An 85322-nucleotide genomic window follows, 5' to 3' on the forward strand; every position below is an offset into this window, starting at 1 on the left:
AAGACCTGCCCTGAACGTCGACGCACGCAGCCGACTCCCCCTGACCAGCACGAATCCGAGAGGAACCGCCATGACATCCGCAGCACCAGCACCCGACCCCACACAGGCAGAGTCATCGTCCCTGACCGCGACGAGCACCGCACCCGTCGAGTTCTTCTTCGACCCGATCTGTCCTTGGGCGTGGATGACGTCCCGATGGCTCGCCGAGGTGCAGCAGGTGCGCGACCTCGACGTGACCTGGCGCGTGATGAGCCTCGCGCTGCTGCCGGCGAATGCCGAGCCCGACCCCGAACACGCCGACGGCATTCGACGGTCGAAAGAGTACTGCCCGCTGGTCGCTCTGGTCGCCGAACGCTTCGACAGCACTGCGGTCAAGGCGCTGTATGACGAGTTGGGCCGACGCATCCATCTGGACGCCCGCACCGACGTCGAGGCGGTGGCACGCGAGAGTCTGTCGGCGGCCGGGCTCGATGCCGCGCTCTTCGACGAGCGGCACGAGGGCGACGCGGCGCTGGCCGCGAACCAGGAGGAGGTCGCCAGGCGCGTGGGCACCGATGTCGGCACGCCGGTTCTGACGATCAACGAGCACTCGTTCTTCGGGCCGGTCGTGTCTCCGGCTCCGACCGGGGATGCTGCCCTGCGGCTGTACGACGGGCTCGCGCTGGCGACCAGCGTCGACGGATTCTTCGAGCTGAAGCGCTCACGCGACGTGGGGCCGATTCTGCGGTGACGCGGTGTTCTGCACAGAGGCACTGATGGCGTGGACCCGTGCACAGGCTGAGTGCGGCACTGTCGACAGAGCCTTCTGTCAGGCAGACTCAGAGAATGAATCAGATGACGGAGATGACAAAGGCCTCACCGCCGACAACTGACACCGCACACGACGAGGTGCGTCCCGCCAACGCCCTGCACCGTGATGAGCTGACATCGTCGGTCGTGTCGACGCCGATCGGCCCGCTGCTCGTGGCGACGACCGAGCGAGGCGTGGTGCGCGTCGCGTTCGCCACAGAGGGCGTCGAACCTGTGGTCACCGAGCTGGTCGATCGGTTGCGTCCCGATTTGCTCATCGCCGACGACGAGGCCAAGCACGAAGCCGTCGATCACCTGGCCATCGCCGAAGCGCAGCTGCGCGAGTATTTCGCGGGCCGGCTGCAGGCGTTCACCGTGCCGATCGACGACGCACTATCGTCGGGGTTCTACCTCGAGGTGCGACAGGCGCTGCGCCAGGTGCCGTTCGGCACCACCACGACGTACACCGCTCTGGCCGAACGGCTCGGGCGCCCCAAGGCGGTTCGCGCCGTCGGCACGGGGTGCTCGGGCAATCCGATTCCCGTGATCGTGCCCTGCCACCGCGTGACGCGGGCCGACGGCAGTCTGGGCGGCTACCGAGGCGGCGCACCGGCAAAAGCGATTCTGCAGGCGCTCGAGGCTGACGCCCTGCGCTGAGCCCGGTTCTCGTCTGTGTCGACCGATGTGCACCCTGCGTTGCACCCGCTTTCCGCTCGCAGGCGCGTCCTCGTGTCTGGTCACGCGAGCCCTGCGTCTTGGCCTGCACCCTCGTTCGTGAGCCTGCGCCCGTCATACTAGAGGGTATGAGGGGATACACCGCCGAACAGATCCGCACTGCTGAGAAGCCGCTGCTCGACGCCGGGCTGCCGTTGATGCAGCGGGCAGCGACCGCACTCGCCCAAGAGGTTCGTGGCCTCTTGGACGACCACGGCACGGCGATCGACGATGCCCAGGTGCTCGTGCTCGTCGGGGCAGGCAACAATGGTGGCGACGCGCTCTTCGCCGCCGGCCGACTCGCCGATGCGGGCGCCGACGTGCGCATTGTGCCGACGGCTGACCGCGTGCATGGCTCCGGCCTCGCCGCCGCCGAGGATGCAGGCGCTCGACTGGCTGTTCCTGTCGGGGCCGCTGAAGAGGCGTGCGTCGACGCCGCTGTCGCCACGGCACGAACGAGCGATGTGGTCGTCGACGGAATTCTCGGCACCGGCACGAGACTGGGCGCCGAAGCAGCACTGCGTGGAACGGCTCGAGCCGTCGTCGAGGCCGTGAACGACGTGATCGCCGACCGCCGCAGCCTCCGGGTGCAGAGTCTCGACACCGCCTCGCTCGCCACACAGGCACCGGTGCCTGCGCAACGCTCACGCGACGCGTCGGGCGATCGCGACCAGGGCATCCGCCCGATGGTCGTCGCCGTCGACATTCCCAGCGGCATCAATCCAGACACCGGCGAGGTGCCCGATCCGACGGTGCTGCACGCAGACCTGACCGTCACGTTCGGCGCCGCCAAGGCGGGGCTGCTGCAGCCTCCGGCGAAGGCCTATGCCGGCGAACTCAGCGTGATCGACATCGGCATGCTCGGCGAGCTTGCCAGAGTGACTCCCGCCTACGAAGACTAGGGAAGGCCCAGTCTCGTTCACCGCAGCGCGCGAAACCCGTCAGTCGCCTCGATCAGGCCCGCAGCGATCCCGGCTTCGTTCGATCCGTGACCGGCGTTCGGCACGAAGGTGAGCTGTGACTGCGGCCAGGCACGATGCAGCTCCCAGGCGCTGCGCGGCGGGCACACCACGTCATAGCGCCCCTGCACGATCACACCGGGGATGCCCGCCAGGCGGTCGGCCTCGTCGATCAGCTGGTTCTCACGCATGAACCCGCCGTTGGCGAAGAAGTGGTTCTCGATGCGTGCGAATGCGAGCGCGAAGCGACGATGCTCAGCCAGCTGCAGCGTGGTTCGCGCGGGCTCTCCAGGAACGAGCAGATGGCTCGTCTGCGACTCCCAGTCAGACCACGCCAGCGCGGCCTGCAGCGCCACCTCTTCGTTTGGCCCGTTGAGCAGCCGATGGAACGTTGCGATGTGGTCGCCGGCGAGTTCTTCCGGCGCATGTTCGCGCAGCACAGACTCATAGGCGTCGAAGAGGTCGGGAAACAGGTTCTGGGCACCGCCTCGGTTGTAGTACCAGTCGAGCTCCCAGCGGCGCAGCAGAAAGATGCCGCGCAGCACGAGCCCGATCACGTGCTCGGGGTGAGCCTCGGCGTATGCCAGCGACAGCGTCGAGCCCCATGACCCGCCGAAGACGAGCCAGCGTTTGACGCCGAGGTGCTCGCGAATGCGTTCCATGTCGGCGACGAGCCGAGCGGTGTCGATGACGCCGAGGTCGGCGCCGTCGGCCGCATGCGGCGTGCTCTGCCCGCATCCGCGCTGGTCGAAGAGAATGATGCGGTAGACGGCAGGGTCGAAGAAGCGCCGCTGCCAAGGGCTTGTGCCGCCGCCGGGCCCGCCGTGCACGAAGACGACCGGCGTGCCCTGAGGGTTGCCCGACTGCTCCAAGTACAGGCGCTGCCCCTCGCCCACGTCGAGGTGCTCGATCTGGTGCGGCTCCAGCGCCGGGTACAGAATCTCTTCAAGACTGCGCGTCTCGATCGCTGCTGTGTGGGCTGAGGCGGATGCAGGGGTTGCGTCAGACATGCAGCCAGACTAGTCGTTGGCTCCCCTGCGTCAGCGACCGGTGGTTCGTGCCTGGACAAGTCCCCGCTGGCAATCCAGCCGCCCCAAATGCCGCCCCACAACATCCAGACATGGAACTTGGCATGGATGGGTAGTCTCACCCGACATTTGGCATGAGTCGATCGCACCGGCTGACATTTGGCATGAGTCGATATGCACCTAGAGCAATTTGCAAAGGCATCGCACGCGTACTTGGGTTCATTACTTGACTAATGAACCCAAGTACGCGACACTGATGGAACAGAACCGAGCAACAGAGAGCAGGTGATCCGTGGCATTCGACAACGACCGGCCGATCTTCATCCAGCTCGCTGACCAGATCGCCGACGACATCGCCAACGGCGCATACGCCGAAGGCACAGCGGTTCCGTCGACCAACGAGCTGTCTGCATTTCACCGCATCAATCCGGCGACAGCGGGCAAAGCGCTCAATCTGCTCGTCGACCGTCAGCTGCTCGAGAAGCACCGGGGTCGCGGCATGTTCGTCGTCACCGGCGCCCGAGCACAGCTGCTCGCCGAACGCCGCAGCCACTTCGCAGAACAGTTCGTCGCGCCGATGCTGCGAGAGGCGCAGCGCCTCGGACTCACCCCCGATGAGGTGCGCAGCGCGATCGCACAGACCATCCAGACCACGCAGAGTCCCCAGGCATCACACACCCACAAGCCCGACCTCGACAGGAGGCCCCAATGAAGAACCCCATCATCTCAGTGGCCGGCGTCACCCGCCGATACGGTGACGTCGCAGCCCTCGACGACGTATCGTTCACCATCGAGCAGCCCAGCATCATCGGGCTCCTCGGTCGCAACGGCGCAGGCAAGACCACCCTGATGGCGCTGCTCACCGGGCAGGATCGCCCGACTGCGGGCAGCATCCACGTCACGGGCGGCGACCCGTTCGAGTCGGCGCCTGTGCAGGATGACATCAGCTTCATCCGCGACAACCAGCGCTACCCCGACGACTACCAGCTGAAGCATGCGCTGCGCATCGCACCGCTGTTCCACCCGGCGTGGGATGCTGCACTGGCGGCCCGCCTCGTCGAGGCGTTTCGACTGCCGGCCAAGACCAAGGTCAAGAAGTACAGCCGCGGCCAGCTCTCGGCGCTCGGCGTCGTCATCAGTCTTGCCTCGCGAGCGCCGATCACGTTTCTCGACGAGCCGTACCTCGGGCTCGACGCGACGGCCCGGCAGCACTTCTATGACGTGCTGATCGAGGACTACTCGGCGCACCCACGCACGATCATCGCCTCGACGCATCTGATCGACGAGATGGCGCCGCTGTTCGATCACGTGCTGGTGCTCGATCGCGGGCGGCTCGTGCTCGACCGCAGTGCTGACGACCTGGCGGGCTTCGCGTTCACGCTGAGCGGCGTCACCACACGCGTCGAGCCGTACCTCGAGGGCAGAGACGTGCTGCACTCACACGAAATCGGCGCCTTGAGCACGGTGACCGTGCGTGGGCAGGCGGGCCGCGAGCTCGTTGCAGCCGCCGGTGCCGACGGCGTGGATGTTCGACCCGCGTCGCTGCAGCAGATCGTCAGCGCGCTCGGTGCGGGTTCGCTCACAGACGCACGTGCTGCCCGCCCGACCACAGACCTCGACGCTTCGCGCGCCACAACTGTCTAAGGAGTGATCATGACTTCCCCAGCCTTCTCTTCCCGCCTCGACGGCACCGTCGGCTCCGACCCGGTACGTCCCGGGCCTTCCGTCAGCCACCCGACCCCATTGCAGCGCATCGCCCGGGTCACCCGGCTTCAGCTGAACGTTCCGTCGAGCAGCGTGCTCACCCCGGCGCTCATCTTCGGCTTGGTGTTCGTGGTCTCTGTGATCATCTCGCTGACGATTCAGCGTGCGACCGGTGGCAGCCCAAGCGACCCGGAGTTCGTCAGCGGGCTGCGCAACAACTCGGGTGCGGCGTGGTCTCTACCCGGATTTCTGATCTACCTGGGTGTCGCCTCGGTCTCGACGACCTTTCCGTTCGTGCTTGCTTTGGGCAGCACACGCCGCTCGTTCACGCTCGGCACGCTGGCGTTTCATCTGCTGATGGCGGTCTACGTCGCACTTCTGGGCGGTGCGCTTCTGCTGCTCGAAATCGCCACGAACCACTGGTTCATCGGCGTCTATGTCTTCGACACGCTGCTGTTCGGCTCAGGGTCGCTCTGGCAGCTGCTCGTGACCTTGTTCTTGGGCACGCTCGCGTCGCTGTCGATCGGCGGAGCCTTCGGCGCGATCTGGGTGCGCTTCGGCAATAAAGGCCCGACGATCGTGGCCATCGCACTTGCCCTGATCGTCGCACTCGTGCTGCTGCTGTCGGTCCCGGCCTGGCCCTGGCTCGGCGAACACTTCAGCGTGTGGTGGCTGGCCGCATTCACCGGCGTCATCATCGTGATCACCTGCCTGTCACAGTACCTGGCACTGCGCCGCGCCTCGGTGCGGTAGCACGGGTTCCGCTGTGCAGGATGCCCTGGGCAGAGGCATCTTGCACAGCGGCGCACCTGCGCGGATTGGCCGAGACCGCCACTGTTTGGAGGAAAACGCCGATTCTCCCGCAAACGGTGGTGGCCTGGACCAATCCGCGCAGGTGGGTATTTGAGCAGCAGCGCTGGCAGATGATTCAGGAGCAGCGCAGCTGCACCAGCAGCACCACCAGCACCAGCACCAGCGGCACCGCCAGCAGCACCAGCACCACCAGCACCAGCATCGGCACCAGCACCAGCGGCACCAGCGGCAGCAGCATCGGCACCAGCACCAGCACCAGCACCAGCGGCACCGCCAGCAGCACCAGCCGTCACACCAGCTTCAGCAGCTGCTCATGCACCGTGGTGTCACCCGTGAGCTCGGGATGAAACGCCACCCCGATGAGGTTCCCCTGTGTGACGGCGACGATCTCACCCCGATGACGCGCGGCCACGGTCGCTCCCCCGAGCTGCACAACCCTCGGAGCTCTGATGAACGCCGCGCGCACCGGCCCCCAGATCGTCTCGACCGTGGCCTCTTCAGACACCACCTGCGCCCCGAAGGCGTTGCGGTCGACCGTAACGTCCAGACCCCCGAGGGAACGCTGCCCCGGCGCCGGGTTCTCGATGCGATCGGCCAGCATGATCAGCCCCGCGCAGGTACCGAGCGTCGGCAGTCCGGCGGCAATGACTTCACTCAGCGCATCCGTGAGGCCGAGCGCGCGAGTGAGCCGATCGAGCACCGACGATTCCCCGCCGGGCAGCACCATGGCATCCACCCGAGGGCCGTCTGGGCCGATGAGATCGGCCGAACGCCGAATCGGCACGGGCAGCACCTGCATCGATGCCAGCAGATCGACGTGTTCGCGCACGCCACCCTGCACCGCGAGCACGCCCACACGACGGATGCTCGGATCGGGTCTCGAGCGCACAGCCCGGTCTGCCGTGCGACGGATGCTCGGTTCAGGCCGCACGTGCACCTCCAGGTGGCTCCCGGTCAGGTGACTGCCCGTCGGGTCAGGCATTGTCACCATCCTCGTTCGGCGAGGCGGTGCGGCGCGGGCAGGTCGGCCACATTGATGCCGACCATCGCCTCGCCGAGACCGCGTGAGGCCTGGGCGATCGCCGCCGGATCGTCATACTGGGCGGTTGCACGCACGATCGCGGCTGCGCGCTTTGCGGGCTCGCCCGACTTGAAGATGCCCGAGCCGACGAACACGCCGTCGGCACCGAGCTGCATCATCATCGCTGCGTCTGCAGGCGTGGCGATGCCGCCAGCGGTGAACAGCACGACCGGCAGTTCGCCGTGCTCCGCGACCCACTGCACCAGCGGCAGCGGCGCCGCCAGCTCTTTCGCCGCGACGTAGAGCTGCTCCGGCTCTGTGGCGGCGAGCGCCTGCAGTCGGGCGATGTCTCCCCTGATCGTGCGGATGTGCTTGGTCGCCTCTGACACATCCCCCGTGCCGGCCTCGCCCTTCGACCGGATCATCGCCGCCCCCTCGGCGATACGGCGCAGCGCCTCGCCCAGATTGGTGGCACCACACACGAAAGGCACGGTGAACCGCTGCTTGTCAATGTGATTCACGTAGTCGGCGGGGCTCAGCACTTCGGATTCGTCGATGTAGTCGACGCCGAGCTCCTGCAGCACCTGCGCTTCGACGAAGTGCCCGATGCGCGCCTTCGCCATCACCGGAATCGACACCGCCGCGATGATCGAATCGATCAGGTCGGGATCGCTCATGCGCGCCACACCGCCCTGCGCGCGGATGTCTGCCGGGACGCGTTCGAGCGCCATGACGGCGACGGCTCCGGCGTCTTCGGCGATGCGCGCCTGCTCGGCAGTCACGACGTCCATGATGACGCCGCCTTTGAGCATGTCGGCGAGCCCGCTCTTGACGAGGGGCGTGCCGAAGGAGGATGCGATGGTCGTGTCGGCAGCAGCGGTCTGGTCAGCGAGGGTCTGGTTCTCAGTCATGGCCTCAACTGTCACCCGAGGAGTGGCATGCGACAAGATCCAGTATCCTGTGATTTCTCTGGACCACTTTGCCGCTCATAGGTCACACTGGAGTGCATGCGCGCCGCTCAGCTTCTCGAACTGCCGATCGATCTGCTCCCCGAGCGCGCCGAGTCGCTGCCGGCGCAGCTGGCCTCGGCCGTTCGAGAGCTGATCGACACCGGCGTGCTCGATGCGGGCGACGCGCTGCCGTCGACGCGAGCCTGGGCCAAGCAGCTGGGTGTGTCTCGGGGAACAGTCGTGACCGCCTTCGAACAGCTCGGTGCCGAGGGGTATCTCGAAGCTCGGCGGGGGTCGGCCACGCGAGTCAACCCGCGTCTGGCCGTGACGCATCCGCGCCCGCCGGCGCCTGACCGCGCCCAGGTGTCACTGCCCTCGCAGCAACGGCCGACTCCGCCCTCGCCGCCAAGCGGCGCGCATGCACAGGCGCACACACAGACCTCGTCCCGGACGCCACGCATCGTTCACGACCTCACACCCGATCGACCATCGACCGAGCACCTGATCACGCCGGCGTGGCGCGCGGCCTGGCGAACGGCGACTGAGACGGTCCCGGCCCCCGTGCCACCAGCCGGACTGCCAGAACTGCGCAGGCAGATCGTCGAGCATCTGCGCCGCATGCGCGGGGTCAGGCGCGACGCCGATGCGGTCATCGTGACTGCGGGAGCACGCGAAGGGCTGGCCCTGCTGATGCTCGCGTCGTTCGGCAGCACCGCTGCCCCGGTCATCGGAGTCGAGTCGCCGGGCTACCCGTCGCTGCGACGCGTGGTGACCCGTCTGGGCGCGCGACTCCAGCGTCTGCAGGTCGATACGTCGGGGCTGCTCACCGACCGACTGCCGCGGCCTCCCGCGGCGATGCCAGACGCGGTGATCGTGACCCCCAGCCATCAGTATCCGTTGGGCGGGTCGCTGCCTGCCGACCGTCGCCGCGAACTGCTCGACTGGGCCCGCCGTCACGAGGTGATCGTCATCGAAGACGACTATGACTCCGAGCTGCGCTACGTCGGCCAGCCGCTGCCTGCGCTCGCCGCCCTGGACGATCCGCACGACGGGGTGGTCGTCACCCTTGGCACGTATTCGAAGACGGTCGCCCCCGAGGTCGCGACCGGTTTCGTGATCGCCGGCGATCGGCTGCGCGAGCGGATGCTGCAGGTGCGCCGCGATCTCGGCTCACCGGTGTCGGCCATGACGCAGACCGCCTTCGCCGAGTATCTGTCGTCAGGCGAGCTGCGCCGGCACACCGCTCGGATGCGTCGCATCTATCGCCAGCGACGCAGCCGCGTTCTCACGCAGCTGCAGGGGCTCGCAGGCATCACGGTGTTTCCCATGGACGGCGGCCTGCACGCCGTCATCGAGGTGACATCTGACGGCGACACCACGGGTGCGTTGCGAACGAGGGATCCGGCCGACGCGAGCGATCAGATCGACGCGAGCACGGCATCCCCCGACCGCGAAGCCGATCTCATGCGCCGCTGCACCGCAGCGGGCATCGCCGTGTCAGCACTGTCGACCTATTGGAGCGGAGGCGATCAGAGCGAGTCACGACACGGGCTGGTCATCGGCTACGGGCACCTCGACGACCGCGAGCTCGACGCCGCGCTGCGCGCTCTGGCGCGAGTGCTGGTCGAACGATCAGTGTGAGAAGCCGCCGATGACGATGTTCCACTCCTGCACGTGACGCTCGGCGACCAGACCGTTGGCGACCATCGGGTCGTCGTCGCTCAGTGCGGCGGCCTGCTCGATGCTGTCGGCCTGGAAGATCAGCAGCGCGGTGTTCGGGCCTGCTGTGGTCAGCGGCCCCGAGGCAAGGTTCTGCCCGTTCTCAAGCAGCCCGGTGAGGTAGGCGCGATGTGAGGGACGCACCTCGCCGAGCTTCTCCGTGTCGTCGACGTACTTGTAAGTGATCGCGTACAGCGCCATGCCTTGCTCCGTTCGATGGGGTGAGTCGGTCGGCTGCGGCAGCCGACCTGAAGACATTATGCCCCGCGTTTCGAAGAACCCGCACGATCAAGGCGCGACGGCCACCAGAGCACTCGACGCATCGAGATCGCGAGCGCAGGCACCAGCAGCGACCGCACCAGAATCGTGTCGAGCAGTACGCCGAAGCTCACGATGATGGCGAGCTGCAGCAGAAAGAGGATGGGGATCACGCCGAGTGCGGCGAACGTCGCTGCGAGCACGACGCCGGCCGAGGTGATCACCGAGCCGGTCTGCACCAGTCCCTCGTCGATGCCCCGTCGGGTGCTGAGATGTGCATCATGCTGCTGCCTTCTCGTCAGGTCTGCATCGGGCACGCCGTTCTCGGCGAAGAACCGGGTCTCTTCGCGCACCCGCGTCATCAAGAAGATGTTGTAGTCGACGCCGAGCGCGACCAGGAACACGAACCCGTAGAGCGGCACCGAGGGGTCGGCACCGGGCAGGTGCAGCACGTGGTCGAAGATCAGCGACGAGACGCCGAGAGCTGCCGCGAACGAGAGCACCGTGGCGCCCAGCAGCATGATCGGCGCCACAATCGAACGCAGCAGCAGCATGAGGATGATCGTGATCACCACCAACACGACCGGAATGATCAGGTTGCGGTCGTGCATGGCGGCGTCATTGGTGTCGACCGCCGTCGCAGTGACCCCTCCGACCAGCGCGCTCGGGGCGGCAGTGGCCAGGTCGGCGCGCAGCTCGCGCACGGCCTGTTCCGAGCTCGGGTCGTCGGCGCCGTGCTCAAGCGTCGCACGCAGCTGCACATGCCCGTCGACCTCGAGCGGCTGCGCCCCCGGAATAGGCGCCCCACTCGGACCGTCCGTCACCTGGTACGCACCGCTCATGCCGTCGGCCGCACGCAGAGCGTCCAAGGCAGCCGACGCATCCGTCGCGTCTGCGATCACGGTGACCGGGCTGCCTGTGCCGCCTGCGAAGTGCTGCTCAAGCAGCGCCTGACCTGTCGACGACTGATTCTCGGTGAGCACCAGGTCGCGCTGCTGCACGCCGTTCGCGTTCAGCCCGAACAGCCCGGTCGCACCAGCGGCGAGCAGCACGACGCTCGCGATCCACACCGTGCGATGACGACGGTCGACGAATCGGGCCACCGCGGGCCAGAGCCGACCGGTGCGCTCGTTCGAGACATGTGCGGCCCGCAGTCGCGGCACGTTCGGCCAGAAGCCGGCTCGGCCGACCAGCGCGAGCAGTGCCGGCAGCAACGTCATCGCGGCGAGGAACGCCCAGACGATGCCGATCGCGGTCACGGGACCGAGGCTGCGGTTCGAGTTCAGGTCGCTCAGCAGCAGACAGAGCAGCCCGGCGATGACGGTGCCGGCCGAAGCCGCCACCGGTTCGAGATTCGCGCGCAGGGCGGCGAGCACCGCCCGCCACACGCTCGGCTCTGTGGTGAGCAGCTCGCGATATCGGTGCACGATGAGCAGCGAATAGTCGGTGCACGCGCCGATCACCAGAATGCAGAGAATGCCCTGCGACTGCCCGTTCAGCTGCACGACACCCGCCTTGGCGAGCCAGAAGACGGTGAGGATCGAGGCGCAGAGAGCGAACACAGAAGTGAGCAGCACCAGCAAAGGCAGCAGCAGCGACCGGTAGACCAGCACGAGGATCACCAGCACGGCGCTCAGAGCCACGATCAGCAGCACTCCGTCGATGCCTGCGAAGGCTGCGCTGAGGTCTGCGGCGTAGCCGGCCGGCCCGGTCACGTGCGCCTCGATGTCGGTGGATGCCGCGTCGGGGTCGGCGAGCGCCTGCTGCAGCTGCTGCACGGGAGCCTTCGGTCCGTCGCTGCGGTCGAGCTCGATGACGACCTGCGCCGCCTGCCGGTCTTCGCTGGGGATCACCGGAGAGGCGGTGGCGCCGTCTGCAGCGGCGGCGACGCGATCAGTGATCTGCTGCAGGTCGCCGGCCGTGAGCTCGCGGTTGTCTTCCGTGGTGAAGACGACGACCGCAGGAATCACATCGGGGTCGTCCGCGAAGCGCTGCTGCCACTGCTGCACCTGCGTCGACTGCGAGCTGGCAGGCAGAAATGTGGTCGCATCGGTCGAGGCGACCTGTGAGATCTTGCCGAAGGTCGGCCCTCCCAGCCCTCCCAACACCAGCCACAGCAGTGCGAGCACGACGGGCAGCCCGATGCGCAGCCAGCGGCTGGGCTGACGGCTCGGCCGACGCGAGTCGGTCTGTCCGCCCTGCAGAGTCGGCGAGCCGGTACGGTCAGAGCTGTCGGGCGAGGTGCGCATGAACTGATCGTAACACCGCATGCTTACCAAGTAAGCTACTTGCAGGTAGGGTCGGTGAAACACAGACATCACCAGTGAAACAGGCATCACCAGCGAAGAGGAGTGACTATGAAAGTGCTCATCGCGGGAGCCAGCGGACTCATCGGGTCCGAAATCCGTCGACAGCTGGCCCACACCGGCCACGAGGTCGGCATACTCACACGCCCCGGCTCGCACAGCGATTCCGGTTCGACCCCCACATGGCAGTGGCAGCCGACGACCGCTGAGATCGACCCCGAGGCCGTCGAATGGGCCGACGCCGTCATCTCTCTGAACGGAACCAGCATCGCGAAGCTGCCGTGGACCAAATCACGTCGCCGCAGCATCCTTGATAGCCGTGTCTCGAGCACTCGTACGCTCGCCCGGGCCATAGCGGCCTCGACAGAGCCCCCTGCCGCCTGGGTCTCGGCGTCTGCCGTCGGTTTCTACGGCAGCCGCCCCGGCGAACGGCTCACCGAGCAGGCCGCCTCCGGCGAAGGCTTTCTCGCGGCCGTCACACGCCGCTGGGAGGCGGCGACGCGTGCTGCGGCAGACAGCACACGCATCGCGCATGCACGCACCGGAATCGTGCTCTCGACGCGTGCCGCTCTCGGCCCGTTGGTCACCCTTGCGAAGTTCGGCCTCGCCGGCAGGCTCGGCTCGGGGCGACAGCACTGGCCATGGGTGTCGCTGAGCGACGAGGCGGCTGCCTATGTGCATCTGGCCACCGAGAGCGAGATCGCAGGGCCGGCCAACATCGCGGCCCCGAGCGGTGCCACGAGCGAGCAGGTCACCCGTGCGGTCACCCGAGCGCTGCGACGCCCACATCTGCTGCCGGCGCCGGCATGGACACTGCGCATGGCACTCGGCACCGCAGCCGACGACCTACTGCTCGCCGATCAGCATGTGGTTCCTCAGCGGCTGACCGAAGACGGCTTTGTCTTCGGCGACGACGATCTGGCTCGCGCTGTGGACGAGGCTGTAGCGGCCCGCGGGGAATAGGCGGCGCACAGCTGCGTTCTCTAGAATGTGTATGCGCCGCGGCACCGCTGCCGATCAGCGACATTGACAGCGCGGCTGACCACGACACGACAATGAGGAGGCCTTCGTGGCTCTGGACAACCCCGTTCTCTCGAGAAACCCCTATTTCAACGGCAAGACGCCGCAGGTGGGTGAGACCGCAACGGCTGATCAGCTGCGCCAGATGTACGATCGCCCGGCCGGGGCCGAACCCCAGACGCAGCAGACGCAACAGGGACTTCCTCAGCAGACTCAGCCACAGGCCTTCCCGGCCGCGGGCTCTGCGCTGCCAGCCTCGGAGCGCATGACCTACGACGGCGTCATCGTGAAGACCGCGATGCTCTTCGGCACGATCCTCGTCGGTGCCGTCGTCGGCTGGATGTTCCCGGTGCTGCTGCTTCCCGGAGTCATCGTGGGCCTGGTGCTCGGCCTGGTCAACTCGTTCAAGAAGCAGCCGTCCGTGCCGCTCATCCTCGCCTACGGCGTCTTCGAAGGACTCTTCGTCGGAGCGATCTCGCAGGTGTTCGCGACGACGTACTACGGTGGCATCGTCGTTCAGGCGGTGCTGGCGACGCTCAGCGTGTTCGCCGTCACATTGGTGCTCTTCTGCAGCGGCAAGGTGCGCGCGTCGGCCAAGGGCGCCAAGATCCTGATGATCGCCATGGGCGGCTACCTGCTGTTCAGCCTGATCAACGTGGGCATGATGGTCTTCGGCGCGACGTCGAACCCCTTCGGCGTGTTGGGCATGCAGATCTTCGGCATCCCGGTCGGCGTCATTGTCGGCATTCTGGTGGTCATCATGGCCGCGTACTCACTCGTTCTCGACTTCGACATGGTCAAGACTGGTGTGCAGCAGGGAGCGCCGGCCAAGTTCGGCTGGACCGCCGCCTTCGGCATCGCCGTCACGGTCATCTGGCTCTACGTGGAGTTCCTGCGTCTGTTCGCGATTCTTGCCAGCAGCCGCGACTGACTCTGTTCAGCACGACGCGCCTGTGACTTTGCGCCAGCCCTCGGCGGGTGTACACTCCTAGATACATCTTGTATCTATGTTGTATACCCGAAGGGGGCTGGTTGTGGCGGCGTTGGCGTCAGAACGCGTCTACAGCGATCTCAAAGAGCGCATCATCCTCGGCGACATTGCGGGGAACACACTGCTCAGCGAAGGCGAGATCGCCGAACAGCTCGGCGTCAGTCGCACTCCGGTGCGCGAGGCGTTCCTTCGGCTGCAGGCCGAAGGCTGGATGCATCTCTATCCCAAGCGCGGAGCCCTTGTCGAAGGCGTCGACAGCAGCGAGGGCAATGAGATTCTCGAGGCTCGTCGTCTGATCGAGTCGTGGGCGGCTAGCCGACTCGCCGCGTCTCCCGCCTTACTCAAAAAGGTGGCCGACGAGCTCGAGGCAACGCTGGTCAGCCAAGAGGCCGCACTCGCCGACGACCCCGACCTGCAGGCGTTCATCGTCGCCGATCTGCACTTTCACCAGGTTCTCGTCGAGTCGGCCGGCAATCGTATTCTCACTGCGGTATATCAGCAGCTCAGCGACCGCCAGCGTCGTATGACGGCCTATGCCGTCAAGACCGGCAGCGACCGCCCCTACCGCGTGCTCAAGCAGCATCACGATCTGCTCGAGGCGCTGCGCACCGGCGATCCTCATCAGTTCGTCAAAGCGCTCGACCACCATTTCAGCGACATTCATGGAGCCAGCCCCCGTTGATCGCACGCTGAACTCAGCCCGCTTCGTCTCAGCTCGGCCACATGCCGGGCCGACACATCCGCACTCCGCCGACTGCGACATCCGCCGCACCGGCATTCGCCACCTCAGTCGCTCGGCAGTGTCGCCGACGCAGCACCCCCTGCAGCGTCGCAGAAGTCCACCAGCCATCAAGTTCGATTCGTCCAGTGAAAACGAGAAACACCACACGCATGTCTCAGCACAATCCGTCCAACGCATCCGCCGCAGCCGCACTACCAGGCCGGCACCCACGCTGGCAGCCGAAGCGCCCAGACTGGCTTGCCGCCGCCGGGGTGCTCTTCGCCGTGGCGTGGGGTGGCAACGAGTTCACCCCGCTGCTCGCGATGTATCGCATCCACGAGCACATGAGCGTGCAGAGTGTGAACGTACTGCTTGGGGCATATGTCGTGGGCATCATTCCCGCCCTGCTGATCGGCGGCCCGCTCTCTGATCTGCGCGGCCGTCGGCCGCTGATGCATCTCGCGCCTGCTCTGTCTATCGCGGGCAGCATCCTGCTGATGCTGGGCGGCGACGATCACGTGCTGCTCTTCGTCGGCCGCATCTTCTCGGGCCTCGCGCTCGGCTTGGTGATGGCAGTCGGGTCGAGCTGGATCAAGGAGCTGTCGACCAAGCCGTACTCGAATTCCGGGGATGCTGGCGCAGGTGCCCGCCGAGCCACTATGGCGCTGACGGTCGGGTTCGCTCTCGGCGCCGTCGTCGCTGCGCTGCTGGCACAGTTCACCCCGATTCCCGAGATCGCCCCCTATGCCGTGAACATCGTGCTGACCGCGGCGCTGTGGCTGATGCTGATCGGCACGCCCGAGACCAACCCGACGGTCACCGGCGTGCCCCTGGGCGACGAGACCAAGGTGTCGACCAAGCACGAGTCGCTGGGGCAGGCGCTGAAGCTCAAAGAGGCGGTCTCACCGCGTTTTCTGCTCGTCGTGCTGCCGATGGCCCCGTGGGTGTTCGGCGCTGCCGCGAGTGCCTATGCCGTGCTGCCGTCGCTCGTGATGGATCAGGTGCCTGGCTTCGAGGTGGCCTTCGCCGGGATCCTCTGCTTCGTCGCACTGAGCTTCGGCGTGCTCAGCCAGCAGATGGCTCGCAAGTTCATCAAGCCGCACAGCCAGCGGGCCATCGCCTCGGCGATGTGCGCCGTGATCGTCGGTGTGCTGATCGCCGCGCTCTCGGCATTCACGCACAGCATGGTGATCACCGTCATCGCTGCCGCTGCCCTCGGCTTCGCATACGGCCTGCTGCTGATCGCCGGACTCCAGGAGACTCAGCGCAACGCCCGGCCGGAGCACCTCGGCGGCATGGTCGGCGTGTACTACTCACTGACGTATCTGGGATTCTTCATTCCCGCCATTCTGTCGGCGCTGGCGCCGATGATCACCTACGGCGTCATGTTCGTAATCGGTGCGATCATCGCCGCACTGAGCGTCGTGCTCATCGTGTTCGGCACACGCAAGCACTGACTGCGCCCGAGAGGGCTCAGTCCTCCTGCTGCCCAGGCAGCGGCCGTTCGGAGTCACCGATGATTCGAGCGCGATGATCGATGCCGAGTCTCAGCAGCATGCGCTGCACGTGGCCTTCGACCGTGCGCGGTGACAGCACCAGATGCGCTGCGATCTCCCGGTTGGTGAGGTGCCGAGCCACCAGCGGAGCGATCTGCTGCTCTCGATGCGAGAACCGTGGATCGTTCCAACGCACTCTGTTCAGCAGCGGTGTGTTCACCGGCCCCGTCGCCAACAGCAGATCGTGCATTCGCCAGAGTTCTGCGTCGGATTCCGACCGCTGACCCTGCTCACGCAGCAGCACCGCCCGTGCTGCCACCGCCTCGGCCTGCGGGACGATCCGCCCCACCGCCCCGAAGGCCTCGGCAGCACGCCCGATCATCGCTGCATCTCCGAGCGCCCGACCGTGTACGAAGAGCACCATCGCGTGCGCCAGCTCGCCGTCGAGTTCGTCTGCCTGCCGCTCGGCCAGTTCGGCAGACTCGGTCGTGACCGGTCCCGGCAGCAGGCGAGCTCGATCGTGCAGCAGCTGCAGAGCCGCCCATGCGTGTCTGTGTGCAGTCTCGACCTCGATCGCCGCATCATAGGCTGCGCGCACCGCGTCCCAGTCTCCGAGCATGCTCTGCCTGCTGTCGTCGTCCGACCCCGCAATGCGATCGGCTCGCCAGGTGCGCATGGCATGAGTGAGCAGGTCTCGGCGCACGATGTCCATGCGAAACATCCGCGAGACGCCGTACGACCGTGCGCCCTCCCGCTTCGGCACTCCTCGCCGGGGCTCAGCCGCATATGACAGGTCGTCAGCCGGTGGCGGTTCCTCATCGAGCTGCAGCTGCACGGCTTCGAGCGCAGACTCCGCGTAGGCGGCAAGCCCGGTCGGATCGGAGTCGTCGAGCAGCACCAACCCCTGTCGCAGCATCCGCCGCCCCGCGCGCAGATCACCCGTCTCGCTCGCGATCACCCCGAGCCCCAGCGACGCATTCGCATCGCTGACCGAGGTCACTGCCATCCCGTTGAGCACCATCGCTGCAGACTGCGCCGCCCAGGGGCGGCGGTGGCTGAGCAGCCCGAGCACGTGTGCGTGAGTCAGATCGTTCGCAATCCATCGGTCGATGCGGCTGGCCTGCACAGACATCTCGGCGATCGCCGATTCCACCCGTTCTACTCGTACGAGTGGCACGCCAGACTCGAGCCCGGCCAGAAGCGCATACGCACATGCGAGCCAACGCAGCCGTGAGGGGGCAGCAGGATCGGCTGCCAGCGCATCGAGCTGCGAGACGTCGACCATCTGTCCCTGTCGCACTCCACGCACCGCGTTCAGCAGCCGCACTGCGGCCGCGTCGACACCGGCATGCACCGTCTCCGACTCGTCGAACCACAGCCCTGCGAACGCCGCCGTCAACGGATCGCCCAACTGGCCGACCATCGCACGCGCGCCATCCTCATGGCCTGTGCGCAGCAGAGCGTAGGCCAGTTGGAACCGTGCCTCGTCGAGCTCCGCACTGCTGAGCTCGTCACTGCCAATCACCTGCTGAAGCAGCGGCACCGAGGCATCGAGCGCCCCGCCTTCGACAAAGGCGCCGACAGCCGCGAGCAGCTCTGCGGCAGAGACCGTCTCAGGCTCGAGATCGAGGCGCTGCCTGATCACCTCGGCCTCGCTGTTCGGTCCCCACGCTGAGCGCAGCACCGCTGGCACATTGTCCAGATGCCGCAGCGCGCGATGTCGAGCTGCCCGCCCCGAGACGTCGAGCAGCGTCTGCCGAGTCACCTCGGGGCTCACCGACAGCCGTTGACCGCTCACGCCGAATCCGTCATGCTGCTGCAACAGGCCGTCGGCCAGACTGCGGTCGACCACGGCGGGTGCGCTGAGCACCTCGACGGAGCGCACCGGCAGGTCGCCGGCCATGGCGATCGCGAGCAGCAGCTCGACCTCGGCGTCGTCTCGACTGCGCAGCAGCCGTCGCAGGTGTTCCCGCAGCCTGTGCCCGACCGACACCCCGTCGCGCAGCAGCCAGATGCCGCGAACGACCCGCCACCCGTCGGCGTCGTCGAGATCTGCGAGCACCGCATCGAGCAGTTCCGGGTTGCCCGCGGTGAGGGCGTGCAGCTGGGCCGCCGCCTGCCAATGCGTCTCGCCGCCGAGATGAGCATCGACGATCTCACGCGTCTCGTCGCCGTCGAGGGCCGCGAGCCGCCACGAAACGGCGTCCGACCGACGCGTTCGCTCGTAGAGCGGTTCAGGCAGCGCGGCGCGATCTCGTGTCGTGATGAGCAGCGCGATGGCAGCTGCGTCGGCGGCCTCCGCGATCAACGCGGCGGATGCCGGATCGAGCCCGTCCGCGTTCTCGAGTCGAAGCACAAGGCCGGGTTCGCTGAGCGCTTCCAGCGCATGGAGGATGGCACGGTCGTCACCGCCTCGTTCGATGGTGGCGAGGTCGACCCGCTCGAGTCGAGCCTCGCGTGCTGCGCGCAGCAGCTGCCGTCGAAGCCATCTCCGGTCGGTCTGAGCGTCGCCAGATGGGACGACGCCTGGCGAGACTTGGAGCGTGAACACCCTCGAGTCGGGGTGGTCAGAGTCCTGTGTCCGCATCCGCCGCTGCACCTCGGCGGCGACCAGCGTCTTGCCGACGCCGGGGGCTCCGGTGATGAGCACTGTGCGATCAGGTGTCTGCAGCGCACGACGGGCGAGCTGATCGGCAAGTTCGGCTCGCCGTCGGGTGAGTGTCTGAATCGCCACAGTGCGAGGTTCCGTTCTGATCGAGGGTGTGCGAATGCGCCCTCTCCCCCAAGTGCATCTGCACAGGGATTGTAAACCTTCGACCAGAGCGAATGGCGACGATCACTGCGGCAGGTCGATCTTTCCCTCTCCGTGCCAGATGTCGAGCCGTCGAGAGAATTCGACCAGCAGGAACGACTTCAGGCGAAAGTCGACCACAGGAATGCGAATTTCGGCCGATCCCTGAGCACCGGCTGCCAGGTAGGCTGACGCCGAGTACTTCAGCCGGTTGAAGGACTGGCCGTCCACGACCCCCTGCTCCCACGCTCCCTGTGCAGTCGCTCCGGCGGCAAGGCTCAGCTCGGCCTGCAGTCCGAGTGCCCCGTACAGCAGCACCCCCGCTTCGAGTGACGGCCCTGCCGAGGCGTCGATCTTGACCGACTTTGTCATGGTCACACCAGAACTGGTGGCTGTGACCGGGTCTCCGGACTTCTCCGTGACGGCGACCTTCGTCACTTTTCCATTTGCATAGGTGAAGCCGTACCTTGATTTGGTGGTGGTGGAGCCCGACATGATCAGGCTTCCCGTCAACGAGATCTGAGCGCCGACGTTGACATTCACATACGGTTTGAAAATGACCGGAACAGGGCCGGCCATCACGGTGATGGCCGAGATGGGCAGCTTCACGAGACGATACTTCGCCTTCGCCGAGGCACTCGCTTTCAGCCATGCTTTCAGTGAGTAGCTCACCTTCGTCTGATTCTCGATGATCGCATGCAGATCTTTGACGAACGGCTTGGGCACCCACCCCCATCGGAGTCCGACTTTCAGCCCGACGTCGACACCGAGCGTCATTTCGCCAGTGAACCCGAGAGAGACTCCTCCGTCGAGCGCAGTCTTGGCCTCCCGTGAGGCTCGTTCCTGTGGAGCGAGCTGGGAGATGTCTTTCACGTCATCGACCAGTACGTCTCCCCCGAAGGGGTCTTTCTTGGTGTCCCAGGCCAGCTGGACGGTGGCCTTGAAGCCCTGTTCGACGTGCGCTCCGACGCCGGCGTCACTCAGCGACCCGTGCTCGTCAGAAGACTCCGGACACACCGGAGCGGTCTGATCCTGTCGACCGGTCAGGTCGTCGTCCACGTTCTCAGTGACCGTGCAGTCGGTCGTCTCGTGGCCTTGGCTGCCCGACGACACGTCGACGGAGGGCACGACCTGCAGCGGCTGCACGCCCTCGCCAGACGCCGGTCGTTCAATGGTGACCGGGTCGCTGTCGGCAGCTGGCTGCGACGCGGTCTCGGCTTTCACCTTCGCGGGGTCGACCAAGGGTGCCGTGTCGGTCTGCTGCGCGACATCCACCTGTTGGAAGACATCGGTCAGAGCAGCATCGGCAGTATGCACCCGCCAACCCTGTGGAGTGCGATCGATCGACTGCACCGTGCGCAGCACACCGCTCTGTTCTGCGTCGATCGAGCCAGTGACGAACACGTCGCCCGGCGCGAACGGCGGCTGGTCGGTGACCAGCACGCTGTCGGCCTGCACCTCGTCGATCTGCGCAGACGAGCTGCTCGGATTCTCCTCGAGCAGGCCGTTGCCCGGGGTCCCCCCAGTCTGGTCGGGCGCGGCCAGCCCATCCTCGGCCTTGACGAACGTGCCGCTGCGCAGCACCCAGGCGTCATTGGACACCATCGGCGTCGACGTATCGCTCTGCAGTTCGATGTGCAGGGTGATCTCTTGTGTGGCAAGCGTTCCGTCGGCGTCCTTGCCCACAGCGGTGAACACGTAGTCGCCGCCTTGGGGCGCACTCACCTCTGCCTGCCAGGCGAGCGTCTCGGGGTGATCGGGGTCAGGGGCGACCTCTGCCGTGCCGACCAGACTGGGAGCACCGCCAGACGCCTTGCGCGCATGGATCTCGATGCGGTCGAGCGAGCTCTGCCCCTGTGTATAGAGCCCCTGCATCGTGAACGTCGCGCTGTGCTCAAGGTGCTGCGTGCTGCCATTGTCGGGGCTCGTGATGAGCATACGATCGTTCTCGTCTGGGCGAACGTCTGAACCGTCGTGATCTCTGAGCACATACTGCCGCACGGTCAGAGTGACGTCGGCTGCGCCCTCTCGCATCGTGATGACTCCGCCGACGACGGGCACGATCATCAGCTCGCTCTCAGTCCTCTGCGGCTGTACGGCGAGCCCCCGCCCACGACCAAGGTAGAAGTCGCCGACCTCGAGCTGGCTGCGGGTCGTGACCCCTGTGACGTCGGCCTGCACGAACGCGAACGCCGCGTCGCTCGGAGCCCCGGTGAGGTCGATTGCCTGCGCATCTCCGGCCTCGACGTGATAGCTGCGAGGCTGACCGTCGCCCGGCTCGTCGCTGCGCACCGCAGCCGCGCCGAGGCTCATCAGCCCGGAGCCGGCGTTGAGCGTCTCGGCGTTCTGGCCGCCGTTGTCGACCCAGCCGCGCACGGCGGCGCGCACGCTGGTCGGCTGTTCGGTCTCGATCGTCACGTTGCCCTGTGCGTCGGGGTCTGCGAACACGTTGAGCACGTCCTCCCCCGGCGAGGTCTGCAGACGCTGGCCGGCGACGGTGACCGTCTGCCCGACGTTCGACTGCAGACGGATGGTCAGCGACACCGAGCGCACACCGGCGCTCGGCACCCCGCCCTGACCGGTGACGCCGAACGTCAGCGATCCGCCGAGCCCGGACGTCGGGGCGGACGCCCCCAGCATCCCCGGCTCGGTCTCGCCGGGCACGGCACGCAGCTGCGGCGCGCTCGTACCCACGGCCGCATCGGCGCGCACCACAGGCTGGTCGACCGCCTGAAGCCCGCCGGGGGTTCCGGTCTTGGTGCTGAACGTGGCCATCTTCTCGATGCGCAGATTCGTCTCGGTGGTCGTATGCAGCGCGATCGCCTTGTTCTGCACGGGCATGACGACCATCGTGCTGCGGCTCTCGCCTGCTGGCACAGACAAGAAGGCGTCGCCGCCGGCGAGCACCTGGGTCGGCGCACTGCCCGGTGCACCCGGTGCGGTGAGCACCGTCACGCGCACGACGGCATCCTGTGGGTCGGTCTCGGCGGGAGTGCCCTCGGCAGCGAGCTCCAGCGGCACGGACACGTCTGCGCCGGCGGTGTGAAAGCTGCGCACGGGAGCGGCACCGTCTGCCGCTTTCGGCCATTTGCCGGCTTCGGTGTCGACCATCGGAATGTACGTTTCACCCGGCCCCATGGTTGAGACGCCCGTCGCCGGGGTCAGCGGCGTGTCGTTCGGGTTGGTCGAGGTGTCGGCCGCGGCGAGCGATGCCTGGCTGAGGCCGACTGCGAGGGCTACGCCCGCCGCGACCAGCGTCTGGGCCAGCGTGCGGATGCGATGTGTGCGAACGAGTGCAGAGGTATCGGTGCGGTGTCTCATCGGTCGTTCTCCTGATCGGTGTTCGTCGGATGTGACGCCGCGCTGGCCTCGATCGTGCGTCGGCGGTCTGCCCAGAGCAGTGCGAGCCCTGCGATCAGCAGGGCGGCGACGATGCCGAGGGTCCAGCCGATGGCTATGCCGGTGCGCGCGAGCGCTCCGTCGTTGGCGGTGTCTGCAGCAGAGTCATGCGCGGCATCGGAGTCGGAGTTCGAGCCGTCGGTGGCCTTCTCTGCCCCACCCGCGTTCTGGCCACCGCCGTGGTCGGGATCTTCGCATGCCCCGTCATCCGGCCCAGGTTCGTCAAGCGCGAGCGGCATCATGCGCTGTTGCGCATCGACCCAGACGCCGTTCTGGTCGAGTGTGGTCAGTGCGACGGTCGACTGCTCGAGATCCGTCTGCGGCGTGCTGACCCGAAGCTGGTAGTCGCCGACGGTCAGCGGAGTCACGATGGTCACACCCCACGTGGTGGCGTGCACTGATGCAGAGGCATCGCCCGAGCCGGAGCCCGCAGTGCCGTCGATCACGGTCGTCGCGGGAGCCCCATCCGCGCCCTCTTTCTCGAGCGTGATGTGCAGTTGTGCCGGATCGAGGTCGGAGCGCTCGATGTCGATCCATGCAGAGGTGACTTCCTGCCGATCGACGACCAGCGACGCTGTTCCTCGACGCAGAGAACTCACTGTTGCGGCATCCGCTGTTTCGCTCTTCGAGAGCGCGCACAGCACCTGCTGCGTGCTCTGCGTCGTGAGCAGCTGATCGGGGTGTCTGCTGTCGTCTTCGGCAAATGCGGCAGGGGCGGTCGATGTCACTGCAGCCGGGCCGCAGAGCAGTGCCCCGGCGGCAAACAGGGCGATTCGATGAAGGTGTCTTCTCACAGGTGAACTCCTCGGAAGTCTCGACAGCCTGAAGTCGGCTGCCAAAGGCATTCGTGATCAAGTGAGTTCAGTGTGCCGGGCGATTCATCGGTTCTGACCCGGTTCAGTGCCGGTCACGTAGGGGTCTGCGGCGAATCGAGTACCCCGTCAGCGCAGACAGCGACTGCTCAGCGCAGAAGCGGCGTCAGAAGTCACTTCTGCACCGAGCAGTCGCTCACGTGCGCCCGATGCGCGCCCCCGCGTGCCGTCAGGCGCTCACGCCTCGCGCTTTGCGCGTTCCGGGCAGAACCGCCAGCGAGATCACCACGAATGCGAGCACGAGCACGAATCCGTGCAGAATCCCGAAGTGCTCGGCCAGCATGCCCAAAGCAGGGGGCCCAGCGAGCGAAGCCGAGTACCCGAAGATCGAGACCATGCTCACCCGGCGGGTCGCATCCGTCGGATGGTCGGCGGCCAGCGACATGCCGACCGGGAACCCGAGCGATGCTCCCAGCCCCCACAGCGCGGTCGCCACGAAGATCAGCGGCGTTCCCGCGCCGAAGATGAATGTGGCCAGCCCGATCGATGCGATCGTGGCGCAGCCGAGCAGCACTCGCGTCGTGCCCAAACGGTCGACGAGGGGGCCTCCCACGAGGCGGCCGAGCGTCATCGCCGAGACGAACGTCGCGTACACCAGTGCCGCAGCAGAGTGATCGAGGCCGTGCCCCTCGACCGCCGCGAGGCTGAGCCAGTCGTTGGCCGAGCCCTCGACGAATGACATGCCGACCATCATCACACCGATGAGCAGCAGCCGTCGGTCAGCCAGCAGCCCGAAGCGTGCGCGCAGTCGTGCCCGCATGCCGGTTGATGCCTCGCCCTCGCCCGAGTCCACAGACAGTCGCGCAGCGCTGCCGGCACCGTTCTGTGCCGCATGGGCGGTCGACGAACCACGTGCATCGGGGGCCTCGAAATGGATGCGCTGCGGAGCCGACGCGCCCGGCACTGTCCGCAGTGTGCCCAGGCCGGCGACGAGCAGGAACACCGCCGCCAGAGCGAGATACGGCAGCAGGCCCGTGCCGCGCGAGGCGGCAAGCGCGCCGACGAGTGCGCCGGTGATCGTGCCCGCACTGTAACAGGCGTGCATCATCGGCAAAATCGTGCGGCCGACGCGCTTCTCGACGGTGGTGCCCTCGAGGTTCATCGTGACCGATGCCGAGCTCAGGCTGAATCCGAAGAGCATCAGCGCCGCGAAGGTGAATCCGGTCTGCGCGAACACATCGACTGCCACGCCGATCGCGGTGAGGCCGAGCCCGATGCCGGTGATCGCGGCAGTGAGCATGCGTCGCGCGCCGAGGCGGCCGATCAGCCCCGGTGCCACGGCGAGCCCGGTGATCGAACCGCTCGAGAGTCCGACGAGCAGAATCGCGACGCCGCCGCTGCCGATGCCGAGCTGTGCGCTCACTTCGGGGATGCGCGCGACCCAGACCGCCGTCGCCACCCCCGCGAGCGCGAAGATCACGCAGATCGCATTGCGCCAGGCTGCGAGTGTGCTGTGTCGTGTGGTGACGGCGAAGTCGAACAGGCGGTGTGCGGCGGATGCCGTGGCAGCGACCCCGCTCGCCACGCGCCGCGAGGGTGCGCCGGCACGGTCGGCGATGCGTGTGATGTCGATGGCGCGAGTGTCGACCGAGCGCTCGTGACTTATGGGAGAAGCAGCGACCGGGCGCGCGACATCGTTCGCATCGAACTCAGCGAGTTGCGACTCAGGATGCCGTGGCTCTGGGCGTCGTGACTCAGAGTGTCGTGACTCAGAGTGTCGTGGCTCAGAGCTTCTTGAGGGCGCGATCACGCGGATCGATCCGGTCAGCACGGGTATGGAGCTCGTCACGGCGGTCAGTTCGGTCACTGCTTTCCTTTCTGGATGTTCGGGTTGGGGCTGCTGCTGGCACTCCGGCGGGAGTGACGCTGTTCGGTTCTGGTGGTGTTCAGTTCGGTGCGCCGCACCCGTGGTGTTTTCGGGCGAGCGAGGGCGAGACCGAACACATCCGTGTGACCGGTTACTGCTCTGATGGATGCACAGCGCAACCCCGCGACGATGCGGTTGACTGCCTGTGAAAGAGATGACCACTGACGTTGTGATCGAGATGCCGAGCACATTCTCGGCGAATTGTTTTCGATGCTACGGCGAGGAATCCGATCGCTGCAACTGTCTACTCAGACTACTTTTTTGATCGGCGTGTCGCGCTCCGACCAGCTCATTCACAACGCGCGCGGCGGCTCGTTTTTGTCGCTCGCTCGTCGCTCGCTCGCCTCACCGGCGCATGCCCCTCTGCACCAACGCACGCTCGACCTCGGCCACGAACTCCTGCCCTGCACGTGCATCGGTCAGCGTGCGCAGATCGGCCTGAACAACCTCGTACCCTTCGTTCCGAAGTGCCTTCAGCCGTTCCCGATCACGAGCATGCTGCGCACGCGACGTGCGGTGCTGATCCCCGTCGAATTCTGGAATCACCCTCTGCACCCGATACAGCAGATCGGCCCGCGCCAAGTGGCCTCCAGCCCGGTCGTAGATGTCGGCGTTGAGCTCAGGCTCCGGCAGCCCCGCTTCCAGCAGCAGCAGCCGAGTGAGCGATTCCATGGGCGACTGCGAGCCGTCATGCACGAGACGGGCGACCTGGCGCATCCTTCTGCAGCTTCGATCCGACAGCGACCCCGTCCACTCGACGAGCTCCCTCGGCCCGGCGAACGGCTGCCGGCCGTCTGCACGCAGCTCGGCGCGACAGACCAGAAAATCGCCGACGGCCACGAGATCAGCGTCGGAATAATGCGGCACATCGGCCAGCATCCTCCAAGTCGTCCGCACATCGCAGACCGGCAGATCGCCGAGTGTGTAGACATGAGCTGTCGGGGGCATGCGCCTGCTGCGGATGCCGCGGTGCCGCGGACGCGAAAGGGTCGCAGCCGCTGCAACGTCGAGTCCGTCGGGTTCGAGCGCCGAAGCAATCATGCTGAGAGGCAGCGGCAGGCCCCATATGATCGCCGCGGTCAGGTGGCTGAAGGCGAGCCCCGGCCTCATCAGAGGCAAATACTGCCGCGCGCGATGCGTCACTTCTGCGTAGAGGCGCTGGGATTTCGGGATCTCTGGCGGTGAACCCGCATGGTTCTGGGCCGATTCTGCTGTGCGCGTTTCGGTTCGTGCGCAGCGCACCCCTCGGTAGGGCTGTGCGAGGTCGTTTGCCCGCAGGCGAGACTGGGTGACTCCCAGGTCTCGTGCTTCTGCCACCGTGAAGGGTCGATGCCTGATCTGAATCGGCAGCGGCTGCGGTTTGGACGGTGACATGGCTTCAGCATGAGCGATCGGCCTGCCCCGGGTCTCCCCCGATCAACCCGATGTGGAGAACTTCGTGCTGCACCTGCAGCTATGCGTAACAGGTTCTGCGCACTCGGTGAGTCATCGCCAGGTTCTACACACTCGGTCAGCCATCAGCAGGGTGAGCCATCAGCAGGTTCTACGCACTCGGCGGGTCATCAACAGATTCTGCGCACTCACACCATCCAAAAGTGCCTCCACCCACCGAAAGCACAGAACACGCGACCAACAACAGCAAACACCCACAACAACTACACACTCAGTGAGCCATCAACAGGTTCTACGCACTCGGTGGGTCTTCAACAGATTCTGCGCACTCGATCCCGCGCTTCAGGCGGCTTCTACACACTCGCACGCCGCCCCGTCCGGTTCAAGACAGAACTGCCCTGAGACACGACACCCACAAGACAAACGCACGACAGAACAGCCGAGAGACCAACAGCCCAAAACAGAAACAGACCCCGCCGCACACTGCGACGAGGCCTGCCTGACTCACTCCCACTCGATGGTGCCCGGCGGCTTGCTCGTGACATCGAGAACCACTCGGTTGATCTCACGCACCTCGTTCGTGATGCGGTTCGAGATCACTGACAGCACGTCGTACGGCAGCCGCGACCAGTCAGCCGTCATCGCGTCTTCGCTCGACACCGGGCGCAGCACGATCGGATGCCCATACGTGCGCCCGTCACCCTGCACACCCACCGAATGCACATCGGCCAGCAGCACCACCGGGCACTGCCAGATCTGATCGTCGAGCCCTGCCTTGGTGAGCTCCTCGCGCGCGATCGCGTCGGCCTCGCGCAGAATGTCGAGGCGCTCCTGCGTGATCTCGCCGATGATGCGGATGCCCAGGCCGGGCCCGGGGAACGGCTGACGGCTGACAATGACCTCGGGTACGCCCAGCTCGCGACCGATCGAGCGAACCTCGTCTTTGAACAGCGACCGCAGCGGCTCGACGAGTTTGAACTGCAGATCATCGGGCAGGCCGCCCACGTTGTGGTGGCTCTTGATGTTGGCCGCACCTTCGCCGCCGCCTGATTCGACAACATCGGGGTAGAGCGTGCCCTGCACCAGGAATTTGATCTCTTCGCCGTCGGCCGAGGCCTCGTTCTGCAGGTCGCGAGCCGCACGCTCGAACGTGCGGATGAACTCGCGGCCGATGATCTTGCGCTTGCGCTCCGGCTCGCTGACGCCCTTCAGCGCAGTCAGGAACTGCTCCGACGCGTCGATCGTCACCAGACGGATGCCGGTCGCGGCGACGAAGTCCTCCTGAACCTGCTTGACCTCGTCTTTGCGCAGCAGGCCGTGGTCGACGAAGATGCAGGTCAGCTGGTCGCCGACCGCACGCTGCACCAAAGCCGCGGCGACCGCCGAGTCGACGCCGCCCGACAGCCCGCAAATCACCTTGCTCGCACCGACCTGGGCGCGGATCTTCGCGACCTCCTGGTCGATCACGTTCTCGCTGGTCCACTCCGGCTTCAGCCCGGCACCGTGATACAGAAAGTTCTCGAGCGCCTGCTGGCCGAGCGGAGTGTGCTGCACCTCGGGGTGCCACTGCACGCCGAAGAGTCGACGGCCGCGATCCTCGATCGCTGCCACGGGCGCACCCACGGTCGACGCCAGCACGTCGAACCCCTCGGGCGCGGTCTTCACCGCGACGCCGTGGCTCATCCACACCGACTGCTTCGCAGGAGAGCCCTCGAGCAGCGTGCCTGCTTCGTGAATCTCAGACTCGGTGTGTCCGTACTCGCCCACCGCCGCCTGATCGACGATGCCGCCGAGCGCATACGACATGGCCTGAAAGCCGTAGCAGATGCCGAACACCGGCACGCCGGCTTCGAACAGCGCGCGGTCGACGTGCGGGGCGCCCTCTTCGAAGACGCTCGCGGGGCCGCCCGAGAGGATGATCGCCGCAGGCTTCTTCGCGAGGATCTTCTCGACGCTCCAAGTGTGCGGCACGACCTCGGAGTACACATGCGCCTCGCGCACGCGCCGTGCGATCAGCTGCGCATACTGCGCGCCGAAATCGATGACGAGCACCGTGGGTGTCGTCGCGTCAGCGCCTGCCTCGTTCGAGGCCGCTGCCGCAGTGGGGGTCTGCTGGGTCACTTCGTCTCGCTGCTTTCGTCGGTGTCGGTCGTGGTCTGTGCGGCGTCGCCTGAGGTCTGACGGATGCCGTGCTCGCCCGGCTGCGTCGCCGGATGACGGGCGTCGGCCGCGTTCTCAGCGGCTGCGCCAGGTGCAGCGGTCGTTGCCGCACGGGCCTCGTCATCGGCGACCTGCTTGCGCAGTGCCAAGATGGCCTCGTCGTGGGCCTCGGCACGGGCGTTGTGCTCGGCAAGGTCTTTACGCGCAGCGCGCGACATGCGGTGCTCGACGAAGAACGAGAGGAACGGCACGATGCCGCCCAAGGCGATCGCGACGAAACGCCGCAGCGGCCACCGCAGCAGCGTCCACAGGCGGAAGTCGCTGATCAGATAGACGACATACAGCCAGCCGTGCACGATCAGCACGCCGATCGAAAGGTTCAGACCGCCGGCGCTGTCGATGTACTCGGGCAGCGACGGCACGAAGTTGAGCACGTGACCGCCGCCGGCGAAGACCTCGTAGCCGACGCCGAGTTCGTGATTCCACGGAATGTACTTGAGGATCATCTCGGCGCAGAGCAGCAGCAGGAACACACCGGTGATGTAGGCGAAGATGCTGTAGAACCTGATCGCACCGGGTATGCGCTGCCGATCGCGCTTCGGCAGAATCGGCTGACGGGTCATGGGTTCCATCCTAACGCGGGCGCTCATCGCACTGCGACACGGCGCAGCAGCTCGAGCTGTTCACGCTCCTGCGCGGCATATTCGAGACCGTGCTCGTACTCGTCACGGCCGAGACGCCACCACAGGAACAGAGAGAAGGCTGCGAAGACCACCCACTCGGCGGCGTAGAAGATGTTCATCCAGTTGATCTGCGCTTCAGTCGAGGGAGGCGGCGAGTAGATCGTCTGCAGGCCGCCGCCGACCACCGTGGGAACGCCGTCTGAGGCGACCAGGTACCCCTCGAACCATGGGCGGTCGTCGGTCTGCCACACGTTGATCAGTTCCGGTCCGGAGACCACCTGCGTGAGGTAGTCAGCGGCCGTGGTCTGCTGCTTCTCGACGCCTTCGAACGGCATGATGCGCCCGCTCAGCTGCAGCGTCCCTGCGCTCTGGGCCATCGCATCCCCGTCAGCGCCGGCTGCACCGACCTCGTCTGGCGCGGCATTCGCCAAAGCCTCGGCGCGGTCACGTGTCGCACGGGCCTGGTCGAGGTCGGGCGCCCACCCGAGGGCCACGGGCAGCACGGCTCCGGCGGGCGCTTGAGGAGCCTCCACCGAGAGGCCCACCACGACCCAGTAGCCGAGCGCATTGCCCTCGCGGTCACGAGCCTCGCCGGTCTCACCCGACGCGTTCTGCTGGGTGCGGTTCGCAACGATCGTGGCCGTTCCCGGAAGCACCGTGCCCGACACGGTCGCACGCTGCTCGATGGCCTGCACGTTCATGGTCTGACCGGGCGTGAGCAGATCGGTGAGAGGCCGGGCAGTCTCGGTCTGACGACTGCCATCGTCTCCCGGAGTCACCGCACGCATCGCCTGCCACCAGCCCAGCCCGAGAAACCCGGCCACGATCAGAAGCACGACGAACAGCGCGCCGAGCCACTTCGCCGTCAGCAGCACCGACAGCGTCGAGCGCGGCGGCTCTGAGAGCTCCGCCTCGAGCTCGTCGATCAGAAGATTGGCCTCTGCCGCCCCGATGCGTCGCGGCGTCTGGATGCCCGGCGCAGCGGACTCCGACTGTGTGTTCGAGTCGGGCACAGATTCGGACACGTCTGGTTCAGGCCTCGTAGTGCGAGACGGTGACTGCGACCTTCTGGAACTCCTTGAGCTCGGTGTATCCAGTGGTCGACATCGACTTGCGCAGCGAGCCGATCAGGTTCGTCGTGCCGGTGGCATCGTGCGCCGGGCCGAAGAGCACCTGCTCGAGCGGCCCGACGCTGCCGACCTGCACGCGACGACCGCGGGGCAGCTCAGCGTGATGGGCCTCGGCACCCCAGTGGTAGCCGCCGCCGGGAGCCTCGTTCGCGCGGGCGAGCGCCGTGCCGAGCATGACCGCGTCGGCACCGCAGGCGAAGGCCTTCGGAATGTCACCACCGAAGCCCAGGCTGCCGTCACAGATGATGTGCACGTAACGACCGCCCGACTCGTCGAGGTAGTCGCGGCGGGCGCCGGCGACGTCGGCCACGGTGGTCGCCATCGGAGTGCGCAGGCCCAGCGTCTTCAATGAGGATGACGTGGCGCCTCCGCCGAATCCGGCCAGCACGCCGGCAGCACCGGTGCGCATCAGATGCAGAGCAGTCGTATAGGTGCCTGCACCGCCCACGATGACCGGCACGTCGAGTTCGTAGATGAACTTCTTGAGGTTCAGCGGCTCAGTGGTCGCCGACACGTGCTCTGCCGAGACCGTCGTGCCGCGGATGACGAAGAGGTCGACGCCCGCATCGAGCACCGTCTGGTAGAACTGCTGCGTGCGCTGCGGCGAGAGCGCCCCGGCGACGGTCACGCCGGCGGCACGAATCTGCTCGAGCCGCTCGGTGATCAGCTCGGCCTTGACCGGCTCTGCGTAGACCTCCTGCAGCACCCGCCCGGCCTGATCGTCGTTAGCCTCGCGAATGCGCCGGTAGGCGTCGGTCGGGTCTTCGTAGCGCGTCCACAGGCCCTCGAGATCGAGCACGCCGAGCCCGCCGGCGCGCCCGAGGGCGATGACGGTCTCAGGCGAGGCGGCCGAGTCCATCGGCGCGCCGACGACGGGCAGATCGAAGTGGTAGGCGTCGATGCTCCAGTTCACCGACACGTCGCCGGCATCACGGGTGCGCCGATCGGGCACCACTGCGATGTCACTGAAGCCGTAGCCTCGCCGACCGGTTTTCGACACGCCGATCTGCACTGTCTCACTCATGATTCCTCGTTCATCCCTCGTCTGTTTGCTGCGACTGCGGCGTTCGGTCTACCGACCGTGGTAGTTCGGGGCCTCGATGACCATCTGCACATCGTGCGGGTGGCTCTCTTTGAGGCCGGCCGGCGTGATGCGCACGAACTTGCCGTTCTCTTTGAGCTGCTCGATGTTCTCGGCCCCCACATAGAACATCGACTGGCGCAGGCCGCCGATGAGCTGATAGGTGACGGCCTCGAGCGGGCCGCGGTAGGGCACCTGCCCTTCGATGCCCTCGGGAATCAGTTTGTCGTCGCTGGGCACATCGGCCTGGAAGTAGCGGTCGCGTGCGTAGCTCGTTCGCTGGCCGCGCGTCTGCAGTGCACCCAGCGACCCCATGCCGCGGTACTGCTTGAACTGCTTGCCATGCTCGAACACGAGCTCTCCCGGGCTCTCATCGGTTCCGGCGAGCAGCGAGCCGAGCATCACGGTGTCGGCGCCGGCGACCAACGCCTTGGCGATGTCGCCCGAATGCTGCAGGCCACCATCGGCGATCAGCGGCACACCGGCCGGGATGGTCGCCTTCGACGCCTCGTAGATTGCCGACACCTGCGGCACGCCCACACCGGCGACGATGCGAGTGGTGCAGATCGAGCCGGGCCCGACGCCGACCTTGACGGCATCGACACCGGCGTCGACCAGCGCCTGCGCACCCTCACGGGTCGCGATGTTGCCGCCCACGACCTGCACGTGCTTGGTCGCCGGGTCGGTCTTCAGACGTTTGACGATGTCGTGCTCGCCCTTCGAATCACCGTTGGCGGTGTCGGTGACGATGACGTCGACGCCGGCCTCGACCAACGCGCAGGCGCGTTCCCAGGCATCGCCGAACACGCCGATGGCCGCACCGACGAGCAGACGGCCCGAGCCGTCTTTGCTCGCGTGCGGGTACTTCTCGGCCTTGTCGAAGTCTTTGACGGTGATCAGGCCTTTGAGGTGGCCCTCGTCGTCGATCAGCGGCAGCTTCTCGATCTTGTGCGTGGCGAACGTTCGGTAGGCCTCTTCGCGGCTGATGCCCACCTTGCCGGTGAACAGCTTGCCTTTGGTCATGACGTCTTTGACGAGGGTGTTCTCACGCTCGTCGACCGGCACCCAGCGGATGTCGCGGTTCGAGATGATGCCGACGAGCACGTTGTCCTCGTCGACCACAGGCAGGCCTGAGACCTTGAACTGGCCGCAGATGTCGTCGACCTCCTGCACCGTCGCCTCAGGAGAGGTCGACAGCGGATCGGTGATCATGCCCGACTCTGAACGCTTCACGAGGTCGACCTGGCGGGCCTGGTCTTCGATCGAGAGGTTGCGGTGCAACACGCCGATGCCGCCCTGGCGGGCCAGAGCGATCGCGAGACGTGCCTCAGTGACGGTGTCCATCGCTGATGACAGCAGGGGGATGTTGATCGACAGCTCACGGGTCAGGCGGGTCTTGGTGTTGACCTCGCTGGGAATGACGTTGGTGTGGCCGGGCAGCAGCAGCACATCGTCATAAGTGAGACCGGTGTAGGCAAAGGGGTCGTGTGCCATTTCTTCCTTCCAGACGCGGTGCGCTCAGTCTACCCCGACTCCTGTGTAACATTGGCGACACAAAAGCGAGGTAGCTTGTGTGCCACCCGTCGCAACCCCCTGAGGGTGGTGACGGTGACGCGTGCGGCATCCCACGCGTCCATCGCCAAACGGGGAGGCTCAGTTGACAACGGCCTTGACAGCAAGTGCGCTCGCTCACGCGGCGCCCACAGTCGTGCTCGCACAGGAGGGCGGCGGTTTTCTCGCCGACCAATTCGTGCCGAGCCTGATCAACGGGGTGATCTTCGGACTCATCCTCGCGCTCGCATCGATCGGGGTGTCGCTAATCTACGGAACGACGAAGCTCAACAACTTCGCACACGGTGAGCTGGTCACATTCGGCGGTTTCGTCGCCGTGACCGCGATGACCACGCTGGCGCTGCCTGCCTGGATCGCCGTGATCCTGGCCTTCGTGGTCGGCGGCGTCTTCGGCTGGGTGCAGGATGCCGCCCTTTGGAAGCCGCTGCGCAAGAAGCGAGTGGGCATCATCCCGCTGATGATCGTGAGCATCGGCCTCTCGCTCGCACTGCGTTACCTCTACGCCTTTCTCTTCGGCCCCGACCGCATCGTGATGCCGGTGTCGAGTGACGCGTGGCTCGTGCTGGGTTCGGTGCGGCTTCGCCAGTGGGACGTGCTCGGTTCACTGGTGGCCATCGTGCTGCTCATCGTCACCGCGGCGCTGCTGACGAAATCCCGCATCGGCAAGGCCACGCGCGCCGTCGCCGACAACCCGGCCCTGGCATCCGCATCAGGCATCGACGTCAACCGGATCATTCGGGTGGTGTGGACGGGCGGCACCGCACTCGCGGCCGTCGCCGGCGTGCTGCTCGCGTTCTATCAGACGCAGCAGTGGGACACCGGCGCGTCGATTCTGCTGCTCATCTTCGCATCGGTCGTGCTCGGCGGTCTCGGCACCGCATACGGCGCTCTCGTCGGTGCCCTCATCATCGGCATCGCAGTGAATCTCTCCAGTCTGTTCCTGCCGGGCAGCCTCAAGTACGTCACGGCGCTCGTGATCATGATCGTGGTGCTGCTGGTTCGCCCGCAGGGCATCCTCGGTCGCAGAGAACGCATCGGATAAGGGGCAACCATGGATCTGTCGTTCATCTCACAGGCTCTCGGCGAGATCATCTCGCCGACCACGGCGGCCTACGCGCTCGCCGCACTCGGTCTTTCGATTCACTTCGGCTACACCGGGCTACTCAACTTCGGCCAGGCCGGCTTCATGGCCGTCGGCGGGTACTTCTTCGCCATCACGTCGAACACCTTCGGGGTGCCGTTCTTCGTCGGGCTGCTGTTCAGCATTCTCGGAGCCGTGCTCTTCGGGCTGCTGCTCGGCATACCGACGCTGCGCCTGCGCGCCGACTACCTCAGCATCGTGACGATCGCAGCCGCCGAGATCATCAGGCTGGTGGCCAAGACCCCCGAGCTCTCGTGGCTCACCGGCGGTTCGGCCGGCATGCAGAGCGGCTCCGACTCATTCCAGTCGCTCAACCCGATTCCCGTCGGCCTCTATGAGATCGGGCCGCTGACCTACACCGAAGAGGATCTCTGGACGATCATCTTCGCGTGGGTCGTCGTCGCCCTCTCGATGCTCTTGGTCTGGCGTCTGGTGCGCAGCCCCTGGGGCCGCGTGGTCAAGGCCATCAGAGAAGACGAGGATGCCGTTCGCTCGCTCGGCAAGAACGTCTTCGCCTACAAGATGCAGGTGCTGATTCTCGGCGGCGTGCTGGGCGGCCTCGGAGGCATGATCTTCGTGCTGCCGCGGTCGGTGCAGCCGGATAACTTCGGCACGCAGACGACGTTCTTCCTCTGGACGATCATGCTGCTCGGCGGCGCCGCCACGGTCTTCGGCCCCATCGTCGGCTCGATGATCTTCTGGGTGGTCATCGTCGCGACCGACGGCATCGTGTCGCTGCTGGTCAGCGAAGAGATCCTGCCGATCACCGGCGTCCAAGGCGGCCAGGTGCGCTTCATCCTCGTGGGCGTCGCGCTCATGCTGCTCGTGATTTTCAGACCCCAGGGTCTGTTCGGAAAGAAGTCGGAGGTGTACTTCAATGCCTGACACTCCCCTCACACCAGTGCCCGAGCCGCAGCCGTCAGATGCCACGGTGCACGCCGTCGGCGAGACGTCGCAGGGCGGTTCGACTGTGGCAGCCTCCTCAGGTGGCGCACGCCCGATCGCAGCAGAGCCCGCCGCGCCAGGATGCAAGAAGACCGACCCGATCGTCGTCGCAGACGACATCACCCGCTCATTCGGCGGCAACACCGCCGTCGATGTGGAGCACGTCGAGATTCCGCGCGGCGTCATCACCGCACTGATCGGCCCGAACGGCGCCGGCAAGACCACGCTGTTCAACCTGCTCAGCGGCTTTGACAAGCCGAACACCGGCCGCTGGTCGTTCGACGGCACCACGCTGTCGGGCATCCCCTCGTTCAAAGTGTCGCGTCTGGGGCAGGTTCGCACCTTCCAGCTGACCAAGTCGCTGGCGATGCTGAGCGTGCTCGAGAACATGAAGCTGGGCGCCAAGGATCAGCGTGGCGAGCACTTCTGGAGCGCCTTGTGGCCGCCGGCGTGGAAGAGCCAGGAGAAGGCGATCGAGGCGAAGGCCATGGGCCTGCTCGAGAAGTTCCTGCTTGACAAGAAGAAGGACGACTACGCTGCGGCGCTCAGCGGTGGGCAGCGCAAACTGCTCGAGATGGCGCGTGCGCTGATGAGCGACCCGCAGTTCGTCATGCTCGACGAGCCGATGGCGGGTGTCAACCCGGCGCTGACGCAGTCTCTGCTCGGTCACATCGTGCGGCTGAAAGACGACGGCATGACCGTGCTCTTCGTTGAGCACGACATGCACATGGTGCAGGCGATCGCCGACTGGGTGATCGTGATGGCGGAGGGCCGCATCGTGGCCGAGGGCGAGCCAGGTGTGGTCATGCAGGATCCAGCTGTGATCGACGCATACTTGGGATCGAACAAAGATCGCGACCTCGGTGAGGTGGTGGCCGAGATCCGCGCCGAGCACCGTGCGACCGAACGGCCGCAGGGCGGTGCGAGCACGGCATCCGGCGTTGACTCAGCACCGCACGCAACCGACGGTTCGCAGGTCGACGCGAGCACGGCATCCGGCGTTGACTCAGCAGACACCACCGAGGAGGACCCACGATGACCGAGCGCGTGCTTGAGACGAAGGATCTGGTCGCAGGTTACCTGCCCGGCGTGAACATTCTGAACGGGTGCAATACCTATGTCGAGCGGGGCGAACTCGTCGGCATCATCGGCCCGAACGGCGCTGGCAAGTCGACGTTGCTGAAGACAGTGTTCGGCATGGTGAGCGTGCGCTCGGGCAGCGTCGTGCTCGACGGGCGCGACATCACCGGTCTGAAGGCCGACAAGCTGGTGCGCGCCGGCGTCGGGTTCGTGCCGCAGACCGAGAATGTGTTTCCGAGTCTGACCATTCGCGAGAACCTCGAGATGGGGTGCTTTCAGAAGCCGAAGCTGTTCGGGCCGCGGCTGGAGTTCGTGACTTCGCTGTTCCCGGAGCTGTCGAAGCGTCTGGGGCAGCGTGCCGGCGGTCTCTCTGGCGGTGAGCGCCAGATGGTCGCGATGTCGCGGGCGCTGATGATGGATCCGAAGGTGCTGCTGCTCGACGAGCCCTCGGCGGGGCTGTCGCCGGTGCGGCAGGACGAGACGTTCCTGAATGTGGCGCGCATCAATGCCGCCGGGGTGTCGGTGATGTTGGTCGAGCAGAATGCGCGGCGCGCGCTGCAGATCTGCGACCGCGGATATGTACTCGATCAGGGCAAGGACGCCTACGTCGGACCTGGTCATATGCTGCTGAATGACCCGAAGGTGATCAAGCTGTACTTGGGCACCTTGGCCGAGGACCACACCGCGGGGTAGGCGTCGGGCGCGGTCGTCGCTGCATGTCCGGGCAGTAGCTGGGGGGGTAGCCGGGCGGTAGCCGGACGGTAGCTGGGCAATAGCTGGGGGTGGTTGGGTACAGTCTGGCTGGCATCGGTCGGTGGTGGCTGTGCACGCAGTCGACTGAGCAGGCGCGTGCTTTGCACACAGTCGACTGGGCAGCTGCAGCTTTGCACACACTCCCCCTGAGCAGCTGCAGGCTTTGCTCGCAGTAGGCCGCACAGCAGTGAACTCTTGCACGCGACCGACTCAGTGGTTGCAGCTTTACACACAGCCCCTGAGCAGCTGCAGGCTTTGCCCACAGTAGGCTGCACAACAGTGAACTCTTGCACGCGACCGACTCAGTGGTTGCAGCTTTACACACAGCCCCTGAGCAGCTGCAGGCTTTGCCCACAGTACGCCGCACAGCAGCTGCGACTCCGCAGTCAGGAGTACCGGCCGGCCAAGCATCCTCACCCAACAGGAGCATTTTGCCAAACAGGAGCATTTGCACCAAGCAGGAGCAGATTGAGGCTTTCTCCAGGTCCTGTTTAGTTCATTTGCTCCTCTTCGACGCATTTGCTCCTGCTCGGCAGAGGCGATGTCGAGCACCATGCGCGAATGCTCCGAATCCGACGCATCTCTACGGGCAAATGCTGGCCTCAAGACGTGGCAGCCCGCAGTCAGCTTCGCGCTGCCTGCACAGACCTTCATGATGATGAGGTGAGAGAACGAAGATGTGAGGCCTTTGCATGCTCATCGCCCAGGCAGCAGTGCCGATGTCGTCAGTGCCGCAACACAGAAATGGGGCCGCCCCGAAGGACGACCCCATCAGATCAAGTGCCTGCCGAGAGTCAGCTGGCCGAGACCTCTTCCTGACGCTTGAACGTCGTGGTGTTGTTCGCATCAGTGACCCCGTAGAACGAGATCGTCGCCTTGGTCACATCACCGTTGCCATCGAAGTCGATTGGCCCTGAGAAGCCGTCGTAGTCGATGTCCTTGCCATCTTTGATGAGCGCCGCGCAGTCCTTGAACGACGTGCACTTCTCGCCGCCTTCTGAGACCGACTGCAGGTTGTCTTTGATGGTGGTGCCGTCGGTCTTGCCGCCCTGCAGCGCCGCAAGCGCCGCGAGCACCGTCGCGTCGTACATCTCGGGTGCGTAGACGGTCGAAGTCAGAGAGCCACCGGCCTGCTGCTTGACGCGGTTGATGAAGTCATCGAGGCCCTCGTACGGACCGGGCTGCGAGAAGGTCGCCCCCTGGATTGAGGTGTCGCCTGACTTCATGATGCCGTTGTTGCCGTCTGTGCCGTACAGCTTGGCAAAGTCGAAACCGTTCGTCTGCAGAGTCTGCACAACACCCTTGAACTGGTCGAACGAGATGGCCACGAGAGCATCGGGGTTGCCGCTGATCGCCTGTGAAACCTCGCTCGAGATGTCCTTGGCAGCAGGATCGAACGACTGCTCCTTCGACACGGTGCCGCCCTCGGCCTCGATCGACGCCTTGACCGCATCCTTCAGCCCCGAGCCGTAGTCGTCGTTCATGAACAGAATCGCCACGTTCTTCTTGCCGTCGGCGACAATCTGCTTGCCGAGGCTCTTGCCCTGCAGCAGGTCAGAGGGAGCAGTCCTCCAGTAGTATCCGCCGTTGTCATCGATGTTCGTGAAGCTGGGCGAGGTGTTCGAAGCCGAGATCTGCACGACCTGACGCTTCGAGACCGTCGGCAGCACGTTCTTCGAGGCCGCCGAAGAGGCCGCACCGAGAATCACGGAGTTCTTCTCGATGAGTGACTTCGCCGACGTCGTCGCGGTGTCGGTGGTCGAGTCGCCCTCGTCTTTGATGTCGGTCTTGACAGTCAGCCCGGCGTCTGCGGCATTGATGTCTGACGACGCAAGCTCGATGGCTGCGGTAAGCGTCGGCCCCATGAACGACAACGAACCGGTCTGCGGCACCAGACCGCCGATGTTCAGGGTCGAGTCGTCACCACTGCCCGTCGAGCCTCCCGACTTCGCGCATCCGGTCAACGCGAGCGCTGCAACAGCGCCAATGGCGATGAACTGGGCTCCGCGTCGCATGAACGTCGACCCGAACTTCCGTGCGTTGGATTCTGTTGTCATATGTACTCCTGCTCCTTTGCATCGAGTTTTCCTCGTGCGCTCATGACGTTATGTGCGCAGAGTTACGCCAGTATATCCAAGTGTTTCGTCCTGATTTCGCCATGTCGTCGGCTACGCCCGAATGCGTTGGCGAGTCGTATATGTTCTGGGTCTGCGGATGCTTACCCGGCTAAGATTTCTTGCCTCACGCGCGAGGGCGAATCGGCACCCAAGAGGCACAGAACGCAGAAGCAGGCGGGGCGACGAGTACACAGCAGGGCGCATGCGCCAGCCGAGACACAGACGTGCAGACATACACGCAAGCAGGCAGGCGCAGGCACACAGGCCTCACAGACACACATGCTCACAGACACACAAAGGGCGGAGACGCCGAAGCATCTCCGCCCTCTGCACGGCGAGGCGCGCTCTGCACGCCTCAGCCGAAGAGTCTCAACCGTTCAGACTCGAGTGACCAGTCTCAGTCAACGATCGCGAGCAGATCGCGAGCCGACAGCACGAGGAAGTCCTCGCCGCCGAACTTGACCTCGGTGCCGCCGTACTTGCTGAAGAGCACCTTGTCGCCAACCTTGACGTCGACCGGGATGCGATTGCCCTTGTCGTCAACGCGGCCGGGACCCACAGCGACGACCTCAGCCGTGGTGGGCTTCTCTTTCGCGGTGTCGGGGATGACCAGACCTGAAGCAGTGGTCTGCTCCTGCTCGACCAGCTTGACAGCAACGCGATCTTCGAGTGGCTTGATGGAAACCGACACTTGTGACCTCTTCCTTTTCATCCATTTCATTGGACTGAATGAACACAACTGAGGCACCCTCCATGGGTGCAATTAGAACTGTAGCCACGTGTTAGCACTCGTGCAACCCGAGTGCTAATCGTCGTCACACGAACCCGTGTCAGCGGCTCGTGCCACAATTGCAGCGTGACTCCCGAAGACGCCCGCACCTTACTCACGCCAGAAGCGCTCGCGCTGCTCGACAGCCTCCCACCGCTCGAGTCGCCCGAAGACGTGCTGCGCATCTCGACCCGCCTGCATAAAGAGGGCATCGCTCCGGCGCTGATCGCCGCCGCGCTCACTCAGGCAAAGCTGCGCCGCCGTGCTCGGGCCAAGTTCGGCGAGTTCAGCGACCGCATGCTGCTCACCGAAGACGGCGTGCAGCAGGCTACGCGGCTGCCCGTCGCAGCAGCGCATGCCTCTCGACTGACACGAGCCGGCATCCGCCGAGTGGCTGACCTGGGGTGCGGCATCGGCGCTGATTCGCTTGCCTTCGCCGCCGCCGATGTGGATGTTCTGGCCGTCGACGCCGACCCGGTCACCGCCGCCTTCGCGGGCTTCAATCTCGCGCCCTGGCCGAACGTGCGGGTGCGACAGGCGCGGGCCGAAGACGTCGATCTCGCACGAGAGATCGGCGGCCTCAGTGACAACCACTCGCTCGATGAGACCTCGTCAGACGGTCGCGACGACAGCGCAGAGAGGTGCTCTGACAGCGGCCGCGCAGCAGATGACAGCAATGCACGCAGCAGCCGCGAGGCAGACGGCGGCACTGACATGAGACGCGATTCGGGCAGCAGCAATGCACGCAGCAGCGATGCACACAGCCGCACACAAGGTCAGTGCACTGGCGCAGTGTTTCTCGACCCGGCTCGGCGCGTCGCAGAGACCTCTGGCAGTACGTCGCACGAACACGCACACAACCGTGCCCCAGGGCGCGGGCGCGGATCGCACCGCACGTGGAACCCCGAGCAGTTCTCCCCCAGTCTCGACTGGGTGTTCGAGGTCGCACACCAGTGGCCGACCGGCGTCAAACTCGGGCCGGGTCTGCCCCACGAGCTGATCCCATACGACGCCGAGGCCGAGTGGGTCTCTGACAACGGCAATGTCGTCGAGGTGTCGCTCTGGTTCGGCGCCCTGACCGAGCAACCCGGAGCGCGCAGCGCGCTGCTGCACGACGACACCGGCTGGCACCGCATCGTCAGCGACGGCAGCGACCCACAGGTGGGGTCACTGCAGCGCTGGCTCTACGAGCCCGACGGAGCGGTCATCCGAGCGCGTGCATTGGGCACCCTCGCACAGCAGCACAACCTCTCGACGATCGACGAGACGATCGCCTATCTGACCGGCTCAGAGCGCGTTGAGAGTCCGTTCATGCGCGGGTTCGAGGTGCTCGACGACCTGCCGTTCGACGAGCGCAAGGTGAAGGCCCGACTCGTCGAGCTGGGAGTTCCCCGGGTGACGGTGAAGAAGCGCGGTGCCGATATCGACCCCGCCGCGCTGGCCAAACAGTGGAACAGACAGCTCGGCAAGGCACTGGGCAAGAGTGACTCCAACGCCACGATCATGACGGCAAACGAACAGGCCGACAGCGGCCCAGCAGACAGATCTGCCGGTGCTGACGCTGCAGACGAGTCAGGCACGACAACGACATCGGCGGGGCCGACGGATCGATCAGGCCGGACGACCGGCGAGGCCATCGTGTTCGTCACACGAGTGGCCGGCCGTCACCGGGCGATCATCGCTCGCCGCGCCTGAGCGTACGAGCAGAGAAGAGCACGACTGCTCCGCCGACCAGAGCCAGCGAACCGAAGACCGCGAGCGGCTGCAGAAGTGCAGCGGATGCTCCGGTCGCTGCGAGCGCGCCCTGGCCGTCGGTCGTCGCCTCTGTCTGCTGCTGAGTCTGCGACTGCTGCCGGTTCTGCGACAGGTCAGCGCCTGCTGCCGGCGTCTTCGCTTGGTCTTGACCGTCTGGCGCGGTGTCTTGGCCATCTGGCAGGAGCGTACCTGCGTCGGCACCCTCATCAGGTTTCTTACCCGAGACGGTGAGCTTCGCGCTGCCGACCAGACCGCTGTCTGCAGCCGTGGAGTCGAGGCCGCGCAGCCACGCCTGCAGCTCATGCTCCCCAGCGGCGAGCCCCTGCGGCAGGGTGACCTGCGCGGTGAAACGGCCCGCATCGTCAGTGACCACCGTGCCGAGCACGGTCGGGTCGGAGTGCACCTCGAGCGCCAGCGGCGAGTTCGTGACGAATCCGCTACCGGTGATCGTCACCGCAGCGCCCGACGCGAAGCCGGCAACGGCATCCGTCTGCGATGTCGTCGACTCAGCCGCACCCGCGGCACCCGCCACATGTCCAGCTGCACCGGCAGCCGCGCGGCTGGGCGTCGCCACGATCGTCAGCTTGCCGGTTACCTTGGTCTGGTCGGCGAGCGTCGCGGCCTGATCAGGATCAATTCCCTGCGTGCGCAGCGCGGCACGATGCTGCAGCATGTAGGCGATCTTGCCGGGCTTCTCTTCAGCGTAGGGCACACTCAGATCGCCGAAATCTCCCTTCGTAGCTTTCTTGCCGTTGTTCCACTGGCTCAGTCGTCCGAGGTCTTTCGCGGTGAATCCGCCCGGCATCGATTCGCTGTCGGCGAGCGCGACCTGTCGTTCAGTCATGGCTTTCACAGTCGTCAGCGCAGTATCGGCGTCAGCATCCCACCCGGTGAGGCTGCCTGTCTCGCCGCGCACCCCGAACTGGCCGTCACGCAGCCATTGTCCCCAGTAGAACTCCTGGAAAGGAATCGTGCCTGCCGTGTAGCCGATATCGCGGCCGAAGTAGAGCAGGCTGCGGTACTCGTCGTTCTCGAAGCTGCGCAGCCCGACCGTGGTCGGCAGCATCTTCGGCTCGATCGACCTGCCGTTCGCGTCCTGCAGCCACGTCCATTTGTTGGCCTTCATGACGTTCCAGAACTCGGCGGGCGTCTTGTCACTGAGGTTGCCGAGCACTTTGAGTCGGACGTGAATGTTCATGCCGCCGTCAGCCGTCAGCTCTGCGAACGAGGTGAGTGTGTGGTGCCCGTCGGTGAGGTACAGGCTGCCACCGGGGCCGATCACGACGGTCTTCATGGCTGCGGTGCTGTCTTCGGTCTCGGCTCCCAGTGCGATCTCGCAGGTGAAGCTCGTCGGGTCGTCAAGCCGGGCACCGGCGGGTGCCGCTTTGGCCTCGCCCTGTCCGTTGGTCTCGCACCAGTCGTCGAACTTCTTGTTGAGCTTGCCGCGCGCTTCGTCTTTTCCCTGCGTGTAGCGGCCGAGCTTGTAGTACACCTCGTCGTAGCCCAGCGACGGCTGCGTCGGATGCACATCGCCGATGCGCACATCGACCAAATCGCCCGGCTTCGCGGCGAGGTAGCCGGTGCGATCCGGCGCCGACGAGACGATGTGCCCGCCCTGCACGTCTGCCGCAGGCTCAGCCGCCGCGGCGATGGTCGTGCCGATCACACCGGCAGCAGCGCCGCCAGAGATGAAAGCCGCCGCAGCCAGCGTGGCGAGCAGACGCCCGATCACAGAGCGTGCTGCCCGGCTCGGCCGGCGAGCGCCTGTCGCGTGGGTCGGCTGGGCGATGATGCCCGCATCGGGATGCGATGGTGCGGCTGGTGGGCGGATCGTCATTGCGCTCTCTCTGCCGCGCGTCACACACGCACCGGCTCCGAGAGCATAAGTTAGCCGAGTGAGCGCGGTTCAGCCGCGCAGTGAACGTTCCGTGAACACACGGCGATCCCGAATCTGCGTGTGGCGTCACACATTCAGATTGTCGAGCTCGTCTCGCAGCTGATTGAGCTGATCCGGCGGCACGACGCCATTCAGCGACGAGGGGTCGTTCATCAGCATGATCACCAGGATGATGCCCAGAATCAGAAATAGCAGCCCCACGGCGACGGTGATGTACCCCATGATGAGGCCCGCGAGCCCCATGCCGCGGCCTCGTTCGCCGCGCCGCTTGATCTGGCTCAGACCGATGTGCCCGGTGATGATCGCGACGATGCCCGGCAGACCGATCAGCTGAAAGAACGTGACGACAGAGAGCAGGCCGCAGATCAGGCTGATGATCGAGAGCACGTTGGTCTTCGCATTCGGCAGCACCGAGCTGCCTTGGGGCGAGAAGCGCTGGGCAGGCACCGGCGTGCCGTACGGGTTCTGCTGCCCGTACTGCCCCGGCTGCCCGTACGGGTTCTGCTGCCCCGGCTGGCTCTGACCAGGCTGCCCGTACTGCCCGTACTGTCCGTACTGCGGCTGCCCGACGGGCTGCTGCCGCGGATCCTGCTGCCACCCCTGCTGATCATTGCCAGCGGGCTGTGTCTCGGCGTCGTAGCCGGGCGCGTACTGCCCGTACTGCGGCGCCGGACGCGGGCGCGACAGCGCCTGATCGCCAGGCGTGCCCGATGCCGCCGCAGCGTCGTCTCGAGGTGAGCTGTTCGGGGTGTTCTCGCTCATGTGCATCCTTTCGAGGCCGATGCCTCGTCGGTTCTCTGGGTCAGTCTATGCGCGCTGCGATTCTGAGCGGCGCACATGGGCCGCGGGTGCTGATCTGTGCCAAGTGATGGTGACGCCAGCCTAGCCTCGCGGTGCGACGTAGGCGTCGGTCACCGGCAACGTCGAATCGGCCCCGAAGTCAAACCCGGTCGGCGGTTTTCCGGCCATCACCAGCTGCGCGCCGAGCGAGGCGATCATCGCGCCGTTGTCTGTGCAGAGCGACAGTGCCGGAATACGCAGACTCACGCCGGCATCCGCCGCACGCTCGGTCGCCACCTGACGCAGACGGGCGTTCGCGACCACGCCGCCGCCCAGCAGCAGTCGCGGCACGCCGTGGTCAGCGCAGGCCTTCAGCGCCTTGGTGACCAGCACGTCGACGACGGCCTCCTGAAAGCTCGCCGCGATGTCGGCGACCGGCAGTCCGGTCTCGGCCGCCGCGCGCGCGGCATCGTCGAGTTCGCCGCCCACCTGCTGCGCCTCCGCCTGCGAGACCCAGCGGGCCACGGCGGTCTTCAGCCCCGAGAACGAGAAATCGTACGGATGCCGACGCAGGTCTTTCGCCGTGCTCAGGCCGCGAGGAAAACGGATGGCCTTCGGGTCGCCCGCCTCGGCCGCTCGCTGGATGCGCGGGCCTCCTGGGTAGCCGAGACCCAGCAGGCGTGCGGTCTTGTCGAAGGCCTCGCCTGCCGCATCGTCGATGGTCTCGCCGAGCAGCTCGACGTCGTCGACCAGGTCGCGCACGAGCAGCAGCGACGTGTGCCCGCCCGAGACGAGCAGGGCGATCGTCGGAGTCTCGAGGTGACCGCTGTCGAGAATCTCGGCGCCGACATGGCCGACGAGGTGGTTCACCGCATAGAGCGGTTTGCCGCTGCCGAGCGCGAGGCCCTTGGCCGCCGAGACGCCGACCATGAGAGCGCCGGCGAGCCCCGGGCCGCTCGTGACGGCGATCGCATCGACGTCGTTCATGGTGATGCCTGCGGTCTCAAGCGCCTGACGCAGCGTCGGGCCGAAGGCCTGCACGTGCGCGCGAGCCGCGACCTCGGGCACCACGCCGCCGAAGCGTGCGTGCTCCTCCATCGACGAGGCGACGGTGTTGGCCAGCAGGGTCGTGCCCTGCACGATTCCCACGCCGGTCTCGTCGCATGAGCTCTCGATGCCGAGCACGATGGGAGCGTCTGCTGCAGGTTTCGCAGGAGGCACAGCTGCCCCCGCAGAAGCTGCAGAGAGTATGGGTTCAGTCATTCGAGACTCCAAGTCTGCTGACGGTCTGGTTCACTGCCTCGTCGCGATCTGTGGGCTGTGCGGCAGTCGGTCCTGCTGCGTGCGCATCTGCTGAGCTCAGAGCCCGAGCGGCGGACCAACGGTGCAGGTCGAGCCGCATCACGGTCGCATCCTCACCATCAGGCTGGTAGTAGCGCGGACGCGTACCGATCACGCCGAAGCCCTCGCTCTCATAGAGTCTGCGAGCGACGGAGTTGTCTGCGCGTACCTCGAGAAAGAGCTGGTGCGCTCCCCTGGCTCTGGCCGTGGTGGCGAGGGCGGTCAGCAGGCGGCGGCCGATTCCCAGCCCGCGTGCTGCGGCATCCACCGCGATGGTGAGCACGTCGGCGTCTGATGCCCCGCGAGCCGCGAGCACCGCTGCGAACCCGAGTATCTCGGTCTCGTGCGACTCCGCACGCCGCTCGGCCACCCACACGGGGCTGTCCGGGCTCGCGACTGTCTCGGCGAGCATCGTCGGAGTCCACGGGTCGTCGGGAAAGCTCGCCTGCTCGATGCGGCTGATCGAGGTGAGATCGGCCGTCATCGCCTCGCGCAGTGTCACGCCGTTCTGAGACGCTGCGGGCAGGGCGGTCTCGACCCGGGCCACCTCGTCCACGGTCAGAGCACCTGCTTGGGCTTCGCGCGGCCCACGTCAGGCTGGCGCACGTAGATGGGGTCGGTGCCGCGCTGGTCGAGGCCTGCCTCGTGCCGCAGCCAGGCGATACGGCCGAGGCCGGCAGCCGACACGTTCGGCGACATGACGACCTGTTCGCAGGTCTCTGGCCAGGTGTTGGGCTCGGTTCGGGCGGCACGGGTCTCATGCGGAATGCCATGCTGGTCAAGGCAGTCGTACTCGGTCACGAAGACCTCATGGCGACGCGCGTCGGTAGCCACCGAGATGGGGCAGGGCTCAGCTGGAGCGAGCGCATCGACGGCGACGGCGTCATGACTGGGCACGCCGACGACCGGGCAGCCGACGCCTGCGGCGAACCCGACCCCAGCGGCGATGCCGACGCGCAGACCGGTGAAGGGGCCCGGGCCGACGCCCACCACTACGAGGTCGATCTCTTCTGCGGCGACGTCTGCCTCGTCGAGAGCCTCAGTGACGAGCGCACCCACGGCCTCGGCGTGCCCGCGGGTGTTCTGGTCGTCGCGCACAGCGATCGGAGTGCCGTCGCGCAGCAGCGCGATGCTGGTGCCGGCAGAGGTGTCGAGGGCGAGGATGATCATACGGCCTTCGATTCTACCCGTGCGGCGAGGTCGTGCGCACTGCGAGGCCCACGCGCTGCGATGATCACGGTGCGGGTCTGCGGTGCGGCAAAGAGATCGTCGGCGTCGTTCGACGCTTCGGCGGATGCTGCCTCGCCATCGTCGCCGGGTGCGGCTGTGGGGTCGTCGGGTCCGTCCTCCTCAGGGATCAAGTCGATCGACACCCAGCTGTCGGCGAGCTGCCCGACCCAGTCTCGCCCCCACTCGATGACGGTGGCCGAGCCTTCGAGATCGAGGTCGAGATCGTCCAGCTCGATGCCGCTGGTGAGGCGGTAGGCGTCGACGTGTACGAGTGGCGCGCCGCCGACCTGTGAGGGATGCGTGCGAGCGAGCACGAACGTGGGACTGGTCACCGGACCGCGCACGCCGAGGCCTTCGCCGAGCGAACGGGTCAAGGTGGTCTTGCCTGCGCCGAGCGGGCCGTTCAGCACGAGCAGATCACCGCGCTGCATGATCGAGCCGATGCGGCGACCGAGGTCTGCGATGTGCTGCTCGTCGACGCCGTGCAGCGTCGCGATGATGTCACACACCGTGGGCCTGACTGCGGTCTGCGGTACCGAGACGACTTTCGGCATCGCCCTCGGCCGCACTGGCACGAGCCGTGTCGTTCTGATCCACACCGTCCTGGTCGACATACACACGCTGCGGACGATCGCCGATGCGGGTCACGATCTCGTAGTTGATCGTTCCAGCAGACTCGGCCCAGAGCGTCGCCGAGGGCTCGCCGCGTTCGGGGTCACCGAGAATGACCGCTTCGTCGCCGATGTGCACGTCGTCGTCGCCCACGTCGATCACGAACTGATCCATCGCGATGCGTCCGGCCACGGGATAGATCTTGCCTCCGACAAGCACGCCGCCACCCTCTGACGCCTGGCGCGGCAGACCGTCTGCATAGCCGAAGGGCACGAGAGCGAAGGTGGTCTCGCGCGGGGCCCGGTAGAGGTATCCGTACGATGCCGGAGTTCCCTCGGGCACACGTTTGATCTGCGCCACCTGCGTCGAGACGCGCATCACCGGTGTGAGCCCGAGGTCGGCACTCGTGCGCTCGTCGGGCGACAGCCCGTACGAGCCGATGCCGATGCGAACCATGTCATAGCGGGCCTCGGGGCGGTCGAGCGCGACGCCGGTTGCGGCGATGTGCCGCAGACGCGGGTGGATGCCGTACTCGGCTGCCGTTTGCAGGGCGTCGTCGAACACGCGCAGCTGGTCGGTGTCGTCGTCGACGCTGGTGTTCGACAGGTGCGACATCATGCCTTCGACGTCGATCTGACCGGCGGACTGGAGCCGGGCTGCGGTCTCGAAGAAGTGCGGCCACTGTGCACGCGTGGCACCGTTTCGGCCCAGGCCTGTGTCGATGGCGAGATGCACGGTGCGCGCCCCTGCGGCTGCCGCAGCCTCGATCTGATCAGCGGTCGAGAGACCAAGTGTGATGTTGTGGCGCGCGGCATCGGTGAAGTCGGTGCCGGGCAGGTGCAGCCAGGCGATGATCGGTTTGCCGATGCCTGCTTTGCGGAGTCGCAGCGCCTCTTCGAGCGAGACCACGCCCAGATACGAGACGTCTGTCTGGTCAGCGACCTTGGCGAGTTCGACGGCGCCGTGTCCGTATGCGTTGGCCTTGAGCACGGCGAGCACTTTCGCGGGCTGCACCCGCTGCAGAATGGTCTCGAGGTTATGCCGGTAGGCTGCGCGATCGACGCGCACCTCTTGCAGAGAAGTCATGAACTCTATTGTCGCACTGCCGTGGACTGGTGAAGACATTTTCTCTCCGTCTGCGACGACATCCTTCGCCCCGCAGCGGCCGACTCTCGGCGGGGTTAGCCCAATGGCTCCCCGACGCCTCAGCCCAGCGTCTCAGCGACCACGAACGCCTGGGCCACCGGTGCGTCGTGCGTCAGCGACACGTGCAGGTGCAGCCCCCGGCTTTGCACATGCGAGGCGATCGCCCCCGTCAGCTCGAACCGAGGGGCACCATGGGCATCATTCAGCACTGAGATGTCTGCGAAACGAAAACCTCGCACACCGCCGCCCAGCGCTTTGATCAGGGCCTCTTTCGCGGCAAAGCGAGCCGCCAGCTGCTCGGGACGCAGGCCCTTCTTCACCTGCGGAGGATGCAGCCCGACCGTTCCAGCATCCGTCGTCTCTTGATCTCGGTCGCCGCTCTGGCCGTCTGCACCACGAGGCTCGCCTGCACCACGAGGCTCGCCTGAACTCCGAAGCTCGAGAGGCGAGAACAGACGATCACGCAGCCTTGGGGTGCGCTGCAGATGCTCGGCAAACCGATCGAGGTTGACCGTGTCGATGCCGATGCCTGCGATCATGGCGTATGCCTGCAGCCGCTACTCGACCGTGACCGACTTCGCGAGGTTGCGCGGCTGGTCGACGTCGAGCCCCTTTGCCTCGGCGAGCTCCATGGCGAACACCTGCAACGGCACCACTGCCACGAAGGGCTGCATCAGCGCGGGCACCAGCGGCAGTGCGATGACCTCGTCAGCAAAGGGCAGCACCGCTGTGTCGCCCTTCTCGGCGATCGCCAACACGCGAGCGCCGCGAGCGCGGATCTCCTGAATGTTCGAGATGACCTTGGCGTGCAGCACAGGCGACTCGCGCGGGCTCGGCACCACGACGAACACCGGCAGGCCGGGCTCGACCAGCGCGATCGGCCCGTGCTTGAGCTCACCCGCGGCGAACCCCTCGGCGTGAATGTAGGCGAGTTCCTTGAGCTTGAGCGCGCCTTCGAGCGCAACCGGGTAGTCCACATGGCGGCCCAAGAAGAGCACCGCACGGGTGTCTGCCATCCAGTGGGCCAGGTTCGGAATGACCTTGCTGGCCTCAACCGCCTCGGCGATCGCCGGCTGCAGCTGTGCGAGCTGCTCGGTGATCTCGGCGACATCATCGCCGGTCAGCGTGCCGCGCACCGCAGCCAGGTGCAGCCCGAAGACATAGAGCGCCGCGATCTGAGCCACGAACGCCTTGGTCGAGGCGACGGCGACCTCGGGGCCGGCATAGGTGTAGATGACGCCGTCAGACTCACGTGGAATCGTCGCCCCCTGGGTGTTGCAGATCGAGAGCGTCTTGGCCCCCTGCTCGCTGGCCCAGCGAATGGCCATCAGTGTGTCCATAGTCTCGCCCGACTGCGAGATCGAGATGACCAGCACACGGTCGTCGAGAATCGGGTCGCGGTAGCGGAACTCATGCGAGAGTTCGACGCTGACCGGCACGCGGGTCCACTGTTGCAGAGCATAGGCCGCGGTCTGGCCGGCGTACGACGCAGTGCCGCAGGCCACGATGATGATGCGGTCGATGTGTCTCAGCAGGTCGGCATCCACCCCACCCAGCTGGTCGACGACCACGTGCCCGTCGGCGATGCGGCCGAGCAGCGTGTTGGCGACGGCCTCGGGCTGCTCGGAGATCTCTTTCGCCATGAAGCTCTTCCAGCCGCCCTTCTCGGCTGCTGTGGCATCCCACTCGACCTCGAAGGGTTCGGGCTCGACTGAGTTGCCCTCGAAGTCGGTCACGTCGATCGAGTCGGCGGTGATGATCGCGATCTGATCCTGGCCGATCGCATAGGCGTGTGTCGTGAACTCGACGAACGCGGCGACGTCTGAGGCGAGGAAGTTCTCGCCGGTGCCGCGGCCGATCACCAGCGGCGAATTTCGACGGGCGCCGATCACGGTGCCCGGCTGGTCTTGGTGCACGGCGAGCAGTGTGAAGGCGCCTTCGAGACGCTGCACTGTGGCGAGAAATGCCTGGTACAGATCGCCCGTGCGACGGTACTCGCGGCCGAGCAGCACGGCTGCGACCTCGGTGTCGGTCTCTGAGATGAACTCGTACCCCTCGTCGACGAGCTCCTGCTTGAGCTGCGCAAAGTTCTCGATGATGCCGTTGTGAATCACGGCGAGGCGGCCGTCGTCACCCAGGTGCGGGTGTGCGTTCACGTCTGTGGGGCCGCCGTGGGTCGCCCACCGAGTGTGACCGATGCCGGTGCTGCCAGCCTCCAGCGGAGCATCCTCGATCGAGTCGACCAGATTCTGCAGCTTGCCGGCGCGCTTGCGCACACCGAGCGTGCCGTCTTCGGCGACGATCGCGACGCCTGCCGAGTCGTAGCCGCGATACTCGAGCCGGCGCAGGCCGTTGAGCAGAACGTCAAGGGTGTTTCCGGGGCCGACATAGCCGATGATTCCGCACATGGTGCAAATCTTACGGCATGGCCGAGAGGCATCTGCGCAGTCTGATGTCGGCCCCACCCTGCCGCGGTGGCGGTGGGGATGCGATCGCGCCTGGCAGCGGAGGCTGCGGTCGAAGAATGCTGAGATGTGCGGGAACGCTCGCAGGTGAGGCATGATGGAGGTCATGCCAGCCAATGACGCCAAGACGGCTGCGGCCGTCGAAGAGCGTGTCTCGCCTGCCGCTGCCACCGAAGAGCGGCCTTCGCCGTTCTGGCAGATTCCACGCCACTCGTGGTCAGAACTCGCTCCGAAAGTGCCGAACCCGCTGACAGCAAGCGAGGTACAGGCGCTGCGCGGGCTGGGCGATCCGCTCGATCTGCGTGAGGTCGCCGAGGTCTACCTGCCGGTGAGCCTGCTGCTGAAGAACTTCGTGGTGAACCGGCAGGGGCTCAATAACCGACTGCAGAACTTTCTGCGCACCCGTGGCAGCGGCACGCCCTTCGTCATCGGCGTCGCCGGCTCGGTCGCCGTCGGCAAGTCGACGGTGGCCCGCCTGCTGCGCGAGCTGCTGTCGCGTTGGGGCGAGATCGACAGCGTCGATCTGGTCACCACCGACGGATTCCTGATGCCCAACGCCGAGCTCGAACGCCGTGGGCTGCTCGCACGCAAGGGCTTTCCCGAATCGTACGACCGCCGTGCGCTGCTGCGCTTTCTCAGCCAGGTGAAGAGCGGTGCCCCCGAGGTGCGTGCGCCGCAGTACTCACATGTGAAGTACGACATCGTGCCCGGCGAAGAGATCGTCGTGCGCCGCCCCCAGGTGCTCGTTTTCGAGGGGTTGAACGTGCTGCAGACGCCGAGCGACAGCGCGCAGGCCGCAGTGAGCGACTACCTCGACTTCGGCGTCTACGTCGATGCGCGCACCAACGACATCGAGCGGTGGTACATCGACCGGTTTCTCAAGCTGCAGGCGAACGCCTTTGACAGCCCCGACGCCTATTTCAAGAAGTATGCCGGGCTCAGCCCTGACGAGGCGACCGAGGTCGCCGACCGCATCTGGCGCACGGTGAACCTGCCGAATCTGCGGCAGAACATCGCGCGCACGAGGTCTCGCGCCGACCTGATTCTCGAGAAGGCGGCCGATCACACGGTGAATCGGGTACTGCTGCGCAAGCTGTAGTCGGTGCGGATGCGGGTGCGGCAGCGGGCTGCCGGGCAACGCATCAGGCGAGGCCGTAGCTGCGAGGCAGCGCGTCGGCCCACTGCGCACGCATACGAGTTCGGATCTCTTCGTCAGGCTGCGGCTCGAAACGGCGACCGAGCTCGGTCAGCTCACGCAGCTCGTCAAGGTCATGCCACACCCCCACAGCGAGGCCCGCGGCATAAGCCGCGCCGAGCGCCGTCGTCTCGAAGGTCGTGAGCCTCTGCACAGGCACACCGAGCAGATCGGCCTGCATCTGCATGAGCAGGTCGTTCGTGCTCGCCCCTCCGTCGACGCGCAGCTCGCTGATCTCACGCCCCGATGCCTCGACCACGTCGGCGCTCTGATGCGCGATCGCTTCGAGTGCGGCACGCGCGATGTGCGCCTTGGTGACATAGCGTGTCAGCCCGACGATCACGCCGCGCGCGTCGGGCCTCCAGTACGGAGCGAACAGCCCGCTGAACGCCGGCACGATCACCACCCCGCCGTTGTCGTCGACCTCTTTCGCGAGCGCCTCGATGTCGGCGGCGTCGTCGAAGAAGTCAAGGTTGTCGCGCAGCCACTGCACCAGTGAGCCGGTCACCGCGATCGATCCCTCAAGCGCATAGCTGGGCGCCTGCCCGTCGAGCTGGTAGGCGATGGTGGTGAGCAGACCGGCAGCCGAGTCGATCACCGGTTCGTCACCCGTGTTGACCAGCAGAAAGCTGCCGGTGCCGTACGTGTTCTTCGCGTCTCCCGGGCGGGTCGCCGTCTGCCCGAAGGCCGCTGCCTGCTGGTCGCCGAGGATGCCTGCGATCGGCACCCCGTCGAGTGCAGGCGGCAGCCCGGCCGCGGCGGCGTCGACGCTGCCGAAGACATGCGACGAGGGGTGCACCTCGGGCAGCATGCGCCGAGGCACGTCAAAGCCGGCGAGCGCATCGTCGCTCCAGTCGAGGTCGAGCGCGTCGAAGAGCAGCGTCCGCGAAGCATTCGTCACATCAGTGGCATGCACCGTGCGCTCGCCGTGCGCTCCACCGGTGAGGTTCCAGAGCACCCAAGTGTCCATCGTGCCGAAGAGTGCATGACCGGCCTCGGCGGCTTCGCGCAGCCCTCTGACGTGTTGGAAGAGCCACAGCAGTTTGGTCGCCGAGAAGTACGGATGCACCGGCAGCCCGGTGATCTCGCGCAGCCCGTCGACGCCGATTCGGTCGATGATGCGATCGACCAGCGGCTGCGAGCGAGTGTCCTGCCACACGATCGCATCGTGCAGCGGTTCGCCGGTCTCCGGGTTCCAGACCAACGTCGTCTCACGCTGATTCGTGATGCCGATCGCCGCAGGAGGGCGACCGCTCATCGCCTCGACGACCTCGCCGACCACCGTGCACGTGTTGTGCCAGATCTGCCTGGCATCCTGCTGCACCCAGCCTGGTTCGGGAAAGACCTGATCATGCTCGCGCTGCGCGACGGCGAGCGCATGGCCGACCGCGTCGAAGGCGATCGCGCGGGTGCTCGTGGTGCCCTGATCGATCGCCAGCAGATACTGCTGCGCTTTGCCGGTCACTCGGGCCTCGCAGATCGTCGTGGGTCTTTGGCAACGGCCTCATCTGCAGAGTCGTGCCTCACTGCGTCTGTTTCCTGTGCCGGGCCAGAGGATGGAACGTCTGCCTCAGATGCAGAGAAGTCTTCGTCTTCGCCGATACCGGTGTGGGCGGTGGCCTCAAGGTAGCCAGAGACCTCGCGCAGACGCTGCTTCTCGCTCCAGCCGAGCTGCGCGGCCATCAGCCGAGAGACCTGACCGACCGCAGCAGCACCGCGATCGGGGTACTCGATGCTGAGACGGGTGCGGCGTTCCATCACATCGTCAAGGTGCAGCGCCCCCTCGTTCGTCACCGCATAGACGACCTCTGCCTTCAGGTACCCGGGAGCGCCCTCAAGCTCGTCCGAGAGCTCAGGCTCGACGCCGATGAGCTCGAGCACGTCGTAGAGCAGCGTGCCGTACCGGTTGATCAGCCGGTTGACCCGCCACGTGGGCCAGCCGTGAATGCGCGAGATCTCGGCCCGCTTCGCGGTGATCGCATCGAGTCCGCGAGCACCGAGCAGTGGCGTCTGCTTCGTTCTTGACGGCTTCTTGCGCGCCTTGCTCGGCCCGAGTGCGAAGTTCACCGCGTCTTCGGCCATCACCCGATAGGTGGTCAGCTTGCCACCCGCGATCACGGTGAGTCCGGGCGCCGGTGAGGCCACCGTATGCTCGCGCGAGACCTTGGTCGACGCAGTTCCGGCTTTGGTGCCGGGCTGCAGCAGCGGTCGCAGACCGGCATACGTGCCCACGACATCCTCACGGGAGATCGGATCGACGAGCAGCTCGTTGACATGACCGATCAGATAGGCGATGTCGTCCTCGGTGGCGACCGGTCGGGCATAGTCACCGGTGTACGGAGTGTCGGTCGTGCCGATGATCCAGCGGTCTTTCCACGGAATCACGAAGAGCACGCTCTTCTCAGTCTGCGAGATGATGCCGGCGTGCCCGGGAATGCGTTCGCGCGGCACGACGATGTGCACGCCCTTCGACGCGAGCACTTTGAGCCCGCCGCTGGTGCCGCTCAACGCCTCGGTCTGCTCGGTCCAGACACCGGTGGCGTTGATCACGTTCTTCGCACGCACACTGAAGGTCTGACCGCTCTCACGATCGAGCACTTCGGCGCCACGCACGCGATCGAACTCGTCAGTGGTCAGTGCGGTGACCTGGGCCCGGTTGATGGCCCGCGCCCCGAAGTGCGCAGCGGTGCGCACCAGCGTCGAGACCAGTCTGGCGTCGTCGATGCGGGCGTCATAGTAGCGGATGCCGCCGGCGAGCTGGGTCTCGTCCAGTCCGGGAAACAGATCGTGCAGACTGCGCCTCGTGAGATGTCTGTGGCCAGGCACGGCCGGAGTGCCGCCCAGCCAGGCCATGCTGTCGTAGAGGGTGATGCCGCTGCCTACGTAGGCACGCTCGGTGACGGCTTTGTGCAGCGGATAGATGAACGGCACCGGCACCGACAGATGCGGAGCGATGACACGCAGCAGCAGATTTCGTTCGAGAATCGCCTCGTGCACCAGCGCGAAGTCGAGCATCTCAAGATAGCGAAGCCCGCCGTGCAGCAGTTTGCTCGACCAGCTCGACGTGCCCGATGCCCAGTCGTCCGCCTCGACGATGCCGACTTTCAGCCCACGCGTCGCAGCATCCAGTGCGATGCCCGCACCGGTGACGCCTCCCCCGATCACGAGCACGTCCAGAGTCGAGTCGCTGACGGTCTCGATTGCCTGCTGTCTGGTCTGCGCGTTCAGGATGCTGCTCACCGTGCTCCCCTCGTCGTACGGCCACAGCTGCGACCGTCTCGGTGCTGCCGAGTTGGAGTGGTTGGCGGCACCCTTTCCAGTGTAGGGGTCTTGTTCCGCTCCAGACTGTGACCGTTCTGAACGACGAAGCGCATCCAGCGGTTCACGCATCGTCGCACCGAGCGCCAGCAGCTGTCATTCGTGCACTATCGGGGCGATTGGATGAGTCTGACCCGATCACGCTCGTCTCGGATGACCGGGTTGTTGGGGATCTTCTCGGCGAGATGATCAAGCGTCTGCAGCGCACCGCTCAGGTCTCCCGTCTGCTCCTGACCGACCGCCAGCGCACGCTCGGCCAGACTCATCTCTGGCACTCGAGACAGTGCGCGCTTCGCCCAGTCAAGCGTCAGTTGTGCCGCGACGGGGTCTGCGCTGCTCGCACGACTCGAATATCGCTGGGCCGCGATGAGCGAGATGTCGACATCCCACGGACGCAGACGTTCCGCCTTGCGATACTCTTGCTCGGCCAACGCATAGTTCGCTCGGTTCACCGCAAGCTGCGCGGTGCGCAACGACTGCTCCGCGGCCGTGTTCACTCCCATCCAGAGGGTCCAACATCCCAGAAGCGCGACCACGACGATACGTGACACGTTATTCTCGAGCAGCCCCGTCGGCCGCGAACGTCGTGCGTGCTTCAGCCGCGTCGAGCGCCGATCAGGCACGAACACCGACCACCAGCGCCGATCGTCTGCGCCCACGCCGGATATCGGAACGCTCAGCGCGGCACCCACCAGCACCGACATCAACAGGGTGTTGCCTGCCGAGGTGAAATGAGTGAGCAACGCGGCCAGGTAGCCCAGTACCGCCGCAGCGACCGAGACCTGCATCGCATACGTGCCTGCGACATCCACAGTTCCGTCTGTGGCAGCTCGTGGAGCCCGCCGCAGTTCAGTCGTCCACGGACGCCGGAGTTGACGGCGACGCCCCCTTCTCGGATCGCTCTGATGATAGAGCGCCGATGAAAATCGCAGGACGTGCACGGCACATGTGACGACCAAGACGATGGCCCAGACGAGCAGAGGCAGTCCACCGATCACTGAGACCTGCAGCAGCCAGTTGTGAGGAGAGTCAAGTGTGATGTAACCGCCCACGTTCTGGTACCAGTGGGCATTCAGGTAGGTGGGCGCGAGTTCGACGAATCCGTTGGCTCCTACCCCGGCCCACGGGTGGTCCCGAACCATTCGCAGCGTCGACTCAGAGATGTCCATGCGATCCGAGACGGTCTTGACCGCGAAGGCTGAGGTGCCGAGCAGTCGGGCGCGAGTCAACGGCACGAGAAGTGCGACTGCAGAGATTCCCGCTGCGATCAGCGTTCCTGGCAGGATGATTGGCCGAAGCACGGGCCGCCCCGCACAAAGCCGCCGCCACACGACGGTCACAGCCGCGAAGACGGCTGACACAGCAAGTGCCAGAAAGGCAGCACGCGATGCCGAGCGAATCACCAGCAGCACCGCACACACGCATCCAGAGACCAGCAGCGCCGCATACGCCCAAGCCCAAATCGTCCGTCGATCTCTGCGCGGACGAGCAGACGCCTGTCGCCCTCCCCCGTGGCCGCCATGCAATGCCTGACGCACGGACTGCCCTGCCGGCACGAACAGCATGACGACGATCACTGCTGCGATGACGCCGAGGTCCGTGGCGTTGCCGAGGAGTGAACCAGGTCGCGCAACATCGGTCGGAACAAGAGAGTGCGAAGTGAGCTGTGAGAGCGCCACCACACCAGTCGCCAAAGAACAGACGGCCAGAGCCTGCCAGAGCGAGCGACGCACCTTCGGAGAAGCGCCTGGGCCGATCACTCGGGCTCCCGCCCAAACCGCTGCTGCGTATACGGGCACAGCGACGATGCCTTCGTATCGGGGATAGCGGCCGAACAGCTGAGCACTCGTGTCGTTCCCGAGGCTGACCCCGATCAGGAGGATGCCCGCACCAGCAGCGATCAGTGGCACGACGAACGCAGGAAGCCGGCCTGTGGCCGGGGTAAGCGCCGAGAGCAGAACGGCCGCGCACATCATTGTGAGCTTCGGCAGTACCCACCGATTGTCGGCGCTCGGCAGAAAGACGAACTGCGAGACGACGAGCAGCCACACCGCACCGTGCGCAGACAGATTCGCGCGCTCGCCCCAAAACCTCGAGGCGAGCGCGCGAATCATGGAGTCAGCACGCAGTGTGTGCGTGGGGCGTGTCGCTGATGCCTCAGCGCTGTGCTGCACGACGACGAGCTGCGATCACGCCAGCGGCACCGGCCGCGACGAGAAGCAGTGCGCCGAAGACGAGAGCCGAAGCCTCGAGGCCGGTGCGTGCGAGCTTGCCGTCGGAGCCCGCACCGTCGCTGCTGTCAGCGGCATTGGTGCTGTCAGGCGCGACGACGTTCAGCGCTGCCGGGTCAAGGTCAGAGATGACGACATGGTGGGTGCCCAACTCGGTGTCTGCAGGAATGGTCACCAGTGCGTTGACGACGCCGTCAGCGTTCGCCTTGACGTCTTTGGCCAGCACCACGGGCTGTGAGTGCAGCTCGATCGAGACGACTGCATCTGCTTCCAGCGAGCCCTTCTTGGTTGAGACGGTGATGACCTGACCGGGGACGACTGTGGTATCAGACAGAATGATGTCGGAGTCACGAGCCCCATCGTCTTCGCCACCGTTGCCGTCGTTGCCGGACGAGTGGTCGTCGCCACCTGTGGCATGGTCGTCGCCACCTGTGGCATGGTCGTCGCCACCTGTGGCATGGTCGTCGCCACCTGTCGCATGGCCGTCACCACCTGTGGCGTTCTGCGATGCCGGCGCGACCGAAGTGTCGGCCACGGTGTCAGCCTGTGCAACACCACCGAATCCGATCAGTGCGCCAAAGGCCAGTGCGATCGCTGCGGTGAAGCCGGCTGTGCGGCGTGAAAATGAGCTAAATGCAGTCAACGTGCATCCCCCTGTGTAGTCGTTTGTCTGTTCACGTGACAGTGCACGAGAGTCATCGCCATACGACTGCGTATCCCCCCGAGCATCGCGCCGACCGCCGTCGGCACGTAGCCAAAATAGCACACGAAACTCACAGGGATGTAAACGGCCGTGTACGCCAGACCTCAGCACGCCTTTCGACCCCTGCAACACCGCCCTGGCCGATCGACACATTCGTGCGATGGCGTTTCATCCGCCCACGCCCACGCCGGCGCCGCCACGCTCTCAACCTCCGCACGAACCGAACGCACACACGCCGACACGCCGACGGCCGTCTGTTTTGACTTTGCAGAGTCTGCAAGTTTACAGTTACTGCATTGATGCGCGCGACGCTGCCGTGATCACGCCGGCCGTCGGCACAACACTCACCCCCTACGAAGAAGGCTCCGCTATGCCCGAACTCACCCAAGAGCACACCTCTGGCGTGCTCCCGAAACGACAGATCAATCTGATCTTCGTCGCACTGATCGTCGTGATGCTGCTGAGCTCGCTCGACCAGATGATCTTCTCGACAGCACTGCCGACGATCGTCGGCGAGCTCAACGGCGTCGAGCACATGCTCTGGGTCGCAACCGCCTACATTCTCTGCGCGACCGTGATGATGCCGGTCTACGGCAAACTCGGCGACCTCTACGGTCGCAAAGCGATCACGATCGGCGCGGTGGCCGCTTTTCTGATCGGCTCGATCGTCGGCGGTCTGGCACAGGACATGACCTGGCTGATCATCGCCCGAGGCATTCAGGGTCTCGGCGGCGGCGGCCTGATGATTCTCTCGCAGGCGATCATCGCCGATATCGTGCCGCCGAAGGATCGCGGCAAGTACATGGGACCGATGGGTGCCGTGTTCGGCCTCTCATCGGTCGCCGGCCCGCTGCTCGGCGGCTGGTTCACCGATTCCATCGGCTGGCGCTGGGCCTTCTGGATGAACATTCCTCTTGCCGTCATCGCCATCGTCGCCCTCACCGTACTGCTCCATCTGCCGAAACGTACGGCCAGCAAAGTGCGTCTCGACGTGCTCGGCACCGTGCTGCTCGCAATCTGGGTATCGTGCCTGGTGCTGTTCACCTCATGGGGAGGCAACACCTATGAGTGGGACTCTCCCCAGATCATCGGGCTGATCGTCGCCACAGTCGTCTTCGCCGGACTGTTTCTGTGGGCTGAGGCCAAAGCAGCCGACCCGCTGCTGCCGCTCGCGCTGTTCCGCAACCGCAACTTCAACCTGACCACCGCCGCCGGCCTCGCCGTCGGCATCGCGATGTTCGGAACGCTCGGCTACATGCCGACCTATCTGCAGATCGTGCACGACACCGGCGCGACCGAGTCAGGCCTGCTCATGGTGCCCATGGTGATCGGGCTGATGCTCACAGCCATCGCCTCTGGCCAGCTCGCCAGCCGCACCTCGCACTACAAGTGGATGCCACTGGCCAGCATGCTGCTCGTCGCAGCCTCGCTGGTGCTGCTCTCGACGCTGCACGCCGACACTTCGCTGTGGGTGCTGTGCTCGTACATCTTTCTGCTGGGCGCCGGCATCGGTCTCGGCATGCAGATTCTGGTGTTGGTCGTGCAGAACGAGTTCCCCATCACGCAGGTCGGCACTGCGACCGGTGCGAACAACTTCTTTCGCGAGATCGGCGCCACGCTCGGGTCGGCCATCGTGGGCAGCGTGTTCACTTCGAGCCTGACTCGTCTGCTGACCGACCGCATGCCGCAGACCGGCGCAGCAGGTGGTGCGACAACCGGCATCGACTCGCTCACCCCGGCCGTGGTCAGAGATCTGCCCGCACCGATTCGCGATGTCATCGTGAACTCGTACAACGACGCGCTCACCCCGATCTTCATGTGGCTGATGCCGCTGCTGCTGATCGCCTTCGTGCTGCTGCTCTTCGTGCAGGAGCATCCGCTCGCCACCTCGGTCGACCAGTCGGGCAAGACGGCCATCGACGACTCTGGCGTCACGCCTGCCGACGTCGAGGCCACGCGCCGACCAGGCGAGCCTCGTCAGCACGGCGCACATGCGGCATCCGCCGCCCCGACGCACGATCACTCGCAGGTTCGTGACGATGGCTGATCAGCCCGAGGAGGCATCAGCCTCATGCGCTCATGAGGGACTGCGCCAGCGCAAGCTGCGCCAGACTCGTGAGCACGTCGAGCAGGTGACGGTCGATCTCGTCGACCGTCTGGGGTACGACGAGGTCTCGGTCGAGATGATCTGCGATCAGGCCGAGATCTCGCCGCGCACGTTCTACAACTACTTCGGCACGAAGGATGCTGCGATTCTCGGCTATATTCCGGCGAGCATCGATGCAGACGCACTGCAGGAGTTCATCGCTCGTGCGGATGACGACATCATCGATGCGCTGCTGAGGCTGATCGCGTCAGCCGAGAACAGCCCGCTGCGGCGGTCGTCGCTGCAGGCCCAGCGCCATCGGATCCTGCATCAGCACCCCCACCTGCTGACTGAGATGGCGAGTCGCATCGAACGGCTGCAGAGCCGCCTGAACGACGCGATCGCCGAGCGGGTCGCGTGCGAGCTGGGCGCCGCGCCGACGGATGCCACGGTGCAGCAGCGAGCGCGTCTGCTGTTCGCTGTCGTGACCGCAGTGATCAAGATCTCGCTCGTGGCCGGCCCCGAGCCGCTGACGCAGGATCTGCCGGTGAGTGAGGCCGCCGTGCTCGAACGGCTGCGCAGCGCTCGCAGGCTTGCGGTCGAGATGCTGCAGTGAGCATGGGGCCGTGCTCTGGGCACGGCCCCATGTCGAGCGGCGCAGACTACTGAACGGGGCCCTCTGCCAGCGTCACGGTCTGAGTGTGCGTGGTGCCCTGTGCATCGACCCAGGTGACAGAGACCTGATCGCCGACGGCATGCTTCGCGATGATCGTGCTCAGGCCGTCGGCGCTGCTCACCGTCTGCCCGTCGATGGCGATGATCGTGGAGCCGGCGCTGATGCCTGCCGTTGCCGCCGGAGTGTCATCGACGACCCCGGCGACAGACGCGCCACTGGTCTGAGCAGATGAGCCGCTGCGAGAGCCGCGATTCGACGACGAACCTGTCGAGCTGCTCCAGCTCTGCATCGAGACGCCCAAGAACGGGGCGCCACCGATGCGCACGCTGCCTGATGCATCCTTGTTCTCGATCTGCTGCACCACACTCGTCACGGTCTGAATCGGAATCGCATAGCCGACCACCGTTCCGCCGGTGCTCGCAGCGACCGTCATCGCAGCAACCTCGCCCTCTGCGTCGAGCACCGGCCCGCCCGAGTCACCCGACACGACGTCGGCGCCGAACTCGATGAGCCCGCTCAGGCTCTCGCCGGTCGTGCCGGCACCCGTTTCGGTGCCCGAGCCACTCCCCGAGCGCGCCGCTGCGCCCTGCGTGGTGATCGACTTGTTCGTCGCGGTGACTTGCCCCGCGGCAGCCACCAATGATCCACGACCCTGCGCATTGCCGATCGCCGTGAGAGTGTCACCGGCGTTCACACCGTCGTCGTCGACCGGCGCGACCTCGAGGCCGGATGCATCCTGCAGCTGCAGCAGTGCGACATCCTTCGTCGAGTCGCTGCCGAGCACCTTCGCACTGTAGCTCGCGCCCGTCGACGCAACCGTCACCTTGATCTGCGTCGCGCCCTCGACGACGTGGTGGTTCGTCGCGATGAGGCCGTCGCTCGTGAGTACGAATCCGCTGCCGGCCGCTTCGCCGCTGCCGTAGTCGAGCACCGTCTCGATGATCACGGCGCCACGCTGCTGAGCGGCGGATGCTGCGGTCGCGCCCGCGTTTGAGGTGCCTGACCGCCCCGAGTCGTCGATCGTGCTGTCGCCGCTGTTGGACTGGCCCGAGCCGTTGACGCCGTAGCCGTTGCCGAACGCAGGCAGCGCCTGGCTGCTTCCAGAGCCGGTCTGGCCGGAGTGAAAACCGCCGGAGAGCGTGGTGATGCCGAGCGTCAGTCCCGCGCCGATGGCCATTGCGCCGCCGAGAGCGAGGGCTTTGCGCCAGACGGCGGAGCCGCCGCGCGGCGACGCGACCGGGCCGTCGGGCTGCTGCTGCGCGGCATATGCAGTGTCTGTCGTGAACGCCCAGTTCGGCACATACCGATCATCGGTGTTCGTCTTCTGGCCGTGCGCGTTCTGGTCGTTCTGCCCGCCGTGCACCTGCTGCTGGCGGGGCACCGCCTGGGTGTCGTCATCGTCGTACATGAAGTGCCTCCTCGTTCGTACTGTCAGTACAGACCGCGAAGCTGAGGGAGGCTTAGCGCATGCCCATGGGGAGTCTTTCTGCTTGCTGAGAGCAGACTGTCAGCCCATCTTTGGCGAGCGACTGCCGGCGTGGCAGGCGGTGGCATCGCAGCACTCGTCACGCGCCGCAGCCGACCGCCGCACCGCGTACCGCGTACCGCGTGTCACCGCACGAGTCGGTACCGATGCTCTGGGCGTCCGGCCTGCCCGTACTGCAGCTGCACCTGCACGATGCCCTCGCCCGCCAGCGTGGTCAGATACCGCTGCGCCGTCGACCTCGACACCCCGATCGAATCCGCGACCTGCTGGGCCGACACCACATCCTGTGCCTCTTCGAGCGCGGTCACGACCGCACGCTCCGTCTCGGAGCGCGACCGCGGAGCTGCCGCATCGCCGCTGTGCAGAATGCGCTGGGCGCGCTCGACCGCCTCCTGATCGATCTGAGTGCCCTCGCGCAGCACGCGCCGATAGCGCAGATAGGCCTCAAGCCGCGCTGTGAGCAGCGTGCGCGCAAACGGTTTGATCAGCATGCCCAGTGCACCGCTGCGCAGCACCTGCCGCACGGTCACGGCGTCATTCGCCGCGCTCAGGACAAAGGCGTCGACGTCGATCTCACGCAGCAGCGAGATCCCGCTGGCATCCGGAAGATACAGATCGAGAAGCAGCAGATCGGGCTGCTCTTGACGCACCGCCTCGATCGCCGCACGCCCCGAGTGAACCGGTTCCAGAGCGCTGAATCCCTCCACAGCGTCGACGTATCGCGCATGCAGGTCGGCCACGCGAAAGTCGTCGTCGACGATGAGCACCCGATGATCGGTCATCATTCCTCGTTCTCTGCATCGTGCACGGTCGCACACTGCTGAACCTCGACCTTGACCGTGTTGGGCAGGCGTGCGCAGAACACCGCGCCACCGTTCTCTGTTCGCGCGGAGGCCACCCACACGTCGCCTCCCATCCGCCGGGCGATCTCACGACTGAGCGGCAGCCCGATGCCTCGGCCGTGGGCGCCGGCCAGCAGACCTCCGTGCTGTGTGCGGATGCCGCCCGACAGCCCGCCTGCGGTCTCGCCGAACTCACCGGCTCGGGTTTCGACAGACGGTACGGCATCGAGCGTGTACAGCTGTTCTGTGGTCGTGACGAACGGATCGGTGCCGTCAGGCACGCCGTCACCGGAGTCGGCGACGACCAACACACATTCGTCTCCGTCGTTCATGATCTCGACCTCGACCCAAGGCTGTGCGGCGACGTCGTCGTTCCTCTCGGCATCGATCGCCGCCCGCAACGCGTTGTCGACCAGGTTGCCGAGCACGGTGGCGATCGTCTCGGCGTCGTGCACCCGACCGTTCACCGCCGTCTCTGAGCCGACGGTGAGCAGCACGCCATGTTCTGCGGCCTGCGTGCCCTTGGCACCGAGGAACGCCTGCAGATACGGATCGCTGACACGGTCGAGATGCCGCACCGGGTATCGCAGAGGCCCGTGTTCGAGCAGCCTGCCCAGATACCGCCGTGCCTCGTCGACCTGCCCGACCTCGAGCAGACCGTGCACCGCATGCAGACGGTTCGCGAACTCGTGACGCTGCACGCGCAGGGCCTGACTCATCGCATCCACCGCCTGCAGGCGTTCGGTCATCTGCAGCACGTCGGTCTTGTCTCGCAGAATGACCACGCAGCCCACATCGTGACCGCCGCGGCCCACAGGTCGCACGTCTGCGAGCACGACGCGACTCGCCACGACGGTTTCGAGTGCGCATCCACGTCGATCGGCCAGCGTTCGGCGCACGGCGCGATGCAGATCCTCGGGCAGTGGGAGGTCATTCCATCGGCGTCCGGCCAGCGCTCCGTCGCCGATCAGGCGAATCGCGACGTCGTTCGCCGTGGTGACGGCACCGTCGTCGCCCACACCGATCACGCCTTCGTCCACGCTCTCCAGCGTTGCCTCCTGGTTCTGCGCGAAGCTCACGAAGTCTTCGGGCCTGACCCCCAGAGTGAGCCGCCGCAGTCGCCGCCAGACCAAGATCGATGCGACGACGCCGAGCAGCACTGTGCCGAGTGCGGCGAGCGCAACCGGCCAGAGAGCAGCGGGGAGCCCGGACCAGATCAGATCTCGAGACAGCCCGACGCTCACCTCGCCGATCACCGAACCGTCAGACGGCGAGCGCAGAGGAACCTTCGCACGTGCGGATTGGCCGAGCGTTCCGCGCTCTTCGATCTGAACTTCTTCTCCCTGCAGCACGGGCCCCATGTCGGTGCTCACCGGCCGCCCGATCTCGTCCGGGTTCGGGTGCGAGAGACGAATGCCGTCGCGGCCTGCCACCACGACGAAGAGGGCTCCCGTTCGTTCCCGCACGGCCTCCGCAGTGCGGGCCACGTCGGTACGAGCAGAGACGGCTTCGGCCGCCTCAGCGTCTGAATGATGGATGTCGTCGCGGCTGAGTTCGACGGCGCGCTGCACCTGAGGGTCGCTCGCGACGCTGCGCGCGATCGCAGTCGACTCGGCCTGCGCCTGGTCGAGACGCTGCTGCCAGGTGATCCAGCTGAACGCGCCGGAGAGCACAAGGGCGACGCCGAGCATCATGACCAGCTGCAGCACGATGATCTGGCCGGTGAACGACCAATGGCGGCGGGGCGTGCGGGTCATGAGCTCCTTTTCTCGGCCGATAGGCATTCAGCCTAGCGACACCTCGATCATGACACCTCGGTGACCACACAGTGTCGTGCACAGAATGCACACAATAGGTTTTTCGCGACTTTCGCAGTCCAATGCGTACAACCGCGCCCGAAGCCCCGGGCCCGGCCTACTCTGACGTCGGCACGCCGCTTCTGTTTCCCCGCAGGGCGGAGTGCTGCTTTCTCGACAGCGCTGACAAAGGAGTCACTATGCTCGTCATTCTCGGTTTCGGGATGATCCTCACCTTCATGGTGCTGATCATGACAAAACGTCTCTCGCCCGCCGTGGCGTTGATCGCGGTGCCCACGATCTTCGCGCTGTTCACCGGCATCGGCTGGGGCCTCGGCGATGCGATCACGCCGGCGGTCAAGAGTCTGGCACCGACCATGGCGCTGCTGACTTTCGCCATCGTGTTCTTCGGCACCATGCTCGACGTCGGTCTCTTCGACCCGCTTGTGCGCGGTATCACCAAGGTGTGCGGCACTGACCCGGTGAAGATCGTGGTCGGCACCGCCGTGCTGGCGGCCGTCGTGTCGCTCGACGGCGACGGGTCGACCACATTCATCGTCGTCACCTCTGCACTGCTGCCGATCTACCTCAAGATGGGCCTGAGCCCTGTGGTGCTGACCTGCGTCGCCGGTCTGGCCAACGGCACGATGAACATCATTCCGTGGGGCGGCCCCACAGTGCGAGCCGCTGCGGCGCTGCAGGTCAGCGCGACAGACGTCTTCGTGCCGATGCTCCCCTCGCTCGGCGTCGGGCTGCTGGTGATGCTCGCGTTCGCCTGGCACCTCGGCGTGCTCGAACGGCGGCGTCTGGCAGCGGCAAATGGTTTCTCAGGCTCGGTGAACACCGAAGTGCTCACGACCGTCTCACAGGACAGCCTGGTCAGCGGCATGCTCGACCCCGACCGCGAGAAGCGTCGCCCGAAGCTGTTCTGGTTCAACGCAGTGCTGACCCTGGCTGTGCTGGTGCTACTCGTCGTCGACGTGCTGCCGCTCTACTACGTCTTCATGCTGGGCACCGCACTGGCCCTCATCGTGAACTTTCCCAAGCCGAGCGCGCAGTTCGAGCAACTCGTCGCCCACGCATCCAGCGTGCTCTCGGTGGTCTCGATGGTCATGGCAGCAGCCGTGCTGATCGGTGTGCTCGACGGCACGGGCATGGTCGACGCGATGTCGAACTGGCTGGTCTCGATCATCCCGAGCTCACTCGGCCCGTACTTGGCGGTCATCACCGGCGTGCTCAGCATTCCGATGACCTTCTTCATCAGTAACGACGCGTTCTACTACGGCATGCTGCCGGTGCTGGCGCAGAGCGCTCAGCAGTTCGGCATCGAGCCCGTCGAGATGGCCCGGGCCTCGATCATCGGGCAGCCGTTCCATCTGCAGTCGCCGCTGGTGCCCGCCATCCTGCTGCTGGTCACCCTGGCCAAGGTCGACTTGGGCGATCATCACAAGAAGGTGCTGTGGCGGGCGGCGGCCGTGTCGATCGTGATGCTCGTCGTCGGCGTGCTGGTCGGAGTCATCCCCTTCGGCTGATCGGCCGGGCTGCCGCCTACCATGCCTCCGCAAGCAGGCGCATGCTGCGCAGCCGATCCGCCGGATCGTGCGCGTACGTCACCGTGATGAGCTCGTCGGCCCCGGTTGCGGCCGCGAGCGCGCGCAGTTCCGCAACCACGACATCCGCCGAACCGACCGCACGCACCCGCAGCATCGCGTCGCTGAGCCGCTGCGCCTCGGGCGGCAGCGATTCGGGGTCGACCGCGGGCTGAAGCGGCAGGCGCGCACCGGTGCGCACGCTGACCATCATCTGCTGCACGGTCGTCCACAGTCGCCGAGCCTCCGCGTCGGTCGGTGCGACCATCACGTTCACGCCCACCATCACGCGCGGGCGGTCGACCTGGGCCGTGGGAGCGTCCGCGTTGAACTCAGCACGGTAGGTCTCGATCACCTGCTGCATGCCGTCGGGCGCGAAGTGCGACGCGACCGCGAACGGCAGGCCCATCGCGCCGGCGATCGATGCGCCGACCGGGCTCGATCCGAGCACCCAGATCGGCACGTTCGTTCCGGCCGAGACGCCCGAGACCACTGGTGCGCTCAGCGCTCGGCCTTCGGGGCCGAACCAGCCGATCAGGTCGGCGATGTTGCGCATGACCGCCTGCGGAGCCGACCCCGAACGCGCGAGCAGCGACGAGGTGGTCGGGTCGGTGCCCGGGGCCCTCCCGATGCCGAGGTCGATGCGCCCGGGGTGCAGCCGCGCGAGCGTGCCGAACGCTTCGGCGACCATGAGGGGCGGGTGGTTCGGCAGCATGACGCCGCCCGAGCCCACGCGGATGCGGTGGGTGTTCGCCGCCGCCCGCTCGATTAACAGGTCGGTTGCGCTCGCTCCTAGCTGCTGGGTGTTGTGGTGCTCGGCGTACCAGTACCGTTCGTAGCCGAGCTCATCGGCCAGCTTCGCCGCGTCGAGTGACGCGTCGAACGCTGCGTTCATGTCGCTGCCAGCGCTGACCGGCACGAGGTCGAGCACGTTCAGGGGAATGTCGTTGCGCATGAGGCTCCTTTTGCCGTGGACCGTTGTTGGCGCAGCTGCCCGCAGCGGCTCCTGCCGCAGACGACCGTGGACTGCGGCAGCTTGCGGTCTGCTGCCGAGAACTCGCCTTGAGTCGCAACGCATCTGGGCCCGGGGTTCTTCCCGGCGCAGGCATCCCCCTCCCGGTTCCTCCCTGTGCCGGCATCCCCCTCCCGGTTCTTCCCTGTGCCTGCATCCCCGGGTCTTCGGCGCGCGGGCTTCTCTTCGCTCTCACCTCACCCCGCGCGGGCATCCCCGGTTCTTCGCTGCGCGGGCATCCCCGGTTCTTCGCTGCGCGGGCTTCTCTCCCCTACTAAAAGCACAGAACGTGTGACCTTCGACCGAGCAAGCCCGCACCTACTACGCACTCACGCCGCATTCGACAAATCCTGCACACTCGGCGCCGCACACACACCCGACCCCCACCGAAAGTACAGAAGGCGCGACCATCAGCAAGCGACGCCCGCACCTTCTGCGCACTCACGCCGGGCAGACCGCCCTGCCGCATCCAGACATGGCAAATGCCGCCCCACACCTTCCAGACATGCCAAATTCCATGTCTCGATGTCAGGGGGCGGCATTTGCCATGACTCGATGGAGTTGAACCTTCACCTACATGGTCGGCACGAACCAAGGCGGCATTTGCCCTGGCCCGATGCCCTCAAACTCGGCGAATCTCCCGCGCCCTGTTCGCACGCGCGACCTGCGCCAGCTCCGTCTCCGGCGCAAGCAGCTCCCAGGCGTGCGGCACGCCGGGGTAGACGCACAGCTCTACCTGCACACCCGCGTGCAGCAGTCGCTTCGCATAGTCGATGTCTTCATCGCGAAAGATATCGAGCGTACCCACATCGATAAACGCATCGGGCAGTCCGGAGAGGTCAGAGGCACGACCGGGCACAGCGTAGGGCGAAGCCGGCTCCAACGCTCCGGCACTGTCTCCGAGCAGCGCCTGCCACCCGGTGATGTTGTCTTCGAACGTCCACGTCAGAAACGGCGCAATCGCGGGGTCGGTCACCACGGTGCGGTCATCGAGCATCGGATAGATGAGAATCTGCTTCGCAAGCTTCGGGCCGCGCCGATCACGTGCCATCAGCGCGAGCCCGGCGGCGAGATTGCCACCGGCGCTGTCCCCGATCACGAAGAACCGATCCGGGTCGCCGCCGCCGAGCTCGTCGAGGTGCTCCCACGCCCACACCAGACCTGCGTAGGAATCCTCGCTCGGCGTCGGGTGCGGATGCTCGGGCGCCAGCCGATAGTCGGGGGCGAACAGCGGCACACCAGCCTGAGCTGCGTAGCCGGCGATGATCGGCGTGTACTGCTCGATCGTGCCCAGGATCATGCCTCCGCCATGTGTGTAGACCCCGAACGCGTCCGACTGTCGCTCCCGTGGTGTGAAGAGTCGACCGCGGATGCTCTGGCCGTCCCCGACCGGAATCTCGTGATCCGTGATGGTCACCTCCGTTTCGTCGAAAGGCTCCTCTCCGGTGCCCAGCAGCGCTTTGAAGGCTTCACGGCGACCTTCGATGTCGCCGACGGCGGGCAGTTCAGTGTCTGCGATCGGTTCGCCCCCAGTTTGTTGAGCCGCAAGAAGTGCGGCGTATTCAGGATCAACAGCCAGTTGGGTCATGAGCAGCTCCTCTGTTATCGGCACCCTGTGCGGGTGCATCGCTATGGCACAGCGTGTTCCTGTGTCCCTGTGTTCTGGCAATGCGTGTTCCCAGTGTTCTGAAGGTGCGAATCGCCAGTGTTCTGAAAGTGCGAGCCGCCAGGCTTCTGAGCCTGTGTGCTCATGGTTCTCGCATTGCGCACACACGAGTGAGTCTGCTCTCACTCAAGGCAGCCGCACCAATCAAATACGACATCCAACCGACTCGCGGCGAAAGCACAGAAGGTGCGCCCATCAGCTGAGTAAGCCCGCACGTTCTACGCACTCGGCGCCGCATTCAACCGATTCTGCACGCTTGACACCGCGTGCCACAGGTTCGACGCACTCGCGCCACGTTCAACAGTTTCTACACACTCGCGCCGCACAAACAGAAGAGGCCGGGCACAATGCCCGGCCCCATCCGGCCAAAATCCATCAGCTCGAGCCCGTCCGGCCGAGACGCGTCACCCGCAGCAGACCTACTTCGTCTGTGCAGCAACCTCATCCCGAGTCAACACCACGTCGTCGGGCTTCACGTCGTCTGTGAAGAACTGCTTCAACTGGTCGTTGTAATCCTGCTCAAAGAATCCCTCGCTGGTCAGCGACGAGATACGCTCATTGACCCACTTCAACAGGTCGGCGTTGCCCTTGGCCACGGCCGGCGCGATGAACGACTGGTCGCCCAGCTGCTTGATTCCCACGGTGAACCCAGGGTTGTCCTTCGCCCACGAGTACAGATACGTGTTGTCGTCGGCCAGCGCCGCCGCACGCCCGTCTTTGAACGCCTGGAACTGCTGCGTCTTCGAGTCAAACTTCGTCTGCTCGATCTGCGGAAAGTTCTCAGTGAAGTACTGCTCGGCCGTTGTCCCCTTGTTCACCGCGAGGGTCTTGCCCTCCAGCTGCGAGGGGTCGGTGATTGCAGCGCTCTCTGGCGACGCCACCCCGATCGAGACCTTCATGTACGGCGTGCCGAAATCGACGACCTCTTTGCGTTCGTCGGTGACGGTGAAGTTCGCGAGCACCAGGTCAGCTTTGTCAGACCGCAGCGAGTCGACCCGCGCATCCGCATTCACCGGCACCCACTCGACCTTGACGCCCAAGTCTTTGGCCAGCCTCTCGCCCAGCTCGACGTCGAAGCCGGTGTTCGTGCCGTCGTCTTTGGTGTAGCCGTATGGCTTCAGATCGGTGAACGTCGCAATGCGGATAGTTCCCTTGTCTTTGATCTGCTGCACGGTCGCACCGGTCTGCGCGCCGTCAGAGCTGTCTGAGCTGCTGCCAGAGCAGCCTGCGAGCGCGAGGGCCGCGATGCCTACGGTGGCGAGGGCGGCAATGGTCTTGCGAATCTTCATCTGTGTCTCCTGTGTCTGGTTGTCAGTCGTTCGTCTTCTGGTGGGTCGAAATTCATGCGGATGTCATGGTCGCGCCCGACGTGACCTCGCGTCGCGACCCGAGCGACGACGTGGGCCTCAGAGGTGTTCGAGAGGTCGACCGGTCGCCCGGCATCACTCGAGCGGGGCCATGCTGGCCAGGAAGCGCTGGGCGCGTTCAGTGCGCGGATGCTGGAAAAACTCCGCTCCGGAGGCACGCTCTGCGATGACCCCGCCGTCGAGAAAGAGCACGGTGTCGGCGACACGACGAGCGAACTCCATCTCGTGAGTGACGACGATCATGGTCATCTCGCGTTTGGCGAGTCCGAGCAGAATCTCGAGCACCCCGCGCACCATCTCGGGGTCGAGCGAGGCGGTGACTTCGTCGAAGAGCATCAGGTCGGGCTGCATTGCTAGGGCGCGTACGATCGCGACGCGCTGCTTCTGCCCGCCGCTGAGCTGCCGCGGGTATGAGTCGCGGTAGTCGCTCATCTGCACCTGGGCCAGCAGTCGGTCGATCTCGACGTCGACCTCGGTACGATCGCGGTGCTGCACCCTCGTCGGGGCCAGCCTGATGTTCTCGGCGACGGTCAGATTCGGGAAGAGATCGTAGCTCTGAAAGACCATGCCGATACGGCTGCGCAGCGGCTGCCAGGCCTTTTCCTGCGCACGGCCGGTGCGCTTCGAGCCGGTGCCCGAAGCCATGTCAACGACCACGTCGCCATCGAACTCGATGCGCCCGCCGTCGATCGTCTCGAGCCCGTTCAGGCAACGGATCAACGTGGACTTGCCCGACCCCGACGGGCCGAGCAGCACCTGCACGCTGCCCTTCGGCACCTCGAGAGACACCTCTTTGAGCACGTGCCGGTCACCGTACGACTTGGCCAGGTCGCGCACCTCCAGCAGCGATCGTTCAGCGGATTCACCCATGAGTGCGCTCCTTCGTTCTGCGCTCGAGTCGGCTCGCGAACATCGCCAGCGGCCAGCAGACGACGAAGTAGAGCACGAAGATGAAGAGGTAGATCCAGAATGGCGCGTCGGGGGCGGTGTCGCGGTTGGCCTCCATGATCTGCTGACCGACGCTGACCACGTCGAGCACACTGATGAGCAGCAGCAGCGAGGTGGTTTTGATCACGCGGGTGGCCAGGTTGATCGTAGCCGGCACCATCAGCACGATCGACTGCGGAATGCGCACGTATCGCAGCTGCTGCACCGCGTTCAGTCCCAGCGCACGCCCGGCATCCACTTGATGGACCGGCACCGACACTAATGCACCACGCACCACGTCGCTGATTTCTGCCGCAACCCACAGCGCGAACGCGACCACCGCGATGGTCTCGCCGCCAACCTGCACACCGAGCTCACGCGGCAGAATGTAGTAGAAGAGGAAGAGCAACACCAGCGTCGGGATGATGCGAAAGAACTCGAGGTAGAGCCGCAGCACAGTGCGCACAATGCGACTCGGCAGCAGGCGCAGCGCGCCCAGCACGATGCCGAGCGGAATGCCCACCAGCAGCGAGAGCGCAGCGATGCGCACCGACACCCACAGCCCGCCGAGCAGCCGCCCGAGAATGGTGGGGTCGAGCAGCAGCTCAATGCCCGAAGGAACCACGGCGCACCCTCCTCTCGAGCAGCGTCAAACCGATCGACAGCGGCACCAAGATGATCGCATATGCCACAACAAGCATGAGCAGGTACTCGTCGGTGCGGTAGTACATGCCGATCAGGTAACGCGCGGTGTTCGTCAGCTCGGGCACCGCGATCACGGTGAAGATCGAGGTTTCTTTGACGAGAAAGATCATGTTCGCGGCGACGGCGGGCACGCTGAGCCCCAGCCCCTGCGGCAGGGTGACATATCGGGCACGCTGCAGGCGTGTGAGACCGAGTGCGCGCGCCGACTCTTGCTGAATGGCGGGGATGCCGCTGAAGCCACCGCGAAACGCCCCGGCCATGTATGCCCCGCCCATCAGCGCGAGACCGATGATGGCACAGGCCTGAGCCGGCAGTTTGATGCCGACGACTGGCAGAGCATAGTAGAGAAAGAAGAGGTGAATCAGCAGCGGGGTGTTGCGCAGCAGCTCTTCATACGTAGCGGCGACCTTGGCGGCGACCGGCACGTCGAATTCACGCACCAGCGCGGCGATCGCCCCGATCACGACGGCGAGCGCAATGCCGACCGCCGACAGCCACAGGGTCGTCCAGAACGCGTCGGCGAACAGCGGCAGCGCCTTCTCGATGACCGACCACTTCACTGTCGATCACCTCCGGCCTCTCTGTGTCTGCTCGCGTCTGCTGCGTGTGTCGCGTGTGTTGCGCCTCGCGTCTGTCGCGTGTGTTTTCGTCGCGGTGACGCGTGCCCCGTTGTGCGGATGCCGTGCGCGCCCGATGCGGTCAGGTCCCGCCGGCAGCGTGCGTGGGCACAACCTGTATAGCGTACGGCTTGGGCGGTGGGCACGGAAGTCAGCCTGCAACACTGTGTAACAGTGGGCGGCTGGCCGGCACCCGCCGAGATTGCAGAACTTGCGACCATACGTCAGCAACACCCGCAGGTTCCACACACTCGCACCGCATTCCCCAGGTTCTACACACTCGACGCCGAGGCATACTGCTCTGCTCCATCCAGACGTCGCAAATGCAGCCCCACACCATCCAGACATGCCAAGTTCCATGCCTCGATCGTCTGAGCCGTCATTTCCCATGCATCGATCGTCTGAGCCGTCATTTCCCATGCTCCGGTGCCGAACACCGGCACCACTGACACCGCAAGTGCGGAAGGTCCGGGCGTCAGGCGGGCAAGCCCGCAGGTGCTACACGCTCGCACCGCATTCAGCAGGTTCTGCGCATTCTCGTCGCTATTGGTGCTCAAGGAGCCGTGCCGCGGCCTGCATACGCTCTCGAGCCCGTTGAGTGAGCCTCTCACCACCAAAGAACCGGAGTGCACCGCGCATCGTCTGCTCGTCCGTGAGCTTCAGCCGGCGATTCTGCGAACTGAGGATCAGAGCGACCGCGACTTCAGGCAGGGAAATGTCATCGAACGACCACTCGTTAAAGAGCAGGTACCGTCGAGCCGTGCGATGCATGCGGCTGTCTTCCTTCGAGCACCACAGCATCTCGTCCGCGTCAAGATATGCCTCACTCCGTAAAAAGCCGATCATGCTCTGACGTCGTGATCCTTTGACTCGTTCCAGGCCCAGCCCAGAACCAAGCTTTGGAATGGCCTTAGCCATCGGGATCGGCCCCTCGACGCTGAGCAGTCTATGCAGATATGGTCGCAGCCGTTTCCAGCCCCGCTCTGACTCCAGCAGCTCAGCGTGCGAGTAGAATTCGTGCCCTGTCTCGAACGGATTCCAATGTGTGACGTCGATTGCACGCACCTGATCGATGCTTGAGGGTCGCTGCCACGCTGCATCAACGGCATCAGATGAATGCCCCAACAGGCCTGGCTGGGGCAAGCCTGCAGAGGATGCCCCATCTGCAGCACGGGCGACAAATTGGCTCTCCTGCGGTGAGGCCTCCTCTGCTTCTATCGCAGCCTTCGTGGAAAAAGCTCGCACGGCCGTCAGCCCTTCCGAACTCAGAACGCTCTCGGCAGGCTCACGTTGCTCCGCGGCCTCCGGCTCGCGCAGCTGGTCCGCTTCGTCTACCGAGAAGTCAACATCATCAGCATCGGCAACGCCGCCCCCAACGGTGACGTGCTCGGCTTCGGCCACAACTGACGACTGTGCGTTTGCGATGGCCTGTTCAAGCCGGAGAATCTCGGCCTCTGGATCGCGGATCCAGTCCGGCAGCCAGACCCGCAGAACGACCGGCCACTTCAGCCGGTCTTGCAGAACGGTGATCGGCAGCAAGTCCCGATCCGCGACGGTTGGACGTCTCGCCCACGACACCCCGTCGAGCAGAACCGCAGCGACCGGTTTGTCGGGGGCTTCGGGCCGCGCGATGACCAGGTCAAGCCGAAACTGTTCTGACAGTCCGACATCAGTGCTCACCGCGTATCCGTCGAGTCGCAACTGATTCGCGATCTGATCGCGGTGCGGATCGTCACGTTTTCGGCGGTCGATCAGTGCGTCAGCCTGATCGCCCGCGCCGCCGACTCGAGCGAACAGCATATAGTTACGCAGATCTCGCAGTCCCTGCGAACTCGTGCGGTCCAGGTCGATGTCTTCCGGATCGAAGCTCGTGACGACGGTCACCTCACGTCTTGCTCGCGTCACCGCGACGTTCAGCCTGCGTTCACCACCCTTCAGCGTGAGCGGGCCGAAATTGAGTCTGAGACGCCCATCTGGCTCGCAGCTGAATGCTGTCGAGAAAACGATCGTGTCACGTTCGTCGCCCTGAACGTTCTCCAGGTTCTTCACGAAGAGACCCTCATCGCTTTGATCGAGCGCCTCAGTGATGCGATCGTCGTCCAGTGCACGAAGACGCTCGTCGATGAGGTCTCGCTGCTGCACATTGAATGTCACGATGCCGATCGAGGGAATCTGACCCTCCGAAGCTTCAAATCGTCGTTGCACCAGGCGAACAATCTCGTCGGCTTCAACCGGGTTGGTCCGTTTCAGCGACTTCTCGCTCGGCTCGCGTAGAAACTCGCCATTGACGCGAATCAGGTGGATGCCGGTTCGGCTGCCGTCCTCCTGCTGCCGGCCCGTCTGAGGTGAGGGAAAACTCGTCAAATTGCCGTTGTAGTAATGCGCGTTGCTGAAGGCAATGAGTGACTCGTCTTCACTGCGATAATGCCATTCCAGTGATCGCCTTTCGACACCAGCGTTCGCGCACTCGTCGAGAATCGATTCCTGATCTTCGACGACGTCATCAATCTCGTTCAGATCCAGATCATCGCGGTTGTTGCGCACCTCCATATACGACGTGGGTGGCATCTGTTTGGAGTCTCCGACGATGACCGCGGAGCGTCCGCGACCTATGGCGCCGATCGCATCTGCGACCCGTACCTGTGAGGCCTCGTCGAAGACGACGAGATCGAACTGATCTGCACGCGGCGGAATGAACCGGGCCACAGACTCAGGGCTGACCAGAACACAGGGCGTGATCTGAACGATCAAGTCTGCGTAACGGCTGAACAGCTGGCGGATGCCCATTCCTCCGCGTTTTCGGTTCAGCTCACGACGCAGTTCACCAAGACGTGCATCATCGACGATGCTGCGGTCTCGCAGAATCTCTTGTCTCACCTGTTCTGGCACCTGCCGCCGCAGCCTGTCGATCATTCGCTGATAGTGATGAATACGCTGGTCGTGGGCTTCCCCCGGCAGGTCTCCAAAGCGGTGTGTCGCCAGCCGTTCAGTAATCGTGGCAGCGTTGACCGCTGATCGAAAGACCGAACTCGCCTCATCTGGAGACCGGCGCCCTTCCAAAAGGTCCTCGCGAAACTCCCGCGTGGCGGGTTGGTCCAGAGCAGCAAGATCTCTCAGGACGACGAGCCAGGATTCCAGCGATTGGCTGGTGAACCCGGCCACGCCACTCGGTTCGGCCTCAATTGCGGCGAACCAGTCATCGGCCAGGGTCTGTGGTGCCACTGTCTGCAGCACCCGCAGGGCGGCTGCGCCGCGCAGCAAGTCTTCGGCCCGCACCTGCCCCAGCGTTCCCGCAGCCACGGCGGTGCAGCCGAACTCTCGCACAGGGTCACTGACCTTGCCGCCCATGAGCACGGCGGCATTGTCGATGAACCGCTCCAGATGTCGACGCTGTTCTTCGAAAAAGCGATCTGAAAGGGCTTCGCCCCACGAGATCTTCGGCAGACCGAGCACACCGCACATCGAGTCGATGCTCTGCTGCACGCTGTTTCGATGTGCGACGAGCTTTTCGACAGCTGGCCTCAACTGTGGAAACTCCAAGCCGCGTCGGGTCCGCAGTAGAGGCTGCGCGGCATCTTCGACGGCCTTTCGCGCTGCGCGCCGATGAAAGAGCCCTGCATTCTCAGCATCGGCGATCTGGGCGAGCAGCCCACTGACATCAGCGTTCAGGGCCGCAGTCGTAAACGTCTGCAGGCTGTCCTTGGCAGCGGCAACTGCCTCTTGTGCGCGTGCGATCACATGTTCAGCGTGGCTCTGCCAAACCGGATCAGCGTAGATCTTGTATGCCTCAAGTGAATATTCGGGCAGCCGCACACACGATGCAAGCCAGGTGAGCTCATCTGCGCTCTGCGCCACGGCTTGCGCGCCCACCTGCGCAAGTGCAGTACGTGCTTGATCCAGCTCGCGGATCGCCGCCACAACAACAGTGGGTCCAGCAGGTGCAGACGGCAGGTGCCGAATGAGCCGCCATGGATGGTCGGGCCGAGGTCTCGCAGCCGGTGCGTCATCGGCGAATGCACGAAGCCCTGATCGCATCTCGTCGTATGCATCTCGCGTCAGAGCTGCGACGAAATCGATGCTGAGTGACAACGTAGGTTCTGAGATGGGTGAATTGCTCTTCTGCGCCACTGCCTTCTGCCACGCCCGATACAGGTGAACTCCCAAGACATTCTGATCATAGAGTGCCTGACGGTAGCGGCTGAGCTTTCGGCGAGTGGCCCGCACCTCGTCGAGCGTGTCATCGGAGTCGTCGACGAAGTCTTCCAGCGTCATATTGAGCGTGGCCGAGAGACGAGCACGAACGTCAGTGAGCGAGGCGCCCTTGTCGTGCAGATCGAGCATGAACTCTTGCAGGCCCAAGTCACGAATCCTTCTGGCGACCACATCGAGTGCAGCCTGCTTCTCAGCGACGAAAAGTACTCTCTTCCCCCGTCTCAGCGCAGTGGCGAGCATATTCGTGATCGTCTGAGACTTGCCGGTTCCCGGAGGTCCTTCCAACACGAGCGTGTGCCCCGCAACTGCGTCAGAGACCGCCCGCAGCTGGCTGCCGTCTGCCGGCAGCGGAGACGCTGCGAAGAGAACGTCTAAGTCCGCCTCGACCGGGCTACTCGTGTTCGCCCCTGCACTCTGCGGCATCGGTTCGGTTGGATGCTGGATGAGATGGTCGACCAACGTATTCTCTGAGAAGACTTGCCAGTTCTCGTCGAGGTCTTTCCACATCCGGTACTTTGAGAAATTAAAGATGCCGAGCCAGACGTCAGGGGTGACAGTGAAGGCGAGCCCCGACGCCGAGAGCTCCGCGCGCAGCTGATCGAACAGAGCCAACACATCGAGTCCAGACGCATCGCTGATCGGATCCTCCAGGCTGGCAAGCGAAACGCCGAACTCGCTGCGAATCTTCTGCAGCAGGCAGAGGTTGATGGTGGACTGCTCGCCAGGATCCTGCACGATGTGCCACCGGTGTGCGCGCAACTCAAGCGCGACCGGGACCAGCACCAGTGGTGAGTGCACCGTGCGTCGTTTGCTCTGCCAGGTCAGCGTCCCGAACGTCAGATAGAGGTTGCTGGCGCCCGACTGCTCCCGGTTGGTGCGTGCGTCTCTTGCCAGACCGCGCATGCGGCGGGCGAGGTCTTCCTCACCGAGAGCAGCGAACACCTCGCTCTCCTGGCTCTCTTTGAACAGGCTCTCACGCTGTTGGAGCCCGATATCCTCGGCTCGAGCACGCCCTTGCTCATGCAGCACGGACGGTAGGTCATCCATCGAACGCAGCCCGATGCGACGCTGCCGCCCACTCACATCGTTGATGCGATCCTCCAGGCGAGAGGCGATACTCGCTGTCGTAACCAGCTCAATCGATCGTCGCGCAGGCCGATTGAGCAATCCGTTGCGAAGACTCAGGTCAAGCAGAGCGTTCTTCCACTGCGCGACGCGTTTGGGCGTCGAGGTGTCTGCAGGTTCGGCTTCGGCCCCCGCATACTGTTCAGGCTCATAGCCCTGTACCGCTGAGAGGGTCTCGGACTGATACTCGACAATTGTGGTGCTGCCATTGTCTTCCTGTACTAAGGCCGGCAGAGCACGGACACCGGCAAGTCGCGCTTTGACCACGTCGACAACGCCGACCAGGTTTTCGGGCGTCAGATATCGGCGTGGAGACCGCCTCGCCTGTTCGAAGTCAGTGACGTGTCCGACTGTGCACGCAGTCGTCTCGACGACTCCGATCAGCCCCCGATCAACAAGGTTGACCGCGCTAAGTGCGTCCGCACCGACCAAGGCTGGAGCGGCCAAGGCTCGTTCCTGCCTCCACCATCCGACAAACGCATGACCCGCAACCACCCAGACGAGCGGTCTGATCCCGACCGCTTCGAGAGCCGCCGCGAAGAGCACTGTTGTGTCCAGGCAGGTGCCGACTTGGGGGCCATGCAGCATGTCAGCGGGGTCCCGCACTTTCTGACCGGTGTCAGACCAGCTGGACGGCGGCTCGCTATAGCGCACACTTCTGCGTCGAATCACGTCGAAGACCGCAGCCACAACTTGGTCGACACGTTCTTCATCTTCTTGGTACCCCTGCAGCGAAGCATCCCCTGTGGTCTGCAGCAGGTCATCGGCAATGTCGCCGACCAATTCGCGTCGAATGCTGGGTGCGTTGGGCTTCACGAAATTCGCCAACAGCTCAAGGTCGAGACGCAGCTCTGTCGCACTGGCAACCCATTGATCATGAGCAAGGACCGACGTCTCGACGACCCGCCGCGTGACGGCTCCGTCTGGCAGACGAATGCTGACTTCAACGGCGCCGTGAGCGCGTTCGCTGAGACGCTGCATCTTCGCAGGGTCCAATCGCACGCGAAGAGCATCCAGCGACACGCTCTGCCCTGCAGGCACATCCACGAAATCCGGTTGCTGACCGGCAAGGAGCTCTTCACCACCGGCCTGCAGGGAGACGTCCAGCTGCAGTCCCGATAGGTCGACAGGGCCACGGTTGCTGATGAGAACCCGGCTCAGCACTGGAATGCCGCTGTGTGCATGTGCGAAGCTCACGACCGACGGGGCGTCGAACTCGATGGTGACGTCTTGTTCCGTTGCGGGCGACGGCGGCGCATCCGCTACCGTCGCAGGCCCAGCATCTTGCGCTTCTTCCTCGGCAGTGGGGCCGGACACGGTCGTTGTCTGTTGCGACGAGACAGACGTCAGAGAGCCGGTCTTCCCCAACCGTTCGAGTTCAGCGATGGTTGTCTCGTCCGCACCAATTCTGTCGAGAAGCAGCAGCATCGTCTCAATAGCATGTCTGGCTTCGCGTTCTGTCAGTTGCCCTCCGTGCGAAATGGTATTCCGCAGTGTTCTGAGCTCGCTGGCATACCCAACTCCGGTTGCGTCTATCCGTGCCGCGCAGGGTGATCCCAAGCTTCCGAACGACTCGGTGAGCATGCGGAGTTGGGCGTGTGGGTCATCAGGCGATATCTGACGGCGATCCCCGCCGTGCCGCTGATGATCCTTCTCAGCGAGCAGTTGAGGCCACGTCAGACCGCCGGTCAGTATCTCATCAAAGACCTCATCGAGAAAAGGCCGCACAGATCGTGCAAACAGATGAAGCCCTTGAAAGACGGTTGTCTCTGCCCCCACTGTCATTCTCCCCTGCGCGTTCTCGGACTGCATCCCTACTGATCAGTCGTCGTCAGCTTGTCGAGCCACGAGACTCTACATTACTGCGAGCCACCCACACCACGCTGTGACTTACCCTTCTTGCGCGCAGGCGCGAAGAGCATCAGCGACAGCTGCCCGTTCACCGACACCTCATACCTTCTTGCGCGCAGGCACGAAGAGCATCTACCCGACGGCGCCCGACCCGCCGACGAACCAGGCGGCCCACCACGCAAACCCGAGAGGCGCACCATCGGCACCGATCTCTTCACGCGCGTCACCCTGCGAATCGGGCAGCCGCTTCGCGTGCACCATGAACCGATGACTGCTGATGCCGATCGGCGTGCAGGTGGCGGTGGGGATTGTCCTACTCGAACGCCCTGCTACTCCGGGGATCCCCTGGTCACCCGCCGGTTCCACCTCCGTTGCTGTCGGCTCACCAGAGCACGACAGTTACGGTAGCGAGGGAATTGCCACGCTGAGCGACGCGTCCGCGGCCTTGCACGGCATGAGCGTAACCACGGTGAAGCGTCAGAGTCGCTGCAGAAAGCCGAGATTCTCTCTTTACGGGACTTCCCTGTGTTATTTATGCAAACAACTGCAGAGACAAGGCTGTGAACGCCCCCAAGGACATCCATGGGCCGAAGGCAACGGCCTCTCGACGCCCGATGCGACCTCCGACGAGCAGAACCGCAGCGGCAGCGCCTCCAAATAGAAACGGCAATAAAAGGCCCAACACAATGCCGTTCCAACCGTGCCACCCGAGCGTCAGCCCGATCAGCGCTGCGTATTTCACATCGCCGAGGCCAAGACTCCCGTGCGAGACCACCGCGATCATCAGATAGACCCCGCCAAGGGTCGTCAGCCCGGCAAACGCGGTGAGCACACGCAGAGGTTCTCCTGTGCCTGACGCTTCTTGAGCGCATGCCGCCTCGCTGAGCGAGACAGAGAAGTAGAGCAGCCCAATCCCGACCAGGCTCGGGTAGACGATGCGATCTGGGATCTTCCGTGTCTGCATATCGATGACGGCAATCGCTCCGGCGATGACGATGAACCAGACGGTCGCGATCCAGATGCTCGTTCTCTCGATCCCACAGGCGAGCGGAACCGTACCGCTCAGGTCGGTCGTCCCGACCACTAGGAGAAAGACTGTCATGACCACGGCGGTAACCCCTTCTGTCCGGGGGGAGAGCCCCGGACACTCCATTCGGTGTCGATTTCAATCTCATCGCGTGTTCGAGATGCCGCCCAAGGTATCCGGATCTGCCGGAATTTACCGCAGATTCCGGCATGCGGTGGAGCACCCGCACGCCATCATGCTCTTGTGCAGAATTCGGCCCGCCCTATTTCCGCGAGACTCGCTGAAGTGGTGAGCATCTGTTGTTTCCCCCATCCGCACTCAATCGAGTGTGCTCAAATGACGTCAAAACCGCCCCAAACGGCCGCACTTGGGGCGGTTCGATGACGGCGGCAGTGTTTAGGAGACGGTAATTGAATCGACGCGCGGGGCTGCGTCAGAACCGGAGACATGGCACTCCACGACCAGGTCTTTGCGCTTCGCATCGTATGCGTTCTTGATCGTGGTCGTCACCTTCACGACCCGGCTGTCTCTCACGATACGATCGCCCAACATCCCGATTAACAAGTGAGCCTTGAAGCAATACGGGAACTGAGCTTTGCCGGCCTGAGTGCACGCCACAGAGGCTCATCCCTAGGACAGCCCACTGGGCGTTGCATCCGATCTCTCCGGTGCCGCAGGCGCAGGTGCCTCAGGCGCGTCCTCATCCGCCGGGCTCGGTGCAACAGGAGTCGGTGTCGCGTCATCAGACTTTGCTGCGCAGGGGACTTGACCCTTGTTCTTGGATGCGTTGATTCCAGCATGGTGCTGGGGAAGCGAGAATCTCAGACATGGTTCGGAAAAAGTACACGGATGAGTTTCGCCGTCGGGCGGTGGACTTGTATGAATCGACGCCTGGTGCGACGTTGAAAGGGATCTCCGCTGATCTGGGTGTCTCTCGTGGCGCGCTGAGGGAATGGGTCGACAAGCTCGGCTCTGGGGCAACGACCTCGGCAGCGGGTACGCCTGTGGCACCAGGGCGTCCGGAATCGCAGGCGGCGAGGATCGCCCGTCTGGAGGCGGAGAACGTCGTGTTGGCGGCGGAGGCCAGGAAGTTGGTCGAGGAGCGGGATATCCTCCGTCAGGCGGCGAAGTATTTCGCCGGGGAGACGAACTGGTGAACCGCTTCCAGTTCGTCGAGGATCACAAGGGCGCCTATGGCGTGAAGCGGTTGTGTGAGATCGTTCAGATCGGCCGGTCCTCGTTCTACGCGTGGCTGGCAGCCGCGCCGGGGCGGGCAGCCAGGGCGGCCGCAGACGCGGCTCTCGCCGATCGAATCCGGGTGTTGCAGGACCCCGACCAGGGCGGTGACCGCGCCTACGGCGCACTCGCGGAGCTTCAACGCCACGCTCAAACGAGAACTCCTCGAGCACACGACGGCGTTCCCTGACCAGGCCACCGCCCACCGAGCCGTGTTCGCATGGGCCAACCGCTACAACACCCGAAGACGACACTCCGCGATCGGCAACATCAGCCCCAACACCTACGAAACCAACCACACAGCCACCGCATCCGCTACCCTCACAACAGCGGCATAACCGAAACAACACCGTGTCCACAATCAAGGGGCAAGGCCCGTGTTCACGTCGCACCCCACCCACTACGCTCGAATCATGTGCGGACGCATCGTTCAGACCAAGACCTCAGACTATGTCGCTCTGTTCGACGTCGAGCAGGATGACACCGCCGATTTCACCCCGACATGGAATCTCAAGCCGACCCAAAGCGCACTGGTCGTCGCAGACGGAGACAAAGACGGCATCCGCCGGCTCACGCCAGCACGCTGGTCACTGGTGCCGACCTGGTCGAGAGAGCTGAGACTCACGTTTCCGACGTTCAACGCACGCATCGAGACTGCCGGGCAGAAGCCGACCTTTCGGGCGTCGATGAAGCGCCGGCGCTGCGTCTTTCCGATCGATGGGTATTACGAGTGGCAGACCGTCGGCAAGACCAAGACGCCGTACTTCGTGCATGCCGGCTCGGAAACGACGCCGCTCGCGCTGGCCGGGTTGTACAGCTGGTGGCGCGACCCGAGCGCGCACGCCTCACACGATGCGCCCACAACGGGAGGCAGGGGCGGTTCTGCGGCGAGCGCTGCGCCAGACTCGGCGGCGGATGCTTCACGCGAGCCCGGCGCACACGGTGACGGCTGGGTGCTCACCGCGACGGTGCTCACACAGCCCGCGGCGCCGGAACTCGATTGGCTGCACGATCGCATGCCGGTTGTGCTCGATCCTCATGTGTCGGGCAGAGGGCTGCTCGATGCGTGGCTCGACCCCAACGTCGACGGCAGCGACCTGGCACACGACGTGAAGGCCGCGAGCGCAGCAGCGGCTGAGTCGATCGTCTGGCACCAGGTCTCTCAGCTACGTGGTGATGGGCCCGAGCTGATAGCACCCATTTGACCAGCAGCAAGCCCCGCAGAACAGCCCAGTTAACCTCGGGGCCCCGCTGGCCTCGGAATGCACCACTCTGCGGGCTGGCGTGCCCTGCAGTGGCGGAAGCCCCTATCCGATCTACAGTTCTTGTGGCAAAAGCCGACGCAAACCACGAAAAGTGCCCACCACGCTGGCTGGTCAGTGAGCGGCGAGGCCGACGCGACGACGGGGAGCAACCCCCGCAAATCTCGCAATGTGATCCGCAGCGGTTCTCAGCAGCTCCGCAGACAGCACGCAAGGCGACAGATTCAGCGCAGATTCATCGATACGTTGTGGATGAGCCTCCGGTCGGGTTCGCTGCACAGTGCACCGCCCCTTTGCATTGCACAGCGGCCCGACCGGCGTTCAGAAGATGACCGGGACACCCCTAAGTGGACAGACCGCGGTCAAGTCCCGTGGTGTGGTGTAACTGTTGGTGATCTTTCTGGAGTCGGTGTTGGTGTTGGTTAGGCGCTGAGTTCGGGGGTGGTGTCGGTCACCTCCTCGGGTTCGGTGTCGGGGACGAGGGTGAGTCTGCTCTTGGCGAGGATGTCGAGGCCGAGGTAGCGGCGGCCTTCGGTCCATTCGTCGGTCTGTTCAGCGAGGACGGCGCCGACGAGGCGGGTGATCGCGTCCCTGTTCGGGAAGATGCCCACCGAGTCGGTGCGGCGGCGGATCTCCCGGTTGAGGCGTTCGTTCGGGTTGTTCGACCAGATCTGCTGCCAGAGGCCTTCGGGGAACCCGGTGAACGCGAGGATGTCCGCGCGGGCGGTGTCGAGGTGGTCGTGCGCGTTCGGGAGCTTCCCGTCGACGTACTCCAGCAGCCTGTCGAACTGGGCGTTGACGGGGTGGGCGTCGGAGGTGACCAGGCGCACGCCGGCCAGGCCGCGGGCGACGAGGTCGGCGAAGAACGAGTTCCACGCAGCTCCCGTCTCCAATGTCGCGACCTGCAGGCCAAGGACCTCGCGTCG

Annotated in this window: 68 protein-coding genes and 3 pseudogenes; 24 read left to right on the forward strand and 47 right to left on the reverse strand. The window is 65.3% G+C overall.

Annotated features, from left to right (window positions below; genetic code table 11):
* The first annotated feature begins 70 nt into the window (after positions 1–70).
* From F8O06_RS11770 to F8O06_RS11780, 3 genes are all read left to right on the forward strand, one after another.
* Complete coding sequence (locus F8O06_RS11770; RefSeq protein ID WP_225733502.1) at positions 71–730, forward strand: DsbA family protein; 660 nt, start codon at positions 71–73, stop codon at positions 728–730.
* A gap of 104 nt (positions 731–834) precedes the next feature.
* Positions 835–1446 (forward strand): methylated-DNA--[protein]-cysteine S-methyltransferase, encoded by a 612-nt coding sequence (locus F8O06_RS11775; protein WP_225733503.1) that lies wholly within the window; start codon positions 835–837, stop codon positions 1444–1446.
* Positions 1447–1592: 146 nt separating this feature from the next.
* Positions 1593–2405, forward strand: coding sequence for an NAD(P)H-hydrate epimerase (locus F8O06_RS11780; RefSeq protein ID WP_158038746.1), 813 nt, complete (start codon positions 1593–1595; stop codon positions 2403–2405).
* Between the two features lie 17 nt (positions 2406–2422).
* Here F8O06_RS11780 and pip read toward each other — a convergent pair whose 3' ends face one another.
* The gene (gene pip, locus F8O06_RS11785) at positions 2423–3472 is read right to left on the reverse strand and encodes a prolyl aminopeptidase (protein ID WP_158038747.1); all 1050 of its coding nucleotides are present in this window, start codon (positions 3470–3472) and stop codon (positions 2423–2425) included.
* A 310-nt stretch (positions 3473–3782) separates the two neighbouring features.
* Between pip and F8O06_RS11790 the strand changes: the two genes are divergently transcribed.
* Genes F8O06_RS11790 through F8O06_RS11800 form a run of 3 tightly spaced genes read left to right on the forward strand, consistent with a single transcriptional unit; the run spans position 3783 to position 5947 of the window.
* On the forward strand, positions 3783–4202 hold the full coding sequence (locus tag F8O06_RS11790) for a GntR family transcriptional regulator (RefSeq protein ID WP_225733504.1): 420 nt from the start codon (positions 3783–3785) through the stop codon (positions 4200–4202).
* Positions 4199–5134 carry an ABC transporter ATP-binding protein gene (locus tag F8O06_RS11795; RefSeq protein WP_158038748.1) on the forward strand — a complete coding sequence of 312 codons (936 nt, stop codon included), beginning with the start codon at positions 4199–4201 and terminating at the stop codon, positions 5132–5134. The genes F8O06_RS11790 and F8O06_RS11795 overlap by 4 nt, the downstream gene beginning before the upstream one ends.
* Before the next feature lie 9 nt (positions 5135–5143).
* Entirely contained in the window at positions 5144–5947 is an 804-nt protein-coding gene (locus tag F8O06_RS11800; protein WP_225733505.1) for a hypothetical protein, read from the forward strand.
* Positions 5948–6122: 175 nt separating this feature from the next.
* Here F8O06_RS11800 and F8O06_RS12290 read toward each other — a convergent pair whose 3' ends face one another.
* From F8O06_RS12290 to pdxS, 3 genes are read right to left on the reverse strand one after another with little or no spacing between them, the layout of a single operon-like run.
* A complete protein-coding gene (locus tag F8O06_RS12290; RefSeq protein ID WP_192496948.1) occupies positions 6123–6290 on the reverse strand; it encodes a hypothetical protein in 168 nt (55 codons plus the stop codon).
* A 6-nt stretch (positions 6291–6296) separates the two neighbouring features.
* The gene (gene pdxT / locus F8O06_RS11810; RefSeq protein ID WP_158038749.1) at positions 6297–6989 is read right to left on the reverse strand and encodes a pyridoxal 5'-phosphate synthase glutaminase subunit PdxT; all 693 of its coding nucleotides are present in this window, start codon (positions 6987–6989) and stop codon (positions 6297–6299) included.
* A 2-nt stretch (positions 6990–6991) separates the two neighbouring features.
* Complete coding sequence (gene pdxS / locus F8O06_RS11815) at positions 6992–7939, reverse strand: pyridoxal 5'-phosphate synthase lyase subunit PdxS (protein WP_158038750.1); 948 nt, start codon at positions 7937–7939, stop codon at positions 6992–6994.
* A 96-nt stretch (positions 7940–8035) separates the two neighbouring features.
* Here pdxS and F8O06_RS11820 point away from each other — a divergent pair, with 96 nt between their 5' ends.
* Complete coding sequence (locus tag F8O06_RS11820; RefSeq protein WP_158038751.1) at positions 8036–9619, forward strand: PLP-dependent aminotransferase family protein; 1584 nt, start codon at positions 8036–8038, stop codon at positions 9617–9619.
* Here F8O06_RS11820 and F8O06_RS11825 read toward each other — a convergent pair.
* Complete coding sequence (locus F8O06_RS11825) at positions 9611–9898, reverse strand: YciI family protein (protein ID WP_158030871.1); 288 nt, start codon at positions 9896–9898, stop codon at positions 9611–9613. The genes F8O06_RS11820 and F8O06_RS11825 overlap by 9 nt on opposite strands.
* Before the next feature lie 56 nt (positions 9899–9954).
* Positions 9955–12204 (reverse strand): MMPL family transporter, encoded by a 2250-nt coding sequence (locus tag F8O06_RS11830; protein ID WP_158038752.1) that lies wholly within the window; start codon positions 12202–12204, stop codon positions 9955–9957.
* A gap of 108 nt (positions 12205–12312) precedes the next feature.
* On the opposite strand from F8O06_RS11830, the gene F8O06_RS11835 reads away from it, so the two are divergent.
* The 4 genes from F8O06_RS11835 (at position 12313) to F8O06_RS11850 (ending at position 16450) form a co-directional block, all read left to right on the forward strand.
* Positions 12313–13224, forward strand: coding sequence for a TIGR01777 family oxidoreductase (locus F8O06_RS11835; protein WP_158038753.1), 912 nt, complete (start codon positions 12313–12315; stop codon positions 13222–13224).
* Positions 13225–13336: 112 nt separating this feature from the next.
* Positions 13337–14212: a Bax inhibitor-1/YccA family membrane protein gene (locus F8O06_RS11840; RefSeq protein WP_158038805.1), complete on the forward strand. Its 876-nt coding sequence runs from the start codon at positions 13337–13339 to the stop codon at positions 14210–14212.
* 112 nt (positions 14213–14324) lie between these two features.
* Entirely contained in the window at positions 14325–14954 is a 630-nt protein-coding gene (locus F8O06_RS11845) for a GntR family transcriptional regulator (protein WP_192496628.1), read from the forward strand.
* Positions 14955–15163: 209 nt separating this feature from the next.
* Positions 15164–16450, forward strand: a complete 1287-nt coding sequence (locus tag F8O06_RS11850; protein WP_158038755.1) for an MFS transporter — start codon at positions 15164–15166, stop codon at positions 16448–16450.
* 16 nt (positions 16451–16466) lie between these two features.
* On the opposite strand, the gene F8O06_RS11855 is transcribed toward F8O06_RS11850, so the two are convergent.
* From F8O06_RS11855 to guaB, 10 genes are all read right to left on the reverse strand, one after another.
* On the reverse strand, positions 16467–19223 hold the full coding sequence (locus F8O06_RS11855; RefSeq protein WP_158038756.1) for a LuxR C-terminal-related transcriptional regulator: 2757 nt from the start codon (positions 19221–19223) through the stop codon (positions 16467–16469).
* Between the two features lie 102 nt (positions 19224–19325).
* Entirely contained in the window at positions 19326–22601 is a 3276-nt protein-coding gene (locus F8O06_RS11860; RefSeq protein ID WP_158038757.1) for a hypothetical protein, read from the reverse strand.
* Positions 22598–23473: a hypothetical protein gene (locus F8O06_RS11865; protein ID WP_158038758.1), complete on the reverse strand. Its 876-nt coding sequence runs from the start codon at positions 23471–23473 to the stop codon at positions 22598–22600. The genes F8O06_RS11860 and F8O06_RS11865 overlap by 4 nt, the downstream gene beginning before the upstream one ends.
* Before the next feature lie 247 nt (positions 23474–23720).
* Entirely contained in the window at positions 23721–25358 is a 1638-nt protein-coding gene (locus F8O06_RS11870; protein WP_158038759.1) for an MFS transporter, read from the reverse strand.
* Positions 25359–25763: 405 nt separating this feature from the next.
* Entirely contained in the window at positions 25764–26366 is a 603-nt protein-coding gene (locus F8O06_RS11875) for a hypothetical protein (RefSeq protein ID WP_158038760.1), read from the reverse strand.
* 948 nt (positions 26367–27314) lie between these two features.
* Positions 27315–28862 carry a glutamine-hydrolyzing GMP synthase gene (gene guaA, locus F8O06_RS11880; RefSeq protein WP_225733511.1) on the reverse strand — a complete coding sequence of 516 codons (1548 nt, stop codon included), beginning with the start codon at positions 28860–28862 and terminating at the stop codon, positions 27315–27317.
* A gap of 65 nt (positions 28863–28927) precedes the next feature.
* Positions 28928–29593 carry a DUF3817 domain-containing protein gene (locus tag F8O06_RS11885; RefSeq protein WP_158038762.1) on the reverse strand — a complete coding sequence of 222 codons (666 nt, stop codon included), beginning with the start codon at positions 29591–29593 and terminating at the stop codon, positions 28928–28930.
* Between the two features lie 23 nt (positions 29594–29616).
* Positions 29617–30678 carry an SURF1 family cytochrome oxidase biogenesis protein gene (locus F8O06_RS11890; RefSeq protein ID WP_158038763.1) on the reverse strand — a complete coding sequence of 354 codons (1062 nt, stop codon included), beginning with the start codon at positions 30676–30678 and terminating at the stop codon, positions 29617–29619.
* 7 nt (positions 30679–30685) lie between these two features.
* Positions 30686–31807 (reverse strand): GuaB3 family IMP dehydrogenase-related protein, encoded by a 1122-nt coding sequence (locus tag F8O06_RS11895; RefSeq protein WP_158030861.1) that lies wholly within the window; start codon positions 31805–31807, stop codon positions 30686–30688.
* Between the two features lie 48 nt (positions 31808–31855).
* Entirely contained in the window at positions 31856–33358 is a 1503-nt protein-coding gene (gene guaB / locus F8O06_RS11900; protein ID WP_158030860.1) for an IMP dehydrogenase, read from the reverse strand.
* Between the two features lie 175 nt (positions 33359–33533).
* Between guaB and F8O06_RS11905 the strand changes: the two genes are divergently transcribed.
* The 4 genes from F8O06_RS11905 to F8O06_RS11920 are packed head-to-tail and all read left to right on the forward strand — an operon-like array spanning position 33534 to position 37295.
* Positions 33534–34478: a branched-chain amino acid ABC transporter permease gene (locus F8O06_RS11905; protein WP_225733506.1), complete on the forward strand. Its 945-nt coding sequence runs from the start codon at positions 33534–33536 to the stop codon at positions 34476–34478.
* 9 nt (positions 34479–34487) lie between these two features.
* Positions 34488–35462: a branched-chain amino acid ABC transporter permease gene (locus F8O06_RS11910; protein WP_158030858.1), complete on the forward strand. Its 975-nt coding sequence runs from the start codon at positions 34488–34490 to the stop codon at positions 35460–35462.
* Positions 35455–36561 (forward strand): ABC transporter ATP-binding protein, encoded by a 1107-nt coding sequence (locus tag F8O06_RS11915; protein ID WP_158038765.1) that lies wholly within the window; start codon positions 35455–35457, stop codon positions 36559–36561. Before F8O06_RS11910 ends, F8O06_RS11915 begins: the two co-directional genes overlap by 8 nt.
* Positions 36558–37295, forward strand: coding sequence for an ABC transporter ATP-binding protein (locus tag F8O06_RS11920; protein ID WP_158030856.1), 738 nt, complete (start codon positions 36558–36560; stop codon positions 37293–37295). Before F8O06_RS11915 ends, F8O06_RS11920 begins: the two co-directional genes overlap by 4 nt.
* Positions 37296–38149: 854 nt before the next feature.
* Here F8O06_RS11920 and F8O06_RS11925 read toward each other — a convergent pair.
* Both F8O06_RS11925 and groES read right to left on the reverse strand, forming a co-directional pair.
* Positions 38150–39412, reverse strand: a complete 1263-nt coding sequence (locus F8O06_RS11925; RefSeq protein ID WP_158030855.1) for an ABC transporter substrate-binding protein — start codon at positions 39410–39412, stop codon at positions 38150–38152.
* A 457-nt stretch (positions 39413–39869) separates the two neighbouring features.
* Positions 39870–40163 (reverse strand): co-chaperone GroES, encoded by a 294-nt coding sequence (gene groES / locus F8O06_RS11930; protein WP_158038766.1) that lies wholly within the window; start codon positions 40161–40163, stop codon positions 39870–39872.
* 165 nt (positions 40164–40328) lie between these two features.
* Here groES and F8O06_RS11935 point away from each other — a divergent pair, with 165 nt between their 5' ends.
* Positions 40329–41936: a class I SAM-dependent methyltransferase gene (locus F8O06_RS11935; protein WP_158038767.1), complete on the forward strand. Its 1608-nt coding sequence runs from the start codon at positions 40329–40331 to the stop codon at positions 41934–41936.
* Here F8O06_RS11935 and F8O06_RS11940 read toward each other — a convergent pair.
* The 9 genes from F8O06_RS11940 to glmS form a co-directional block, all read right to left on the reverse strand.
* Entirely contained in the window at positions 41917–43833 is a 1917-nt protein-coding gene (locus F8O06_RS11940) for a ParB/Srx family N-terminal domain-containing protein (protein ID WP_158038768.1), read from the reverse strand. The genes F8O06_RS11935 and F8O06_RS11940 overlap by 20 nt on opposite strands.
* A 126-nt stretch (positions 43834–43959) precedes the next feature.
* On the reverse strand, positions 43960–44655 hold the full coding sequence (locus tag F8O06_RS11945; RefSeq protein ID WP_158038769.1) for a DUF4190 domain-containing protein: 696 nt from the start codon (positions 44653–44655) through the stop codon (positions 43960–43962).
* Positions 44656–44775: 120 nt separating this feature from the next.
* Positions 44776–45936, reverse strand: a complete 1161-nt coding sequence (gene tsaD, locus F8O06_RS11950) for a tRNA (adenosine(37)-N6)-threonylcarbamoyltransferase complex transferase subunit TsaD (RefSeq protein ID WP_158038770.1) — start codon at positions 45934–45936, stop codon at positions 44776–44778.
* The gene (rimI, locus tag F8O06_RS11955; RefSeq protein ID WP_225733507.1) at positions 45929–46570 is read right to left on the reverse strand and encodes a ribosomal protein S18-alanine N-acetyltransferase; all 642 of its coding nucleotides are present in this window, start codon (positions 46568–46570) and stop codon (positions 45929–45931) included. The genes tsaD and rimI overlap by 8 nt, the downstream gene beginning before the upstream one ends.
* A gap of 2 nt (positions 46571–46572) precedes the next feature.
* The gene (gene tsaB / locus F8O06_RS11960; protein ID WP_158030850.1) at positions 46573–47184 is read right to left on the reverse strand and encodes a tRNA (adenosine(37)-N6)-threonylcarbamoyltransferase complex dimerization subunit type 1 TsaB; all 612 of its coding nucleotides are present in this window, start codon (positions 47182–47184) and stop codon (positions 46573–46575) included.
* On the reverse strand, positions 47181–47753 hold the full coding sequence (tsaE, locus tag F8O06_RS11965; RefSeq protein WP_225733508.1) for a tRNA (adenosine(37)-N6)-threonylcarbamoyltransferase complex ATPase subunit type 1 TsaE: 573 nt from the start codon (positions 47751–47753) through the stop codon (positions 47181–47183). Before tsaE ends, tsaB begins: the two co-directional genes overlap by 4 nt.
* Positions 47746–48942, reverse strand: a complete 1197-nt coding sequence (alr, locus tag F8O06_RS11970; RefSeq protein ID WP_158038772.1) for an alanine racemase — start codon at positions 48940–48942, stop codon at positions 47746–47748. Before alr ends, tsaE begins: the two co-directional genes overlap by 8 nt.
* A 119-nt stretch (positions 48943–49061) precedes the next feature.
* On the reverse strand, positions 49062–49541 hold the full coding sequence (locus F8O06_RS11975) for a holo-ACP synthase (protein ID WP_158038773.1): 480 nt from the start codon (positions 49539–49541) through the stop codon (positions 49062–49064).
* Positions 49542–49559: 18 nt separating this feature from the next.
* A complete protein-coding gene (gene glmS, locus F8O06_RS11980; protein WP_158038774.1) occupies positions 49560–51410 on the reverse strand; it encodes a glutamine--fructose-6-phosphate transaminase (isomerizing) in 1851 nt (616 codons plus the stop codon).
* 163 nt (positions 51411–51573) lie between these two features.
* Between glmS and coaA the strand changes: the two genes are divergently transcribed.
* Positions 51574–52566 (forward strand): type I pantothenate kinase, encoded by a 993-nt coding sequence (gene coaA, locus F8O06_RS11985; protein WP_158038775.1) that lies wholly within the window; start codon positions 51574–51576, stop codon positions 52564–52566.
* Between the two features lie 43 nt (positions 52567–52609).
* Here the strand turns inward: coaA and glpK are convergent, their stop codons facing one another.
* The 4 genes from glpK to F8O06_RS12295 all read right to left on the reverse strand — a co-directional run bounded on the left by glpK (position 52610) and on the right by F8O06_RS12295 (position 58854).
* Positions 52610–54127, reverse strand: a complete 1518-nt coding sequence (gene glpK, locus F8O06_RS11990; RefSeq protein WP_158038776.1) for a glycerol kinase GlpK — start codon at positions 54125–54127, stop codon at positions 52610–52612.
* On the reverse strand, positions 54124–55902 hold the full coding sequence (locus tag F8O06_RS11995; protein ID WP_225733509.1) for a glycerol-3-phosphate dehydrogenase/oxidase: 1779 nt from the start codon (positions 55900–55902) through the stop codon (positions 54124–54126). Before F8O06_RS11995 ends, glpK begins: the two co-directional genes overlap by 4 nt.
* A 185-nt stretch (positions 55903–56087) precedes the next feature.
* A complete protein-coding gene (locus F8O06_RS12000; RefSeq protein ID WP_158038778.1) occupies positions 56088–58094 on the reverse strand; it encodes an O-antigen ligase family protein in 2007 nt (668 codons plus the stop codon).
* A gap of 43 nt (positions 58095–58137) precedes the next feature.
* Entirely contained in the window at positions 58138–58854 is a 717-nt protein-coding gene (locus F8O06_RS12295; RefSeq protein WP_192496949.1) for a hypothetical protein, read from the reverse strand.
* Positions 58855–59284: 430 nt separating this feature from the next.
* On the opposite strand from F8O06_RS12295, the gene F8O06_RS12015 reads away from it, so the two are divergent.
* Both F8O06_RS12015 and F8O06_RS12020 read left to right on the forward strand, forming a co-directional pair.
* The gene (locus F8O06_RS12015; RefSeq protein WP_225733510.1) at positions 59285–60961 is read left to right on the forward strand and encodes an MDR family MFS transporter; all 1677 of its coding nucleotides are present in this window, start codon (positions 59285–59287) and stop codon (positions 60959–60961) included.
* A complete protein-coding gene (locus tag F8O06_RS12020) occupies positions 60954–61616 on the forward strand; it encodes a TetR/AcrR family transcriptional regulator (protein ID WP_192496950.1) in 663 nt (220 codons plus the stop codon). Before F8O06_RS12015 ends, F8O06_RS12020 begins: the two co-directional genes overlap by 8 nt.
* Positions 61617–61662: 46 nt before the next feature.
* Here F8O06_RS12020 and F8O06_RS12025 read toward each other — a convergent pair whose 3' ends face one another.
* The 3 genes from F8O06_RS12025 to F8O06_RS12035 form a co-directional block, all read right to left on the reverse strand.
* A complete protein-coding gene (locus F8O06_RS12025; protein ID WP_158038782.1) occupies positions 61663–63084 on the reverse strand; it encodes a S1C family serine protease in 1422 nt (473 codons plus the stop codon).
* Between the two features lie 203 nt (positions 63085–63287).
* On the reverse strand, positions 63288–63947 hold the full coding sequence (locus F8O06_RS12030; RefSeq protein WP_158038783.1) for a response regulator: 660 nt from the start codon (positions 63945–63947) through the stop codon (positions 63288–63290).
* The gene (locus F8O06_RS12035; RefSeq protein ID WP_192496951.1) at positions 63944–65761 is read right to left on the reverse strand and encodes a sensor histidine kinase; all 1818 of its coding nucleotides are present in this window, start codon (positions 65759–65761) and stop codon (positions 63944–63946) included. Before F8O06_RS12035 ends, F8O06_RS12030 begins: the two co-directional genes overlap by 4 nt.
* 239 nt (positions 65762–66000) lie before the next feature.
* On the opposite strand from F8O06_RS12035, the gene F8O06_RS12040 reads away from it, so the two are divergent.
* Positions 66001–67332, forward strand: a complete 1332-nt coding sequence (locus F8O06_RS12040) for a CitMHS family transporter (RefSeq protein WP_158038785.1) — start codon at positions 66001–66003, stop codon at positions 67330–67332.
* A 16-nt stretch (positions 67333–67348) separates the two neighbouring features.
* On the opposite strand, the gene F8O06_RS12045 is transcribed toward F8O06_RS12040, so the two are convergent.
* The 9 genes and pseudogenes from F8O06_RS12045 to F8O06_RS12560 form a co-directional block, all read right to left on the reverse strand.
* Positions 67349–68344, reverse strand: coding sequence for an LLM class flavin-dependent oxidoreductase (locus F8O06_RS12045; RefSeq protein ID WP_158038786.1), 996 nt, complete (start codon positions 68342–68344; stop codon positions 67349–67351).
* A 679-nt stretch (positions 68345–69023) separates the two neighbouring features.
* Positions 69024–69989 (reverse strand): alpha/beta hydrolase, encoded by a 966-nt coding sequence (locus F8O06_RS12050; RefSeq protein ID WP_158038787.1) that lies wholly within the window; start codon positions 69987–69989, stop codon positions 69024–69026.
* Between the two features lie 497 nt (positions 69990–70486).
* On the reverse strand, positions 70487–71356 hold the full coding sequence (locus F8O06_RS12055) for a transporter substrate-binding domain-containing protein (protein ID WP_158038788.1): 870 nt from the start codon (positions 71354–71356) through the stop codon (positions 70487–70489).
* Between the two features lie 153 nt (positions 71357–71509).
* A complete protein-coding gene (locus tag F8O06_RS12060) occupies positions 71510–72304 on the reverse strand; it encodes an amino acid ABC transporter ATP-binding protein (protein ID WP_158038789.1) in 795 nt (264 codons plus the stop codon).
* The gene (locus F8O06_RS12065; RefSeq protein WP_158038790.1) at positions 72297–72986 is read right to left on the reverse strand and encodes an amino acid ABC transporter permease; all 690 of its coding nucleotides are present in this window, start codon (positions 72984–72986) and stop codon (positions 72297–72299) included. Before F8O06_RS12065 ends, F8O06_RS12060 begins: the two co-directional genes overlap by 8 nt.
* On the reverse strand, positions 72967–73626 hold the full coding sequence (locus F8O06_RS12070; RefSeq protein WP_158038791.1) for an amino acid ABC transporter permease: 660 nt from the start codon (positions 73624–73626) through the stop codon (positions 72967–72969). The genes F8O06_RS12065 and F8O06_RS12070 overlap by 20 nt, the downstream gene beginning before the upstream one ends.
* A 329-nt stretch (positions 73627–73955) precedes the next feature.
* Positions 73956–74240, reverse strand: a complete 285-nt coding sequence (locus F8O06_RS12075; RefSeq protein WP_158038792.1) for a hypothetical protein — start codon at positions 74238–74240, stop codon at positions 73956–73958.
* Positions 74227–76959 (reverse strand): AAA domain-containing protein, encoded by a 2733-nt coding sequence (locus tag F8O06_RS12435; RefSeq protein WP_225733512.1) that lies wholly within the window; start codon positions 76957–76959, stop codon positions 74227–74229. Before F8O06_RS12435 ends, F8O06_RS12075 begins: the two co-directional genes overlap by 14 nt.
* A gap of 1077 nt (positions 76960–78036) precedes the next feature.
* A pseudogene (locus F8O06_RS12560) lies at positions 78037–80001 on the reverse strand (DUF4011 domain-containing protein); the annotation flags it as partial.
* Between F8O06_RS12560 and F8O06_RS12445 the strand changes: the two are divergent.
* Positions 79897–80142: a hypothetical protein gene (locus F8O06_RS12445; protein WP_225733513.1), complete on the forward strand. Its 246-nt coding sequence runs from the start codon at positions 79897–79899 to the stop codon at positions 80140–80142. The pseudogene F8O06_RS12560 and the gene F8O06_RS12445 overlap by 105 nt on opposite strands.
* A gap of 291 nt (positions 80143–80433) precedes the next feature.
* Here F8O06_RS12445 and F8O06_RS12565 read toward each other — a convergent pair.
* From F8O06_RS12565 to F8O06_RS12085, 3 genes and pseudogenes are all read right to left on the reverse strand, one after another.
* Positions 80434–80832: pseudogene (locus tag F8O06_RS12565) on the reverse strand (Swt1 family HEPN domain-containing protein); the annotation flags it as partial.
* Positions 80833–81003: 171 nt separating this feature from the next.
* Positions 81004–81132: a hypothetical protein gene (locus F8O06_RS12490; protein ID WP_263970010.1), complete on the reverse strand. Its 129-nt coding sequence runs from the start codon at positions 81130–81132 to the stop codon at positions 81004–81006.
* A 271-nt stretch (positions 81133–81403) separates the two neighbouring features.
* The gene (locus F8O06_RS12085; protein WP_192496953.1) at positions 81404–81973 is read right to left on the reverse strand and encodes a prepilin peptidase; all 570 of its coding nucleotides are present in this window, start codon (positions 81971–81973) and stop codon (positions 81404–81406) included.
* Positions 81974–82725: 752 nt separating this feature from the next.
* On the opposite strand from F8O06_RS12085, the pseudogene F8O06_RS12090 reads away from it, so the two are divergent.
* The 3 genes and pseudogenes from F8O06_RS12090 to F8O06_RS12095 all read left to right on the forward strand — a co-directional run.
* Positions 82726–83234: pseudogene (locus tag F8O06_RS12090) on the forward strand (transposase); the annotation flags it as partial.
* 7 nt (positions 83235–83241) lie between these two features.
* Complete coding sequence (locus F8O06_RS12570) at positions 83242–83472, forward strand: integrase core domain-containing protein (RefSeq protein WP_412973468.1); 231 nt, start codon at positions 83242–83244, stop codon at positions 83470–83472.
* Between the two features lie 75 nt (positions 83473–83547).
* Complete coding sequence (locus F8O06_RS12095; protein WP_158038795.1) at positions 83548–84339, forward strand: SOS response-associated peptidase; 792 nt, start codon at positions 83548–83550, stop codon at positions 84337–84339.
* 479 nt (positions 84340–84818) lie between these two features.
* Here the strand turns inward: F8O06_RS12095 and F8O06_RS12100 are convergent.
* On the reverse strand, positions 84819–85322 hold a 504-nt coding region (locus tag F8O06_RS12100), incomplete at its 5' end, for a transposase (protein WP_192496954.1).

The sequence above is a fragment of the Pseudoclavibacter sp. CFCC 14310 genome (genome assembly GCF_008831165.1).
GTDB lineage: Bacteria > Actinomycetota > Actinomycetes > Actinomycetales > Microbacteriaceae > Pseudoclavibacter_A.

Coding starts and splice junctions, on each gene's coding strand:
- F8O06_RS11770 (WP_225733502.1), top strand. CDS start 71: ATGACATCCGCAGCACCAGCACCCGACCCCACACAGGCAGAGTCATCG.
- F8O06_RS11775 (WP_225733503.1), top strand. CDS start 835: ATGACGGAGATGACAAAGGCCTCACCGCCGACAACTGACACCGCACAC.
- F8O06_RS11780 (WP_158038746.1), top strand. CDS start 1,593: ATGAGGGGATACACCGCCGAACAGATCCGCACTGCTGAGAAGCCGCTG.
- pip (WP_158038747.1), bottom strand. CDS start 3,472: ATGTCTGACGCAACCCCTGCATCCGCCTCAGCCCACACAGCAGCGATC.
- F8O06_RS11795 (WP_158038748.1), top strand. CDS start 4,199: ATGAAGAACCCCATCATCTCAGTGGCCGGCGTCACCCGCCGATACGGT.
- F8O06_RS11800 (WP_225733505.1), top strand. CDS start 5,144: ATGACTTCCCCAGCCTTCTCTTCCCGCCTCGACGGCACCGTCGGCTCC.
- pdxT (WP_158038749.1), bottom strand. CDS start 6,989: ATGCCTGACCCGACGGGCAGTCACCTGACCGGGAGCCACCTGGAGGTG.
- pdxS (WP_158038750.1), bottom strand. CDS start 7,939: ATGACTGAGAACCAGACCCTCGCTGACCAGACCGCTGCTGCCGACACG.
- F8O06_RS11820 (WP_158038751.1), top strand. CDS start 8,036: ATGCGCGCCGCTCAGCTTCTCGAACTGCCGATCGATCTGCTCCCCGAG.
- F8O06_RS11825 (WP_158030871.1), bottom strand. CDS start 9,898: ATGGCGCTGTACGCGATCACTTACAAGTACGTCGACGACACGGAGAAG.
- F8O06_RS11830 (WP_158038752.1), bottom strand. CDS start 12,204: ATGCGCACCTCGCCCGACAGCTCTGACCGTACCGGCTCGCCGACTCTG.
- F8O06_RS11835 (WP_158038753.1), top strand. CDS start 12,313: ATGAAAGTGCTCATCGCGGGAGCCAGCGGACTCATCGGGTCCGAAATC.
- F8O06_RS11850 (WP_158038755.1), top strand. CDS start 15,164: ATGTCTCAGCACAATCCGTCCAACGCATCCGCCGCAGCCGCACTACCA.
- F8O06_RS11860 (WP_158038757.1), bottom strand. CDS start 22,601: ATGAGACACCGCACCGATACCTCTGCACTCGTTCGCACACATCGCATC.
- F8O06_RS11875 (WP_158038760.1), bottom strand. CDS start 26,366: ATGCCCCCGACAGCTCATGTCTACACACTCGGCGATCTGCCGGTCTGC.
- F8O06_RS11885 (WP_158038762.1), bottom strand. CDS start 29,593: ATGACCCGTCAGCCGATTCTGCCGAAGCGCGATCGGCAGCGCATACCC.
- F8O06_RS11895 (WP_158030861.1), bottom strand. CDS start 31,807: ATGAGTGAGACAGTGCAGATCGGCGTGTCGAAAACCGGTCGGCGAGGC.
- guaB (WP_158030860.1), bottom strand. CDS start 33,358: ATGGCACACGACCCCTTTGCCTACACCGGTCTCACTTATGACGATGTG.
- F8O06_RS11910 (WP_158030858.1), top strand. CDS start 34,488: ATGGATCTGTCGTTCATCTCACAGGCTCTCGGCGAGATCATCTCGCCG.
- F8O06_RS11915 (WP_158038765.1), top strand. CDS start 35,455: ATGCCTGACACTCCCCTCACACCAGTGCCCGAGCCGCAGCCGTCAGAT.
- F8O06_RS11920 (WP_158030856.1), top strand. CDS start 36,558: ATGACCGAGCGCGTGCTTGAGACGAAGGATCTGGTCGCAGGTTACCTG.
- F8O06_RS11925 (WP_158030855.1), bottom strand. CDS start 39,412: ATGACAACAGAATCCAACGCACGGAAGTTCGGGTCGACGTTCATGCGA.
- F8O06_RS11940 (WP_158038768.1), bottom strand. CDS start 43,833: ATGACGATCCGCCCACCAGCCGCACCATCGCATCCCGATGCGGGCATC.
- F8O06_RS11945 (WP_158038769.1), bottom strand. CDS start 44,655: ATGAGCGAGAACACCCCGAACAGCTCACCTCGAGACGACGCTGCGGCG.
- tsaD (WP_158038770.1), bottom strand. CDS start 45,936: ATGACTGAACCCATACTCTCTGCAGCTTCTGCGGGGGCAGCTGTGCCT.
- tsaB (WP_158030850.1), bottom strand. CDS start 47,184: ATGATCATCCTCGCCCTCGACACCTCTGCCGGCACCAGCATCGCGCTG.
- alr (WP_158038772.1), bottom strand. CDS start 48,942: ATGACTTCTCTGCAAGAGGTGCGCGTCGATCGCGCAGCCTACCGGCAT.
- F8O06_RS11975 (WP_158038773.1), bottom strand. CDS start 49,541: ATGATCGCAGGCATCGGCATCGACACGGTCAACCTCGATCGGTTTGCC.
- glmS (WP_158038774.1), bottom strand. CDS start 51,410: ATGTGCGGAATCATCGGCTATGTCGGCCCCGGAAACACCCTTGACGTT.
- coaA (WP_158038775.1), top strand. CDS start 51,574: ATGCCAGCCAATGACGCCAAGACGGCTGCGGCCGTCGAAGAGCGTGTC.
- F8O06_RS12000 (WP_158038778.1), bottom strand. CDS start 58,094: ATGATTCGCGCGCTCGCCTCGAGGTTTTGGGGCGAGCGCGCGAATCTG.
- F8O06_RS12015 (WP_225733510.1), top strand. CDS start 59,285: ATGCCCGAACTCACCCAAGAGCACACCTCTGGCGTGCTCCCGAAACGA.
- F8O06_RS12020 (WP_192496950.1), top strand. CDS start 60,954: ATGGCTGATCAGCCCGAGGAGGCATCAGCCTCATGCGCTCATGAGGGA.
- F8O06_RS12025 (WP_158038782.1), bottom strand. CDS start 63,084: ATGTACGACGATGACGACACCCAGGCGGTGCCCCGCCAGCAGCAGGTG.
- F8O06_RS12030 (WP_158038783.1), bottom strand. CDS start 63,947: ATGATGACCGATCATCGGGTGCTCATCGTCGACGACGACTTTCGCGTG.
- F8O06_RS12035 (WP_192496951.1), bottom strand. CDS start 65,761: ATGACCCGCACGCCCCGCCGCCATTGGTCGTTCACCGGCCAGATCATC.
- F8O06_RS12040 (WP_158038785.1), top strand. CDS start 66,001: ATGCTCGTCATTCTCGGTTTCGGGATGATCCTCACCTTCATGGTGCTG.
- F8O06_RS12045 (WP_158038786.1), bottom strand. CDS start 68,344: ATGCGCAACGACATTCCCCTGAACGTGCTCGACCTCGTGCCGGTCAGC.
- F8O06_RS12050 (WP_158038787.1), bottom strand. CDS start 69,989: ATGACCCAACTGGCTGTTGATCCTGAATACGCCGCACTTCTTGCGGCT.
- F8O06_RS12055 (WP_158038788.1), bottom strand. CDS start 71,356: ATGAAGATTCGCAAGACCATTGCCGCCCTCGCCACCGTAGGCATCGCG.
- F8O06_RS12060 (WP_158038789.1), bottom strand. CDS start 72,304: ATGGGTGAATCCGCTGAACGATCGCTGCTGGAGGTGCGCGACCTGGCC.
- F8O06_RS12445 (WP_225733513.1), top strand. CDS start 79,897: ATGAGCAAGGACCGACGTCTCGACGACCCGCCGCGTGACGGCTCCGTC.
- F8O06_RS12490 (WP_263970010.1), bottom strand. CDS start 81,132: ATGGTGCACGCGAAGCGGCTGCCCGATTCGCAGGGTGACGCGCGTGAA.
- F8O06_RS12085 (WP_192496953.1), bottom strand. CDS start 81,973: ATGACAGTCTTTCTCCTAGTGGTCGGGACGACCGACCTGAGCGGTACG.
- F8O06_RS12095 (WP_158038795.1), top strand. CDS start 83,548: ATGTGCGGACGCATCGTTCAGACCAAGACCTCAGACTATGTCGCTCTG.